The 115,343-nt window shown below is 48.2% G+C and carries 108 protein-coding genes and 4 pseudogenes (2 of these 112 only partly in view); 62 read left to right on the top strand and 50 right to left on the bottom strand.

Annotated features, from left to right (window positions below):
* Window positions 1-173 carry the start of a 16S rRNA (uracil(1498)-N(3))-methyltransferase gene (locus XMG59_RS03555; RefSeq protein WP_173498221.1) on the bottom strand. Its footprint begins 544 nt before the window's first position, so only the first 173 of its 717 coding nucleotides appear in the window; the start codon lies at window positions 171-173; the stop codon falls past the left edge of the window.
* 75 nt (window positions 174-248) lie between these two features.
* Here XMG59_RS03555 and XMG59_RS03550 point away from each other — a divergent pair, with 75 nt between their 5' ends.
* Window positions 249-1,583 carry an MATE family efflux transporter gene (locus XMG59_RS03550; RefSeq protein ID WP_254447045.1) on the top strand — a complete coding sequence of 445 codons (1,335 nt, stop codon included), beginning with the start codon at window positions 249-251 and terminating at the stop codon, window positions 1,581-1,583.
* A gap of 255 nt (window positions 1,584-1,838) precedes the next feature.
* Window positions 1,839-2,588 carry an acetoacetyl-CoA reductase gene (gene phbB, locus XMG59_RS03545; protein WP_173480427.1) on the top strand — a complete coding sequence of 250 codons (750 nt, stop codon included), beginning with the start codon at window positions 1,839-1,841 and terminating at the stop codon, window positions 2,586-2,588.
* Window positions 2,589-2,686: 98 nt separating this feature from the next.
* Here the strand turns inward: phbB and XMG59_RS03540 are convergent, their stop codons facing one another.
* Complete coding sequence (locus XMG59_RS03540; protein ID WP_173483879.1) at window positions 2,687-3,106, bottom strand: YchJ family protein; 420 nt, start codon at window positions 3,104-3,106, stop codon at window positions 2,687-2,689.
* An 81-nt stretch (window positions 3,107-3,187) separates the two neighbouring features.
* Here XMG59_RS03540 and sbcB point away from each other — a divergent pair, with 81 nt between their 5' ends.
* Window positions 3,188-4,633 carry an exodeoxyribonuclease I gene (gene sbcB / locus XMG59_RS03535; protein ID WP_173498220.1) on the top strand — a complete coding sequence of 482 codons (1,446 nt, stop codon included), beginning with the start codon at window positions 3,188-3,190 and terminating at the stop codon, window positions 4,631-4,633.
* Window positions 4,634-4,642: 9 nt separating this feature from the next.
* On the opposite strand, the gene XMG59_RS03530 is transcribed toward sbcB, so the two are convergent.
* Entirely contained in the window at window positions 4,643-7,387 is a 2,745-nt protein-coding gene (locus XMG59_RS03530; protein ID WP_173498219.1) for an insulinase family protein, read from the bottom strand.
* A gap of 141 nt (window positions 7,388-7,528) precedes the next feature.
* On the opposite strand from XMG59_RS03530, the gene XMG59_RS03525 reads away from it, so the two are divergent.
* The 8 genes from XMG59_RS03525 (at window position 7,529) to nadA (ending at window position 14,645) form a co-directional block, all read left to right on the top strand.
* Entirely contained in the window at window positions 7,529-7,912 is a 384-nt protein-coding gene (locus XMG59_RS03525; RefSeq protein WP_173480431.1) for a DUF6394 family protein, read from the top strand.
* Window positions 7,909-9,603, top strand: coding sequence for an NAD-binding protein (locus tag XMG59_RS03520; protein WP_173495201.1), 1,695 nt, complete (start codon window positions 7,909-7,911; stop codon window positions 9,601-9,603). The genes XMG59_RS03525 and XMG59_RS03520 overlap by 4 nt, the downstream gene beginning before the upstream one ends.
* On the top strand, window positions 9,600-10,514 hold the full coding sequence (locus XMG59_RS03515) for a DMT family transporter (RefSeq protein WP_217363677.1): 915 nt from the start codon (window positions 9,600-9,602) through the stop codon (window positions 10,512-10,514). Before XMG59_RS03520 ends, XMG59_RS03515 begins: the two co-directional genes overlap by 4 nt.
* 18 nt (window positions 10,515-10,532) lie before the next feature.
* Window positions 10,533-11,396, top strand: coding sequence for a Tim44 domain-containing protein (locus XMG59_RS03510; protein ID WP_173480433.1), 864 nt, complete (start codon window positions 10,533-10,535; stop codon window positions 11,394-11,396).
* Window positions 11,397-11,491: 95 nt separating this feature from the next.
* Entirely contained in the window at window positions 11,492-12,010 is a 519-nt protein-coding gene (gene pal / locus XMG59_RS03505; protein WP_173480434.1) for a peptidoglycan-associated lipoprotein Pal, read from the top strand.
* Entirely contained in the window at window positions 12,010-12,855 is an 846-nt protein-coding gene (ybgF, locus tag XMG59_RS03500; protein WP_173480435.1) for a tol-pal system protein YbgF, read from the top strand. Before pal ends, ybgF begins: the two co-directional genes overlap by 1 nt.
* Before the next feature lie 14 nt (window positions 12,856-12,869).
* Window positions 12,870-13,544 carry a 7-cyano-7-deazaguanine synthase QueC gene (gene queC / locus XMG59_RS03495; protein ID WP_217363676.1) on the top strand — a complete coding sequence of 225 codons (675 nt, stop codon included), beginning with the start codon at window positions 12,870-12,872 and terminating at the stop codon, window positions 13,542-13,544.
* Window positions 13,545-13,601: 57 nt separating this feature from the next.
* The gene (nadA, locus tag XMG59_RS03490) at window positions 13,602-14,645 is read left to right on the top strand and encodes a quinolinate synthase NadA (protein ID WP_173480437.1); all 1,044 of its coding nucleotides are present in this window, start codon (window positions 13,602-13,604) and stop codon (window positions 14,643-14,645) included.
* Between the two features lie 44 nt (window positions 14,646-14,689).
* Here nadA and XMG59_RS03485 read toward each other — a convergent pair whose 3' ends face one another.
* Window positions 14,690-16,111 carry a M48 family metalloprotease gene (locus XMG59_RS03485; RefSeq protein WP_173498218.1) on the bottom strand — a complete coding sequence of 474 codons (1,422 nt, stop codon included), beginning with the start codon at window positions 16,109-16,111 and terminating at the stop codon, window positions 14,690-14,692.
* A 63-nt stretch (window positions 16,112-16,174) separates the two neighbouring features.
* Between XMG59_RS03485 and XMG59_RS03480 the strand changes: the two genes are divergently transcribed.
* Both XMG59_RS03480 and XMG59_RS03475 read left to right on the top strand, forming a co-directional pair.
* Window positions 16,175-16,411 carry a sulfurtransferase TusA family protein gene (locus XMG59_RS03480; protein WP_173494712.1) on the top strand — a complete coding sequence of 79 codons (237 nt, stop codon included), beginning with the start codon at window positions 16,175-16,177 and terminating at the stop codon, window positions 16,409-16,411.
* A gap of 7 nt (window positions 16,412-16,418) precedes the next feature.
* Window positions 16,419-17,492, top strand: coding sequence for an AI-2E family transporter (locus tag XMG59_RS03475; RefSeq protein ID WP_173480440.1), 1,074 nt, complete (start codon window positions 16,419-16,421; stop codon window positions 17,490-17,492).
* Window positions 17,493-17,547: 55 nt separating this feature from the next.
* Here XMG59_RS03475 and bcp read toward each other — a convergent pair whose 3' ends face one another.
* Window positions 17,548-17,997 carry a thioredoxin-dependent thiol peroxidase gene (gene bcp, locus XMG59_RS03470; RefSeq protein WP_173498217.1) on the bottom strand — a complete coding sequence of 150 codons (450 nt, stop codon included), beginning with the start codon at window positions 17,995-17,997 and terminating at the stop codon, window positions 17,548-17,550.
* Between the two features lie 152 nt (window positions 17,998-18,149).
* Here bcp and dapA point away from each other — a divergent pair, with 152 nt between their 5' ends.
* Genes dapA through purC form a run of 3 tightly spaced genes read left to right on the top strand, consistent with a single transcriptional unit; the run spans window position 18,150 to window position 21,143 of the window.
* Entirely contained in the window at window positions 18,150-19,025 is an 876-nt protein-coding gene (gene dapA, locus XMG59_RS03465) for a 4-hydroxy-tetrahydrodipicolinate synthase (RefSeq protein ID WP_173498216.1), read from the top strand.
* 10 nt (window positions 19,026-19,035) lie between these two features.
* On the top strand, window positions 19,036-20,391 hold the full coding sequence (gene bamC, locus XMG59_RS03460; RefSeq protein ID WP_173494711.1) for an outer membrane protein assembly factor BamC: 1,356 nt from the start codon (window positions 19,036-19,038) through the stop codon (window positions 20,389-20,391).
* Between the two features lie 41 nt (window positions 20,392-20,432).
* Entirely contained in the window at window positions 20,433-21,143 is a 711-nt protein-coding gene (gene purC, locus XMG59_RS03455; RefSeq protein WP_173498215.1) for a phosphoribosylaminoimidazolesuccinocarboxamide synthase, read from the top strand.
* A gap of 52 nt (window positions 21,144-21,195) precedes the next feature.
* Here purC and XMG59_RS03450 read toward each other — a convergent pair whose 3' ends face one another.
* From XMG59_RS03450 to XMG59_RS03440, 3 genes are read right to left on the bottom strand one after another with little or no spacing between them, the layout of a single operon-like run.
* Window positions 21,196-21,798: an RluA family pseudouridine synthase gene (locus tag XMG59_RS03450; RefSeq protein WP_254446080.1), complete on the bottom strand. Its 603-nt coding sequence runs from the start codon at window positions 21,796-21,798 to the stop codon at window positions 21,196-21,198.
* Between the two features lie 26 nt (window positions 21,799-21,824).
* Window positions 21,825-23,174, bottom strand: a complete 1,350-nt coding sequence (gene rlmD, locus XMG59_RS03445; RefSeq protein WP_173498214.1) for a 23S rRNA (uracil(1939)-C(5))-methyltransferase RlmD — start codon at window positions 23,172-23,174, stop codon at window positions 21,825-21,827.
* Between the two features lie 38 nt (window positions 23,175-23,212).
* Entirely contained in the window at window positions 23,213-24,379 is a 1,167-nt protein-coding gene (locus tag XMG59_RS03440) for a cation:proton antiporter (RefSeq protein WP_173480447.1), read from the bottom strand.
* A gap of 137 nt (window positions 24,380-24,516) precedes the next feature.
* Here XMG59_RS03440 and nfuA point away from each other — a divergent pair, with 137 nt between their 5' ends.
* From nfuA to XMG59_RS03420, 4 genes are all read left to right on the top strand, one after another.
* The gene (gene nfuA, locus XMG59_RS03435) at window positions 24,517-25,113 is read left to right on the top strand and encodes a Fe-S biogenesis protein NfuA (protein ID WP_173480448.1); all 597 of its coding nucleotides are present in this window, start codon (window positions 24,517-24,519) and stop codon (window positions 25,111-25,113) included.
* 281 nt (window positions 25,114-25,394) lie between these two features.
* Window positions 25,395-27,815 carry an endopeptidase La gene (lon, locus tag XMG59_RS03430; RefSeq protein WP_173480449.1) on the top strand — a complete coding sequence of 807 codons (2,421 nt, stop codon included), beginning with the start codon at window positions 25,395-25,397 and terminating at the stop codon, window positions 27,813-27,815.
* A gap of 151 nt (window positions 27,816-27,966) precedes the next feature.
* Window positions 27,967-28,242: an HU family DNA-binding protein gene (locus XMG59_RS03425; RefSeq protein ID WP_173480450.1), complete on the top strand. Its 276-nt coding sequence runs from the start codon at window positions 27,967-27,969 to the stop codon at window positions 28,240-28,242.
* Window positions 28,243-28,635: 393 nt separating this feature from the next.
* Window positions 28,636-28,956 carry a hypothetical protein gene (locus XMG59_RS03420; protein WP_173498213.1) on the top strand — a complete coding sequence of 107 codons (321 nt, stop codon included), beginning with the start codon at window positions 28,636-28,638 and terminating at the stop codon, window positions 28,954-28,956.
* A gap of 1 nt (window position 28,957) precedes the next feature.
* On the opposite strand, the pseudogene XMG59_RS03415 reads toward XMG59_RS03420, so the two are convergent.
* Window positions 28,958-29,386: pseudogene (locus tag XMG59_RS03415) on the bottom strand (IS110 family transposase); the annotation flags it as partial.
* Window positions 29,387-29,945: 559 nt separating this feature from the next.
* Here XMG59_RS03415 and XMG59_RS03410 point away from each other — a divergent pair.
* From XMG59_RS03410 to XMG59_RS03365, 10 genes and pseudogenes are all read left to right on the top strand, one after another.
* The gene (locus XMG59_RS03410; RefSeq protein ID WP_173498212.1) at window positions 29,946-31,733 is read left to right on the top strand and encodes an acyl-CoA dehydrogenase C-terminal domain-containing protein; all 1,788 of its coding nucleotides are present in this window, start codon (window positions 29,946-29,948) and stop codon (window positions 31,731-31,733) included.
* A 120-nt stretch (window positions 31,734-31,853) separates the two neighbouring features.
* A complete protein-coding gene (locus XMG59_RS03405) occupies window positions 31,854-32,171 on the top strand; it encodes an SCP2 sterol-binding domain-containing protein (protein WP_173480453.1) in 318 nt (105 codons plus the stop codon).
* Between the two features lie 67 nt (window positions 32,172-32,238).
* Window positions 32,239-33,909, top strand: coding sequence for an AMP-binding protein (locus XMG59_RS03400; protein WP_173483353.1), 1,671 nt, complete (start codon window positions 32,239-32,241; stop codon window positions 33,907-33,909).
* A gap of 18 nt (window positions 33,910-33,927) precedes the next feature.
* Window positions 33,928-34,485, top strand: a complete 558-nt coding sequence (locus tag XMG59_RS03395) for a DUF2889 domain-containing protein (protein WP_173480455.1) — start codon at window positions 33,928-33,930, stop codon at window positions 34,483-34,485.
* Between the two features lie 20 nt (window positions 34,486-34,505).
* Window positions 34,506-35,231 (top strand): enoyl-CoA hydratase-related protein, encoded by a 726-nt coding sequence (locus XMG59_RS03390; protein ID WP_371743722.1) that lies wholly within the window; start codon window positions 34,506-34,508, stop codon window positions 35,229-35,231.
* Between the two features lie 406 nt (window positions 35,232-35,637).
* On the top strand, window positions 35,638-36,387 hold the full coding sequence (locus XMG59_RS03385) for an electron transfer flavoprotein subunit beta/FixA family protein (protein ID WP_173483352.1): 750 nt from the start codon (window positions 35,638-35,640) through the stop codon (window positions 36,385-36,387).
* A 12-nt stretch (window positions 36,388-36,399) separates the two neighbouring features.
* Entirely contained in the window at window positions 36,400-37,329 is a 930-nt protein-coding gene (locus XMG59_RS03380; protein WP_173498210.1) for an electron transfer flavoprotein subunit alpha/FixB family protein, read from the top strand.
* 69 nt (window positions 37,330-37,398) lie between these two features.
* Window positions 37,399-39,561: a fatty acid oxidation complex subunit alpha FadB gene (gene fadB, locus XMG59_RS03375; RefSeq protein WP_173488548.1), complete on the top strand. Its 2,163-nt coding sequence runs from the start codon at window positions 37,399-37,401 to the stop codon at window positions 39,559-39,561.
* Between the two features lie 13 nt (window positions 39,562-39,574).
* Entirely contained in the window at window positions 39,575-40,750 is a 1,176-nt protein-coding gene (gene fadA, locus XMG59_RS03370) for an acetyl-CoA C-acyltransferase FadA (protein WP_173488549.1), read from the top strand.
* A 249-nt stretch (window positions 40,751-40,999) separates the two neighbouring features.
* Window positions 41,000-42,101 (top strand): annotated as a pseudogene (locus XMG59_RS03365) (IS3 family transposase).
* A 131-nt stretch (window positions 42,102-42,232) separates the two neighbouring features.
* Here XMG59_RS03365 and XMG59_RS03360 read toward each other — a convergent pair.
* From XMG59_RS03360 to XMG59_RS03345, 4 genes are all read right to left on the bottom strand, one after another.
* Window positions 42,233-44,599 (bottom strand): RND family transporter, encoded by a 2,367-nt coding sequence (locus XMG59_RS03360; RefSeq protein WP_173488550.1) that lies wholly within the window; start codon window positions 44,597-44,599, stop codon window positions 42,233-42,235.
* Window positions 44,596-45,702, bottom strand: a complete 1,107-nt coding sequence (locus tag XMG59_RS03355) for a YCF48-related protein (protein ID WP_173488551.1) — start codon at window positions 45,700-45,702, stop codon at window positions 44,596-44,598. Before XMG59_RS03355 ends, XMG59_RS03360 begins: the two co-directional genes overlap by 4 nt.
* A gap of 249 nt (window positions 45,703-45,951) precedes the next feature.
* The gene (locus XMG59_RS03350) at window positions 45,952-47,976 is read right to left on the bottom strand and encodes an FAD-dependent oxidoreductase (protein WP_173498209.1); all 2,025 of its coding nucleotides are present in this window, start codon (window positions 47,974-47,976) and stop codon (window positions 45,952-45,954) included.
* Between the two features lie 27 nt (window positions 47,977-48,003).
* Window positions 48,004-48,852 (bottom strand): crotonase/enoyl-CoA hydratase family protein, encoded by an 849-nt coding sequence (locus XMG59_RS03345; protein ID WP_173498208.1) that lies wholly within the window; start codon window positions 48,850-48,852, stop codon window positions 48,004-48,006.
* A 98-nt stretch (window positions 48,853-48,950) separates the two neighbouring features.
* Here XMG59_RS03345 and XMG59_RS03340 point away from each other — a divergent pair, with 98 nt between their 5' ends.
* Both XMG59_RS03340 and XMG59_RS03335 read left to right on the top strand, forming a co-directional pair.
* Window positions 48,951-49,571: a TetR/AcrR family transcriptional regulator gene (locus XMG59_RS03340; protein ID WP_173498207.1), complete on the top strand. Its 621-nt coding sequence runs from the start codon at window positions 48,951-48,953 to the stop codon at window positions 49,569-49,571.
* Window positions 49,572-49,573: 2 nt separating this feature from the next.
* Entirely contained in the window at window positions 49,574-50,335 is a 762-nt protein-coding gene (locus tag XMG59_RS03335; RefSeq protein WP_173480466.1) for an alpha/beta fold hydrolase, read from the top strand.
* A 456-nt stretch (window positions 50,336-50,791) separates the two neighbouring features.
* On the opposite strand, the gene XMG59_RS03330 is transcribed toward XMG59_RS03335, so the two are convergent.
* Window positions 50,792-52,132, bottom strand: a complete 1,341-nt coding sequence (locus tag XMG59_RS03330; protein ID WP_173498206.1) for a DUF1329 domain-containing protein — start codon at window positions 52,130-52,132, stop codon at window positions 50,792-50,794.
* Window positions 52,133-52,161: 29 nt separating this feature from the next.
* A complete protein-coding gene (locus XMG59_RS03325; RefSeq protein WP_173498282.1) occupies window positions 52,162-54,204 on the bottom strand; it encodes a DUF1302 domain-containing protein in 2,043 nt (680 codons plus the stop codon).
* Between the two features lie 280 nt (window positions 54,205-54,484).
* Between XMG59_RS03325 and XMG59_RS03320 the strand changes: the two genes are divergently transcribed.
* The 3 genes from XMG59_RS03320 (at window position 54,485) to XMG59_RS03310 (ending at window position 59,210) form a co-directional block, all read left to right on the top strand.
* Window positions 54,485-55,543: an AraC family transcriptional regulator gene (locus tag XMG59_RS03320; RefSeq protein ID WP_173480469.1), complete on the top strand. Its 1,059-nt coding sequence runs from the start codon at window positions 54,485-54,487 to the stop codon at window positions 55,541-55,543.
* Window positions 55,544-55,745: 202 nt separating this feature from the next.
* Window positions 55,746-57,524, top strand: coding sequence for an acyl-CoA dehydrogenase (locus tag XMG59_RS03315; protein ID WP_173480470.1), 1,779 nt, complete (start codon window positions 55,746-55,748; stop codon window positions 57,522-57,524).
* A 27-nt stretch (window positions 57,525-57,551) separates the two neighbouring features.
* Window positions 57,552-59,210, top strand: a complete 1,659-nt coding sequence (locus XMG59_RS03310) for an electron transfer flavoprotein-ubiquinone oxidoreductase (protein WP_217361981.1) — start codon at window positions 57,552-57,554, stop codon at window positions 59,208-59,210.
* A 13-nt stretch (window positions 59,211-59,223) separates the two neighbouring features.
* On the opposite strand, the pseudogene XMG59_RS03305 reads toward XMG59_RS03310, so the two are convergent.
* Window positions 59,224-60,402, bottom strand: a pseudogene (locus XMG59_RS03305) (IS3 family transposase).
* 31 nt (window positions 60,403-60,433) lie between these two features.
* Here XMG59_RS03305 and folE2 point away from each other — a divergent pair.
* From folE2 to rlmB, 3 genes and pseudogenes are all read left to right on the top strand, one after another.
* Window positions 60,434-61,126, top strand: a pseudogene (folE2, locus tag XMG59_RS12065) (GTP cyclohydrolase FolE2).
* A 582-nt stretch (window positions 61,127-61,708) separates the two neighbouring features.
* A complete protein-coding gene (locus XMG59_RS03290; protein ID WP_173498205.1) occupies window positions 61,709-63,565 on the top strand; it encodes a SurA N-terminal domain-containing protein in 1,857 nt (618 codons plus the stop codon).
* An 85-nt stretch (window positions 63,566-63,650) separates the two neighbouring features.
* Window positions 63,651-64,388 carry a 23S rRNA (guanosine(2251)-2'-O)-methyltransferase RlmB gene (rlmB, locus tag XMG59_RS03285; protein WP_173483341.1) on the top strand — a complete coding sequence of 246 codons (738 nt, stop codon included), beginning with the start codon at window positions 63,651-63,653 and terminating at the stop codon, window positions 64,386-64,388.
* Here the strand turns inward: rlmB and XMG59_RS03280 are convergent.
* From XMG59_RS03280 to accB, 13 genes are all read right to left on the bottom strand, one after another.
* The gene (locus XMG59_RS03280; RefSeq protein WP_173498204.1) at window positions 64,380-65,528 is read right to left on the bottom strand and encodes an acetate/propionate family kinase; all 1,149 of its coding nucleotides are present in this window, start codon (window positions 65,526-65,528) and stop codon (window positions 64,380-64,382) included. The two genes, rlmB and XMG59_RS03280, sit on opposite strands and share 9 nt — an antisense overlap.
* A 2-nt stretch (window positions 65,529-65,530) precedes the next feature.
* On the bottom strand, window positions 65,531-66,469 hold the full coding sequence (locus XMG59_RS03275; RefSeq protein ID WP_173483339.1) for a bifunctional enoyl-CoA hydratase/phosphate acetyltransferase: 939 nt from the start codon (window positions 66,467-66,469) through the stop codon (window positions 65,531-65,533).
* A gap of 8 nt (window positions 66,470-66,477) precedes the next feature.
* Window positions 66,478-66,843 carry a histidine triad nucleotide-binding protein gene (locus tag XMG59_RS03270; RefSeq protein ID WP_173483338.1) on the bottom strand — a complete coding sequence of 122 codons (366 nt, stop codon included), beginning with the start codon at window positions 66,841-66,843 and terminating at the stop codon, window positions 66,478-66,480.
* Between the two features lie 13 nt (window positions 66,844-66,856).
* The gene (locus tag XMG59_RS03265) at window positions 66,857-67,471 is read right to left on the bottom strand and encodes a LysE family transporter (RefSeq protein ID WP_173498203.1); all 615 of its coding nucleotides are present in this window, start codon (window positions 67,469-67,471) and stop codon (window positions 66,857-66,859) included.
* 30 nt (window positions 67,472-67,501) lie between these two features.
* Window positions 67,502-68,545 carry a YeeE/YedE family protein gene (locus XMG59_RS03260; protein ID WP_173483336.1) on the bottom strand — a complete coding sequence of 348 codons (1,044 nt, stop codon included), beginning with the start codon at window positions 68,543-68,545 and terminating at the stop codon, window positions 67,502-67,504.
* Window positions 68,546-68,694: 149 nt separating this feature from the next.
* The gene (gene purD / locus XMG59_RS03255) at window positions 68,695-69,978 is read right to left on the bottom strand and encodes a phosphoribosylamine--glycine ligase (protein WP_173498202.1); all 1,284 of its coding nucleotides are present in this window, start codon (window positions 69,976-69,978) and stop codon (window positions 68,695-68,697) included.
* Window positions 69,979-69,999: 21 nt separating this feature from the next.
* Complete coding sequence (gene purH, locus XMG59_RS03250; RefSeq protein WP_173498201.1) at window positions 70,000-71,577, bottom strand: bifunctional phosphoribosylaminoimidazolecarboxamide formyltransferase/IMP cyclohydrolase; 1,578 nt, start codon at window positions 71,575-71,577, stop codon at window positions 70,000-70,002.
* Between the two features lie 23 nt (window positions 71,578-71,600).
* Window positions 71,601-71,870, bottom strand: coding sequence for a DNA-binding transcriptional regulator Fis (fis, locus tag XMG59_RS03245; RefSeq protein WP_173480755.1), 270 nt, complete (start codon window positions 71,868-71,870; stop codon window positions 71,601-71,603).
* A gap of 37 nt (window positions 71,871-71,907) precedes the next feature.
* A complete protein-coding gene (dusB, locus tag XMG59_RS03240; protein WP_173498200.1) occupies window positions 71,908-72,882 on the bottom strand; it encodes a tRNA dihydrouridine synthase DusB in 975 nt (324 codons plus the stop codon).
* Window positions 72,883-73,295: 413 nt separating this feature from the next.
* Window positions 73,296-74,030: a DUF3426 domain-containing protein gene (locus tag XMG59_RS03235; protein ID WP_173498199.1), complete on the bottom strand. Its 735-nt coding sequence runs from the start codon at window positions 74,028-74,030 to the stop codon at window positions 73,296-73,298.
* A 16-nt stretch (window positions 74,031-74,046) separates the two neighbouring features.
* Complete coding sequence (prmA, locus tag XMG59_RS03230) at window positions 74,047-74,937, bottom strand: 50S ribosomal protein L11 methyltransferase (RefSeq protein ID WP_173498198.1); 891 nt, start codon at window positions 74,935-74,937, stop codon at window positions 74,047-74,049.
* Between the two features lie 71 nt (window positions 74,938-75,008).
* On the bottom strand, window positions 75,009-76,352 hold the full coding sequence (gene accC, locus XMG59_RS03225) for an acetyl-CoA carboxylase biotin carboxylase subunit (protein ID WP_173480484.1): 1,344 nt from the start codon (window positions 76,350-76,352) through the stop codon (window positions 75,009-75,011).
* 28 nt (window positions 76,353-76,380) lie between these two features.
* Entirely contained in the window at window positions 76,381-76,836 is a 456-nt protein-coding gene (gene accB, locus XMG59_RS03220; RefSeq protein ID WP_173498197.1) for an acetyl-CoA carboxylase biotin carboxyl carrier protein, read from the bottom strand.
* Window positions 76,837-77,172: 336 nt separating this feature from the next.
* Between accB and XMG59_RS03215 the strand changes: the two genes are divergently transcribed.
* The gene (locus tag XMG59_RS03215; RefSeq protein ID WP_173498196.1) at window positions 77,173-78,216 is read left to right on the top strand and encodes a DUF2333 family protein; all 1,044 of its coding nucleotides are present in this window, start codon (window positions 77,173-77,175) and stop codon (window positions 78,214-78,216) included.
* A gap of 3 nt (window positions 78,217-78,219) precedes the next feature.
* On the top strand, window positions 78,220-78,987 hold the full coding sequence (locus XMG59_RS03210) for a ParA family protein (protein ID WP_173480487.1): 768 nt from the start codon (window positions 78,220-78,222) through the stop codon (window positions 78,985-78,987).
* Window positions 78,988-78,991: 4 nt separating this feature from the next.
* Here the strand turns inward: XMG59_RS03210 and XMG59_RS03205 are convergent, their stop codons facing one another.
* The 3 genes from XMG59_RS03205 to XMG59_RS03195 form a co-directional block, all read right to left on the bottom strand.
* Window positions 78,992-79,552 carry a hypoxanthine-guanine phosphoribosyltransferase gene (locus XMG59_RS03205; RefSeq protein WP_173498195.1) on the bottom strand — a complete coding sequence of 187 codons (561 nt, stop codon included), beginning with the start codon at window positions 79,550-79,552 and terminating at the stop codon, window positions 78,992-78,994.
* 102 nt (window positions 79,553-79,654) lie between these two features.
* A complete protein-coding gene (ppa, locus tag XMG59_RS03200; protein ID WP_173480489.1) occupies window positions 79,655-80,188 on the bottom strand; it encodes an inorganic diphosphatase in 534 nt (177 codons plus the stop codon).
* An 80-nt stretch (window positions 80,189-80,268) separates the two neighbouring features.
* Entirely contained in the window at window positions 80,269-81,249 is a 981-nt protein-coding gene (locus tag XMG59_RS03195; protein ID WP_173480490.1) for a class 1 fructose-bisphosphatase, read from the bottom strand.
* 129 nt (window positions 81,250-81,378) lie between these two features.
* Between XMG59_RS03195 and mpl the strand changes: the two genes are divergently transcribed.
* From mpl to XMG59_RS03170, 5 genes are read left to right on the top strand one after another with little or no spacing between them, the layout of a single operon-like run.
* On the top strand, window positions 81,379-82,746 hold the full coding sequence (gene mpl, locus XMG59_RS03190; protein ID WP_173480491.1) for a UDP-N-acetylmuramate:L-alanyl-gamma-D-glutamyl-meso-diaminopimelate ligase: 1,368 nt from the start codon (window positions 81,379-81,381) through the stop codon (window positions 82,744-82,746).
* An 8-nt stretch (window positions 82,747-82,754) separates the two neighbouring features.
* Window positions 82,755-83,375 carry a flavin prenyltransferase UbiX gene (locus XMG59_RS03185; RefSeq protein WP_173480492.1) on the top strand — a complete coding sequence of 207 codons (621 nt, stop codon included), beginning with the start codon at window positions 82,755-82,757 and terminating at the stop codon, window positions 83,373-83,375.
* A 10-nt stretch (window positions 83,376-83,385) separates the two neighbouring features.
* Entirely contained in the window at window positions 83,386-84,075 is a 690-nt protein-coding gene (tsaB, locus tag XMG59_RS03180; protein ID WP_173480493.1) for a tRNA (adenosine(37)-N6)-threonylcarbamoyltransferase complex dimerization subunit type 1 TsaB, read from the top strand.
* Window positions 84,072-84,884: an undecaprenyl-diphosphate phosphatase gene (locus XMG59_RS03175; RefSeq protein WP_173480494.1), complete on the top strand. Its 813-nt coding sequence runs from the start codon at window positions 84,072-84,074 to the stop codon at window positions 84,882-84,884. The genes tsaB and XMG59_RS03175 overlap by 4 nt, the downstream gene beginning before the upstream one ends.
* Entirely contained in the window at window positions 84,884-85,660 is a 777-nt protein-coding gene (locus XMG59_RS03170) for a class I SAM-dependent methyltransferase (protein WP_173480495.1), read from the top strand. Before XMG59_RS03175 ends, XMG59_RS03170 begins: the two co-directional genes overlap by 1 nt.
* Window positions 85,661-85,684: 24 nt before the next feature.
* Here XMG59_RS03170 and XMG59_RS03165 read toward each other — a convergent pair whose 3' ends face one another.
* Window positions 85,685-85,894, bottom strand: coding sequence for a SlyX family protein (locus XMG59_RS03165; RefSeq protein ID WP_173480496.1), 210 nt, complete (start codon window positions 85,892-85,894; stop codon window positions 85,685-85,687).
* Between the two features lie 176 nt (window positions 85,895-86,070).
* Here XMG59_RS03165 and XMG59_RS12220 point away from each other — a divergent pair, with 176 nt between their 5' ends.
* Both XMG59_RS12220 and XMG59_RS03155 read left to right on the top strand, forming a co-directional pair.
* Window positions 86,071-86,493, top strand: coding sequence for a cold-shock protein (locus XMG59_RS12220; RefSeq protein WP_371731415.1), 423 nt, complete (start codon window positions 86,071-86,073; stop codon window positions 86,491-86,493).
* A gap of 149 nt (window positions 86,494-86,642) precedes the next feature.
* Window positions 86,643-87,386, top strand: a complete 744-nt coding sequence (locus XMG59_RS03155; RefSeq protein WP_371743721.1) for a DUF3108 domain-containing protein — start codon at window positions 86,643-86,645, stop codon at window positions 87,384-87,386.
* On the opposite strand, the gene XMG59_RS03150 is transcribed toward XMG59_RS03155, so the two are convergent.
* The 5 genes from XMG59_RS03150 to gatC are packed head-to-tail and all read right to left on the bottom strand — an operon-like array spanning window position 87,355 to window position 92,137.
* Window positions 87,355-87,534: an oxidoreductase-like domain-containing protein gene (locus XMG59_RS03150; protein ID WP_173494693.1), complete on the bottom strand. Its 180-nt coding sequence runs from the start codon at window positions 87,532-87,534 to the stop codon at window positions 87,355-87,357. The genes XMG59_RS03155 and XMG59_RS03150 overlap by 32 nt on opposite strands.
* Window positions 87,534-88,904: an FAD-binding oxidoreductase gene (locus XMG59_RS03145; RefSeq protein WP_173480499.1), complete on the bottom strand. Its 1,371-nt coding sequence runs from the start codon at window positions 88,902-88,904 to the stop codon at window positions 87,534-87,536. Before XMG59_RS03145 ends, XMG59_RS03150 begins: the two co-directional genes overlap by 1 nt.
* 12 nt (window positions 88,905-88,916) lie before the next feature.
* The gene (gene gatB / locus XMG59_RS03140; protein ID WP_173480500.1) at window positions 88,917-90,368 is read right to left on the bottom strand and encodes an Asp-tRNA(Asn)/Glu-tRNA(Gln) amidotransferase subunit GatB; all 1,452 of its coding nucleotides are present in this window, start codon (window positions 90,366-90,368) and stop codon (window positions 88,917-88,919) included.
* 10 nt (window positions 90,369-90,378) lie between these two features.
* Window positions 90,379-91,830 (bottom strand): Asp-tRNA(Asn)/Glu-tRNA(Gln) amidotransferase subunit GatA, encoded by a 1,452-nt coding sequence (gene gatA / locus XMG59_RS03135; protein ID WP_173488562.1) that lies wholly within the window; start codon window positions 91,828-91,830, stop codon window positions 90,379-90,381.
* 19 nt (window positions 91,831-91,849) lie between these two features.
* The gene (gene gatC, locus XMG59_RS03130) at window positions 91,850-92,137 is read right to left on the bottom strand and encodes an Asp-tRNA(Asn)/Glu-tRNA(Gln) amidotransferase subunit GatC (RefSeq protein ID WP_173488563.1); all 288 of its coding nucleotides are present in this window, start codon (window positions 92,135-92,137) and stop codon (window positions 91,850-91,852) included.
* A gap of 195 nt (window positions 92,138-92,332) precedes the next feature.
* Between gatC and XMG59_RS03125 the strand changes: the two genes are divergently transcribed.
* The 6 genes from XMG59_RS03125 to XMG59_RS03100 are packed head-to-tail and all read left to right on the top strand — an operon-like array spanning window position 92,333 to window position 100,568.
* Window positions 92,333-93,370, top strand: a complete 1,038-nt coding sequence (locus XMG59_RS03125) for a rod shape-determining protein (RefSeq protein WP_173480503.1) — start codon at window positions 92,333-92,335, stop codon at window positions 93,368-93,370.
* Between the two features lie 34 nt (window positions 93,371-93,404).
* Window positions 93,405-94,241, top strand: a complete 837-nt coding sequence (gene mreC, locus XMG59_RS03120; protein ID WP_173498194.1) for a rod shape-determining protein MreC — start codon at window positions 93,405-93,407, stop codon at window positions 94,239-94,241.
* On the top strand, window positions 94,234-94,725 hold the full coding sequence (mreD, locus tag XMG59_RS03115) for a rod shape-determining protein MreD (RefSeq protein ID WP_173488565.1): 492 nt from the start codon (window positions 94,234-94,236) through the stop codon (window positions 94,723-94,725). Before mreC ends, mreD begins: the two co-directional genes overlap by 8 nt.
* Window positions 94,725-95,309 (top strand): nucleoside triphosphate pyrophosphatase, encoded by a 585-nt coding sequence (locus XMG59_RS03110; protein WP_173488566.1) that lies wholly within the window; start codon window positions 94,725-94,727, stop codon window positions 95,307-95,309. The genes mreD and XMG59_RS03110 overlap by 1 nt, the downstream gene beginning before the upstream one ends.
* Window positions 95,310-95,320: 11 nt before the next feature.
* The gene (rng, locus tag XMG59_RS03105) at window positions 95,321-96,799 is read left to right on the top strand and encodes a ribonuclease G (protein ID WP_173483910.1); all 1,479 of its coding nucleotides are present in this window, start codon (window positions 95,321-95,323) and stop codon (window positions 96,797-96,799) included.
* A gap of 49 nt (window positions 96,800-96,848) precedes the next feature.
* Window positions 96,849-100,568 (top strand): YhdP family protein, encoded by a 3,720-nt coding sequence (locus XMG59_RS03100; protein WP_173498193.1) that lies wholly within the window; start codon window positions 96,849-96,851, stop codon window positions 100,566-100,568.
* 9 nt (window positions 100,569-100,577) lie between these two features.
* Here the strand turns inward: XMG59_RS03100 and yjgA are convergent, their stop codons facing one another.
* The 12 genes from yjgA to XMG59_RS03040 are packed head-to-tail and all read right to left on the bottom strand — an operon-like array spanning window position 100,578 to window position 109,293.
* On the bottom strand, window positions 100,578-101,099 hold the full coding sequence (gene yjgA / locus XMG59_RS03095; protein WP_173498192.1) for a ribosome biogenesis factor YjgA: 522 nt from the start codon (window positions 101,097-101,099) through the stop codon (window positions 100,578-100,580).
* Between the two features lie 2 nt (window positions 101,100-101,101).
* The gene (gene mgtE, locus XMG59_RS03090; protein ID WP_173480510.1) at window positions 101,102-102,457 is read right to left on the bottom strand and encodes a magnesium transporter; all 1,356 of its coding nucleotides are present in this window, start codon (window positions 102,455-102,457) and stop codon (window positions 101,102-101,104) included.
* A gap of 29 nt (window positions 102,458-102,486) precedes the next feature.
* Window positions 102,487-102,756, bottom strand: a complete 270-nt coding sequence (locus tag XMG59_RS03085) for an HPr family phosphocarrier protein (protein WP_173483320.1) — start codon at window positions 102,754-102,756, stop codon at window positions 102,487-102,489.
* Window positions 102,757-102,764: 8 nt separating this feature from the next.
* Window positions 102,765-103,625, bottom strand: coding sequence for an RNase adapter RapZ (gene rapZ, locus XMG59_RS03080; RefSeq protein ID WP_173483915.1), 861 nt, complete (start codon window positions 103,623-103,625; stop codon window positions 102,765-102,767).
* A gap of 2 nt (window positions 103,626-103,627) precedes the next feature.
* Window positions 103,628-104,086 (bottom strand): PTS sugar transporter subunit IIA, encoded by a 459-nt coding sequence (locus XMG59_RS03075; RefSeq protein WP_173483916.1) that lies wholly within the window; start codon window positions 104,084-104,086, stop codon window positions 103,628-103,630.
* Between the two features lie 12 nt (window positions 104,087-104,098).
* Window positions 104,099-104,389 carry a ribosome hibernation-promoting factor, HPF/YfiA family gene (hpf, locus tag XMG59_RS03070; protein WP_173480514.1) on the bottom strand — a complete coding sequence of 97 codons (291 nt, stop codon included), beginning with the start codon at window positions 104,387-104,389 and terminating at the stop codon, window positions 104,099-104,101.
* A gap of 52 nt (window positions 104,390-104,441) precedes the next feature.
* Window positions 104,442-105,941 carry an RNA polymerase factor sigma-54 gene (locus XMG59_RS03065; protein WP_173498191.1) on the bottom strand — a complete coding sequence of 500 codons (1,500 nt, stop codon included), beginning with the start codon at window positions 105,939-105,941 and terminating at the stop codon, window positions 104,442-104,444.
* A gap of 30 nt (window positions 105,942-105,971) precedes the next feature.
* Complete coding sequence (gene lptB / locus XMG59_RS03060; RefSeq protein ID WP_173483918.1) at window positions 105,972-106,697, bottom strand: LPS export ABC transporter ATP-binding protein; 726 nt, start codon at window positions 106,695-106,697, stop codon at window positions 105,972-105,974.
* A 2-nt stretch (window positions 106,698-106,699) separates the two neighbouring features.
* Window positions 106,700-107,209: a lipopolysaccharide transport periplasmic protein LptA gene (lptA, locus tag XMG59_RS03055; protein ID WP_173483318.1), complete on the bottom strand. Its 510-nt coding sequence runs from the start codon at window positions 107,207-107,209 to the stop codon at window positions 106,700-106,702.
* Entirely contained in the window at window positions 107,184-107,774 is a 591-nt protein-coding gene (gene lptC, locus XMG59_RS03050) for an LPS export ABC transporter periplasmic protein LptC (RefSeq protein ID WP_173483919.1), read from the bottom strand. The genes lptA and lptC overlap by 26 nt, the downstream gene beginning before the upstream one ends.
* The gene (locus XMG59_RS03045; protein ID WP_173480519.1) at window positions 107,771-108,307 is read right to left on the bottom strand and encodes an HAD family hydrolase; all 537 of its coding nucleotides are present in this window, start codon (window positions 108,305-108,307) and stop codon (window positions 107,771-107,773) included. Before XMG59_RS03045 ends, lptC begins: the two co-directional genes overlap by 4 nt.
* On the bottom strand, window positions 108,307-109,293 hold the full coding sequence (locus tag XMG59_RS03040) for a KpsF/GutQ family sugar-phosphate isomerase (protein ID WP_173480520.1): 987 nt from the start codon (window positions 109,291-109,293) through the stop codon (window positions 108,307-108,309). Before XMG59_RS03040 ends, XMG59_RS03045 begins: the two co-directional genes overlap by 1 nt.
* A 181-nt stretch (window positions 109,294-109,474) precedes the next feature.
* On the opposite strand from XMG59_RS03040, the gene XMG59_RS03035 reads away from it, so the two are divergent.
* The 9 genes from XMG59_RS03035 to hisD all read left to right on the top strand — a co-directional run.
* Window positions 109,475-110,287 (top strand): ATP-binding cassette domain-containing protein, encoded by an 813-nt coding sequence (locus tag XMG59_RS03035; RefSeq protein WP_173480521.1) that lies wholly within the window; start codon window positions 109,475-109,477, stop codon window positions 110,285-110,287.
* Window positions 110,284-111,066 (top strand): lipid asymmetry maintenance ABC transporter permease subunit MlaE, encoded by a 783-nt coding sequence (mlaE, locus tag XMG59_RS03030; RefSeq protein ID WP_173480522.1) that lies wholly within the window; start codon window positions 110,284-110,286, stop codon window positions 111,064-111,066. Before XMG59_RS03035 ends, mlaE begins: the two co-directional genes overlap by 4 nt.
* Entirely contained in the window at window positions 111,066-111,524 is a 459-nt protein-coding gene (gene mlaD, locus XMG59_RS03025; RefSeq protein WP_173480523.1) for an outer membrane lipid asymmetry maintenance protein MlaD, read from the top strand. Before mlaE ends, mlaD begins: the two co-directional genes overlap by 1 nt.
* Window position 111,525: 1 nt before the next feature.
* Window positions 111,526-112,146: a phospholipid-binding protein MlaC gene (locus tag XMG59_RS03020; RefSeq protein ID WP_173480524.1), complete on the top strand. Its 621-nt coding sequence runs from the start codon at window positions 111,526-111,528 to the stop codon at window positions 112,144-112,146.
* Entirely contained in the window at window positions 112,146-112,391 is a 246-nt protein-coding gene (locus tag XMG59_RS03015; RefSeq protein WP_173480525.1) for a lipid asymmetry maintenance protein MlaB, read from the top strand. Before XMG59_RS03020 ends, XMG59_RS03015 begins: the two co-directional genes overlap by 1 nt.
* A 106-nt stretch (window positions 112,392-112,497) precedes the next feature.
* The gene (locus XMG59_RS03010; RefSeq protein WP_173480526.1) at window positions 112,498-112,737 is read left to right on the top strand and encodes a BolA family protein; all 240 of its coding nucleotides are present in this window, start codon (window positions 112,498-112,500) and stop codon (window positions 112,735-112,737) included.
* A gap of 21 nt (window positions 112,738-112,758) precedes the next feature.
* Complete coding sequence (gene murA, locus XMG59_RS03005) at window positions 112,759-114,021, top strand: UDP-N-acetylglucosamine 1-carboxyvinyltransferase (RefSeq protein ID WP_173498190.1); 1,263 nt, start codon at window positions 112,759-112,761, stop codon at window positions 114,019-114,021.
* Between the two features lie 14 nt (window positions 114,022-114,035).
* Window positions 114,036-114,680, top strand: a complete 645-nt coding sequence (gene hisG, locus XMG59_RS03000; RefSeq protein ID WP_173480528.1) for an ATP phosphoribosyltransferase — start codon at window positions 114,036-114,038, stop codon at window positions 114,678-114,680.
* A 1-nt stretch (window position 114,681) separates the two neighbouring features.
* A protein-coding gene (gene hisD / locus XMG59_RS02995) for a histidinol dehydrogenase (protein ID WP_173483923.1) crosses the window boundary here: on the top strand, window positions 114,682-115,343 show its 5' portion. Its footprint extends 649 nt past the window's final position; only the first 662 of its 1,311 coding nucleotides appear in the window; the start codon lies at window positions 114,682-114,684; its stop codon lies beyond the right edge, outside the window.

Here is a 115,343-nt window from a genome sequence, read left to right as displayed (position 1 = left end):
GAATCGATCTGATCCACTCTGGCTGAGCCAATCAGTCCATTCAGTTCGCCCGCTCTTAGGGTGTCGCCGACCTCTAGTTTTTGTACTTCAAGCATGTGGCGGTGACGACGGTCACTGATGCTCACCTCAGTTGAGGAGGTGAAATCCTCTTTTTCTAGAATCAGTAAATTCACATTAAGCCCTGACAAATTTTGTAATAGTGTACTGCAAAGCTGGGTGTGCGTGGGAACCTAGGTTATAGTGCCCGCATGTCTAAAGCTGCAGATCTGACTAATGACCCGATAAGACCGACACTGGTGCGCATGACCGTGCCTATGATGTTCGGCATGATCAGTCTGATGCTGTTTAACTTGGCAGACGCTTGGTTTGTCGGTCGCTTAGGCACTTGGCCGCTGGCGGCACTGTCCTTTACCTTTCCGATTAGCTTCTCGCTGACCAGTCTGGCCATCGGTCTTGGTGTGGGGACTTCTGCAACTCTAGCTCGCCTGATCGGTCGCGGTGAGAAACAGCGAGTGGCACGTTTAGCGACTGATAACCTACTGATGGCAGTTTTGATTACTGCTGTGGTGGGCTTTATCGGGCAGTTTCTTTTGATTCCTATCGTAGAGTTGATGGGGGCTGCTGAGTATCTGATCCCTTATATAGACGCTTACATGTCGGTCTGGTTCTTTGCAGCTATTTTTATGGTCCTGAACATGGTCTGTAATAGCACCTTCCGCTCGATGGGTGATACTCGCACCTCAGCCGCGCTGATGTTGGGCTCTTCAATTCTCAACTTTATCCTGGATCCCATCCTGATTTTTGGTTGGGCCGCTATTCCTGCGATGGGCATACAGGGTGCTGCCATTGCTAGCTTAATCGCTTGGGCGATCACCTCTGTGTTAGCGATTTGGGTGCTGTTCGTTCGTAAAAAGATGATCCTGCTAGGTGTGTTAGACCCAAGCGTGCTGTTTAAAAACTGGCGTGCAGTCTTAAAGATCAGTCTGCCCGCAGCTCTGTCAAATATGATGACACCCTTGGCTAACGGGATTCTGACAGCGATTGTTGCTCAGCACGGAGCAGCTGCGGTTGCAGCGTTTGGGGTAGGCAGTCGTATCGAATCTCTGGCCCTACTGGTCTGTTTGGCATTGTCGATGACATTGCCACCTTTCATAAGTCAGAACTTAGGTGCGAAACAGATCTCGCGTGTTAAGTCTGCCTACAGTGATGCGGTGTTCTTTGCACTGAGTTGGCAGCTGTTGATCTACTTGCTGTTAGCCTTGGGGGCAGGGCTTTTGGTGCCACTCTTTACCAACGACTCTGACGTTGGTCGCTGGTTGGTTCTCTGGATGTTGATTGTACCGCTGGGCTTTGGATTTCAGGCGACCACCTTCCTCAGCTCGTCCAGCTTTAATGCTCTGCATCTCCCCTATCATGCGATGCGTGTCAGCATCGTTCGACTCTTTCTCTTCTACATTCCACTTGGCTGGCTTGGTAGCACCCTGTTCGACCTTAAAGGGCTCTTCATCGGTCTGGTGGTTGCCAATGCTCTGACGGCTCTGTTCGCTTGGTTCTGGATGATCCGTACCCTCAATAGGGTCTAATTTGACGTCATTTAGCTGTCATCTCTCTAGTCTAAATTGATTCACTACTTTGGTTCATAGTCAGTCATTAAGACTTGTCAGGTTCTAAAAAGTAGAGTAATTACTTATCTAACGTAGGGTTTTTAAAGCCTCCACGGTCTATGTTTTTCTATTTCTCTCTTACAGGGAATGGATCGCAGAACGCAAAAAGAGAGGCCAATTCCCTGCATATCAATCGCCTCATTAAGAGTCGATCACAACACAAGGGTGAATAATATGAGTCAAAAAGTCGCACTCGTTACTGGTGGTACCGGTGGCTTGGGTGTCAGCATCTGTCGTAAGTTGGCTGATGCTGGTTTTAAAGTCGTTGCCGGCTACAACTCAGGTGGTAATCACGAGAAAGCCAAAGCTTGGCAAGAAGAGCAACGTAAGGATGGCTATGAGATCGAAGTCGCTTACGGTGATGTTACCAATGCTGAGTCTTGTGCTGAGTGTATTGCGACGGTTGAAAGGCTAACTGGTGGTTCAGTTGATGTCCTAGTCAACAATGCGGGTATTACTCGCGATGGTCAGTTCAAGAAGATGAGCTGGGAACAGTGGGACGAAGTACTTAGCGCCAACCTCGACAGTATGTTCCACATGACTCGCCTAGTGATTAACCCAATGCTTGAGAAGGGCTTTGGTCGCATCATCAATATCTCTTCTGTAAACGCTCAGAAGGGTCAGTTTGGTCAGGCAAACTACTCGGCAGCTAAAGCGGGTATCCACGGCTTTACTAAGGCGCTGGCGCAAGAGGTGGCTGCTAAAGGGATTACCGTCAATACGGTGTCACCAGGTTATATCCTAACCCCAATGGTGGCTAAGATTGATCAGGCAATTCAGGATAAGATTACTTCAACGATTCCGGTTAAACGTTTCGGTACACCGGATGAGATCGGTCGCACGGTAGCCTTTATTGCTGACGAAGAGTCGGGTTACATGACCGGTGCGGACTTCTCAGTGAACGGTGGTCTACACATGTTCTAATCCCTCTCTAATAGAGTTAGGGATTAATCGATGTCAGACGCAATTTTTTCAAAAGGCGTATTAAAAGGCCTAGTCAGTGCGTCTGACATCACTTTCCTTCAATTGACTTCAACGTCGCCATCCACATAGATCCATTTGTCAGCGTCACGGCGAAAATTGGATCGTTCGTGCAGTACCCCAGCTCTTCCATCGGCCGCTTTAAAGTGAGCATTGAACTCGACCTGTCCTTTTTGGTGCAGAGGTCCACCCTCATGCGTATCCAGTATCTCCAGTTTCACCCACTCGGTTGAGCGAAGCTCTTGTGCCAGCATGTTCGCTTCACCTGGTGAGCGTCGCTCTGGCGCTAAAGTATCGATCAGATAGTCCACAGCACCGACAGAGAAAGCGGTGTAGCGTGAGCGCATCAGCTTTTCAGCAGTGGGTGCGACTGCGATGCCGGCTAGATAGGGTTGGCAGCACTCTGAAAAGGGGGCGCCACTGCCGCAGGGGCAGTTTGATTCAGTAGGATTGTTTAGCATTTTTAGAACTCTCTTAGCCAGAATGGAAAGGGCCTGTTACTCTTAACGCTATTATCAGCAATTTTCATCAAGGATGCGAAGATGAGTGCGCAAAACGAGACGTTTTTTTGGCACGACTACGAGACCAGCGGAACCGATCCACAACGAGATCGTCCCATGCAGTTTGCTGGTATTCGGACCGATGCCGACCTCAATATCATTGAGGATCCTGTGATGATCTACGCTCGTCCTGCCGATGATATGTTGCCGCACCCGATGGCCTGTTTGATTACTGGGATTACGCCACAAATCGCCTTAGAGAAAGGGCTTAGTGAAGCCGAGTTCATCGCAAGGATTCATGCAGAACTTGCACGGCCGGGTACCTGCGGTGTCGGTTACAACTCAATCCGCTTTGATGATGAGGTGACGCGAAATACCCTCTATCGCAATTTCTACGATCCCTATGCGCGTGAGTGGCAAAATGGCTGCTCTCGTTGGGATATCATCGACATGTTACGTCTCACTCGCGCACTGCGTCCCGATGGAATCGTTTGGCCTACCTACGAAGATGGCACGCCGAGTTTGCGTCTGGAAGATCTGACCAAGGCTAACGGCATTGAGCATGGTAGTGCCCACGATGCGCTATCTGATGTCTATGCCACCATTGCGATGGCCAAGCTGGTTAAAGAGAGACAACCCAAGCTGTTTGATTATGTGATTCGTCATCGCTCCAAATTGGCGATTCAAAAACTGATCGATCCGCAAAGCATGAAGCCGGTGTTACACATCTCATCACGTTACCCGGTAGAGCAAGGCAATATGGCGGTTGTTGCCCCGATTGCGGTGCACCCAACCAACAAGAATGCCAGCATTGTTTGGGATCTACGACACAACCCAGCCCCGCTTTTTGAACTGACTGCCGAGCAGATTAAACAGAATCTCTATCTCCCGCGCGATCAGCGTGATGAGAATACCCCTAAATTAGCTCTGAAGTTACTGCATGCCAATCGTTGCCCGATTGTGGCACCGGCCAACATGCTGCGTGGTGATGAACCGGCAAAGTTTGCCATTGATGGCGATCAATGTCGGGCGCATTTGGCGCTATTGCGCAATGAACCTAATCTCCGAGAGAAACTGATGGCGGTTTACCAAGAGGATCGCGATGCGATTGCTGACCCTGATCTGCAGATCTACTCAGGTGGCTTCTTCTCCAATGATGACAAAAAATTGATCGATCGCGTGCGTGAGGCGGATGAAGAGAGCTTGTACGAATTACAGCTGCCGTTTCAGGATCCCCGTCTAGAGGAGATGTTACTGCGTTATAAAGCTCGAAATTTCCCAGAAACCCTAACCGATGAGGAACAGTTGAGTTGGGAGGAGTTTCGAGCGCAAAAGCTACTGAAAGGCACCGGTGGTTACCTCACCTTTGAAGCACTCTATGCAGAGCTGAATCGCATTGCTGAACTACCGGAGACTACGGCTGAGGAAAGGGCGATATTGGAAGATATCGCCCTCTATGCGGAGTCGATCTACCCCTTTGAACCTTAGAGAGTATGACTAAGATTGCTCAGGGTTAGCCTCTATCCAAAGTTTACGTTCAAGCAGCTGATCTGCGCGTTTGAGTATCTGCTCAGGCGTCAGATGGTCTAACGCGGTTAGAAGCTGCTCTCTGGTATCAAAGTTTAGGTTGTCACGATCAATCTCTCGCCAGAGTCTTTCAGTCTCATCCGCCAACCGCTTGGAGGGTGAGGCAATTCGCGAGCGCAGACTTGCTCGATACTGTTCGATGTTTTGCTCTAGCTCTGCTGCTAACCCTGCACGCCAACCCGATAAGAAATCACTATAAGCCTGTTTCAGCGCTTGCGAATCAGCCGTCGGAGATTGCACGGTCAAACCGACTCCGGGTGTTTCACCTATAGGTAGAAGGTTTGAAAAGACCACATAGCCCAGTTGCTGCTCTGTTCTCAGCTGAGTGTAAAACGGTGTCGACAGAAGCTCGTTGATCAGAGCGGTTTCCACGCGTGCTTGAGCCGTGTCACTGTCCGCCTGAAGGTAGAGCAGCAGTGCGGAGTCGGTATGAGCGACCGAGATCGATTTAGTTGTCTCTCCATCATCTAGGCTGTTCGCTTTGATCGGGTTCACATTAGCGGGTTTCATCGCAGACAGTGCTGAGTGAACGGTTGAGCTGATCAGCTCGGCTTGTTCACGACTGATATTACCGTGGATAAACAGTTTTAACTGACCTTCAGCAAGCAGTTTCTCTCTCTGCTTGGAAAGATCAGCCAGTGTCATCGAATCAATTACCGCCAGTTTCTCTTCACTGCTCCAGCTATTATCCAATAACTCTTGGTAGAGCAGGGCAAAGGTTCGGTTGTAGGGTTTCTCTTTAAGGCTGTTGGCAAGATCCTCTTTAAGGTTCTGCTTCAATCGAGCAAACAACGCCTCATCCTGCAAAGGCATACTCAGAGACCTGAGCAGTGTTTCTAACAGACGATCCAGACGCTGGTTGTAGCCACTCACTTTAATGGATAGGCCTCGCAGGTGAGGGTAGATCTCGGCGTTCAGTCCAGCCAGTGCGGCATCGTAGAGCGCTTCGTTGAGCTGTTCATTGATCATGTCGGTCAACAGTGAATTGGCGACGGATGCGGCTGCATCAGGCTGAGCATTATTCGACAGTATCGCCAGATTGATTGCTCCTCTGGGCTGCTTGTAGCTGACATCAACCTTGTGCAGCGCAGTGAGATTACCCTCTTTAAAAACAGTCTCAGGCAACTCTGCTTGCGTCTCTTCGAGAAGATCGAACTGATCAGCAATATAGGGATTCAAGGGTTTAATGCTGAGGGCCGGAATGAGTTTTGGACTCTTCCAGCGCTCTAGAAGGGCGGAGTCGATCGTTTTAATGCTGTAGTCGATCTCATATCGAGGTTCTTGCTGATCGGTCTCAACCTGCTGTGAATAGAGGCCTAGCACTAAGTTGTCCGGCGTCATGTACGAGAGGTAGTCATTAATCAACGCGGCATCAAACTGATCAAACGCGTAGGAGGCCCTGATCAATTCAGCCTCAGGGTAGTCCACCATCATCTTAGAAAGACGCATCACGTTGTGGATCGGTTCTGAACTCTGCTGGAATCGGAACTCATTCATCGCAAGAAGAGCTTGTTCATCAAAGAGTGACTGTTGAACACCGGCCTGTTTAATAAGCTCAATTTTGCTAAACACTGCCTCAATCACACGCTCTTTCTGCTCCAGACCTTTTAGGGTGAGATCGATATGGATATCAAAGGTCGATTGTTCGGGTTGATCGATGCCAATCCAAGCCCCGACGCTGTCGGCTAGACCTTCATCCTTAAGGTAAGAGAGGAGTGACCCTTTGCCCTCATAGCCGATTTGGTTTGCAATAAAGTAGAGCGGTTTTTTCTTCCAGTAACCTTCTCTGGGGGGAACAGGAAAAGTGAGCGTTAGTTGGCGGCTCTCTTTGAGGGTTTTGATGCGAATCTCACGACCTATCTCGTTCTCTGTGAACAGCGGCACCGCATCGCTGTAGGGCGTGGCGTTGCTGTTTTTAACCTTAGAGAAACGCTGAGTTACTAGCGTCTCTAGTTCGTCTAAAGAGAGCGGTGCGCTGACCACTAGTGTCATCAAATTGGCCGAGTAGTAACGGTTGTAAAAGTCGATCAAATCGGGGCGAATGGGGTTCTCTGGCGTGTTTTCCAGAGTATCGAGGTTGCCGACCGAAAACTGGGTCCAGTTGTGCTCTGGGTTCATCGCCTCTTTTTTAGCCACGTAGATGCGACGTCCATCATCCAGCCGTTTTGACTCGTACTCAGAGTGGACGGCATTTCGTTCACGATCCACGTAAGCCTCAGTGAAGAGTGGTGCTATGAAAAATTGAGCGAAACGATCGAGCGCTTCTGGGAACGCCTCTGCTCGGACATCAAAAAAGTAGTTCGTATCATCGTAGGCGGTGAAGGCGTTGTGGCTGCCGCCATTAGAGTTAATGAACGCTTGATAGGCGTCCGCCTCTGGGTATTTTTCGGTGCCTAAAAAGAGCATGTGCTCTAGGAAATGGGCCAGTCCTGCACGCTCCGGTGGGTTGGCGCTACTACCTACTTGTACATTCAAGGAGGCGGCTCCTTTGTCGCTCTGCATATCCGAGATCAGTAATGCTCGTAACTGATTGTCCAGTTCAAGAATTCGATACTCACGAGTGTCGTTGAGGCTTTTGATTACGTCGGCACCAACGATCGACGACAGTGATAAAAAAACGAGAAATAGAAGAGAAACGATCGATTTCTTGATCACGATGTGAAATACCCCCTAGATAAACAGTCACGATAAGTGTTAGCTTCAGTCATTAATATTAAGCCTAACTTAAACGTCGTTAAGATGTTGAACAGAAATACGTTTTAAGCTGACTAACTGGATTATTGGGAGCGCTTGTTGATGAACCGTGAAAAGGTTGTATTTGGATTCTTTATCATCTTAGCCCTGACGCTGAATGTCGGCTTTGTTCTTGGGGATATCGATAATCCTGCACATCATGAAGTGTTTGAGCTCTTTTTGGCCCTGGTAGTTAGTTTAATTTGTACGGTGTTGAAGTTTGGTGACCGCAGCCACCTTGGAGCACTGTTGCTGGCGACCAGTTTGGTTGCCGATTTGCAATTGATTGCAGCTGCGGTGGTCTGGGCGTATGCCGAGCAGATCTCGTCACTGGGAATGACGGATGGGACGATGGCGAGTATTGTGTCGCTTGCTGCTGGTGCACTGGTGGCGAATGTTGTGTCGGTGGTTCTGCTAGTGGTTGAGAGTGCGTCGATTCGTCGATGAATACACTGCTCTATATTCTACTTAGGCGGCTAAGACTGCCCCTGAGCGTTCTAATCGGCGTTTACGCCGTCTCTGTGCTTGGGTTTGTTTTAATACCTGGGCTTGATGATCAGGGTCAGCCTTGGCGTATGGATTTCTTCCACGCCTTCTACTTTGTCTCGTTTATGGGTTCCACCATCGGTTTTGGTGAGATTCCTTACCCATTCACCAGTGCTCAGCGGATGTGGACCCTGGTCTGCATCTACGCAACCGTCATTGCTTGGCTCTATGCCATCGGTGCCATGTTGAGTGTGCTGCAAGATCAAGGATTCTCGCGTCTGTTGCGCACTCGCCGTTTTGCTCATCAAGTTCGATCGATTCGAGAGCCCTTCTATCTAATTTGTGGCTTTGGCACAACGGGCCGAGATGTGGTGGCTGGACTGGAGCAACAGGGTATTAAATCGGTGGTCATCGATATCGATCAGAGCCGAATCGATGCGTTAGAGCTTGAACAGTATTCACTGCCGGTGGTGGGTCTGTGTGCTGATGCCTCACTGCCGGAAAATCTCGATCTGGCTGGATTGCAGAACCCAAGTTGTCTGGGTGTATTGGCCCTGACCAATGATGATAACGTTAATCTGTCGGTCTCGATTGCCAGCAAGCTGCTCTATCCGAAACGCATTGTGGTAAGTCGCAGCGAAAATGATACGACCACTGCCAATCTTTACTCCTTTGGCACCGATCTGGTAGTAGATCCCTTTAAACAGTTTGCCGAGTATCTTGGCCTAGCGGCCCACAGTCCGCAAAAGCATCTGATCGTTGATTGGCTGATTTACTCTGAGCACCGCTCAATCGCATCAACCTATAAGCATCAATCGGGTCGCTGGATTTTATGTGGCTATGGTCGCTTTGGTCGCGCGTTAGCCGGCTCCATGCGTGCTGAGGGGACAGAGATCACTTTAGTGGATCCTCATATGGATAGCTTCAGAGGTGATGAGCCCACATCGATTGTCGGTATAGGTACCGAGGCATCTACCCTGATTCAAGCGGGTGTTGAAGAAGCGGTGGGTATTATTGCTGGTACAGGTAATGATGCGGATAATCTGTCGATCATCATGACGGCTCGCGAATTAAATCCTAGGTTGCAGACGGTTGTTCGCCAAAACTTGGACTCTAATGAGTTAATTTTTGAACGGCTCAAAGCTGATTTTGTTATGAACCCCGGTCGCACCATTGCCAGTCGCATTCTGGCTCATCTGCGTACACCTTTGCTGGCTGAGTTTTTAGACCAATCGATGGCGCTTGATGAAGTGGATGCCAGAGAGCTCATTCAGCGCCTAAATCGCCTTGTAGGTGATGGCCAGGTTCGCATTCAGGCTTTTACACTGGGAGAAGAGACGCCTGCAGTAAAAGAGTGGATAGAATCTGGTCAGACATTGACGTTACGATCACTACTCAAATCCCCAGCAGATCGAGCAAAGGAGCTGAAATGTTTGGCTCTGCTGGTGAAGCGTGGTGATCAATTTATGATCGAGCCGGGTGAGCTGACTGAGCTGCAGTTGGGAGATCAGATCCTGTTTGCCGGAAGAGGAGCGGACCTGTCTCAACAGCGCTGGTTGTTTGAGAACTCTCGTACTCTCAATTACGCCGTAACAGGCGAAGAGCCTCATTACGGTTTATTAAGTTATTTTGCTAAAGGAAATGCACGTTGATCGCCTATCTCTTGTTGATCTTAACGCCACTGTTTTGGGCGGGTAATCATGTCGCGGCTAAAGGAGTGGCTGATATTGCCGATCCACTATTGATGGCATTTTTACGCTGGGGACTCGCCTTTTTGATCCTATTGCCTATCTGGCTGCCCAAAGCGATTCGGCAATGGCCAATTATAAAAGCGCATTTTCCACTGCTGTTTTGGTTATCACTCACCAGTGTGGGGTGTTTCAATACTTTCATCTATTTGGGGGTTGAGACGACCACCGCTACTAACACGACCTTGATGCATGCAATTATTCCCGTTCTAATTTTGCTCTTGAACCGACTCTTTTTCAAAGAGTCTGTGGGCGGGCTGCAGTGGTTAGGGATAGCGGCTTCACTAATGGGAGTTCTTGTACTGATTACCCAAGGTGAGTTACAGCGCATTGCCTCACTGCACCTTAACCCAGGGGATGTCTGGATATTGGCTGCGATTGTGACTTGGGCTCTCTATTCGATCACCTTAAAGTTCAAACCTAAAGAGCTAGAGCCGTTCACCTTTTTCGGGCTGTCGGTTTTGATTGGTTTGCTTGTGATCTTCCCATTCGCACTGTTTGAGCAGGGTGGCTTTGTCGTGCCGACTCTCGAGACGCCGGTCTGGGCGGTTGTGGTCTATATTGCTATCTTTCCCTCGATACTCTCTTACTCTTTCTGGAATCGTGGTGTGGCGCAGTTGGGAGCGTCGACCGCTGGGCTGTTTATCTATCTGATTCCGGTATTCGGTACCCTCTTGTCTATCTTGGTGTTGAATGAGACTATGCACAGCTTCCATTTAATCGGAATTGCCCTCATTGTGCTCGGCATCTGGTTGGCCGTCGTAAGACGAGTTATAGCAGGTATTCGACAAAACCGTACTAAAACCGTTAATTGATCTGAGGTTTATAAAATAATGAAACAACTCTTTACGCTCCTGTTTGCATTTTGTTTGGTGGCAGCTATTCCCCATCAAGCGGAGGCTAAACGTTTTGGTGGCGGTTTTAGCTTGGGCAAAAGCTACTCCATGCCTAAGAAGGCGGCTCCGGCTCCGACCAAACAGGTTGCCCCTTCTCAAACCGGATCAAAAACGGCACCGACCTCAACGGCAGGCGGTAAAGCGGGTATGGGTGGTTTAATGGGTGGACTATTGGCCGGCGGTATTCTGGGAGCTCTCTTTTTCGGTGGTGCCTTTGAGGGTATCCAGCTGATGGATATGCTGTTGATTGGTCTGGTCATCTTTATGCTGTTTAAACTGTTCGGGTCGCAAAGAAGGGCTGCTTATGCTGGCGCCTCTCAGGGAGGTTACGCCCCGAATGAAGTACCCATGGCTAGAAATGCTGAACAGGGATTGGGTGGTGCTTCAAACGCTTCAGGTATGAGCGCGACGTTCGCTAAGATTGATACGCCTGAGTGGTTTGATGAAGACGCTTTCCTGGCCGGCGCTAAGGATCACTTCAAAAATTTGCAGAGTGCATGGGATCGTCAAGATTGGCAGGAGATCTCTTCTTACACCTCACCAGAGCTATTGCAGTCGCTTAAAACCAATCGAATGGTGTTACCAGAAAACCAAGTAACTGAGGTTTTGTCAGTTGATGTTGAGTTGGCTAACTTCCAAACGCTGTTGGGTGAACACATTGTAAGCCTCTATTTTGAAGGTGAAATTCGTGAAAACGGTTCGGCCACCACTACACCGTTTGCAGAAGCATGGCACCTCAGTCGAGATGCGGATTTAGACTCTGGAAACTGGACTCTGGTCGGGATTGAGCAGGTTTCTTAAGTTTTTTTAGGTAGTCGCTTGAAATCCTTTAGCTCAGCCTATAGTTTAAGCACTATCCAATAGGACCAATAAAAATTTATTTTAGGAGATTGACGATGCGCGCAATCGCAATGACTCGAGTAGCAGCACTTGCAGCAGCCGTAGCGCTTGTTGCAGGTTGTAGTTCAACTAGCACAACAACGGATGGCGGTGCAGATGGTGCAGCTACCAATAATGCAGCAACCACTCAAGGCGCTGATGGCAGCAATGTGACTGCTGGCTCTTTTGCTGAAGTTGCTAAACTGCGCACCGTTTTCTACTTCGACTTCGATCAGGCTGTTGTTAAACAAGAAGGTTTCTCTGATCTTGAAGCGCATGCTAAGTATCTATCGAACAACCCAGGTGCAACTGTTCGTCTAGAAGGTCACGCTGATGAGCGTGGTACTCGTGAGTACAACATTGCACTGGGTGAACAGCGTGCTAACGCCGTTGCTCGTCTTCTGATGGTTAACGGTGCTGGTAGCAACCAGATCGAAACTATCTCTTACGGTGAAGAGAAGCCAGCTATGCTTGGCCACACTGAAGCTGAGTGGGCGCTAAACCGTCGTGTAGAACTGAGCTACACTAGCCGCTAATGAAATTGCGTCTACTGATTGCTCTACTGACTGCTGGCACTATTGCCAGCAGTTCTGTTTCTGCGGCACAACATTCCCAATCTGCCAACAGTGAACTGGTTCTTCTTTTGCAGCAGTTGCAGGCTGAGGTTCGTCAGTTGCGTGGTGAGATCGAGACACAGCAGTATCGTCTACAAAAGCTCGAAAAAGAGCAGTTGGATCGTTACCGTGATATGGATCGCCGCCTAAGCTCTTTAGTGCTTCAACAAGCTGACCCGCTTGCTGCGCCGGCTCCTGTTGTTGCTGACCAAGTTACGTCTAACCCTGTTGTTGCTGAGACAGCGTCTCCAAGTGTGGCTCTCGGTGAGAATCGGGCTGCTTCCGAAACAAATGCACCCGTATCAAGTAGCGCTGCTGCGACACAGCCAGTTGAGACGACCGTCGCTGGTTCTCCTGTTGAGGCGGAAGCACCTGTAGCCCCTGCTGAACCTACAGTCAGTGATCGAGTGGCTTACCAGCAGGCGTTTACACTGGTTCGTGAACGTAAGTTTGATGAGTCAGTTCAAGCCTTTGAACAGTTTATTCAGACCTATCCTAGCAGTGATAACCTAGCGAATGCCTACTACTGGATTGGCGAAGTGAAGCTTGCTCAGCAGCAACTAGATTCAGCTAAAGCCGCATTTGAAACGGTGGTTTCTCAGTTTGTTGGCCATCGCAAGCGCCCAGATGCACTTTATAAACTGGGTGTTGTGCAGGATCGTTTGGGTGATTCTGCAGCGCAACAGAGCAGTTTTAAACAGCTGCTTGATGAGTATCCTAAAAGCTCTGCTGCTGGCCTAGCTCGTAACTACAAGCCTCGCTCATAACTATGAATCAAAAGATGAAACGTGCGGTCGTCCTGCTATCAGGCGGCCTTGACTCTGCTACGGTATTGGCGATTGCTGCTGATCAAGGTTATGAGTGTTACGCGCTAAGCTTTGACTATGGGCAGCGCGCTTTGACTGAACTGAATGCGGCCAAGGCGGTTTGCGCCTCTGTTGGTGCAAAAGAGCATCGTGTCTTCTCGCTTGATCTTGCTCAGTTCGGTGGCTCTGCCCTGACCGATAGTTCGATTGAGGTGCCTGAGGGTGAAACCGAAGGTGTGCCTATCACCTATGTGCCAGCTCGTAATACGATTTTTCTCTCCATGGCGTTGGCCTGGGCGGAAGTATTGCATGCCGATGCGATCTTTATAGGTGTTAATGCCGTGGACTATTCGGGCTACCCTGATTGTCGTCCAGAGTTCATTAAAGCCTACGAAGAGATGGCAAATCTAGCGACTAGAAACGGCATCACGGGTGAGCCATTCAAAATTGAGACCCCTTTGATCGATCTTACCAAAGCAGAGATCATTCAAGCCGGTCATCGCTTGGGTCTGGACTACGCTTTGACTGTCTCCTGCTATCAGTCAGACGATGATGGCAGGGCTTGCGGTCGCTGTGACAGTTGCCGCTTGCGAGCGAAAGGCTTTGATGATGCGGGTGTTCCCGATCCGACACGTTATATCTCAGTTTAACTCTTAACTAATTGACTCGTTACGACGTCGCTTGAAACGTCACTTTTTGAGGTTGCTATGCAAACAAAAGCAGATCTTGATCAACGCATTATGGTGCAAGAGCATTTTGCTCAAGAGCATCTGCCCAGTGATCTCACGCCTGCTCAAGTCGCTGATCTTGAAGAGCAGATAGCGGTTGAGCTGAAAGAGCGCGATGCATGCCTGGTTGCTCACTATTACACGGATCCTCTGGTTCAAGCACTGGCCGAAAAGACCGGTGGTTGTGTCGCTGACTCGCTTGAGATGGCGCGCTTTGGTGCAAATCATTCTGCATCCACTTTAGTGGTTGCTGGCGTTAAGTTTATGGGTGAGACGTCTAAGATTCTTAGCCCGGATAAGCGCATCTTGATGCCTACTTTGGAAGCAACCTGTTCACTTGATATCGGTTGTCCTATCGAAGACTTTAGTGCGTTTTGTGATGCACATCCTGATCATGAAGTGGTTGTTTATGCCAATACCTCTGCCGAGGTGAAGGCCAGAGCGGACTGGGTGGTGACATCGAGTATCGCACTGCAAGTCGTTGAACATCTGGTTGATCAGGATAAAAAGATCATCTGGGGCCCTGATAAGCACCTGGGTAGTTACATCGAGAATCAAACGGGCGCAGAGATGCTGTTGTGGGATGGCTCTTGTATTGTCCATGAAGAGTTTAAAGCGAAAGGGTTGTTAGATCTTAAAGCGGTCTACCCAGACGCTGCGGTGCTTGTTCACCCAGAATCGCCCGCTTCTGTTGTCGAGCTTGCCGATGCAGTGGGCTCTACCAGTCAGTTAATCAAAGCGGCTCATGATCTACCAAACGATAGGTTCATTGTAGCAACCGATCGAGGCATCTTCTTTAAGATGCAGCAGGCTGCTCCAGGCAAAACCTTTATTGAAGCACCCACCGGAGGTTCTGGTGCAACCTGTCGAAGTTGCGCACACTGTCCCTGGATGGCAATGAACGGCCTTGAAAATATTTTGGATGGACTGCGTCATGGCCGTGAAGAGGTCTTTGTCGATCCAGAGCTTCGTCAACGTGCGCTTCGCCCACTTGAGAGAATGTTGAGCTTTCAAGCCCGCTAATCTCTAATTGAGTGAGTGACTCTCCCTGTTGCTCACATCAACCTTTATTTAAACAGTTCATCAAACCTCAGTTGGTCTGCTCGAATCTCTCTCTCCCTCTGTTCGAGCCAACCCAGTTGAACTCTATTGTTTCTAGCATCCCTGCGGGCAAACTCTACCTGTCTGAGCGCTAGATCAAACTCAGCTCGCTGAAAAAAGAACTCAATTCGGGTACGGTGAAGCTGCTCTATATCATTGATCAAGCCATATAGCTCGGCGAGATGGTAGAGAAACAGTGTATTGTTGGGGTGATCTCTAAGCAGTTTCCTGTAAAGGCTGATCGCTTGTAATACATTCCCCTGTTCTCTATAACTCTTGGCCAGTGTCGCTTGCACGGCAAAGTCATTAGGGTATAGATCCATCAGCTCTTCCATTAACGGCTCGGTTGGTTGCCCACTGAGAGAGAGTTCAGTTAAACGACTGAGTTGGACCCAAGGGTGTTGTTGCCAGCTTTTGGAGAGTGCCTCCCAGTGGTTTTGCGCTTCCTCGTTGTTATTCACAGAGAGCGCTTTTAAGTAGTGAGTAAAATGCTTGGCTGACTCATCTAATTCTGAGTTGTTGAATAACTGATTTTCAGCGCCATACTTAACGGCCGCTCTCGCTTTGGCAATCATAAAGTTTTGGTGGTCACGATGCTCTGTACTAGCGCTCGGTAAATTCATGGCACGGTTAGTGGAATCAGCGATTCGCGATTCAGTCACTGGATGGGTTCGTAAAAACTCGGGTACAGCGCTGCCCGAAAAACGATTGGCTTGCGCTAGCTGTGCAAACATCTGTGGCATAGCTTGAGGGTCATACCCTGCGGCAACCAGCGTGCGCATGCCTGCTTGGTCTGCATCAAGCTCATTTTGTCTACTGAAGCTAAGTCTTGCATTTTCTGAAGCTCCAATAGTGCCTTGAAGTGCGGCCGCTCCTGCGTTGGGGTTGATGCTAGAGAGTAAAATACTGCCGACGATGCCAGCTAATACTAGTGGTTGTCGCTTCTCGCTGGCCGCCTGTTGTTGTGCAAAGTGACGCTGACTTAAGTGGGCAAGCTCGTGAGCGATCACCGACATTAATTGATCTTCTGTCTCTGTTGCTAGCAGCAGACCCGCATTGATGCCAATGATGCCGCCCGGTGCGGCAAAGGCATTAACCTCCTGTTGGTCGATGACCAATAGATCTAACCGCTTATCTTGTAGCTCAGAAAAGGGAGATAGGTACCATAATCGATCCTTGAGATAGCTCTCGACAATCGGATCGTCTAGAAGTTGGGCTTGGGCTTTCATCATGCGCATCCAGGCCTGGCCAAGTGCTCGTTCTTGCTCAAGCTGATAGCTCGAGTTGGTGCTGCCTGCTAGGGAGGGCAGCTTCTCTGAGCCTTGCACGTTAAAGCAGATAAGGCTGGATAGTAGAATGATTAAAGGGGTTCGCATCAGAGGTAGCATAGCCTTTGTTCTGTATATCAGTTACATTGCGCCGATAGATTCGCTTTTTACACTGACTTTAGTATGACAGAGATTCACATTGATAAAAGAGTCGACGCGACCGGTTTAGCTTGTCCGCTGCCGTTATTGAAAGCCAAGCAGGCGCTGAACAGCCTTGAAGTAGGGCAGGTGCTTGAGGTGATTGCGACGGATGCGGGTTCTGTACGTGACTTTAAAGCTTATGCTGATCTGTCGAATCATGAGTTGATCTCTACGACAGAGAACAACCAAACCTATATTCACCTTCTTCGCAGAGGTTAATTGAGCGATGCAAAAGATTTTTAGTAAATGGGTACAACGTTACTTCTCAAATGAGGAGGCACTGTTGCTTTTTTTACTGCTGTTTGTCTCTGGTTTGGTGATTTGGCACTTAGGTGGTGCGCTGATTCCGGTCTTTGCAGGGCTCATTCTTGCTTTCATGATGCAGGGCGGTGTCAATCGATTGAAAAGCATTGGCTTGGGTCACAAAAGTGCCGTTGCAACGATGTTTATCGCCTTTACCGGTTTTGTTGTAGCAATGTTCCTGTTCATTCTCCCTGCTGTTTGGACGCAGTTGGTTAACCTGTTCAATGAGCTGCCCGGCATGGTGACCAAGCTGCAGCAGGTATTGATGCTGCTCCCTCAGAACTACCCTGAATTGGTCTCTGCTGAACAGATTCGCAACCTTATCGGCACCGCTGCCGCTGAGCTGAGTCAGTTAGGGCAGTGGCTACTTAGCTTCTCGTTAAGCTCTCTAACGGGTGTGTTAACCGCGCTGATCTACTTCGTTTTGGTGCCTATTCTGGTGCTCTTCTTCCTGTTGGACGGTGATCGTTTGATCGCTGGTTGGACTGCATTTCTGCCTAAGAAGCGGGAGATGATGGATCAGGTCTGGAACGAGATGGACTCTCAGTTGGCTAACTATATCCGCGGTAAGGCGATTGAAATTTTAATCGTTGGTGTCGCTACCTTTATCTCTTTTGCACTGCTGGGTATCAACTATGCTGCGCTACTTGGTTTGTTGGTTGGTCTGTCGGTGTTGATTCCTTATATCGGTGCTGCGGTGGTGACTGTCCCAGTGGCGCTGATTGCCTTCTTTCAATGGGGCTGGAGCGATCAGTTTCTCTACCTAATGCTTGCCTATACGATCATTCAGGCGATCGATGGTAACGTGATTGTACCCTTGCTCTTTTCCGAAGCTGTTAATTTGCACCCAGTCTCTATCATTGTGGCTGTACTGGTATTTGGAACGCTATGGGGGTTCTGGGGTGTTTTCTTTGCTATCCCACTGGCGACTCTGGTTAAGTCGATTGTCTCAGCCTGGCCTACAGCGGATGAACTGCCACCATCTGACGCAGGGTGATTTGGACAGCGATTGCTAAAAAGAAGGGGTGCTGAAGCACCCCTTGTTGTATCGATTAGTTGCCTAGTATTTGTGCGGTGTGCTCTTTGGTTTTGACTTTGGCAATCACATCAGAAACCTTGCCCTGCTCATCGATGATGAAGGTGGTTCTGACCGTGCCCATGTACTCTTTGCCGTAGTTCTTTTTCAGTTGCCAGGTTCCGTAGAGTTCATGAACGGCATTGTCGGTATCGGCAATAAGTGGAAATGGTAGGTCATATTTTTCGATGAAATTACGATGCTTGGCCTCTGAATCTGTGCTCACACCGATCACTTGATAGCCATTGTCCGCCAATCGCTCAATATTATCTCGCAGGTCGCAAGCTTGAGCGGTACAGCCAGGTGTGTTGTCACGAGGGTAGAAGTAGAGAACAACCTTTTTACCCTTGTACTGACTTAGCGTGATTGTCTCTCCATTCTGGTCCTTTGCTTCAAAGTCCGGAGCTGTTTGACCGACTTCAACCATCTTTATCTCCTAGTAATGCAATAAAAAGTGACTATGCCTCTACGAATGTTACCCGGAAATCGTTTAAAATGATTGGCTAAATAGTATTCTTGCTGATCATTAATGGATTGATCCTCGAAGATCAGCAACCGAGCCATAATAAGGTGAAATATATGATTCTTGGCAGCCTCGTTGCGCTGGTAACGCCGATGCACGATAACGGTGATATTGATTGGCAGGCTTTAGATCGCATTGTCGATATGCACATCGAACAGGGCACAGCCTCAATTGTTGCTGTGGGTACCTCTGGAGAGTCTGCGACACTGGATTATGATGAGCACCTGGAGGTGGTGGCTCGCGTTGTTGAACGTTGTAAAGGCAAAATGCCGGTCATTGCCGGTACAGGCGCTAACTCTACTCGTGAAGCGATTGAGATGACTCGCGGTGCCAAAGAGGCGGGTGCTGATGCCTGTCTTTTGGTGACCCCTTACTACAACAAACCGACTCAAGATGGTCTCTACCAACACTACAAAGCGGTTGCTGAAGCCGTTGATATCCCTCAGATTCTCTACAATGTTCCCGGTCGTACGGCCTGTGATATGTTGCCAGAGACAACGCTTCGTCTAGCTGAGGTGAAAAATATCGTCGGAATCAAAGAGGCGACCGGTGATATCGAGCGTGCTCAATACCTGATCGATAACGCACCGGCCGACTTCGCAATCTACTCAGGCGATGATGCCACCGCGATCGAGCTCATTCTTGCTGGTGGCCACGGGAATATCTCCGTAACGGCTAACGCGGCTCCCAAAGCGATGGCTGAACTGTGCCAGCTTGGCTTGGATAAAAAGTTCGACGAAGCACGAGCACTGCAGCAGAAGCTGATGCCCTTGCATAAAGATCTATTTGTCGAATCCAACCCTATTCCAGTGAAATGGGCCATGTATGAGATGGGTTTGATTGGTCAGGGGATTCGTCTGCCTTTAACGCCGCTATCCAAAGAGAATCGCCCAACCGTCGTTGCTGCGCTGAAACAGACAGGTTTGATTTAAGGTCCCTACTATGAACGCTCGCTTTTGGATGCTGTGTGGAACGTTGGTTGTATCGGGTTGTACGATGCAGGATGCAATCAAGTCGAACCCGATTTACGGCGAGAAGGGTGTTATCCGTGATCGCGGCCAAGAATACGCTCTTGCACAGCCGGGTAAACGTCTTGTCATCCCTGAGGGTATCAATGCCAAGAGCACGGAAGATCTACTTCAAGTTCCTGAGATTAATGAATCGGAAGTTGTATCAAACGAACTGGTTCCTGAAGCGCCGCGCCCAGAGTTCTTTTTTGCCGTTGATGGCAATGATCGTGCATCGATTCGACCACTTGAGGGTGAGCGTGTCATTCTAGTCGATGAACCGATTGACCAGGTCTGGGTTGAATTAAAGCCATTTTGGCAGGATGCCAATATCAACCTGGCCATTGCGGACCCGAAAACGGGCGTGATGGAGTCAGAGTGGATAGAGGTTGCAGGCGAGGATCTTAACTACTTTCAGCGTCTTTTGAATACCGTCAAGTTTAACTCTGAAGCGAATGAGCCCTCACTCAACAAACTGCGAGTGCGTTTGCGTCCTGACCCGGATAACACCGAGAGAACAGCCATCAGCATGGAGCATGCTCAAATTGCATTGAGTGCTGATAAGAGTGAGCTCGATTGGAGCAGTGATGCGACTGAGTTGGCGTACTCCAACGAGATTATGTTTGCCATGTTGAACTATTTGGGTAAGGGGGATGTAGCTTCTACCGCGCCTACGCTTTCTCGCTTCCAAGTTGGTTCTGGGCCTACTGCTCAGATGGGCAAGGATTCAAGAAATCAGCCACTTCTCAATATTAGGGCCTCTGCTGACGAAGCCTGGGTTATGGTAAATGATGCTCTTGATAGAGCGGGTGTGGATGTCGGGACCCGAGATAAAGAGTCTGGAGCAATTTATCTTACCTTTAAGAGTACATTAAAAGAGCAAGAGTACAGTGGCTTCTTAGATTGGCTGAAAAACCGAGAATCTGGGCCTATTACACTTGATCTAGTGAATCCTAACTCTGTTGAAGATCCTATTGATAAAGACGTTGTTTACTCAAGTGATCCAGATGCCATCGTCAAAGGGGCCAAGGCTACTCAAGAAGAGCTGCAGGCAATGGATGGTTTTAAAGTGTGGGTAGGTAAGCGCGTTGTATACGTTTTTGGTCAAGATAATCAGAAGCGAGTTAACTCTGAATCTGGTGATTTAGAGCTGTATAAGCGTTTTCAGGTTCGCTTTAATCGCGCCAGAACTGGGGTGATCCTCTCTGTTCATAATGACAAGGGTGAGCCAGTTAGCTCTGAAAGTGCTGAAGAATTTTTGTGGACAGTTAAGGATAACCTGTCTTTGTAAGTTTCAAACCATCAGCATCGATGGTTACCTTGGAGTTTTGAATGGAAAAGCGTGAAGAGCTATATGCCGGTAAAGCGAAATCGGTATTTACGACTGATAACCCAGATCTAATGATCATGGAGTTCAGAGACGATACCTCGGCGTTTGATGGTAAAAAGATGGAACAGCTTGATCGTAAAGGTATGGTCAATAATAAGTTCAACGCTTTTATTATGACGGCTCTTGCGAATGCGGGTATACCTACTCATTTTGTTGAACTGCAGTCTGATAACGAATCTGTGGTAAAACGACTCGACATGATGCCTGTTGAGTGTGTTGTTCGTAATATCTCAGCGGGTTCGCTTTGTCGCCGTATCGGCGTCGAAGAGGGGCTGGAGCTGAATCCGCCGACCTTTGAACTATTTCTTAAGAACGACGCGTTGGGTGACCCGATGGTCAATGAGTCTCTTGTTGAGACCTTTGGTTGGGCTGAGCCTGCTCATCTAGCCACAGCAAAAGAGCTGACCTTCAAAGTTAACGATGTGTTGAAGAAGATGTTTAATGATGCTGGTATGTTACTGGTGGATTACAAACTTGAGTTTGGCGTCTTCAATGGTGAAGTGTTATTAGGTGATGAGTTCTCTCCAGATGGCTGTCGTCTGTGGGATAAAGAGACCCGTGAAAAGATGGATAAAGACCGCTTCCGTCAGGGGCTGGGTGGTGTCATCGAAGCCTATGAAGAGGTGGGTCGCCGTCTTGGAATTACTTTTTAATTCCAATCAAAACGCATCAAGAAGCCGGCTTAATATGCCGGCTTTTTTGTCTTTAGAAGGGAGCGGGGGATGAAAAGCTCAGGCGTTCTCCAGAAATAGGGTGGTGAAGCTCAAGTAGGTCAGCGTGGAGCATCAGTCTATCTGAACAGGTCAACGCTTCCCCTTCAGCATATAGGTTGTCGCCTAATATTGGCTGACCCAGGTATTGGCAGTGGACTCTAAGCTGATGGGAACGCCCAGTAATCGGGTAGAGTGATAATCGAGTGGCTGTGTGCCCATTGATTAGCTCCAGGCCTCGGTTACGGTAGAAGGTGAGCGCATGCTTTCCCTGTTCGTGATCAATGATCTGAAGGGGACGGCGATCCCAGTCACAACGAAGGGGTTGTTCAACCCAGCCATCAGCTTGACTCATTTCGCCGCTGACTAGGGCGGCGTATCGTTTGAATGGAATACGATTTTGAAACTGTATGCTGAGCTCGCGATGAGTCATTTTTGAGCGAGCAAGCACCATCAGCCCTGACGTTGAACAGTCGAGACGATGCACGATCAACGCATCAGGCCACTGTTCAACGGCACGACTCCATAAGCAGTCTTGCTTATCCTCTCCTCGTCCGGGGACAGAGAGCATTTCAGCCGGTTTTTCTAAGATCAGCATATCCTGATCTTCATAGTGACACTGGATCATGGTGTCGGCTCAAACAGTGCAATTGATTCGACGTGATGAGTCTGCGGGAACATATCAGCGACTGTGAATCGCGTCATTGAAAAGCCAATATCAGACAGTGTTTTACTGTCGCGCACCAGCGACATTGGGTCACATGCGATGTAGAGGATGGCTCTTGCTCCAAGATTTTGCAGGTGAGGAATCAGGTCAGCCGCACCACTTCTTGGCGGATCAAGAAGAATAAGATCGTACGGGCTATTCAACCAAGCTGTCTCTGTATTGACGTTGCTAAGATCTGATTTGATGGATGTTAAGTTGTCGATCACATTGAGTGCTGCATTGGCTTGTGAGCGTTCGACCATAGCTGAAACGCCCTCAACTGCCACCACCTCTTTGGTCAGTTTTGCTAAAGGTAGGCTAAAGTTACCGAGCCCTGAGAAAAGATCGAGAAGACGATCCTCTTGCTTAGGCTTTAGCCACTCAATTGCGCACTCAATGAGAGCTTCGTTGACAGAAGCATTCACCTGTATAAAGTCATTGGTATCAAACTGATAACGGATATCACGCTGTCTATTGATGAACTCCGGCTCTTCAATGCTATTCAGAGTCAGGGTTTGATCATTAAAACTCACTCGTAAGTTGATGCCCTCATTGACGGCTAGTGAGGTTAGGGCACCCATAATCTCGTCTGATGGGCGCTTTTTAGCACGTATCTCAACCGCCAGTAAGTTGTCGCCATCGCTCAAAGAGAGATGCGTTAATGTCTTAAGTTTATCCAGTCCATCCAGGCGTTCGCGCAGTGCGCCTAAAAAACGGTTACACCGATCGGTCAGGACGGGACAGCTAGGTATATCAATAAGCTTATTAGATTCAGAACGTCTAAAACCGATGATTAAATCACCACTTTCACGTTGATTAATACCGACACGAGCGGAGCGGCGGTAGTTGAGTTTTTGTTCCGAGACGATAGGGGGCTCAGTGATCTGTGGCTCAAGATTGGATTGACGCTTAAGTGTGCTGAGTATCTGGTCACGCTTCAATTCTACTGCACGCTCAGGGTCTAAATGCTGAAGATCACAGCCACCGCACTCACCAGCATAATCACAGCTAGGTTGGATACGGGCATCTGAACCCGTTTGAATCTCATTAACAACCGCCTCATCAAAGCGCTTACCTGCTTTAGTCAAAGTAGCACTGACCGTTTCACCTGGTAGTGCTCCCTGGATAAACAGTGCCTTGCCGTCGACTCTTGCGACTCCCCGACCTTCCAAAGAGAGAGATTCAATCTGAATAATCTCTGGCAGGGAATGAGTGGCTTTTGCAGGGGCCTTTTTAGGGCCGCCATATCTAACGGTGCGTCTGCGCATGGGAACTTAATACTCTTAAATGTCGGCTTTTAGGCCAGTTAATCTTTTCTAAGCGAATCTTTAACCGCGATTGGTGAAGGGTAGTTAAAGATGACGATGTAGGTCGATAACAGAAAGCTTAAAATAGCGGTGGCCTGAATAACGTGGGATGCTTCAGTGCCAATTAAACCACCTGCAAAAGCGAGATAGGCAATCAGTAACGAAAACTCAGAGATTTGTCCCAAACGAAAGCCTATCTCCCAACCCGTCGATGGAGATTCGGAGATACGGCCTAAAAGAAGTCGGAAAACAACCGGTTTTAGCAGCAGAACGGCGATGGTTAAGATCAGCGCAGGTACTATGATTAATCCAATTAAATTTAAATTGAAGCTGGCGCCGACTGAGAAGAAAAATAGAATTAGGAAAAAATCGCGCAACGGTTTTAGATTGGTTGCGATGTATTGCGAAATTGGGCTGGTTGCCAGAGCAATGCCCGCGATAAAGGCACCCATTTCGGCCGAAAGGCCACCCAGTTTTGCCGCCTCAGCCATGCCAAGACACCAGCCAATCGCCACTAAGAAAATGTATTCATGAAAACGGTCAAACTTCATCAGTAAGGGCAAAATGACATAGCGAACGCCTGCCCATGCAAAAATACCCAATGCCGGTAGTGCGATGGCCGATTTGACGAAACTGCTCATCGGATCGCTGTCACCTCCCGAGTTGAGTATCAACAGGACAATAATGGCGATCACGTCCTGCAACAGTAGAAGACCGACGACCAGTTCTCCGGTGTGTTTGTGGTGTAGGACGGTCGTGGGTAGCAGCTTAATCCCTATGATCGTGCTGGAGAACATCACTGCAGCACCGATGATAACTGACTCAGCCTGACTGAATCCAAACAGGCTACCCACGCTAAAACCTAAGCCTAAGAACAGTGCCGAACTGGCAATCGCCACCAGTGTTGCCTTCTTGAGCATATGGATCAGATGGGCAGGCTGCATATCCAAACCCAGTAAGAACAGCAGAAAGATAATGCCGATATGAGCGATATCGCTGAGTAGATTAGTATCGGAGACCAGTTCAAGACCGTAAGGTCCGAGCAGTGCCCCAAGCACAATATAAGCAACAAGCAAGGGCTGGCGTGTAAACAGTGCTACAGATGCTAGCACCGCTGCGCCGGTAAAAATAAGAAAGAAAGATGTAAACAGACTGTGCTCTAGCATGAGTGCTCTCCGGTGGATGAGCAAATTGTAACAAGTGAGAGAGAAAATCGTTACGTTTAAATAATTGAGTGTTTTACTCGGAATTAATAACTCGCTATCCTATAGCGCATTATCGGTACGACTACTGGAGAGTTTTGATGTTAAATATTGAAGTGACAGAAGGTGCACAAGGTTACCTTGCCGAGCTTCTAGAGAAGCAGAACGTTGAAGGCATTGCGGTCCGTCTGTTTGTGACACAACCGGGCACAACCTATGCGGAAACTTGTCTAGCTTACTGCCGTCCTGATGAGGTCAATGATGAGGACGAGGTGATGCAGCTTGAACAGGTTCGCTTCTACATTGAGAAGAACAGCATTCCCTACCTTGATGAAGCGTTTATTGACTATGCTACTGATCGTATGGGCGGTCAGTTAACGATTAAAGCGCCGAATGCCAAAGTGCCTAAGGTGTCTGCCGACAGCCCAATCGAAGAGCAGATTAACTACATTCTCTACTCAGAGGTTAACCCTGGTTTAGCTTCACATGGTGGTGAAGTTAAGCTTGAAGAGGTCTCTGAAGAGGAGGCTGGACTTGTCGCTATCCTTCGTTTCGGTGGTGGTTGTCAGGGTTGTAGTGCCGTTGATATGACCCTAAAAGACGGTGTTGAGGCGACGCTAATTGAAAAAGTACCTGGTCTGGTCGGCGTTCGAGATGTCACAGACCATAGTCAGCGTGAACAGGCTTACTACAAATAAACTTGATCAGTTACAAGACACAGCGCCTCATTAGAGGCGTTTTTCAATTTGTAAGCCCCGTAGGGCGCGACGTGAAACATTCATCTACAGCGTTGGATCGCTTATTAAGGACGACGGCCATTAATTGCTCAATCCGCCTCGTATCTGAATGTTTCAGATCGCGCTGAGAAATTATGGACTTGTTCGTAGGCTCCCTTGCTTGCATTTTCGTAACGGATCCCCATAAATGACTTATAGTCAGTTTATAGATCGGTAAAAGATTCACTATAGAGGTATGCATCATGGAAAATAATCAGAGCAGTGTTCAAATTGAACTACCGGTTCTCCCGCTTCGAGACGTAGTTGTATACCCTCACATGGTCATCCCTCTGTTTGTTGGGCGCGAAAAGTCGATCCAAGCTTTGGAAGAGGCGATGCAGCGTGACAAACAGATTCTGTTAGTTGCACAACGCAGTGCCTCTGAAGATGAGCCTAAGATGGATCATCTTTTTCATACAGGCACGGTCGCGACCATACTGCAAATGCTTAAGCTTCCCGACGGCACTGTAAAAGTGTTAGTTGAAGGTGAGTATCGAGCTTCTATTAGTGACTTCTTTGAAGAGGCGGAGCACTATGCGGCTCACCTTCAAGTGCTTGAAGAGGAGGAGGTTGCCCAGTCTGAGGCTGAGCTCTACAAGCGTTCGACGCTGGAACAGTTCGAGAAGTACATCCAAGTTAACAAAAAGATCCCCAATGAGGTCATGACCTCGTTGAATAACATCGATGAGCCAAGTCGTTTGGCCGATACGATCGCGGCTCATATGTCGCTTAAGCTTGATCAAAAACAGTCCATTCTCGAAATGCTGGATGCGAAAGCTCGCTTAGAGCATTTGATGTCACTGATGGAGTCTGAAATTGATCTAGTCGAGGTTGAAAAGCGCATTCGCGGTCGTGTGAAGAAACAGATGGAGAAGAGTCAGCGCGAGTACTATCTGAATGAGCAGATGAAAGCGATTCAGAAGGAGCTGGGTGATCTGGATGAGAACGGCGGTGGAGAGCTCGACGAGCTAGAAAAACGCATTGATGAAGCGGGTATGCCGCAAGAAGCGTTGGATAAAACTAAAGCTGAGTTCAATAAGCTAAAAATGATGTCACCAATGAGCGCTGAGGCGACCGTTGTTCGTGGCTACATCGATTGGATGCTACAGATTCCTTGGAGCAAACGCTCTAAAGTTCGTCTGGATATGAAGCGTGCTTCAGCAGTATTGGATAAAGATCACTTTGGCTTGGATGAGGTCAAAGAGCGTATTCTTGAGTACCTAGCGGTACAGAAGCGTGTACGTCAGCTGCGTGGTCCAATTCTCTGTTTAGTCGGACCTCCTGGCGTCGGTAAAACCTCTTTAGGGCGTTCTATCGCCCGAGCGACCAATCGTGAATACATCCGTATGGCGCTGGGTGGTGTGCGAGATGAAGCCGAGATTCGTGGTCACCGTCGAACCTACATTGGCTCTATGCCAGGTAAGCTAGTTCAGAAGATGGCCAAAGTCGGTGTTAAAAACCCGCTATTCCTTCTTGATGAGATCGATAAGATGGGTATGGATCAGCGTGGCGACCCTGCATCTGCTCTACTAGAAGTGCTGGACCCTGAGCAGAACAGCACCTTCAATGATCACTACCTAGAGGTGGATTATGATCTCTCTGAAGTGTTGTTTGTCTGTACCTCTAACTCGATGAACATTCCGGGTCCATTGTTGGATCGTATGGAGATTATTCGCATCCCGGGTTACACAGAGGATGAAAAGCTGAACATCGCACGTCGCTATTTGATCCCTAAACAGATCAAACAGAATGGCCTTAAGGTGAAAGAGTTGGAGATTGATGATTCAGCGATCATCGATATGATTCGATACTACACCCGTGAAGCGGGTGTGCGTGGCCTTGAACGAGAAGTGGCTAAAGTCGCTCGTAAAGTCGTTAAAGAGATTGCGCTCGGTGAATCAACCGCTAAATCCGTTCTTGTGAACAGTGATAACCTTGAGCACTACCTTGGGGTTCAGAAGTTTAACTTTGGCCGTGCAGAAGATGAGCATCAGGTGGGTCAAGTAACAGGGTTGGCTTGGACGCAAGTCGGTGGTGATATTCTGACCATTGAGAGTGCAGTAGTTCCAGGTAAAGGCCGTCAGGTTTTGACAGGCTCATTAGGCGATGTCATGAAAGAGTCGATCCAAGCCGCTTTGACGGTCGTTCGGAATCGCGCTCAGTCTCTAGGCATCGCACCCAACTTCCATGAAAAACAGGATATTCATATCCACGTTCCTGAAGGCGCAACACCAAAAGATGGTCCCAGTGCCGGTATCGGTATGTGTACGACTCTTGTTTCAGCGTTGACAGGGATTCCTGTTCGCTCAGATGTGGCCATGACGGGTGAGATTACTCTACGAGGTCAGGTTCTTCCTATCGGTGGTCTCAAAGAGAAGCTACTTGCTGCGCACCGCGGTGGTATTAAAACAGTGCTGATTCCAGAAGAGAATCGCCGAGATCTGAAAGAGATTCCAGATAATATTAAGGCAGATTTAGAGATTAAGCCGGTTAAATGGATTGATCAGGTGTTGGAAGTTGCATTAGTAGAGCAGCCTGTTCCATTGGATGATGCCGAAATTGAAGAGCTAACCAATGAGACTAAAGGTAAAAAATTAACTACGGGGTCAAGAACGGCACACTAGACTTAAGTGTCAATTTTATGAAACTCGCTGAAAACACCGTATTTTCTGGGTTTTTAATGTTGACACTGGTTTTAAACAGTTGGTATAAAGTGTTTACGGTTATTTCATAACACAAAACAAACAAAACATACTCTCTATTAAGGGGCACAACGTGAACAAATCAGAACTTATCGATTCTATTGCTGCATCTGCAGATCTTCCAAAAGCAGCTGCTGGCCGCGCTCTAGACGCCGCTCTAGAAGCAATCACTGGCGCACTAGCTAAAGGCGACTCAGTTGCACTAGTTGGTTTTGGTACTTTCGGTGTTAAAGAGCGTGCTGCTCGTACGGGTCGTAACCCACAGACTGGTCAGCCAATCCAGATCTCTGCAGCAACTCTTCCATCTTTCAAGCCAGGTAAGGCTCTGAAAGATGCCGTGAATAAATAAGAAACTGTTTCAATAGCTGTTGATAGATTTCCAAAGGCTCCTGTTCATAGGAGCCTTTTTTGTTTCTTGCCTTTCTTGTTCTAAATTGAAGTGTTTCATTCTTCAATCGAAGTAAAAATATTCGTTCATAAACCGATCGTTTCAAATAATTTCTTAATTTTATACTAAGCTGTCTTAATCGAATGTGATGGTAGGCGGTCTTGTTGATCCGCTAGCGGCTTCTTATACTTTGCAGAGGTTCCAATCAGGAAAGCGGGTTAATACTGTTAGAACGGATCAGCGAGCGATTCAACACCTCTATCGCTTCTATGATGAGCGTTCATTGAATTTTAAAGAGGAACTTAGGAAGCTTAAGCCGTTAACGGCAGGAGAAATTGAAGAATATTCTTCATCATGCAGTGTAAATTCGGTTATGATACGGAAGATCCTCTTCATCGAAAACAGATTGAGGCAGAACGAGATAAAGCCGTAGTAGAGCTGGAACGGCTCTTCGAACGCCTCAATGATCCAAACATCCCTGTGGAAGCCGTTGAACAGCATATAGAACATCATATGTCGATATACCGCAATGCAACTTCAATACTAGAGCAGGCTGAAATCATATTGACAGAAGAACAGGCCAAAAAGATTAAAGAGATCATGCCTTTTCGTTTAGATGGGTCCAACCCTAAAGATTGTTTATTCCAGTGCGGCGGAAATAGTGAAGAGGAGTAGCCAATATGACGGTTATCTGATTTACCAATGCAACGCGTTCTTCAACGAGCAATTTGCGAGCGCGGTGCATCGTTAATACAGCCTGCTGCTCCTCGCTCTTAATCGGCACAAATCGCATATTGGGTCTGCTAGCCGCTTCACAGATCGCCTCAGCATCATTGCGATCGTTCTTATCACTTTTACGATACGGCGCTACAAACTGGGGTGCCATCATGCGAACTTCATGTCCGAGCTTCTGAAGCTCTCTGGCCCAGTAGTGTGCCCCTCCGCAACTTTCCATGCCCACAATACAGGGCTCCTGTTGAGCGAAAAACTCTAATACCTTGGCGCGCTTGATCGTTTTCCGTACAACAGGCTTTTCTTGGTGATCGACAGCAAAAACTTCAAAGACGTTTTTGGCCAAATCGAAACCGATACGTATACTTTTCATGGTGGACTCCTGCTATTCGATTGATTATCTCACCTTCAATGTGGCACAAGATGCCGGGATTGGGGGAGTCCATCCCATTTCCCTAAGCTAGTGGAGCTTTTTCATTTTGCTTCCAGCTTTGTTGGTGTGGTTTCTATGCTGTTATCGGTTGTTTTTGGTTCCCTGATCGAGCAGTTATATAACCAGACGCTTCTGCCGTTGGTTGTTTTTTTTTTGCTCTTATCGATTTGCTCCTATGCCGTCACTTGTTGGGCAGTTTGTCATAGGACTGGCGAATAGCTCCTCCCGGGTAAAAACATCTTCTGATTGAAATTGTCATTTTCTTTGGCTGTTTATGTAAGTAAACAGCCCCTCAATCCCTCGTAATTCTTGGCTTTAATGGTTTCTGAAATCTTTTGTCAGTAAAACTGGTGGGTTTTGTCATTGGCGGATCATGCCCTTTGAACCAAGCTTAATAAAACCAATAAAGCTTAGTTGGACCAGTAAAAAGGTTCAGCGGAACTATCAGTATTACCCTCTAAGAACTGGTAGTCATAACGAGAATGATGAGGATGATGTAATGCCAGAATATAAAGCGCCACTTCGTGACATGGATTTTGTGCTGAACGAAGTATTGAATGCAGAGCAGCACTATCAGAGCCTGCCTGGGTGCGAAGATGCGACTCCGGATATGGTGTCTGCGATCATGGAAGAGGGTGCTAAATTCGCGGAGCGTGTTCTTTCACCATTGAATCAGATTGGTGACCAGCAGGGCTGCCAGTGGAGTGATGGTGCAGTAACGACTCCAGAAGGATTTAAAGATGCCTATCAGCAGTTTGTTGAAGGTGGTTGGCCATCGCTGGCTCATGAAGAGGAGTGGGGTGGTCAGGGCTTGCCTGAATCCATCGGTATCATCATCAACGAAATGGTGGGTACAGCCAACTGGTCCTGGAGTATGTATCCGGGTCTGAGTCATGGTGCGATGAATACGCTGGATGCTCACGGCACCGATGAGCAGAAAGAAACTTATCTGACCAAACTGGTGTCTGGTGAGTGGACCGGCACGATGTGCCTGACTGAGCCTCACTGTGGTACCGATCTGGGTATGCTGCGAACTAAAGCAGAGCCTCAGGAAGATGGCAGCTACAAACTAAGCGGCACCAAAATCTTCATCTCGGCCGGTGATCACGATATGGCAGACAACATTGTGCATATCGTACTGGCACGTCTTCCGGATGCACCTGAAGGCACTAAAGGTATATCCCTGTTTATTGTGCCTAAACATCTTCCACAGTCTCTGGGTGAGAACAACGGTGTGTCCTGCGGTTCGCTTGAACACAAGATGGGCATTCACGGTAACGCAACCTGTGTCATGAACTTTGATGATGCAACAGGTTATCTGATTGGTCCGCCAAACAAAGGTCTGAACTGTATGTTCACCTTTATGAATACTGCACGTCTGGGTACCGCATTGCAGGGCCTGGCTCATGCCGAATGGGGTTTCCAGAACTCTCTGGTCTACGCAAAAGACCGTTTGCAGATGCGTTCATTGAATGGTCCTGCAAGCCCGGATAAACCTGCCGATCCAATCATTGTTCACCCTGAAGTGCGTAAGATGTTGCTGACCCAGAAAGCCTTTGCAGAGGGTGGTCGGGCATTAATCTATTACTGTGCACAGCTCGTAGACCAGGTGAAGCTGACAGAAGGTGAGGAAAAAGAGAAAGCAGATGCGCTGCTCGCATTCCTGACACCAATTGCCAAAGCCTTCCTGACTGAAGTGGGTTTCGAATCCGCTAACCACGGTTTGCAGGTCTTTGGTGGTCACGGCTTTATCTCCGAATGGGGTATGGAGCAAAACGTACGTGATAGCCGCATATCAATGTTGTATGAGGGCACCACACAGATTCAGGCGCTGGACCTGTTGGGTCGCAAAGTGCTGATGTCTCAGGGTGAGTCTCTGAAAGGCTTTACCAAAATCGTACACAAGTTCTGTCAGGCTGAATCTGATAACGCTGAACTGCAGGCGTTCATCAAACCTCTGGTTGAACTGAACAAAGAGTGGGGTGAACTCACTATGCAGATCGGTATGAAAGCAATGCAGAACCGAGATGAAGTGGGAGCTGCTTCGGTGGATTACCTTATGTACTCCGGCTATGTGGTACTGGGTTATTTCTGGGCTCGAATGGTAAAAGTGGCTCAGGAAAAACTGGCTGCAGGCGAGGGTGATCAGGCGTTCTACGAAGCCAAACTGGCAACCGCTAAATTCTACTTCGAACGCATCCTGCCGCGCACACGTTCTCTGGTGGTAACTATGCAGTCAGGCTCAGATAACCTGATGGCACTGGATCAAGAGAAGTTTGCGTTTTAGGGCGGCAGTATGAAAAGAGTTCTGAACAACCCAGTAGGCCGCACAATGTTGCGCGGCCTGCTCAAACTGAACGCCAAACGTTATCAACTTAAAAATAAAAACAGTTCCGGGAGTACACAAATGGCTGATATGAATTCAATCTTTACCGAAATGAAAAGTCGCTTTAATGCAGATGCTGCAGCGGGCACAGATGCAGTGTTCCAGTATGAAATCAGTGACGGTGGTGAATGGTTTGTAACTGTACAGGACGGCAGTTGCGAAGTGACAGAAGGTAGTAATGATGATGCGACCGTTACCCTGCGAATGGACACTGAAACACTTGAAGAGGTGATGTCAGGAGAAACTGACGGCATGCAGGCGTTTATGAGTGGCCGTATCCAGGCAGATGGCGATATTATGCTGGCAACTAAACTGGCTGCGATTTTCCCTGTAGCCTAAAATTTATTACAACAAATAAATTTGAACCTTCAGGTTCTCTATAAGAATAACTATTGAGGAGCCCACGATGGTGCAGCAGCTACCTGCGGCGGATACTATTCCGGCTGATATAAATTCATATGGCTTTCAGACCGTACCCGATGTCCTGCGGTACAGTGTCGAAAAATATGCAGCGCGCCCTGCATTCACCAGCTTTGGACGTACCATCGATTACCAGGAGCTGGATGAGTTATCGGATGCGTTTGCAGTCTATCTACAAAAAGAAACCAGTCTTCAGCCCGGTGACCGCGTCGCTATCCAGCTACCCAACCTGATTCAATACCCTATTGTGCTGTTTGGCATTCTCAAAGCGGGGCTGGTGGTTGTGAATACCAACCCGCTTTATACCTCCAATGAGATGGAACATCAGTTTTGTGATTCCGGTGCCAAGGCGCTGATCATTCACAAAAGCATGGCGCACAAAGCAGAAAAAATATTGCAGAACACCGCCATTGAACATCTGATCGTGACGCAGGTGGGAGACCTGCATGATTTCATTAAGCGTAATCTGCTTAATGCAGCCGTTAAATATCTCAAGAAAATGGAGCCGGATTACAACCTTCCTCAGGCCGTGCCACTGCGTAAGGCTTTAATGCAGTATGTGGGTGAATCACCCGAAGCAGTTGAGGTAAAAACGGCGGATGTTGCCGTGTTGCAGTACACCGGGGGTACAACTGGCGTGTCCAAGGGTGCGGTACTCACTCATGCAAACCTGATTTCCAATATGCTGCAAGCTGAAGAGCGATTGGTGATGCCGGGTGTGAACTGGGCTGAAACCGTTATTTCACCGCTGCCTCTTTATCATATCTATGCCTTTACGGTTGCCCAGGTGGTCTCCCTGTTGGGTGGTCACAGCGTACTTATTCCAAATCCGCGTGATATTCCGGGTTTTGTTAAGGAGATGGGCAAGTGGAATATGAGTACCTTTGTGGGCTTGAACACTTTGTTTGTTGCACTCTGCAATAACGAGGATTTTCCAAATCTGGATTTCAGCAGCCTTAAATTCACCGCATCCGGTGGCATGGCCCTGAATCCATCAACCGCAGCTTTGTGGAAAGAAAAAACCGGCTGCGAAATCATTGAAGGATACGGTCTGACCGAAACTTCTCCAGCCGTATGCTTCAACGATCCAAACCAGACTCATTTGGGCACTATTGGTAAACCAATGGTACATACCGATCTGCGTCTGATCGGCACAGATGGCGAGGATGTGCCAAATGGTGAAGCGGGTGAACTTTGCGTCAAAGGGCCGCAGGTAATGCGTGGTTACTGGCAACGTGAACGCGAAACCAGCTCCGCATTCACAGATGATGGTTACTTCATTACTGGTGATATCGCGACCCGGGATGATGAAGGCTATATCCGCATTGTGGATCGTGCCAAAGATATGATTCTGGTATCCGGCTTCAATGTTTATCCAAACGAAGTTGAAGATACTCTGACCCTGCACCCGGATATCGTTGAGTGTGCCGCCATTGGTGTACCTGATGATATCTCAGGAGAAGTAGTGAAAGTCTTTGTTGTATCCAGTAATCCATCTCTTACCGCAGAAGAAGTGCGCGGATGGTGTAAGGATAAGCTGACCCGCTACAAGGTCCCTAAACAGGTTAAGTTTGCACAGGAACTGCCCAAATCCAATGTAGGCAAAGTTCTGCGTCGAATGCTGAGAACACCTGAAACTAAATCCGATGCTGCCTGAATAGCGAGAACATTGCTTATGCCGCTCTCAAAACCCGTTCGTCGTAAAAAGCATCATAATCGTAATGTGATGTGTAATGGCTTCGAACGTGATGATCAGCTATGGGATATTGAAGCAAGAATGACCGATATCAAAGCCTATGATATCGATAACCTTGAGCGGGACGGTTATGTCTCTGCAGGTGAAAACTACCATGATATGAGCATCCGGGTAACTATGGATCGCCGGTTCTTAATTTATGAAGTGGAAGCCTGTATCGACAGCAGCCCCTTTCGCATGTGCCCCAGAATTGCGGATGCCTTTCGTAAGTTAGAAGGTACCCGTATTGGTCCTGGGTGGCTAAGGCAGGTAAAAGAGAAGTTGGGTGGCGTTTTAGGCTGTACCCATATGAATGAGCTGTTGCCAGTGGTAGCGACCACCGCCGTACAGACTCTATGGCCTGTGAGCAAAGAGGATGTTCTGGAAACCGGAGCTAAGCTCATGCTCAATAGTTGCCATACCTGGGGGCAGAGCAGTGAGATGGTAAAGACCTACGCGCCGCAATTTTACCAACCGGAAAGTGAAGTGAACGGATGACGGACCTGGTTCTATACACGGTGGACGATGGTGTCGCTGAGATTGCGCTGAATCGACCGGATAAAAAAAACGCGATTACCCTGAATATGTACGAACAGGCCGTATCCTATCTGGATCAGGCGGCTTCGGATGAAAATGTCAGAGTGGTACTGTTCCGCGGTGAGGGGCAAAGCTTCTGCGCCGGAAACGATATTCAGGATTTCGTTTCAGGTATGGGCTCCCGCGAAAATCTGAAAAGCGTGGTCAGTTTTCTGCATCAGATAGCCACCTATAAAAAACCTCTCATGGCGGCCGTACAGGGCAATGCGGTTGGCATTGGAACCACCATGATGATGCACTGTGATCTGGTGATCGCCTCTGAGGATCTTAAATGCCAGATGCCTTTTGTACATCTGGGTTTGGTTCCGGAAGCCGGGGCAACTTTGATCATCCCCTCGATGTTAGGCCAGAGGCAGGCCTTTGAACTCCTGATTGAAGGCCGCCCATTTGGTGCGCAAAAAGCACAACAGAGCGGTTTAGTAAATGCGATAGCCGAAGTTGAAACCTATCTCGACGTTGCCAGAGAAAGAGCGCAAGCGCTGGCTCGTTTACCCAAAGAGGCGATTCTGGAATCCAAGCGTCTGATGAAAAAGCAGTATCAGGAAAACCTGCTTGCTGTGATTGATGAAGAGCTTGAGGTATTTTACGAGAGACTGTTTTCGGACGAAGCGCGTCAGGCGTTTATGGCTTTTTTACAGAAATCATAAAGGGGCAACAGCCCCTTTTCTGTTCCCCTAACTTATTTATTTTTCAGTGAATATTTCCGTTTATAAGGCGCTTTATGTCGCTAAGGATAACGGCCGAAACCGCTACGCTATTGCCAGCTATAGCGATAAAGATAGCAACCAACAGCCCTCGTTTTTCTGACTTTTCATACTTTATCTGCCAGCAGCAGATGTTGCTGTGCAGACCTTTCTGCCTTTTTTGGTGTTTTTTGATTGTTTTTGTTTGTTTGTAAACGCCTCTGTAAGCCACTATTTACGAGGCTTTGTTGCTTAATGCCATTTTTTGTCAGTTATGTAGCTGCTTTTTGTCATTGTTGAATTTTGGTCCGCAACTAGTATTTAAACATGACTAAAAACAACATCCGGATAAGAAATAGAAGAGGCAGTTATGAAAGTACTGGTCGCTGTAAAGCGTGTCATAGATTACAACGTCAAAGTGCGCGTTAAAGCAGATAGCAGTGATGTTGATCTGGCCAATGTAAAAATGGCCCTGAACCCTTTCTGTGAAATCGCAGTGGAAGAAGCAGTACGTCTTAAAGAGGCGGGCACTGCGGATGAAGTTGTTGTGGTTTCTATTGGTAGCAAAAGCTGTGAAGAGCAGATTCGAACTGCACTGGCACTGGGTGCTGACCGCGGTATTCGTATCGAGACTGAAGATGCACCGGATTCACTTTCCGTTGCCAAGCTCTTGGAAAAAGTCGTTGAGAAAGAAGCACCAGGTCTGGTGATTCTGGGTAAACAGGCGATCGATTCAGACAATAACCAGACCGGTCAGATGCTGGCTGCGCTTCTGGATCGTCCACAAGGTACGTTCGCCTCTGAAGTTAACGTATCGGGTGACAGTGTTCAGGTAACCCGTGAAGTCGATGGCGGCCTGCAAACGGTTGAACTGGCTATGCCAGCCATTGTGACTACAGATCTGCGCCTTAACGAGCCTCGTTATGCAGCCCTGCCAAATATTATGAAAGCGAAACGTAAACCTCTGGAAGTATTGAGCCCGGATGATCTGGGTGTCAGTGTCGGCAGTAATCTCACTCTACTTCGCGTAGAGCCACCTGCAGAACGTCAGGCAGGTATTAAGGTCGGCTCGGTGGATGAGCTGGTAGAGAAACTGCGCAACGAAGCCAAAGTGATTTAAGGAGGTTGAGTGATGACTACGTTGGTAATAGCTGAACACGATAACAAAGAACTTAAACCGGTTACCTTAAACACACTGGCGGCTGCTCAGGCGATTGGTGGGGATGTTCACCTGCTGGTGGCGGGTAGCGGTTGCGGTAGTGTGGCTGAGGCTGCGGCGCAGATCCCAGCAGTAAGTAAAGTACTCACTGCGGATAGCCCGGCATATGAACATCAGCTGGCAGAAAATGTCAGCAAACTGGTTCTGAGCATTGCTGCGGATTACAGCCACATTCTCGCGTCTGCGACCACAACCGGTAAGAACTTCCTGCCACGGGTTGCTGCGCTGCTGGATGTAAACCAGATCTCAGACATCATCTCTGTAGAGGCGGATGATACGTTCAAACGTCCAATCTATGCAGGTAACGCAATTGCCACTGTGCAGTCGGCTGATGCTGTCAAAGTCATTACCGTGCGCGGTACCGCTTTTGATGCGATTGAAAACAGCGGCGGCTCAGCTGAAATCTCCACTGTAGGCGAATCCTGTGATGCGGGTATTTCCAGCTTTGTCGGTGAAGAACTGGCGGAAAGTGACCGTCCGGAACTGACTGCAGCATCCGTAGTGGTATCCGGTGGTCGCGGTATGGGCAACGGCGAGAACTTTGACCTGCTTTACAAAGTGGCAGACAAACTCGGCGCTGCGGTGGGTGCATCCCGAGCCGCAGTTGACGCAGGTTTTGTTCCTAACGATATGCAGGTAGGTCAGACCGGCAAGATGGTTGCGCCGGATCTGTACATCGCGGTGGGTATCTCCGGTGCCATTCAGCACCTGGCAGGTATGAAGGATTCCAAAATCATTGTTGCGATCAACAAAGATGAAGAAGCCCCAATCTTCCAGGTGGCAGATTATGGTCTGGTGGCAGACCTCTTTGAGGCAGTACCCGAGTTAGAGGGCAAGTTGTAAGCCCTTCATTAATATCAAAGAGCCTCGTTATACCGAGGCCAAAAATAAAAAATAGACGGAGCAACTTAGATGCTTTTCGAAGGAAAATCGATTCAGGTTCAGCCGGTCGAAAACGGAATCTACGAAGTGGTTTTTGACCGCAAAGATGATGCCGTTAACAAACTTGACCGTACCACCACTGCAGAACTGCATGAAGCCGTGGCTGTATTGCAGGCGATTGATGACCTGCAGGGCGTTATTTTTACCAGCGCCAAAGAGAGTTTTATTGTCGGTGCCGATATCACCGAGTTCATGGGCTTCTTCACACAGGAAGACGATGTACTGATTGCCGGTTTAATGGAGACCCACGGTCTGTTAAATCAGATCGAAGACCTAAAAGCCCCCACCGTTACAGCAATTAACGGACTTTGCCTCGGTGGTGGGTTTGAGGTCGCCCTGGCGACAGATTACAGAGTACTGGGTGATCAGGCCAAAGTGGGCCTGCCTGAAGTAAAACTGGGTATCTTCCCCGGTTGGGGCGGCACCATTCGTCTGCCTCGTCTGATCGGTGTTGATAACGCGAATGAGTGGATCTGCGCAGGTGTCGAAAAACGTGCCGATGCAGCGCTTAAAGATGGCGCGGTTGATGCGGTAGTGACCACAGCACAGGTACGTGAAGCCGCGCTGGATCTGTTGAAAGGCTGTATTTCCGGCAAGTTTGATTATCAGGCCCGTCGTGATGAGAAGAAGAGCCCGATCAAACTGAATCAGGTTGAGCAGATGATGGCGTTTGAATCCGCTAAAGGTGTCATCGGTGGTAAGGCGGGTCCTCACTATCCAGCACCTATGGCAGCTCTGAAAACGGTTCAGAAGCATGCCAACCTGCCACGTGAAAAAGCCAACGAAGTGGAAGCGAAAAATTTCGTCAAAGTGGCTAAAACAGATGTCTGCGCATCACTGGTGGGCCTGTTCCTTAAAGATCAGTATGTGAAAAAAGTCAGCAAAAGCTTTGAGAAACAAGCAGAACCTGTTGCCAAGGCTGCCGTACTGGGTGCCGGTATTATGGGCGGCGGTGTTGCGTATCAATCCGCGGTTAAAGGCACGCCAATCCTGATGAAGGATATTAACGAGGGTGCCCTGCAACTGGGTCTGGATGAAGCCACTAAACTGCTGAACAAACGTGTATCCCGCGGTCGTATGGATGCCATGAAAATGGCAGGCGTACTGAACAAGATCACCCCAACACTGAACTACGGTGATTTCGGTAACGTTGATCTGGTGGTTGAAGCGGTAGTTGAACATCCTAAGGTTAAAAAAGCGGTTCTCGCAGAAGTTGAAGAACAGCTACAGGAAGGCGCGATCCTGACCTCCAACACATCAACGATCTCGATTACAGAGCTGGCTACGGCTCTGAAAAAACCTGAAAACTTCTGCGGTATGCACTTCTTTAACCCCGTGCATCAGATGCCGCTGGTTGAGGTTATCCGCGGTGAGAAATCTTCGGAAGCAGCCGTTGCGCGTACCGTCGCTTATGCAAAAGCGATGGGTAAAACCCCAATTGTTGTGAATGACTGCCCAGGCTTCCTGGTTAACCGAATTCTGTTCCCGTATTTCGGTGGCTTTACGGCCCTGATGGAAGATGGCGCAGACTTCAGGCAGATCGACAAAGTGATGGAAGGGTACGGCTGGCCAATGGGCCCAGCGTATTTGCTCGACGTTGTTGGCATCGATACCGCACACCACGCCGATGCGGTGATGGCGGTAGGTTATCCAGATCGCATGAGCCATGAAGGCGAAAACGTGATCGACCGTATGTTCAAACTGGAGCGTTTCGGCCAGAAGAACAACAAAGGTTTCTACCAGTACGAGCTGGATCGTAAAGGTAAGCCTAAGAAGATCGTTGATGAAGAAGTGCCTGCACTGCTGGAAGGTATTGCTGCAGATACACGCGAATTCAGCGATGAAGAGATTATCGAACGCATGATGATTCCACTGTGTATCGAAACGGTTCGTTGTCTTGAAGATGGTATCGTTGCCAGCCCCGCTGAAGCCGATATGGGTCTGATCTACGGTATCGGCTTCCCTCCATTCCGTGGTGGTGCTCTGCACTATCTGGATCAGATCGGTCTGGATAACTTCGTTGCAATGGCTGCTAAATATGAATCTCTGGGTCCGCTGTACCAGCCAACAGAGAAAATGAAGCAGATGGCAGCTGCTGGCGAAAAATACTTTTCTGAAAGTGCACAGGATTAAGGGGTAAAGACAGATGAACTTGAAACCAAATGACGTAGTAATCGTTGACGGTGTTCGTACCCCAATGGGTAAATCGAAAAACGGTTCGTTCCGAAATGTTCGTGCCGAAGCACTGTCAGCCGCAGTAATGAAAGGTCTGCTGGATCGTAATCCAGCAGTTAAAGGCGGTGATATCGAAGATATCATGTGGGGTTGTGTAAACCAGACTAAAGAACAGGGCTTCAACATTGGCCGTAACGCTGCTGTTCTGGCAGGCATTCCTCACACGGTAGCAGCGCAGACCATCAACCGATTGTGTGGTTCTTCCATGGCAGCGTTGCATGCAGCAGCACAGGCGATCATGACTGGCAACGGTGATATCTTCATCGCTGGTGGTGTTGAACACATGGGCCATGTTTCCATCATGCACGGTGTGGATATCAATCCGGAAATGTCTAAGCAGGTAGCGAAAGCTGCAATGATGATGGGGGTAACTGCGGAAATGCTGGGCAAGATGAACGGCATCAGCCGTCAGATGCAGGATGAGTTTGGTGCTCGTTCTCACCGCCTGGCTCACGAAGCGCACCTAAAAGGTCTGTGGGATAGCGAGATCATCCCTGTAGAAGGTCATGATGAAAACGGTTTTAAATCTCTTCTGGAAGCAGATGAAGTCATCCGTCCTGAGACTACCGTTGAAACCCTGGGTGCTCTGAAGCCAGTGTTCGTACCTAAAGTAGGTACAGTAACTGCGGGTACGTCTTCTGCATTCTCTGATGGCGCATCGGCGCTGCTGGTGATGTCGGCGGCTAAAGCTGAAGAGTTGGGCCTGACACCACGTGCGCGCATTGTGAGTATGGCAGTTGCTGGTTGTGACCCATCCATTATGGGTTACGGCCCGGTACCGGCCACTCAGAAAGCACTGAAACGTGCGGGTCTCTCCATCGAAGATATCGACTATGTCGAGCTCAACGAAGCGTTTGCAGCACAAGGCCTCTCTGTCCTAAAAGGTCTGAAATTGCTCGATAAGATGGAAGACAAAGTAAACCTCAAAGGTGGTGCAATTGCACTGGGTCACCCTCTGGGCTGCTCCGGTTCCCGTATCACCAACACGCTGATGAACGTACTGGAACAGAACGATGGCACATTAGGTCTGGCGACCATGTGTATTGGTATGGGCCAGGGTATTTCCACCATCATAGAGCGTGTTTAACCCAGCCCTAACTCTTTCTTGCAACACTCGCTTTTCGCTATTTGCCCCGCATTTGCGGGGCTTTTCATTTAATATTGCCTAAAATCAGGCGATAGAATCAGAAAGCAATTTTAACCAACTCACACTCATGTAAGGATTACCCACAGTATCCAAGAGGAAGGCTAATGGCGCTCTACATTATCCCAGTTCATCGCCACTAGTTTGCTAGACACCTCTCAGCCATAGAAAATGGCTTTTAAAGAGGTGCTTATGAGCAACAAACGTTATCCCGAAGAGTTCAAAATCGAAGCGGTTAAACAGGTCACTGACCGAGGCTACAGCATTGCAGATGTGGCTAATCGGCTCGATGTTACAACCCACAGCCTTTATGCCTGGGTCAAGAAGTACGGCCCCGATTCAGCCGAGTATAAAGCGAAGTCAGATGAGCAGTTAGAGATACGCCGCCTCAAGAAAGAACTGAAGCGAGTCACTGAAGAGCGAGATATATTAAAAAAAGCGGTGTACTTCGCCAACCAGTCCGATTGAGGTAAACCTTTATCCGTGATCATCATAAGGATTGGCCCGTACGCCAGCTCTATTCATTACTGGATGTGCATCCTAGTGGGTATTACGCATGGCGTAAGCAGCCTTCTTCCAGGCGCTATGCAGCAGATCAACGGCTCACTGGATTGATCAAGCAGTACTGGCTGGAGTCAGGTGGTTTGTATGGCTATCGGAAGATCCATAGTGATCTGCGCGAGTATGGTGAAACCTGTGGCCCCAATAGAGTTTATCGGCTCATGCGGTTAGCTGGGTTGAAGGTTCATATTGTTACTCCGAACCGACTACAGCAGCAATTCAGTGTCGCTGCCCCTAATAAAGCTTGGGTAACAGATATCACCTATATCAAAACCCATGAGAGGTGGCTGTATTTGGGTGTTGTCGTTGACCTGCTCTCAAGAAGGGTGATTGGATGGTCAATGCAATCCTGTATCACAAAGCAACTGGTGCTAGATGCGTTGCTCATGGCTGTATGGCGACGTAATCCTCAGTCAGAGGTAGTCGTTCATTCTGGTCAGGGAAGTCAGTACACAAGCTATGATTGGCAATCCTTTTTAGAGATACATGGCCTAAAAGGCAGTATGAGCCGACGAGATAACTGCCACGACAATGCCGTTGCTGAGAGCTTTTTCCAACTACTGAATCAGAAAGAATCCGCGGCAAGGTTTATGCAACCAGAGAAGATCCACGCAGTGATATCTTTGAATACATAGAGCTGTTTTACAACAGCAAACGATGTCATGGTTTTAATGATCAGCTATCACCGAAAGAGTATGAAAACCGATATGAAAAACGGCTGCTGAGTGTCTAAAGAACTAGTGGCGATTCAAATTTATATAAAGGGGAGAGCAAAATCATTTGGAGTTTGGTTTTCTATCCAAACTCTATCGTGTTTGATTTTGCTCTTTTCACCAGCCTGCACACCTTTAAACTCTAAATATTCTAGGGCTCTACTTTGTTGCTCGTCTTACCGTAAGGATTAAGCAGGCAGGCAATCGCCGGTAACAGAATCAGCGCACCCAGCATGTTCCAAATAAACATAAAGGTCAGCAGGATACCCATATCCGCTTGGAATTTGATGGGTGATAGTACCCATAGGACCACACCAATACCTAACGTTAGGCCGGTGAAGGCAACTGATTTACCGGTGCTCTGCAGGGTTTCCAGATAAGCTGCAGCGAGGCTATGGCCTTGTTCCAGATAGGTTTTCATCTTCGAATAGATATAGATACCGTAGTCGACCCCAATACCTACACCCAGAGCAATTACAGGCAGGGTAGCGACTTTAACGCCAATACCCAGTTGGGCCATCAATGCCTGACAAAGAACGGATGTCAGTGCCAGCGGCGCGATGATGCAGATCACTGTGCTGATGGATCGGAAGGTCAGCAGGCAGAGAATACTGACGACGGAATATACCCAGATCAGCATTTCGTACTGGGCGTCTTCAATCACTTCATTAGTTGCGGCTTCGAAACCCGCTTTACCCGCGGCCATCAGGAACTCGATACCTTCAACCTGATGGTTGTTGGTAAAGTCTTCTACGGCAGCGGTGATGGTTTTCAGGGTCTCGGCTTTGTGATCATCCAGGAAAACGATGACTGGCAGTAGAGAGCAGCTACTGTTCATCAGACCTGCCGGAACGTAAGCCAGAGAGGCGTTGATTACGAACTGGTTGCGGCTGACAGAGCGCCATTTCAGGTTCCATTCGTTAAGGCCCGCAGTTACCCGCTCAGAGACATCAGTTAAGGATATGCTGGATTGCACCCCTTCAATGCCTTGCAGGTAGAACTGGAAGCGGTCAACCAGTGACAGGGTCTGGAAACTGCTGCACTGTTCCTCTTCAGTTGCGACCATCACCACAAAGACATCGCTGGAAGTGGAGTAGTTGTCGGTGATAAAGGCGTTATCCAGATTGTAACGGGAGTCCAGCCGTAGTTCTGGTGCGCCTTTATCCAGATCACCGATCTTCAGATCTTGACTGAAGTATAAACCGCCAACCAGCATAAACAGGGCAACGGTAATCGCCATGGTGGCACCTTTAGGTGTGGCGAATACAGAGAACATGCGCCAGTGAGAGTTCTCTTTTGCAATATTGCATTTTGCCCGGGCGATCGCATTTTTACCCACACCTACATAGCTCATCAGCAGTGGCAGTAGCATCAGATTGGTCAGTACGATTACTGCAACACCAACCGATGCTGCGACTGCCAGATCCTGAATCACCTGAATCTGAATCACCATCAGTGTAATAAACCCAATACCGTCTGAGATCAGGGCTGTGAGTCCGGGAATATAGATGGTTTTAAATGCATGGCGCGATGCCTGAATCTTATCGGCGCCATTGGTTGCGGATTCCAGAGTGATTGTATTTACAATCTGCACACCGTGGCTGACTGCAATGGCAAAGACCAGAAACGGCACAAGCATGGAGTAGGGGTCGATGCCATAGCCGAGCATTTTGAGCAGCCCCAGCTGCCAGATAACCGCAGCAAGGGAACAGATTAGTGGCACAATCGTACCCATAACACTGCCGGAGTAGAGATAGAGCAGGGCCAGGGTAATCAGAATAGCCACGGCAAAGAACAGAGCCACTTCAGTCGCACCATCAATCAGATCACCGACGATTTTGGCAAACCCGGTGATGTGAATATCGACGGCGTCTGAGCTGTATTTATCACGAATCAGCTCTTCAACCTGTTCCGAAAAGCTCTGGTAGTTAAGGCGTTCACCGGTATCCGGGTGCTTATCAAACAGCGGCACCTGAACCATCGCAGAGCGGAAATCGTTAGCAACCAGAATACCTACCTGACCGGAACGCAGAATGTTAGTCCGTACCTGTTCCAGACTTTGCTCGGAACCGTCGTATTTGGCGGGAATAACCGGGCCGCCGACAAAACCTTCTTCGGTAACCTCGGTCCAGCGGACGTTAGGGGTCCAGATAGATTTCAGGGCGGAGCGGTCGACACCGGGAATGAAAAACAGATCATCGGTAACGTTTTTCAACGTTTCCTGAAATTCTGCTGTGAAGATATCCCCATCTTTTGCAGCCACCACCACACGGATACTGTTGCCTAATCCGGCAAGGTCATCGCGGTAGTTGATATAGTTCTCAACATAGGGATGCGAGGATGGGATCATCTTGATAAAGCTGGCATCCGGGCGGATCTGGCTTGCTTGCCAGCCCAGAATCACAGTAGCAATCAGGAACAGGCCCAGTACCAGTTTGCGATGTGTATAGAGAAAGTATTCGGCCAGGCGTTCACTGGTCTGGATAGGCCACAAAAGCAGAGCGGATAGCTTGTTCATTGTGCAGCCTCCTTACCAATAAGCGATAGGTGCACAATGCCGGTTTCACCGGTAATCACCAGTGAATCAGCCACCTGTGTCAGGGACGTAAATGTTCGCAGCTGACGTTTACCCAGAGGCTCAAATCCAGTGCCTTTCTGGCGCAACAGCGTGCCGCCCTGACCGACCATAATAATCTGGTCATCCACCACAATGGCATCGTTGATGGTGGCTGCGACCGGCAGCTCAACACTTTGCCAGTTCTGGTTTTGATCATCAAAACGGAAAGTGTTCCCACGTAAACCCATGATGTACAAAGAATCCGATTCTGCTGCTGAGAAGAAGGAACCATCGTAAGGAGAATCAAGGTTGAGCCAACTTTCACCATTATCATCACTGGCGAGCAGAAGTCCGGCTTCACCGAGAATGAGCAGACGGCCTGATTTAAGCTGATAGATGCGGTTAAGGTGGAAACCTTCCGGGTTTGGTAGCTCATGCCCTATAAACTGCCAGCTTTGTCCCGCATCTCTGGTTTCGAGCATCGTACCGTAGGCACCGATCAGGAAACCGTGGCTGGAATTCAGAAACAGCATATCCAGCAGGGGTGAAGTTGGTCCTTCTTCCTGTGCGATGACAGCATCATCCAAGGCATATTCGGTATCTTCAATCTGTTCGGGTGTGAAGTCATCGGTTGTCATGGAACCGAGCAGATTTTCAAGAGCCGTGATTCGTAACTGGTTAATGTCGTTACCGCTAAGAACGGATTTCCAACTGGAGCCACTATCGGTGGTTTTAAGCACTAGACCATCGTGACCAATCGCCCAGCCAGTCTGAGTATCCGTGAATTTAATACTGGTCAGCAGTGCGCTGGCAGGTACTGATGCCTGATGCCACTTCTTGCCCTGATCATCCGAGTAAACGATGACGCCTTGCTCTCCGGCAGCAACCAGTCTTTTACCTGTATTAGCGACGGATAACAGCAGTGACTTTTCAGCACCTTCGCGGGTGAGGGCTGAAGTAGACAGACGGTCTGACGTCAGTTGTTCTGAGGCCGAAGATGGAGATAGAGGTGTAAATAGTGAGCAGAGTATCAGTAACGAACTGCCAGTAATTCTTTTGAGCATCTGATAACCAGTAATTATTTTTATATTTGGTGGCCCTTCCTGATGATTCTGAAAGGTTACCTGCATCATGCTTTATTAGGTATAGAATCGCCAATAACAAAAGTCACCAGTTTTTATGACATTATTTTTCAAACCCTGCTTAGGTGCTTGAATTACTGTGAAAATTGATAGGGAAAAAGGTGGCGTTTACGGTCATAAAAAAGGGCAGGGTTGTTCAAAACCGCTGCCCTTTATAGGTGGAGTGGGTGTTTAAATTGTTGCAGCCAACTGCGTGCCCTGATGAATCGCACGTTTGGCATCCAGCTCCGCCGCCACATCAGCACCGCCGATCAGATGGACCGGCACATCTTTAATCTGGTCAGCCAGATCACGTTTCGGCTCCTGACCAGCACAGATAATGACATTATCAACTTCCAGTAACTGCGGTTCGCCATCGACCAGCAGGTGTAAGCCCTGATCATCGATCTTCTGGTACTCACATTTGTTAAGCATTGTCACACCTTTCTTGGCAAGATCGGTACGGTGTATCCAGCCAGTGGTTTTACCCAGACCGCTGCCTACCTTGCTTTTCTTACGTTGCAGCAGGAATACCTCACGCGCAGCCGGTTCAAAGGCGGGTTTCATGTTCTCAACACCACCACGGGCGTTCATGCTCATGTCCACACCCCATTCCTGCATAAAGGCGGAGATGTTCTGGCTGGTGGATTCACCCTGATGGATTAACACTTCTGAGATATCAAAACCAATACCGCCTGCGCCGATGATCGCGACTTTCTGACCAACTTCAGCACCCTTCATAACATCCAGATAGCTGAGCACTTTCGGGTGGTTAACACCCTCAATATCCGGGGTTCGAGGGCTGATGCCTGTGGCAAGTACAACCTGATCGAATCTGCCTTCCTGAAGTGTTTCTGCAGTTACTTTAGTGTTTAGCTGAAGGTTTACTCCCGTGAGCTCAATTTGCTTGCCGAAATAACGCAGGGTTTCATAGAACTCTTCTTTACCCGGTATGCGCTTGGCAATATTGAACTGGCCACCGATCTCGGATGCTGCATCAAACAGAGTGACATTGTGGCCGCGTTGAGCGGCGGTGGTGGAAAATGCTAAACCGGCTGGTCCTGCACCGACTACAGCAATGTTCTTAATATCGGTGGCTGGGGTAATGACCAGTTCTGTTTCATGACAGGCACGGGGGTTAACCAGGCAGCTCGTCAGCTTGCCCACGAACACATGATCCAGACAAGCCTGATTGCAACCGATGCAGGTGTTGATCTCATCGGCTCTGTTTTCGGCCGCTTTTTTCACGAATTCCGGGTCTGCCAGAAAAGGACGGGCCATAGAGACCATATCCGCATCACCACGGGCCAGGACCTCTTCGGCTACATCGGGCATATTGATTCGGTTTGAGGTGATGACCGGAACATTAAGTGCCTTACGCACCTTGGCTGTCACCCAGGTGAACGCAGCGCGAGGAACCTTTGTGGCAATAGTAGGGATGCGGGCTTCATGCCAGCCGATGCCGGTATTGATGATGGTGGCACCGGCTTGTTCAATCGCCAGTCCAAGTTGAACGATCTCTTCGTAGCTGCTACCGCCTTCAACCAGATCCAGCATGGAAAGGCGGTAGATAATGATAAAGTCAGTACCGACGGCTTCACGCACCCTTCGAACGGTTTCCAGAGCAAAGCGGATACGCTGGTCATATTCACCCCCCCAGCCATCATCGCGCTGGTTGGTGCGTGCGGCAATAAACTGGTTAATCAGATAGCCCTCTGACCCCATGATTTCGACACCGTCATATCCTGCTTCTTTTGCAAGGGATGCACAGTTCACAAAATCTCTGATCTGTTGCTCAATATCGTCTTCCGAAAGCTCTTTGGGTGGGAATGGGTTGATCGGTGCCTGAATTGCAGATGGCGCAACCGGCTGAGGATTGTAGGCATAGCGACCCGTATGCAGTATCTGCATACAGATCTTGCCACCTTCCTGATGTACCCGATCCGTCACGATGCGGTGGTTTTTTACATCTTCTGGTGTGGACATCTGTGCAGCATGACCATGCACCGCACCTTCTTTGTTTGGGCCTATGCCACCGGTAACAATCAGTGCCACACCGCCACGAGCACGTTCTGCGTAAAACTCAGCCATACGTTCAAATCCATTAGGGGCTTCTTCAAGACCCAGATGCATAGAACCCATCAGGACACGGTTTTTCAGAGTGGTGAAACCCAGATCCAGGGGCTGTAAAAGATTAGGGTAGGCTGTTGTCGTCATTCTTAGTATCTCTTTATCGTTATTGTTTTAGTCGGCAGCTTGAAGTGGCTGGGTTATTTTGCGTAATGGTTCAAATACAGCGGCTTTTCCAGAAACCTTCGCGCTGAAGCTTTGCATCATGTCATTAGGTTGAAACATGCCGGACTGCCAGGTAGCCATGTAACTGAGGCTGTCATGCAGGCTGTGATCCCGAGCATAGTTGATCATCTGCTTGGTGCCAGTGATTGCCAGAGGGGAGTGGGCAGCAATCTGTTGGGCAATGCCCATTACTGCATCCAGCATCGATGCCTGATCCGGGAAGGTCTGATTTACCAGTCCGGATGTTTGAGCTTCCTGAGCATGCATTTTACGTGCGGTATACGCGAGTTCTCGGGCGAGCCCAGACGGTATAAGGCCTGGTAAACGTTGCAGGGTCCCCAGGTCTGCAGTCATGCCCAGCGCCGTCTCTTTTACGGTGAAATAGGCATCCTCAGTGCAGTAACGCATATCAGTGGCACACACCAGATCCAGAGCGCCGCCTATGCAGCCACCCTGAATCGCGGAGATAACCGGAAAGCGTGCGGTTTCCAACACCATAAAACATTCTTGCAGTTGCATAACCAGACGGCGCACAGATTCTGCTCTGCGACCGGCTTCACCATTGAACAGGTTTTGGTCCGGCTGAGAAAAAACCTCCAGATCCATTCCGGAACAGAAATGTTTTCCCTGAGAGCTGATGACCAGTACCCGGGTGTCTCCTTCAATATCCAGCGCTCTGATGGCTTCCGGAAACTCTATCCAGAAGTCCCTGTTCATGGAGTTGCAGGCTTCGGGGCGTTTAAATTCTAGCCGGGCAATGTGTTTCTCAACGTTGAGGTCAAAACAGCTATAGCTCATCTGAAAACAATCCTGTTTAGGTTTTTATTATTAAACTAGACAGTGTCAAGATAGTGATCTATTTTGACACTGTCAAGATTGGTTGATAGATTGCGCCCATGAACAGTAGAAAAAAACCATATCACCACGGTGATCTCAGGATTACCTTGTTGCAGGCAGCGACGGATTTGATTGCTGAAGGGGGCGTTGAAAGCCTCTCAATTCGCAAACTGGCGGACAAGGCAGGCGTGTCTCGTACGGCGCCTTATCATCACTTCAAAGACAAAAATGAACTGCTTTGCGCAATAGCAGAACAGGGCTTCCATCTTCAGGATCAATTGGTTGAAGCCTTGAACGAAAACGCAAAAGAGCTGAGTCCTGTTGAGCAGTTTGAGCGCTACGTGATTACCTACATCCGCTTTGCTGATGAGCAACGCGAAACTTATGATCTGATGTATGGCCGCGATATCTGGAAAACCGGCATCCCAACACAAACATTACAGGAAGTATCCCATAACAGTTTTCGTGTCCTACTGAACTGGATTAAAGAGTTACAAGCACAAGGTGTTTTTGAACCGTCTTTACCCGCATTGAGAATAACTCAGTCTGCATGGGCTTCTATTCATGGTTTGTGTCGGTTATTTAATGACGGTATTTATGTCAACCGTGAAGACCTTCAGGATATTGCCCGTACATCGGTGCAGTTATTGATTAAGCAGCATGCTCCGTCGGAGGTATAGCAGTGATTCAGTTCAGCCATGCTAACGGATTCCCCGGCAGTTGCTATGGCCACTTGTTCAGCTTATTACCTGAGCATGAAGTCAGCTGCGTTGAAAAGATGGGGCACGGGGATTACCCACTGAATGGCAGTCTGCGTAATTACGCGGAGGAACTGATTGCTGAGATCGAACAGCAGCATAATAAGCCCGTAATTGGGGTTGGTCATTCAGCCGGAGCTGTTGTCACCCTGATAGCCGCTGCGTTAAAACCTGAACTTTTTAGACAGGTTATCCTGCTCGATCCGGTGGTATTCAGTAAACGCAAACGTTATGCCTTGAAACTGTGTAAGGCCCTGGGCCTTATGGATCGGATTACTCCTGCCGGAAGAGCCGCTAAAAGGCGGGCTCAGTTTGCCAGTCGTGAAGAAGCGGAAGCTTATTTTGCAGGTAAAAGCCTGTTCAAAGATTTTCATCCTGCATGTTTTGCTGACTATATCAAACACGGTTTAACCGAAAACGAGCAGGGTGTTGAGCTGAGCATCTCAGCAGATATCGAAGCGGATGTTTTTCGCAATGTCTTACTGGATGTACCCCGGTGCCTTAAGCGTGTACGCGGTACTGTCATCTACGGTCGTAAGAGTCATTTGTTTAACCGTCATGATAAACGCTGGTGGCAACGCAACTTTCCTGAAATGAATCTGGTTGCTGTTGATGGCGGCCACCTTTTCCCTCTTGAATCCCCGGAAATCACAGCTGAACTTATTAATTCAGCGCTTTCAAAATAAGCCTGCCCTCGATTCTCCAGTCACCTGTTTATCAGTCATCAGCTATCAGCCATTTGGACTTTGGTAGAGAGTGGTTCTAATTAGGAAAAACTCCTAAAGAAATTTCTGACACAGCGTCTACTATTATTAGATCACGTCAGTAGGAGTGGGTTGATGAAAGCGAGTGTGGATATCCCGGTTGAATGTAACCAGTGTTTAGAGGAAGTCATGCAAGATGCGATGGCAAAAAAAGAACTCGACTGGGAACGTTATGGTCGTGAAATGCCTCAATGCAAGGAATGTATACAAGCCCTGAAAGAGGATATGGTAAAAACCACTGGAACAGGATTGAGTTTTAACCCAAGTGAGCAAAGAAGTCAGCAAAGACTGCTGTTACAGCTAATACACTTCAGAATTCAAATGGAAAGCCCTCCATATGAGAGGGCTTTTTGTTGTTACCTTGCTGGAGATAACTTGTTATTTTCCCAGTCGACGGATCGCCTGAGGGGTAAAGTCTTTATGCTTGAAGCGCTGGGTAAAGTCGAAACCATCACCCTCTTCATTTGTCAGACTGCCAACCAGATAACGGCCGGATTGAAGGTCGTACAAAGCTTCAGCCGTTAACCAAGGTACGTTGGCATCACGATACTGGAACTGATGCGCTTCACCTACACGCCACAGCTCGCCACGGCCATCGTAATGGTCCACTACGGCGATCTGCCAGCTGTCTTCATCGATATAGAAGGTGCGTTTTGCGTAGATGTGGCGTTCGCCTTCTTTCAATGTCGCCTCGACTTTCCAGACACGGTGTAATTCATAACGTGTGAGTTCTGGATTCAGGTGTCCTGGTTTGAGAATGTCTTCGTACTTAAGACCTCGGTCTGCAAGCTTGAAGCTGTTGTATGGGATATACAGCTCCTGTTTGCCAACCAGATTCCAGTTGTAACGGTCAGGTGCGCCGTTAAACAGGTCCAGATTGTCTGTCGTACGCTGACCATCGCTCGCTGTACCCGGAGCATCATAGGCGATCTGAGGAGCCCGACGCACTCTGCGCTGACCTGCATTGTAGGTCCATGCCTGTCGTGGTTGTGTAACCTGATTCATGGTTTCATGAACCAAGAGTACGTTACCGGTCAGACGGGCAGGGGCTTTTACCTGCTGTACAAAGTAGAACAGGATGTTCGCATCTTTTTCCGGGTTTGTGCCGCCTTTAAGGTGAGTTGGCCAGGACATCTTCTCGTTGATTTTCACCGGTGTGAAGCTGCCGTTAGCCTGCACCGGAACCTGCACAAAGGTCCGTTCCAAAGCGCCGCCACGATAGCGGGTCATATGGTTCCAGATCACTTCCAAACCATCGTTCGGGACAGGGAATGGAATGGCAGTGTTAAACCCCTGAAGGCCATTACCACCATCAGTGAGCTGTGCCGTTGTCGCATTGGCTTTGGCCGCGTCATACACTTCCTGAGGCATCGCCGCAGTTCGGTGAGTCGGGTACACCGGGATGCTGAAGGTAGGATACTTATTCAGCATCGCCAGCTGTCCAGGAGTCAGCTTGTCTTTGTATTGTTCTGCATTGGCAGCGGTAATCGTGAACAGTGGTTGTTCGTCTGCAAACGGATTGTTGTAGCGATCAGAGCTGCCAGCCAATCCACCGTTCCAGGCCGGAATCGTGCCTGCAGCATTACCTGCTTTTTCTGCACCTATAGGCGTGAGTGAAGCACCCAGCTCAGCCGCTTGTTCAGCTGTAGTAGCCGCTATGAGTGAGCCAGAACTTAGTAATAATGCAGTGCTCAGCAGTAATTTTTTAGTGTTATACATTGATGATCTCTCCATCTGTCTGCTGATAATTAAAATGAAACGCTTGCGCTCAGTGAAATGAAGTCACGATCTTCAATGGAATTAAAGTTGCCACCAAAGTAATCCGTGTAAGACAGTGAAACGCTGTATTTATTCAGGTAATCAGCAGTCAGGCTCAGGCCCAGAGTTTTTTCGCCTTCATTAAAGGCAGCGCCCGGCTGTGGACCATAACCTTTAATACCGTGCTTGAAGCTGATTTGTGGGGACAAATTCACTCCTGCGAAAACGTTTGGATAAGTCAGATGAGCACGGGCAACGTAACCAAAGGAATCCTGGGTCACGAAACCTTCAGTGTCTCCGGCAGCATAGCCGTAGGCACCATTACGGCCATACTTCAGAGCGTTAGCGTCTTCATCAAGCCCATGAACGTGCGTCCAGGCCAGTTCACCAATTAGGGCCAGGCGGCTGGCACCCAATACCTGGTCATAGAACTTAATAAAGGTTGTCTGAGCCTGAGTGATATCAAATTCGCCATATCCTTTTATAAATCCCCCTTGGCCCGCATTGGCTACTAATGCATCAGCGGCGGTATTGCCAGATGCTGGATCTGGATTTAAAGGATCTTGGCTGAGAAGAGGGGCATATTGACGCATGATTGCAGCTACAAGGAGAGGTCCATTTATTTGTACTGGAACTCCGCGCTTATGACTAATCTCACCGGACCATGCAACATCGCCAAGGTTAGTGTTAAAACTCATACCAATCATCTCAATATCTTCAGGATAGCTGGTGATATAGTTGGCATCGACTAGAGTTCCAATCCCTCCCAGCTGTCCTGCTCTTGCAATATCTTCTTCAGAGGCATCAACCGCTGCTTGGGCAGCAGCTTCGCCCGCAGGGTCGAAATCTGCTGGATTTGCTGGAAGGGGTTGACCTGTAACTTGAGTATAAACAGCAGAAAAAATTGCGTTTTTAGCTGCGGTTGCACCGTTTATTGCTCCAGTCACGAAGTCCCCAGCATTGCTGGAACTATTATAAGCGCTGGTGAGTGGGAGGCGGCTATGATATTTCGCAAAGTAAAAACCAAACTCGGTATTGTTAAGGTTTTCAGCGAAGTATTTTGCAGAGAAACCGAATTGACCATCATCATCGGCTTCTACTATACCGTCAATACTATTTCGTTTGATAACCGGTTCAAAACCTAAAGCACGAACAGAAAATGCAGGGTTAAAATATTGTTGATCATTCAGAGGTAGAGTTATGCGAATACCGTCACAGCCTTGTGCTGCAAAATCGCTATTTGAAAAATAGGTACCACAGCCATCAATAGCGGTCGGTTCCCACTCAAATTGGTAGAAGCCTTCAATACTGAGGTTATCTGTTACGCCTAGGGAAGCAAAGGCCATATTGACAGGTAGCAGGCCTTCTTTAACTTCAGCGCCTGGACGACGGAATGCGTTTACGTCAAATGGGTTGATCGAGTTCAGACCGCCTTGAATAAAGGTGCTCTCACCCCAGTTTATGACCTGACGACCAATGCGGAGGTCAAGTGGCTTTTCGCTTTCACCAATATCAAAGCCAGCGAAGACGTAGGCATCTAAGATCTCAAAACCAGAGAACTTGGAGAAGTCGTTAAAGTCTGAATCGTTCAGAGTTGTATCGGGCGTATATCCATTTGGTGAATGACCATGGGAGCGGTTGCCATCTTCCAGTTCTGCATCGTACCAGTATTTTGCGCGTCCAAAGAAACCTACATTATCTTTGCGTAGCTCCAGGTCGTGTACGCCTTTGACAATTTGAGTGAAAGTTTCACCCTTGGAGAAGTTCTGGTTGCCATCATCATAACTACCTGAACCACGGCTCTGGCCGCCATTAAAGGTCGAAATCAGTTTGGAAGAAGGATCATCCATACGCCAGCTTGAACCGACAGAGATTTGAGAGTCAAAACGTCCTTCAATTTCTCCCAGATTAAATTCAATCGCCTGAGCTTGGCTCATGAAAACTACACTGCCTACGAGGGTAGGCAGAAGACGGCGTGAGAATGCCGGGGATTGGTTTTTGCTGCGCCGCAAAATCCGGTTGTTTATTGCCATTTCGTTCACCTGACTTCTTATTTTTCTAAAAGGTTCTGACTATATATTTATAGATTTTAGTCAAAACATCCAAAAATACTGAATAAATATAGGGTTAAAGCTCTATATGCAGGTTTTTGGATGTTAGTAATCATTGTCGGTCTTAAAACAGTTCTCAATGACAATTGCCGCCAAGCTTAGTAACAGATTTGTTCTTTAGGGTTGAAAAAAATGACCTTAAGTGCCAAAAATAAAAATGGGAAGTGCGTTTCTGGTTAACAAAAAACAGGTTAGAGAAGCAATGGAACGTAAGATAACGGTTCCTGCTGGCTACGTGCGGCAGTTACTGAAACTGGTTGAAGAGCAGGGTTATAGTGTTGATGAACTGCTGAACTATGTTGGTATCGATTCAAGCATGATTGATACCCAAACAGAGTTTCCGGCGGATAAGTTTGGACTGTTGTATCAGCGAATCTATTACATTGCGCAGGATGAATATTTTGGCATGTTGAGTGGAGGAAAGGTGCCTAATGGTACCTTCCGGATGATGTGCCATTGCCTGATTCACTGTAAAACTCTTGAACACGCCATCTATCGTGCCAGTGATTTCCATGAAATTTGTCGTGGCACACAGGTCAAACCTTTTCTGGTGAGAAAAGGCCGATACGCCAAGGTTTCTTTCACCACTACTGATGCCTCTGGAATGGATCTGGAGGAACTGTTGAAGGATTCTACACCGGAAAAAATTCGGACCTCTTTGTCGATGTGGCATCACTTCTTATGTTGGTTGCTGGGCGCCCGACTGGACTTGAAAGCGGCCTATCTGTCATTTCCGGAACCTGAAGATATCTCCTTATACAAAACCGTTTTCCAGTCTGAAGTTAAATTCGATCAGCACGATAACGCAATTGTTTTCCCAGCAAGATTCCTCGATTACCCCATCGTCCAGACCCCGGATACGTTGCGAAGCTTTCTGAAAACGGCCCCTTATCAGTTGATTGTGATGGTAGATGACGATGCCAGTCTGAAGGCTCAGGTAGTTGCTCTGATTGGTAAGGATTTCAGCCAGGAGTTGCCGAGTGCAGAAGACATTGCCTACAGGCTGCACATGTCATTTTCCACCTTGAGACGGAGATTACTTGAGGAAGATACTTCCTATCAAAAAATTAAGGATGAATGCCGCAAAATGGCAGCTTTGAATTATATGAATTCACCGCAGCTTTCGATTAATGATGTGGCCGGCTTGATGGGCTTTGAGGAGCCATCGGCATTTTTCCGATCCTTCAAAAAATGGACCGGGATGACACCGGGTGAATATCGCCGCAGTGACACCTATTGCCAGCAATTAGAGCAAACATAAACCGCGCTGAGGCCTATAATTGCTGAGTTTTTATAGCGTATGAATTTTTTTGTCAGTAGATAAGGCTTGAATTGTTATTGTTTGGGGCGTGCTCTGAGAAGATCATGAATTAAGCATTTCCCAAATGTAAAAACGCTTTCGAAGAATAATAAAAGCAGGCCGGAATGTATTCAGGCTTGCGAGGAACGGAGCAACATGAGCGATGAGTGAGTATCGTTTTCCTTATCAGGATGCATTGTTTGTATTAAATGACTTGGTGGGTCTTGAACAGATTTGTCATCAGGCAGGGCTTGATGAATTCGCTGAAGGCCTTGGTGAAGCTGTGCTTGATGAAGCGGCTAAGCTGGGCGAAGAGCAACTGGCCCCACTTAACCGGGTAGGCGATCTGAAGGGTGCAACCCTTGCTGATGGTAATGTTCAGCAAACCGAGGGTTTTTCTGAGGCTTACCAGCAGTTTTGTGAGGGTGGCTGGCCATCTCTGGCGGGCAACCCGGAATTTGAAGGGCAGGGGTTGCCTTTATCACTGTCTGTTGCTGTGAATGAAATCTGGCAGTCTGCAAACCTTGGTTGGGCGCTTTGCCCGTTGCTGACTCAGGGGGCAATTGAAGCGATTGAAACCCATGGTAGCGAAGAGTTGCAGAATACCTACCTGCCTAAACTGATCAGCGGTGAGTGGACAGGTACCATGAACCTGACTGAACCCGATGCCGGCACCGATCTGGCCGCTCTGAAAACCAGAGCCGTCCCTGAAGGTGATCATTACCGTATCACCGGACAAAAAATCTTTATCACCTGGGGTGATCATCAGATGACAGACAATATCGCTCATCTGGTATTAGCCCGGTTACCGGATGCGCCAGCAGGCGTGAAGGGTATCTCTCTGTTTGTTGTGCCTAAGTTCATGCTGGATGCAGAGGGTAATATCACTGACCAAAGAAACGATGTGGCCCCTGTTGCTCTGGAGCATAAGCTGGGTATTCATGGCAGCCCGACCTGTGTCATGAGTTTTGGTGATAACGGCGGTGCAGTGGGTTATCTGGTGGGTGCTGAGAACAATGGTCTCGCATGCATGTTTACCATGATGAACGATGCTCGTCAGGCAGTAGGATTACAGGGGTTGGCAATATCTGAGCGCGCATACCAGCATGCGCTGGCGTATGCCAAAGACCGTATCCAGGGAACCCTTCGGGATGGTTCTCGCATCAGCATCATTAAACACCCGGATGTACGTCGTATGTTACTGCAGATGAAATCGGGTACTCAGGCAATGCGGGCCCTTGCATATGTGGCGCGAGCAGAAGCTGATCGCGCTAAAAATGCGCAGGATGAAGAGACAAAAGCGATTCACCATGCACGTACCGAACTCTACACCCCAATTGTAAAGGGTTGGATGACTGAGTTGTCTCAGGAGCTCACCTATCTGGCTGTGCAGGTTCATGGCGGTATGGGTTTTATTGAGGAAACCGGGGTTGCGCAGCATTACCGTGATGCACGTATCCTGACCATTTACGAAGGCACAACAGGCATTCAGGCTCTTGATCTGATTGGCCGTAAGACCCTCATAGATAAAGGTGCGGCGCTATCTGCATTGCTGGAAGAGATTAAAGCTGATCTGGATGGCATCAACTCCGAAGCCATGAGCGCTATTGTAAAAGCGGTAGATTCAGCTCTCGATGATGCTGATGTTGCGCGTAAGTGGGTACTTGATAAAGGAGCTAAAGACCCCGCTGCAGCAGGCGCTGCCAGCGTGAACTTCATGATGTTACTGGGTTACCTATGCGGTGGCTGGTTGATGGCGAAGTCCGCGGCTATTGCAGAAGGCAAGCTAGGGGCACCTGATGCAGATAAAGATTTCCTCGAGAGTAAAATCGTCTGTGCGCGTTTTTATGCTGAACAGTTATTACCAAGAACCGGCGCTCTTCTTAAGGCGATGCAGAGCGGTGGTGAAGCGGTAATGGCGCTTTCTGAAGATCAGTTTTAAGCAATAACAGCATAAGTGAGGTTTACGATGAGTGAGATAACGCGCGAATCCATGGAGTTTGATGTTGTTATTGTAGGTGCAGGCCCGGCGGGTTTATCCGCCGCCTGCCGACTGATGCAACAGGCAAACGAAGCAGAGCAGGAACTGACTGTCTGTGTAGTAGAAAAAGGGTCTGAAGTGGGCGCCCATATTCTCTCTGGCGCGGTGATTGAAAGCCGTGCTCTGGATGAGCTGTTCCCGGACTGGAAAGAGCTGGGCGCACCGCTCAATACTCTCGTCACAGAAGATCAGATTTTCCTACTGAAAAACGAAGAAAAGTCCGTTCAGGTACCGAATGCGTTTGTACCCAAAACCATGCATAACCATGGTAACTATATTGTCAGCCTGGGTAATGTTTGCCGCTGGTTGGCGGAGCAAGCGGAACAACTTGGCGTAGAAATCTTCCCGGGTTTTGCCGCTGCTGAAGTGCTGTACAACGATGATGGCAGTGTTAAAGGCATTGCCACCGGTGATATGGGCATCAGTGAATCCGGCGAGCAAAAAGACAGCTATATGCCGGGTATGGAACTGCATGCGAAATACACTATCTTCTCAGAAGGCTGTCGTGGTCATCTGGGTAAAGAGCTGATCGAGAAGTTTGAACTGGACTCAGAAGCGGATGCGCAGCATTACGGCATCGGTATTAAAGAACTTTGGGATATTAACCCGGAGAATCACAAGCCAGGTCTGGTTCTGCACGGTTCAGGTTGGCCTTTAAGCGATGGCGCCAGTGGCGGTTTCTTCCTCTATCACACCGAAGGTAATCAGGTGGTAGTGGGTCTGATCATTGATCTGAACTACAGCAACCCCTACCTGAGTCCATTTGATGAGTTCCAGCGCATGAAGCACCATCCAGTACTGAAACAGTACCTGGAAGGTGGAAAGCGCGTTTCTTATGGCGCTCGAGCAATCACCAAAGGTGGTTTCAATGCTCTGCCGAAGATGACCTTCCCGGGTGGTATTGTTGCTGGCTGTAATGCCGGTACGCTCAATTTCTCCAAGATTAAAGGCACGCATACGGCAATGAAATCCGGCATGCTGGCCGCAGAAACGATCTTTGAAGCTCTGATTGAGGGATGTGAAGGCGGTAAAGAACTTAACAGCTTCACCGATAAATTTGAAAGTTCATGGCTCTATGATGAGCTGTTCCGCTCCCGAAACTTTGGCCCTGCATTGCATAAGTTTGGTCCGATTATGGGTGGTGCCTTTAACTTTATCGATCAGAACCTGTTTAGCGGCAAGATCCCGGTCACCCTACACGATGATAAAGAAGACTATGCACAGATACGGCCGGCCAGTGAATGCACACCGATTGACTATCCAAAACCGGATGGTGAGTTGAGCTTTGATAAGCTGGGTTCAGTGTTCCTGTCGAATACTAACCATGAAGAAGATCAGCCTTGTCATTTGCAGCTTAAAGACAGCTCAGTGCCGTTGCAACAAAACCTGCCGAAGTTTGCAGAACCTGCTCAGCGTTATTGCCCTGCGGGGGTGTACGAAGTGGTTGAAGATGATGCCGGACAGCACTTCCAGATTAACGCCCAGAACTGCCTGCATTGCAAAACCTGCGATATCAAAGATCCGGCTCAGAATATACGCTGGGTAACGCCAGAGGGTATGGGCGGACCGAACTATCCGAACATGTGAGGATGTGTAGTGGTCAAGTAAAACTGGCCACCACTTTGTAGTCATTCCAGTATATTTCTTCTGCCAAATTCGGTGGCAACATCCCGTTATGCTGATGCGGCCTTTGCTGGCTGTAATATCCAACGATGTAGTCAGTAATTGAGTTCCTAGCCTCTGTTATTGAGGCGTAACCTATCTCTGGAACCCATTCGGCTTTCAAGCTGCTGAAGAAACGCTCCATTGGAGCATTATCCCAGCAGTTGCCGCGTCGACTCATGCTCTGTTTTATCTTGTGCCGCCACAGTAGCCTACGATACTTCACACTGGTGTACTGGCAGCCCTGATCGGAGTGGAACAGTAGGCCTTCAGGTCTACCCCTTAATTCAAAAGCCATCGTTAGGGCTTTACTTGTCAGGTCACTATCTGGATTAAGAGAAAAAGCCCAACCAACAGGTTTGCGAGCATATAAGTCCAGTACGACTGCCAGATAGGCCCAACGCCGCCCCGTCCAGATATAAGTAATATCGCCACACCATACCTGGTTTGGAGCCGCAGACTTAAATTGTCTTGCCAACAGATTGGGGGCAACGGGATGCTCTTGTGTTGCTTTCCTAATAACGGTGCTTGGGTTGCTGGCAACTAAACAGTTGTAACTCTGACATCAGTTTGCCCGCAACATAACGACTGAGCGGTGTGCCTGAGAGCGTCACCATAGCTGCTACACTTCGTGCACCTGCTGAACCCTCGCTAATGCTGAAGGCCTCTCTGACTTTCTCTTTCAAAAGGATGCGAGCAGGGTTTTCCCCTTTGGCATAATTCCGCCAGTATTTGTAACTGCTACGGTGTACGCCGAATAGATGGCATAGTCGTGTTGCAGAGTAGCTCCCTTGAAGTCGACGTATTACCGCAAACCTTTCAGCTCGTCGGACATCAAGAGAGCTGAAGCCTTTTTTAATATCTCTTTTTCCATCTCAAGCTGCTTTACCTGCTTCTCCAGCTCTCGAATACGACGTTGCTCTTCTGTCATCGGCGTGGCTTTGGGGGATTCTCCTTTACGCTCTGCTCGCAGCTGTCGAACCCACTTATCCATGGTGGATTTACCCACGCCCATTGCTTCAGCAGCCTCTCGTACCTTGTATCCTTGATCGACAACAAGTTGCGCTGATTCTAGACGAAATTCGGGGCTAAAGTTAGGTCGTTTTGGTTTTGTCATAGTGTCACCTGTGTAGTCAGGAGGCGATCATATCACCTCTAATCAGGTGGCCAAATTCACTATGCCACTACAGTCCGGCCATGTAGGATTAAGTGATAAAGCACTTTTAAAACTAGATTTTGAGTTGCCTATAAAGCGTAAAGCATTACTCAGTGATAACAGTGGCTGGAAAAGTTATGACATAAGCATTCAGGCAGAAGTAAGTAGTTCTAGTTTCACTTTTGATCTATCGGTAGGAGTTGATTATTCATCAACATGCCCCTGTTCTGCTTCATTGGCAAGACAGCTTTTGCAGGAAAAATTCTCTGCAGATTTTACTACCAGGGAAACAGTGTCAGTTTCTGAAGTTGAGGGATGGTAATTGAGTGCCAACGGTTCACATGCGACACCGCATAGCCAGAGAAGTAGGGCAACTGTAACCGTGAGACTGGGTAAAAGCTTCGAGCATTTCCCAATTTTTGAGCTGATAAATAAGGTAGAAAAAACCTTGAAAACTCCGGTACAAACTGCGGTTAAACGAGAGGATGAACAAGAGTTTGCGAAAAGGAATGGGCAAAACTTGATGTTCTGCGAGGACGCCGCGCGGAGAATTAAACGCGAGTTAAGTCTGGATCCAGTCTACACGGACTTCAAAATCAAAGTGGAACACTTTGAGAGCTTACATGCGCACGATGCTGTTGCCATGGTGGTAAAAGGGGTTCCTGGCGGTTTGAGCTATTCGTAGATCCTTGAGCATATGCTTTTTGTCGGCAATTTACGGCTGTTCTATCGGAAGTTAATTAACAGTGCATTTGCCAAACATTGTTTGTAGGTTCCAGCAGGTTATTATACGTAAACAGCCACCATGATTTGGACAGGAATTTCTTCTTTTGGACTCTAAGAAGACCTCCTCATAAGTCGGTTTAAAATCTTCATAAGTATGCTCATTTTGAAGCCTTTTGGCTTTTTGTTTTGTTTCAAAAAATTCTTTCTTGCTTATGGCATAAGAGATGTTATCATCCGTGCAATCGTTTCATTCTTGCCCAGACAATCGAGCTAATATGCGCTTGTAAGTAAGATTATATAGTAGTTTGAAACAATGGCTGTTTACTTTACTGAAGATATGCTCTCAAAGCATTTGTTTACGTGGCTGCTAAGCATTCACATGAAATGAAACATTTCTCTTTGAACTTATTAAAAGACGCTGTAAACAAGTAATATCGGTTATTCCAGGGGTGCGCTTTAGCGCGTAAGAGTTTCAGACTCTCCCCACTAAAAAAGCGCATACCTCAGGTTGCGCTTTTTTTAATTCATAGGACACTCAGTCATGTTGCAATCAATGCGTGATAATTCACAAGGGATTATTGCTAAAGTTCTGGTTGGTTTGATCATTGTCGTTTTCGCTCTGTGGGGCGTTGACTCACTGGTCGGCCTAGCTACAGCCGAACCACCTCCCGCTGAAGTCAATGGTAAAGCCATTACTAAGAATGAGCTCTATCGTGGTATCGATCTGCAACGTCGACAAGTTCTAACTCAAATGGGCGACAATGCTGATCCAGCCATGTTAGACGATGTTGTTCTACGCAAAGTGGTTTTGGACAATCTCATAGATCGCAACGTACAGATCAGTGCAGCAGAAGAGCTAGGGCTTTTTGTGTCTGATCAAATGCTGGACCAGATGATCGTTGCAACGCGGGAGTTTCAGGTTGACGGTCGATTCGATCGCAACCAGTTTGAATCCGCTCTACGAGGAGCTGGTTTTACTCCTTTGACGTACCGTGAGCTTCTTAAGAGTGAAGCGCTGATGAATCAGGTGCGCGGTGCTTACGAGCAGTCAGCTTTTTTAACCGCTTCGGAACTTGATCATCTTCTTGCTTTGAATACACAGACGCGTGATATCCGAGTGGCGCGTTTCTCTGTTGACGCTGATTCACAGACAGTGAATGATGCGGATGTGCAAGCTGCTTATGACAGTATGGGCGATCAGCTAATGACCCAAGAGCAGGTCGTTGTTGACTATGTTGTACTGGACCAAGCGGATTTAGTTGACCCAGACAGTGTGACCGAAGCCGAAATTAACTCTGCCTATGATCAGTTAAAAGCCGGTTTTGAAGGTGGTGAAGAGCGTTCTGCTAGTCACATACTCCTTGAGATAAGCGATGCCCAGCCTCTGGATGCAGCGCTGGCAAAGGCTGAAGAGATTCGTACGAAGTTGGCGGCCGGCGAAAGCTTCGCCTCACTAGCTGCTGAGTACTCACAAGATATTGGTTCAGCTAATTCAGGCGGTGATCTAGGTTACCTGACGCCAGGCCTTTTTGAAGGTCCCTTTGATGATGCTCTGTTCTCATTAAATGCCGGCGAGTACTCTGAACCTGTCGAGACCGAGTTTGGTGTGCACATCATCAAGTTAAACGATGTACGTGCTAAAGAGGTGCCAGCACTGAGCGAAGTGCGCGAGGATCTCATCTATGATGTTGCTGAAGCGAATGCAGAAGAGGTTTATGTCAGCGCACTAGAACGTTTAACGGATTTGGCCTTCTCTTCAGGCGACCTTGCCGTGCTTGCTGAGGAGCTGTCACTCGAGATACAAACCTCAGAGCCTTTGACTCGTAATGGTGGGACTGGCGATTTTTCTGACCAGAAACTGGTTCGTGCAGCCTTCTCTGATGTTGTGACCAAAGAGCGTCTAAACTCTGACCCTATTGAGGTGAGCAGTGGTCGTACCTTTGTTCTTAATATGAATGAATTACGACCCGCACGTCAGCTTGAACTTGCTGAAGTGCGTGATGATTTAGTCAGCAGGCTTAAGTCTTCCCAAGCGGCTAAACAGGCCTTTGAACAGGCTCAAAATGCTCTGACTGCTGCACAAGAGGGAAAAGTTGACCTGGAGTGGACTGCAGTGAAATCGATTGCACGCGGTGCAGCCGTTGATCTTGAACCTCAGATTGTAGAAGCAGCTTTTGCTATGGCACGTCCAGAGGGTAGTGCAGACTATAAGGTTGTCCAGCTCTCTGATGGTACAGCGGCATTGATCACTGTCGATGCTGTTGGAACCTCGCAAGAGCAGATTGCTGAAGAGCTTCAGACACAAATTTCAACCATGTTGGCTGCCGGTGAGGGTAGTCAGGCATTTAGAACGCAATTTGAAACACTAAAATCAAACGCTGAAATCGTCATTAATTAAGTCGACTTCAGTGAGATAGCCGCTCTTTAGCGGCTATTTTTTTCAGTTGCACGTCGGTGCGCCTTTAACGTTAAGGTAAAAGAGAATGAAATTGGATCAGGTATTTGGCATTCATGCTGTCACAACGCTGTTAAACCGTGACCCTGAGAGGGTAAAGCGCCTCTTTATTGTTCAGGGACGCGTTGATCCGAAAGTAGAGAAGATTCTAGCCCTAGCTGCCCAGGCCGGTGTTCATGTTGAGACTATCAGCAAACATCGTTTGGATGAGCGTGTCGATGGTGTTCATCAAGGGGTGTTGGCCGAAGCTAAACCTCTACCCATTCTGGGTGATAAAGAGTTGTTTAAGCTGATGGATGAGGTTGACCAAACACCTCTTTTGCTAGTGCTTGATGGTGTTACTGACCCTCACAACCTAGGTGCATGTCTGCGTACCGCTGATGCGGCCGGTGTCGCAGCTGTCATCGCCCCTCGTGATAAATCAGCGCCATTAAATGCGACAGTGATTAAAGTTGCCTGTGGCGCAGCGGATGCGGTGCCCTATTTTCAGGTAACCAATCTAGCGAGAACGCTTAATCAGCTTCAGGAGCGTGGAGTGTGGATCGTCGGAACGGCGGGTGAAGCGAAAGGTTCCATTTACCAAACAGATCTAACCGGTCCATTAGCGCTTGTGATGGGGGCTGAAGGCAAGGGGATGCGCCGCTTGACACGAGAGCAGTGTGATCTGTTGATTAAAATCCCAATGGCGGGGGAAGTCTCCAGTTTGAATGTTTCGGTAGCAACCGGTGTTACCCTGTTTGAGATCGTCAGACAGCGATCAAACTAACTGCGTCGCGTATTTGGCTAGCATCCACTCCTCATCCGTAGGGACGACCTGCACTCGGACTTTGGATGAATCAGTGGCAATCTCAATTTGGTTGCTCTGATTTAGCTTGTTATCGATCTCTAGGCCTAGCCAAGCCAGTTGAATGCACACCTTTTCTCGAATGAGTGGGGCATGTTGGCCAACGCCAGCAGTGAAAATCACTCGATCTAAACCACCTAATATCGCCGCTAACCGACCAATCTCCTGGGTAATGTGATAGCAGTAGTAATCGACGGTGAACTTCGCTTCCTCTAGATCTGATTCGAGCAGTGTTCGCATATCACTGCATAGACCTGAAAGACCTAGCCAGCCGCTCTGTTTGTAGAGAAGTGTTTCGAGCTGATTTGCATCCATCCCTTCACGCATCAAATGAATCATTACGCCTGGATCTAAGTTTCCGGTACGTGACCCCATGGGTAAGCCGTCGACTGCTGAGAAGCCCATGCTGGAGGCTTTCGACTTGCCGCCCATCATTGCGCAGGCTGAAGAGCCTGCACCCAAGTGCAGCACGATGGTTCTTTCATCCGGATACATGGCTAGCTGCTGTGACTCAGATATATAGGCATATGATAGACCATGAAAACCGTAGCGACGAACACCCATATCGCGAATCGATTTAGGTAGGGCATAGCTGGTTTCAAGCGCTGTTTGGCCTGCGTGAAACATCGTATCGAATGAGACAATATTGAGTGACTCGGGGTGAGCCTCAAGAACCTGTTCAATCAAACGAATATTGAATGGTTGATGCAGCGGAGCGAGGGAGTTGAAACTCTTTAATTGCTCAAGAATTGCATCATCAACCACTTCGGATTTAGAGAATATACCGCCACCATGCACTACGCGGTGTGAAACGACTAATGAGTCATCCTGCAGTTTAAATCGGTTAAAAAGTAGTTCTACAACCTGCGCATGAATCTTTGCGGAGTCTGTGAGATCAACCTTCGAAATATCGATGCTCTCTCCATCTACCTGAAGTGATAGATGTGGAGAGCCAACTCCCGTCAATGATGCACTGGCAAGTTTGCTTAACACGCCATCCTGCGAGTTATAGAGCGCAGCTTTCAAGCTGGATGAGCCTGCGTTGAGGGTGAGGATATTCATGATTAGATCTTACGGCGGTGATGCACCATGTATGATGCCAATGCACAGCTTGCTAAGCGAGCTACTACACCATCGGCACGGCTCGTTAGAATAATGGGAACACGAGCACCTACTGCAATTCCTGCAGACTTAGCACCAGCAAGATAGATGAGCTGTTTAGCGATCATGTTGCCGGCTTCAAGATCAGGTGCTACGAGAATATCTGCCTCCCCGGATACCGGAGAGTTGATATGTTTATCAATGGCCGCTTGGCGAGAAATGGCGTTGTCGAAAGCAAGCGGGCCATCGATAATTCCGCCGGTGATCTGTCCGCGATCTGCCATTTTACAAAGTGCAGCAGCATCCAGCGTGCTCTGCATGTTGGCTTTAACTTTCTCTACTGCAGCAAGCACGGCAACTTTAGGGTTCTCATTACCTAGAGCATGCGCAAAGTCGATTGCGTTTTGTACTATGTCTCGCTTCGTCATTAGATCGGGAGCGATATTAATTGCAGCGTCGGTGATGATCAGTGGCTTGTGATAGCTAGGGACATCAAAAACAAAAATGTGACTTAAACGGCGCTCTGTTCTAAGACCGCTGCGTTTATCGAGGACTGCTGAAAGTAGTTCAGAGCTCCCAAGAGAGCCTTTCATCAAACTATCGCCTTCACACTGCTGTATCAACTGACATGCGACTTCAGCCGCTTCATGACTGTGTTCTGTATCGATAAGGCGAAAAGCCTTGATATCAGCATTGAGCTCCTCAGCGGCAGCTTCAATTTTTGCTTTAGGGCCAACCAGCGTTGGCTCTATCAGACCTTGCTCTGCGGCCTCTAAAGCACCGCCGAGACCATTGCCATCAACCGGATGCACAACCACCGTTCTAATAGGCTTTGCGTGGCGCGCCTGTTCGATAAAGAACTCTAGCTGATTGTTTTGTGGCAGGTCTTTAATCACAGTCATTTTAGATCCTATAGTGGCGTCTTAAGAGTGTCAGTGTATGGTGGCCATCCCATCGCTTTACCACCTAGAAGGTGGAGGTGAATGTGGTACACCGTCTGACCACCATGATCGCGACAATTGATTACAGTTCGATAACCATCTGCAGAAAATCCTTCCTGACGTGCGATTTTTGCAGCCGCAATATTCAGATGGCCAAGAACTTCTGCGTCTTCATCGGTTGCATCATCGAGAGTCGAGATATGTTTGCGTGGAATAACTAGACCATGAAATGGGGCCTGTGGGTTGATATCCATAAACGCGATGACGTGTTCATCTTCGTAAACGCGCTTGGCTGGAATTTCACCAGCGACAATCTTACAAAACAGACAATCCATGCCTAACTCCTTATTAAAGTGTTGCAGTAGACAATACCAGACCGGCCAGTATCAGTGCACTCCCAGATGCCCGATTTAACCAGGCTCTACCTTTTGGATCTTGAACAAACCTGCGCAGACGGGCTGCGATACCCGAGTAACCAGTCATCACTATCCAATCAACTAATACTAGTGTCAGGCCAATAATCCAAAGCTGAGGTGCCTGGGGTTCTGCTGGATTCAGAAATTGTGGCACTAGTGCTAGTAGAAACACCATGCCCTTAGGGTTGGTGATATTAACTAAATAGGCGCGAATAAAGCGCTCTCGCTTCTTAAGAGGCTCAGCGTTATGAAGCTCGAGCTCAGCCTGCGAACGGATAATCTGAAAGCCCAGCCAGATAAGGTAGGCGGCGCCTATGTATTTAATGACTGTGAATAGAATAGGTGAGGTTGCAATGAGTGCCCCTAAGCCAAGTGATACCACCAGCATCTGGGTGCCATAGCCACAAATAAGGCCAAACACAGCTGGTGCTGCACCTCGTAAACCATTTGAGAGCCCAAAACTCACAGCGGTAGCAAAGCCTGCGCCAGGGGATAGCGAGATCATGATGGCTGCGCCTAACAGGGCAAGCCAGAGTTCAAAGGACATAGAATTTGCTCAGTAGTTAGAGCTGTTAATTTAGGCTGTCTCGCGACGGTAGTCGAGTACCCTGTCAGTGATGCCAGCACTTAGCCACATGAAGAAGAGTGCAACCCAAGCGGTGAGGGCCATTACTGCACCACCAGTAACACCAGCACCAACTGCACACCCGCCCGCAAGCATGCCGCCAAAGCCCATAAGACCGGCTCCAACCAAATAGCGTGAAAGGCCAGTCTCTTCGGTAAAGGTTTGAATTTTGAACTCTTTTGTTATCCAAGAAGCCAAGAATGAGCCCGCAAATACGCCGACAACAATGCCGATATCGAACGACAGAGGCACCTCTGGCTCGTTGATCAGTGCCATTAAAGTATCGGCTGATGGTCCAGTAAAACTGACGCTCTTCACCGCGATAATGTCAAAGGAGTTGCTGGCATGCCAAGAGGTTAGTGCCCAGCCCAGAGCAACACTTAATCCGACCATGACGGCACCAAACTGCCAGTAGATTCTGGGTGAGGTTCTTTTTGCCAAATAGAAAGCGGCGACAAATAGAATAATACCGAATCCTAATGCCCCAAATTCTGGGAGCCAAAGTGACAGATCACGTGATGATCCATCGATTAGCCACCAAGATGAGATCTCATTTCTAGCGGGAGATAGAATACCTCTTAGCGCAGCTTGAGAGACAACGGTGACCACCAGTCCTGCAATGAGTGCTCGTAGATTACCGGTCGCAGATAGAACTAGAAGGCGGCTCGCGCAGCCTCTAGCCATGACCATGCCAATACCAAACATGGATCCACCAATAATGGCTCCAGACATAGAGCCTGTCGTTACCAGCTGCCGAATGCTGCTTTTCTCGAGATTGCCGTTCAGCATCAATAACTGCGTCAAAATAAGCGCTGTCGAGAAGGTAAAGAGCCAAATGGCGAATTTAGGACCAGGCTTGTTGCGCCAGAACTCAATGCAGGCCGCGCGTAGACAGAACCGACTCTGCTGAGCAAAGACACCAAACACCAATCCGGTGATCAAACCTAAAAGAACGGCAACCTCTCCGCTGGAGTAGGCATCTAAAAACTCAGGCATAGTCGTCTCTTATAAAAGGGTAATATCATTATTTTGCCTTGATCAATACTGAAGTGCGAGTAGTTTGGTTGGATCTGTTGACGGACATCAATGCTGATTTTAGGCAATAAAAAAGACCCCGAAGGGTCTTTGATAGGTTAAGTAGAAAATCAACCGTTTTCGCGGGCGATCGCTCGGTAAGCGATGTCAGTGCGGAAATAGGCATCTTTCCAGCTCACTTGCTTTAAAAGTTCGTAAGCACGAGCCTGTGCGTCAGTTACTGTGTCGCCAAGTGCAGTGACACAAAGTACACGACCGCCAGCTGTCACCACATCATCACCATTTAGGGCTGTGCCAGCATGAAATATTTTGCTGTCAGCTGGAAGTGACTCAGGAAGTGAAATCACATCCCCTTTGTTGTAGTCACCAGGGTAGCCGCCTGCAGCCATAACCACACCAATGGATGGGCGTGGATCCCATTTAGCGGTTGTTTTGTCTAGCTCGCCACGAAGGGCTGCTTCGCAGAGTTCAACAATGCTCGACTGAAGACGCATCATGATCGGTTGCGTCTCTGGGTCACCAAAGCGGCAGTTGTACTCAATCACTTTAGGTGTGCCATCGGCAGCAATCATGAGGCCTGCATATAGGAAGCCAGTGTATCGGTTACCTTCTGCAGCCATACCGCGAACGGTTGGGTAGATCACTTCGTCCATGATGCGCTGGTCGATCTCTGGAGTGACCACTGGAGCAGGGGAGTAGGCACCCATGCCACCAGTGTTTAGACCTGTATCGCCATTGCCAACACGTTTGTGGTCTTGGCTAGTGGCCATTGGCAGAACGTTTTCGCCATCGACCATGACAATAAAAGATGCTTCCTCGCCATCTAGGAACTCTTCGATAACAACACGGCTACCGGCATCGCCAAAGGCATTTCCGGCAAGCATATCTTTGACAGCGTCTTCAGCCTCTTCATGTGTCATCGCAACGATAACACCTTTGCCAGCTGCCAAACCGTCGGCTTTAACAACGATTGGTGCGCCTTTCTCACGAAGGTATGCCAGTGCTGGCTCGATCTCTGTGAAGTTTTGGTACTCTGCCGTTGGGATTTGCTGGCGTGCTAGGAAGTCTTTAGTAAACGCTTTCGAGCCCTCAAGCTGTGCAGCGCCTGCTGATGGGCCGAAAATTGCTAGACCTTCTGACTGGAAGTAATCCACTACACCATCGACTAGCGGTGCTTCTGGACCTACGATGGTCAAAGCAACGCCGTTATCTTTAGCGAAGTTGGCAAGTGCAACTTTGTCCATGACATCGATCGCAACATTTTCAATACCAGCTTCTATCGCTGTACCTGCATTACCTGGAGCAACAAAGACAGTATTTACACGTGCATCTTTAGCAGCGCTCCAAGCTAGAGCGTGTTCACGGCCACCTGAGCCAATTACTAGAACATTCATATCAATCAATCCTTCTAACGCTTAGTGGCGGAAGTGGCGCATGCCTGTGAATACCATCGCCATGCCGTGCTCATCGGCTGCAGCGATCACTTCCTGATCGCGCATCGATCCACCTGGCTGGATAACCGCTTTGATACCCGCTTCTGCTGCAGAGTCAATGCCATCACGGAATGGGAAGAAAGCATCAGATGCCATCACCGAACCAGCAACTTGTAGGCCTTCATCCGCCGCTTTGATACCCGCAATTTTAGCTGAGTAGACACGACTCATCTGGCCTGCACCGATACCGATAGTCTGGCCATCACGAGCGTAGACAATGGCATTCGATTTAACGAATTTAGCCACTTCCCAGCAGAACAGTAGATCGCGGATCTCCTGTTCAGATGGTTGACGCTTAGTGACAATTTGAAGCTCAGATGCGTTCACCATGCCTAGATCACAATCTTGCACCAGTAGGCCACCGTTGACACGTTTGTAATCGAAAGCTGCACCAGGCTGTGCCGCAAATTCACCACACTCAAGTAGACGAACATTGGGTTTAGCGGCAACGATTTCGGATGCCTGAGCGCTCACTTTTGGAGCAATGATCACCTCGACAAATTGACGATCAACGATCGCTTTTGCTGTTTCTGCATCAAGTTCGCGGTTGAATGCGATGATGCCACCAAATGCTGAGGTAGGATCTGTCTGGAAAGCGCGGTTGTATGCTTCCAGAATGTTGCCGCCAATGGCGACACCACAAGGGTTAGCATGTTTAACGATGACACAGGCAGGCTCTTTGAAAGGCTTAACGCACTCAAGTGCCGCATCAGTATCGGCTACGTTGTTAAACGAGAGCTCTTTACCCTGAAGTTGACGAGCGGTTGAAACGCTGGCTTCAGTTGCGTTCTCTTCAACGTAGAAGGCTGCACGTTGGTGTGGGTTTTCACCGTAGCGCATATCCTGAACTTTAACGAACTGTGTGTTGAAGGTGCGTGGGAAGGTCTCTGGCTCTTCAACGCCAACACGAGCGCCAAGGTAGTTTGCGATCATGCCGTCGTATGCAGCAGTATGTTCAAACGCTTTAACAGCCAGGTCAAAACGGGTGTTGTAGTTAAGACCCTTATTGGTTTTCAGGTCAGCGATGATTGAATCGTAGTCAGAAGCGTTAACGACAATTGCGACATCTTTATGGTTTTTGGCAGCAGATCGAACCATGGTTGGGCCACCGATATCGATGTTTTCAATTGCCATCGGAAGATCACAATCTGGACGTGCGACGGTCTCTGCAAAGGGGTAGAGGTTGACAACCACCATGTCGATTGGGTTGATGCCATGCTCAGTCATTACCGCATCATCAGTACCGCGACGACCCAAGATTCCGCCGTGCACTTTAGGGTGAAGGGTTTTAACGCGGCCTGCCATCATCTCTGGAAAACCCGTGTAGTCTGAGACTTCAACGGCTGCGATGCCTTCATCACAAAGCAGTTTGTAAGTGCCGCCAGTTGATAGGATTTCAACGCCTTGAGCAGTCAGTTCACGGGCAAAATCTACGATGCCAGTTTTATCTGACACGCTGATCAGTGCGCGACGAATAGGAGTGTATGAGTCGTTAGACATGAGGCTTTCCATTTTTCAGAGATTTAAAGAAGATCGTACTGCTTCAACTTTTTGCGAAGCGTGCCGCGGTTCAGGCCAAGAAGCTCTGAAGCACGGGTTTGGTTATCTTTGGTGTAGCGCATGACAGCTTCAAACAGCGGTGCTTCTACTTCAGTCAACACCATTTGATAAACATCACTGGCGGGTTGTCCATCTAACGTCTTGAAGTAGGTCTCAAGTGAAGATTGAACACTCTCACGCAGTGTTGGTGTCTGGGTTTCTGTTGTTATTTCAGAGATATCGAGATGTTGCATTGTATCGTTACTACTCACTACTACGGTTACCTAAATATTAAGCAGCTTGGGCACGATCAAAGTATTGATCGAGGGCGTTAAGCTGCTCGTCAGCTGTTTCCAACTGATTAAATTCTTTTCTAAAGCCTGTCACATCGCTAACTGATTGCAGATACCAATTAAGGTGTTTTCGGGCGATACGAACGCCCATTAACTCTCCATAAAACTCGTGCAGAGCTTTCAGGTGGCGAGTAAAAATAGAGTGTATTTCTGAGAGAGTGGGTGGCGCTATTTTTTCACCATGACGCAGAAAATGATCAATCTCTCGCAAAATCCAAGGAGTGCCCTGAGCGGCGCGACCGATCATGACCGCATCAGCACCGGTGTAATCCAAAACAAAACGCGCTTTTTCTGGGGTGGTGATATCGCCATTAGCAATGACAGGGAGGCTGATGTTCTCTTTAACGGATTTAATGGTGTCATACTCAGCGTCACCAAGGTACTTATCTGACCGGGTCCTTCCATGAATGGTCAGCGCGGCTATACCAGCTTGTTCAGCCATTTTGGCGATGGTGAGTGCGTTGCGATTGTCTGGAGACCATCCAGTTCGAATTTTTAGGGTCACTGGTATATCGACTGCATTGACCACGGCTTCCAATATAGATTCGACCAGAGGTTCATCTTTCAGCAGTGCTGAGCCAGCTGCTTTATTACAGACTTTTTTAGCCGGGCAGCCCATATTGATGTCGATTATTTGTGCGCCACGCTCTGCATTTAACTGAGCAGCTAATGCCATCATCTCCGGATCGCCACCCGCAATCTGTACGGAGCGAGGCTCAGCTTCGCCTTGATGGTTTAGGCGAAATGATGACTTGCGTGTGTGCCACAGATTTGGATCTGACGTCACCATCTCTGACACAACAAGGCCTGCACCCAGTTCGCGACAGAGTTGTCGAAACGGGCGATCTGTCACACCAGCCATTGGGGCTAGAGCAACTTGAGTGTCAAGGCTGTATGGACCAATCTGTAACATCAAAAACCTGCCACAACGAGGGGACATCTCCAATGTATTGGGATGGCCGTCGTTGGTTATGAAGGGCGCATATAATACTCTTCACGGACCGAGGGTCCAAGACGTTTTTGAATAAAAAATGATCAATTTTGGGGTTGACAGGCTAACTAGGGAACCTGCGAACAAGTCCATAATTTCTCAGCGTGATCTGAAACATTCAGATACAAGGCGGATTGTGCAACTAATGGCCATCGCCTTTAGTCAGCGATCCAACGCTGTAGATGGATGTTTCAGGTCGCGCCCTACGGGGCTTACAGTCAAATCCATCCTCTGCGTTCTGTTTTCTCGACTTAGCCCGCTAGGCCTTCAAAAACACGCCTGGATGACAAATTTGACTGTAAGCCTGAGATGTCATGGACTTATTCGTAGGTTCCCTAGCGTTGGTTGAAACGGGCTTCAGAAAGGTTCGCTTCAAAAGAGGCGATCGCTTCATCCGGTTTGGTTATGGTCAGTTGAATTTGAATGGGGAGTTTTGGGCTTAAGCGCTCAGCGTTGATGCCAAGTTCTAAATACTCATTTGGATCAAATGTGCGGCGGCTGATCAATTTGCCTTGTAGATCTTTCAGAGAGAGTTCAACCGCCGGATAGGGTTGGTAGAGTGTGGATTGGTTGTTGATTCTCAGTGTCACTTCAAGTGCATTCGAGTAACGAGGATGCTCCCTCACTAGGGTCTGTTCAATCGTCAGTAGAGCCAGCCCCTCTTTAGCGCTTAAATCACAATTTATCTGACTGCACGCAATAATATAGAAGGGTCGTAAGCTGGGGTGTGCATTTAGCCTAGCTCGCTCAAACCAGAGATACTGTAAGGCGCCGAGTACTGTGCATAAAAGAAGAATTAGAATCATTGATGCCGTTTTGAAAGGCGACTCGGGTTGAGAATTAAATCGCTCAAGTACGATTGGCTCAGCATCTAGCTGAGCGAATTGTGCTCCGGTGGATGTCTGTTGAGGCTGTTCAGTTGCTGTAGCGGGTGTTCGATCAGCACGCCCATTTTCGGCATCAAAAATAGAGAGGCAGTTGCCGCAGCGAACGCGACCATTAGCCAGGCGCAGTTGACCATCAGTCACTCTGAACTTGGCTTGGCACTCTGGACACTCTGTTACAAACATCTATCCCTTCTCAACCTTATCGTTTGCGACCCGTTAAACGAACCCACTCATCTTTGGTTGATGGGGGTTCCATATCAAACCACTCGGAGTAGGTGCCAATCAATTCATCCGCTTGTTCTATCAGAAGCCCCGATAGAATTAACTGACCACCTGATTTAACCAATTCGGCCAGGGTGGGAGCAAGCTCTTTCAGTGGTCCGGCGAGTATGTTGGCAATGACTAAATCGACCGGTTCTGATTCAAAGCTCTCTGGGAAGAATACCGGTAAACGTTCTTTATCTAGACCGTTTCTGACAAGATTGTCTTGAGTGGCGGTTAACGCTTGCGGATCAATATCGACGCCTGACACTGCGCTTGCACCCAAAAGAATGGCGGCAATGCCCAAAATACCACTACCGCAGCCATAATCGATAACCGATCTGTTCTGTAGTGGCTCACTGGCGAGCCACTCTAGACAGAGTGCAGTGGTTGGGTGGGTACCTGTGCCAAAGGCTAGTCCAGGATCGAGCATCAGATTGACTGCATTCGCATCAGGTACTTCAATCCAGCTTGGGCAGACCCAAAAATGGCTACCGAACTGCATCGGGTGATAGTGAGTCATCCACTCTCGTTCCCAATCTTTGTCCTCAAGAATTTCTGCCTTGAACTGTATTGTATCGCCACCCTTAACGGAGAGTTTTTGCTCGTTTAGAAAGGTAAGTGTCGACTCTAAATCATGCTCTGCTGCAAACAGACCGGTTATTACGGTTGTGCCCCAGAGCGGAGTAGTCCCTAATTCAGGTTCGAAAATAGGTTGATCTTTTGCGTCCTCAAAGGTCACGGCAGCACAGCCCGCTTCAAGAAGTAGATCTTCGTAAAACTCTGCAATATCAGGATTTGTAACAACTTTTATCTGTAGCCAAGGCATTCTTTTGAGCTCGTAATTTAAAGACAACAAAGCCCGCAACAGTGCGGGCTTTGATTAGGACGTAAGTTAACTTACAGGCCTAATTTCTTTTCTAAGTAGTGAATGTTAACACCACCCACTTCGAAATGGGTATCACGCATGATTTCGTGGTGAAGTGGAATGTTGGTACGAATACCATCAATGACCATCTCATCCAGAGCATTGCGCATGCGCTGCATTGCCACTTCGCGATCTTCACCATAAGTGATCAACTTAGCGATCAATGAGTCGTAGTGAGGTGGTACTGTGTAGCCCGCATAGAGGTGCGAATCAACACGGATGCCGTTGCCGCCTGGCGCATGGAAACCATTAACTTTACCCGGTGATGGCATAAAGGTTTTTGGATCCTCTGCGTTGATACGGCATTCGAAAGAGTGGCCACGTAACACGACATCTTCCTGTTTGATCGATAGTTTTTCACCAGAAGCGATACGCAGCTGCTCTTTTACAATGTCGACACCGGTAACCATCTCTGTCACAGGGTGTTCAACCTGAACACGAGTGTTCATTTCGATGAAGTAGAAACCACCATCTTCGTACAGAAATTCAAAGGTGCCTGCACCGCGATAGCCGATCTCAATACAAGCATCGACACATGACTGCAGTACTTTTGCGCGTGATTCAGGGTCTAGGTGAGGTGCTGGTGCCTCCTCAACTACCTTCTGATGGCGGCGCTGTAATGAACAGTCGCGATCGTAAAGGTGAATCGCATTCCCTTGCCCGTCGGCTAATACTTGGATCTCTACGTGGCGTGGGTTCTCAAGGAACTTCTCCATGTAGACGGTATCATCACCAAAGGCCGCCTTTGCTTCAGACTTGGTCACTTGCACGGCGTTGACTAGGTGAGCTTCAGTATGAACAACACGCATACCACGACCACCACCACCGGCAGCGGCTTTGATGATCACAGGGTAGCCAATACGTTTTGCAATTTTATAAAGCGTATCGTTGTCGTTCTCTGGCAGTGGTCCGTCTGAACCAGGTACGGTTGGAACACCCGCTTTCTTCATCGCTTCAATGGCTGACACCTTGTCACCCATTAATCGTATGGTTTCAGCTTTAGGGCCGATGAATGTAAAACCTGACTGCTCTACCTGCTCAGCAAAGCCTGCGTTTTCAGCGAGGAAGCCATAGCCAGGGTGGATAGCCACTGAATCAGTGACTTCTGCCGCTGCAATTAGGGAAGGGATGTTTAGGTAACTTTGAGCAGATTGAGCTGGGCCGATACAGACCGCTTCATCAGCAAGACGGACGTGCATCAAATCACGATCAGCCTGTGAATGAACAGCGACGGTTTTAATGCCTAACTCTTTACAAGCTCGCATGATACGTAGCGCAATTTCGCCACGGTTTGCGATCAGAACTTTATCCAACATGATGGAGTATTCCTCTGTTGATTAGAGTTTAGGCAATGACAACGAGTGGTTGATCAAATTCAACCGGCTGACCATCTTCAACAAGGATGGCTTCAATCACGCCGCTCTTGTCTGCTTCGATCTGGTTCATCATCTTCATCGCTTCAACGATACAGATGACATCACCCGCTTTAACCGTTTTGCCCACTTCGATGAATGCTGGAGCACTAGGCGCTGGTGAGCGGTAGAAAGTACCTACCATTGGTGAGTTAACGGTATGGCCCGCTGGCGATGCAGGTGCGGCTTCTGCTGCAGCAGGTGCCGCTACTGGAGCTGCAGCGGGTGCTGCTGCGGCAACGACAGGTGCAGGTGCTGCTACTGGAGCTGCAACGATAGATCCACCACGGCTAATGCGAACAGACTCTTCGCCCTCTTTGATCTCGATTTCATTGATGTTTGACTCTTCGAGAAGTTCGATCAGTTTTTTAACTTTACGAATATCCATGATGTGCTCCTGTAGCGCAGTTTAGTGATAAATTGTTGGGATATGGCTGTTAATTGCATCGAATAGGCAGATATCTATTAACAGAACCCTGTAAGGTTAAGTTTGCATGAGACTAAAGGGGGTTGTCCAGCTGAAAGTTGCGAAAATGGTGTGAATTTCGGCAAATTTAACGCTATCTACACGTTAATTGTCTATTATTTGTGCAAAATAGCTTTTGATATTAAAACGAGGTTGTTTTAAGGAACTTATCGATGGATTGACCCAAGGGGCTGTACAGGTCATAGTGCAGTGCAGCATTTGTATTTTTGTGATGCATATTTACGCAAAAGGTAGTGTATGAAAGGTCTATTTAGAACACTGTTGGATCTCCTAGATCGTCTTCGGGAAAGGTTCGGAGTAAAGCGCTTTTATCTGTTACTGGCGCCTCTGGCAGCCTACTCACTGGTGGTGGTTGTATTGGGCTTTCTCTGGAGCTGGACTCCAGCTCAATTTGATGTGAAGCAGTTGGCTGAAGCTGGCGCTGCCGAGCGAAATGAGACGGTGGTGGTCGGCAGTTACACAACCGCTACACTGATCGAACTGACAGAGTCGCTTCTTAACAAGCCAGGTGGCTACCTCTCCAATGATCGTTTTCCGCCGGGTGTTCTTATGGATAACCTGCCTAATTGGGAATTTGGTGTACTTGTGCAGATTCGTGACCTGAGTCGAGCAATGCGCAAAACCTTCAGTCGTTCTCAGTCGCAGTCGACTGAACAGAAGGATCTAGCCTCTGCGGAACCCAAATTACACTTTGATAATAACTCTTGGTTGATACCGTCAAGTGAGAGTGAGTATCGAGATGCGTTGGTTTCATTAAGAGCCTATCAAAGTAAACTCTCGAGTCAGGATGAATCGCAGGCGCAGTTCTATGCTCGTGCCGACAACCTTCAAGATTGGTTGGGCGACGTATCAACTCGTTTAGGTAGTATTTCACAGCGCTTAAGTGCTAGCGTTGGGCAGCGCCGTATTAATACCGATCTCGCCGGCAGCCAGGGGGGCGCCCAAGCAACGGCCCAGCCCTCAGAGTTAGAGATACAAACACCTTGGAGTGAGATTGATGACGTCTTCTATGAAGCGCGTGGAACGGCCTGGGCTCTTATTCATATTTTACGTGCTATCGAGTTGGATTTTGCACAGAGTCTTGAGAAGAAGAGTGCGGTCACCTCGTTGAAGCAGATTGTTCGTGAACTAGAGGCCACACAGGGCACCATCTGGAGTCCCATTATTCTTAACGGCACTGAATTTGGATTGTTAGCCAACCACTCTTTGGTGATGGCTTCATACATTTCCCGTGCTAATGCAGCCATTATTGATTTGAGAGATCTTCTCTCCCAGGGGTAATTTATGCGTCGAGTTATATTTAACCAGAAAGGTGGCGTTGGTAAGTCGAGTATCGCGGTCAATTTGGCGGCTATCAGTGCAGCTCGCGGACTTAAAACGCTAGTGATCGATTTGGATCCGCAATGTAACTCAACACACTACCTGTTGGGTGATGACTCCGATGCGCCAGAGCTCGATGTACAGAGTTTCTTTGAATCGGTATTGAGCTTTCAGCTGAACAAAGTGGCCGAACAAGATTACTGTTTTGCGACCCCATTCGATCATCTCGATATTATTCCCTGTAACCCGAATTTAGGTGATTTGCAGTCGAAGTTAGAGTCTAAGCATAAGATCTATAAGCTTAGAGATCTGTGTGACGCTCTGGATGATCATTACGATGCGATCTACATCGATACGCCGCCAGCGTTTAACTTCTTTTCGCTCTCCGCACTTTGTGCCGCTGAGCGTTGTTTGATCCCCTTTGATTGTGATGAGTTTGCACGCCAAGCTCTTTACAGCCTACTGCATAACATCAACGAAACGCGTGAAGATCATAATGAGCAGTTGGTGTTGGAAGGGATTGTGGTGAATCAGTTTCAGCCACGAGCGTCGCTGCCTAGGCAGATCATTGAATCGCTCGTGGAGCAAGATCTGCCGGTGCTAAACGCCAAGCTACCTGCGTCAGTGAAAATGAAAGAGAGTCATATGCTGGCTAAACCACTGGTTCACATGGCAGCCAAACATAAATTGACTGAGGCATTTAACCTACTGTTTGATGAGATCAATCAGTAGGTTACTAAAGACCTTTGACTGCAAAGATACCGGGTGCGTTGCGCCAGTAGCCTTTGTAATCAAGTCCAAAGCCAAAAATGTAGCGATCCGGTATGGTTAGACCGATGAAGTCTGCTTTCATCCCAGGCACGGCTTTGCGATCGTGTATTTTGTCGATCAGTACGACCGATGCCACGCTTTTAGCTCCACCCTCTTTGAGGTGATTCATCACTTCGTGAAGTGTGTGTCCCTCATCTAGGATGTCGTCGACCACTAACACATCGCGTCCCTGATAATCGATCATCGGTGGAACCTTCCACTCTAGTTCGTGGCCAGAGGTCGTGTTGCGGTAGCGAGTCGCATGTAGGTAGCCCGCTTCGAGAGGGAACTCTAAGCGAGTCAGTAGCTGACCGCAGATAACAAGACCGCCGTTCATTATCGTGAAGATGACAGGATCGCGATCAGCATATTCGCCGGTGATCTCATCAGCAATCTTGTCGATCGCTTGGTTGACTTCAGAGTTTGAAAAGAGCAAGTCTGATTCAATGTAAACTTGCTTGATTTCGTTAATATCGGGGCGGCTCATGTTAGCTCCAGAGCGGTTAAACTTGACTGAATCGACAAGTTTAACCTGTTACATACAAAAAAGCCCGACCCGCAGAGCGGATCGGGCTTTTTAATTATCTAATTACTTAGCTGCTTCGTAAGCTTCAGCTGATTTGATGATCGCGTCGCGAGCTGCAGCAGCGTCAGACCAACCTTCAACTTTAACCCACTTGCCTTTTTCAAGCTTCTTGTAGTTCTCGAAGAAGTGAGAGATTTGATCTTTCAAAAGTGGCGACAGGTCATCAACGTCATGGATGTCGTTGTAAGCCTGGCTTAGTTTCTCGTGAGGAACAGCAACCAGTTTCGCATCTTCACCCGCTTCGTCGGTCATGTTTAGAATGCCGACTGGACGACAGCGAATAACAGAACCTGTCATGACTGGATGTGGAGTCAGTACAAGTACATCTAGAGGGTCACCATCGTCAGCTAGTGTGTTGTTTACGTAGCCGTAGTTCGCTGGGTAGAACATTGGCGCAGCCATGAAGCGGTCAACAAAGATAGAGTCAGAGTCTTTATCGATCTCGTATTTTACAGGCGAGCTCTCAGCTGGGATCTCGATGATAACGTAGATGTCGTTTGGCAGGTCTTTACCCGCTGGTACTTTTTCAAAGCTCATGTTGTTTCCCTATGAACGTTTCATTAATTTCTGCGGCGCATTATAGGCACCTTGGTAATATAACTAAATGCTACTAAGCGCTATTTTTCACTTTTCTTACGGTGGTAGGCTTTCAACATCTCTACCTCCTGTTTTGAACCTAGCGCGACGGATACACGTTGGTGAATGTGCTCTGGGCTAAGATCCATAATCTCTTCGTAACAGGTCGAAGCGACGCCACCAGCCTGCTCGATAAGGAAACTCATTGGGTTGCCTTCGTACATCAGGCGTAATTTGCCCGGTTTGCCCGGATCGCGTGAGTCCCATGGGTAGGTGAAGATGCCCCCACGGGTCAGTAGGCGATGCACTTCGGCCACCATAGAGGCCACCCAGCGCATGTTGTAGTTCTTCTCGCGAGGACCCTCTTCGCCAAGCAGTAGATCGTCGATGTACTCTTGCATCTGAGGTTCCCAGTGACGCTTATTCGACATGTTGATCGAAAATTCGCTGGTCTCTTCAGGAATTTTGACCGACTCCTCTGTCAGGATAAAGTCACCGGTATGAGCCAGCGTGAACATGTTAACGCCGCTACCAGTGGTTAGGGCTAATACTGCAGAAGGCCCATAAAGCACGTATCCTGCCGCCACTTGCTTACGTCCTGGCTGGAGGAACTCATTGGTGTCCTGTTTCGCCCAAGGTTTTGGGGCTTCGATGATTGAGAAGATCGTGCCAACCGAGACGTTGATGTCGATGTTTGATGAGCCATCCAGCGGGTCAAAAGTCACAAGGTAGCGACCATCACGAGATCCCCAAACTGGCTCCTCTTCCTCTTCTGAGGCAACGCCACGAACAAGTCGATTATCCAGAAGGACTTTTTTAATGATGTCGTTAGAAACGATATCGAGTTTCTTTTGGGTCTCGCCCTGTACGTTAGTCAGAGTGCTGGTGCCCAAAACGCCGGCCAGAGCGCCTTCGCGAAGCTGCAATGCAACCTCTTTACAGGCGATCATTAAGACTTCGATCACCTCTACAAGGTCTGCATCGGTTTTGTTGTGCTTTAGGAAGGAGCTCAGTAACTGCATTAGAGAATCTCTTAGTCGTGTGAAATATGATGAAAATTATAGGCAAGTTGGTACGCTATTGCATGTGCGAAATGGGTTTTTCGGTTAATTAAAGCCCATCTTTATAATTTTTTGTGGGATACCACCGGTTTGCATCTTCATTTTCTTGGTATTTGTGGCACCTTTATGGGCTCTTTAGCGATTTTGGCCAAAGAGCTAGGTTATCGTGTCAGCGGTTCGGATCAGAACGTCTATCCGCCAATGAGTACGCAACTTGAAACCTTAGGCATTGAGATTATTCAAGGCTACGATCCCACTCAATTGGACTCCAATCCCGATCTAGTGATAGTCGGTAACGCGATGTCGCGCGGCAATCCTTGTGTTGAGGCGGTGCTTGAGAGAGGGATTCACCACACATCGGGACCACAGTGGTTACATGATCACTTGCTCAAGGATCGTTGGGTATTGGCTGTTTCAGGTACTCACGGTAAAACCACCACAGCGACCATGTTGGCATGGATTCTGGAGTACGCTGGGTTGAAGCCTGGTTTTTTGATTGGTGGCGTTCCGCTCGATTTTGACTGCTCAGCTCGTTTGGGAGAGACCGACTTTTTTGTTATCGAGGCAGATGAGTACGATACCGCTTTTTTTGATAAGCGATCTAAATTTGTCCACTACAACCCAAGAACACTGGTGATTAATAACTTAGAGTTTGATCATGCAGATATCTTTGATGATCTTGCAGCGATTCAGAGGCAGTTTCATCACCTCATGCGTTTGGTGCCTGCTACTGGGCGAGTGATCTACCCCTCGGATATTCCGGCAGTCGAGCAGGTGATAGAGCAGGGGTGTTGGAGTGAGTTAGAGTCAACTTCAATGAATCCTGGTCACTCTGGTGCTGCAATCGGTGAGCAAGAGTCTGGTGGTCAGCGTTTTCAAATTTGCGTCAAAGAGACGGCCCCTGTCTGGGTTGATTGGGAATTGACCGGTGAGCACAATCAACGCAATGCACTGCATGCTCTGTTGGCAGCAAGACACGTTGGCATTACCCCCGAAGTGAGTGCGGAGGCATTAAGCCAATTCAAAAGCGTGAAGCGCCGCATGGAGCTGTTAGGTCAGTTCTCAGGGGTCTCTCTGTATGATGATTTTGCTCACCATCCGACGGCTATTGCGACGACCTTGCAAGGTATGAGAGCGAAAGTGCACGATGAGAAGTTGATTGCCATCATCGAGCCAAGGTCTAATACCATGAAACAAGGCGTATTTAAGAGCCAGTTAGCTGAATCCGCCGCGCAAGCTGATACTGTTTTTTGGTATCAACCGGATTCTCAGGGGTGGTCTTTAGAGAATCAGATTGCTGGCTTTGACGGGCAGGCTGTATTTAATAGCATTGATCTTCTGCTTGAGTCTCTCGAATCAGAGCTACAACACAACAGTCATATCGTAGTGATGTCGAACGGTGGATTCGAAGGCATTCACGAGCGAATTAAACAACTCCTTATTTCGACGACACATTGAGGTGAACCGTGGCAGATTTTGACTCAAGAGTAACCCTAGCCATTACCGGAGCTTCGGGGGTTCAGTACGCACTGCGTTTGATGCACTGCTTGGTTCAGCAGAACGTTCAACTCTTTGTGATGGTCTCCAAAGCGGCTCAAGTTGTTGTCGCGGCTGAAACAGAGCACAGCTTGCCAGGGACTCCTGATGCTCAGCAGCAGTTTTTTACTGATTTCACGGGTGCTAAAGCGGAGCAGATTAAAGTCTTTGGTAAAGAACAGTGGTTTGCTCCTGTCGCTTCAGGCTCAGGCGCTCCCAGTCAGATGGTGGTCTGTCCCTGTTCAACAGGAACACTGTCAGCCATTGCGACTGGGGCCAGTAATAATCTGATTGAGCGTGCTGCGGATGTTGCCCTAAAAGAGCGTCGATCACTTATTTTGGTGCCGCGAGAGGCTCCCTATTCTGAGATACATCTTGAGAATATGTTGAAGTTGACCCGCATGGGAGCGGTCATACTGCCGGCGTCACCAGGTTTCTATCATAAACCCACCACGGTCGAAGATATGATCGATTTTGTGGTCGCAAGGGTGTTGAGTCAGCTCGGTTATGATCAATCGATCATGCCATCCTGGGGCTCAGATTTAATTTAAGAGTAATATTATGACGAAGGTTCTAGCACTAGATACTTCAACTGATGCCTGTTCAGTCGCCTTACTAAACGGCGAACAGCGCATTTGTCGGTTTGAAGTGGTACCCAGAGGGCATACCCAACTGCTGTTGCCGATGGTTGAAAGTGTTCTTGAAGAGGCCAAGCTATCGGTAAAAGAGCTTGATGCGATCGCTTTTGGGCGCGGGCCAGGGTCATTTGCCGGCATTCGTATAGCAACAGGAGCAACACAGGGGCTAGCCGTCGCCTTTGATACTCCTGTGATCCCCCTATCGACCCTTGAGACCTTGGCTTATCAGGCGCTTGCATTATGCCCAGAGGCTGGCTTTATTCTATCGACTTTGGATGCCCGAATGGATGAGGTCTATTGGGCAGTCTATAAGGTGGAAAATGGCACAATCTTTGCTTTGACTGAGGAGCAGGTGACGGCACCCTCAGCCGTTGTTCTGCCTGAAAAGGTTTCTCAATGCGTAGCAATTGGCCCAGGCCTTAACTACTTGGATCAGTTGAATTCATTAGTTCAAAACGGTTTGGGTAGGGTGTTGTCTGATCAGTACCCTCAGGCTGAGAGTATGCTCAATATGGCAGTGTCAGCTCTAGAAAGGGGTGATCAAGTGCCGCCTGAAGAGGCTTTACCCGTTTATGTTCGAGAGGGCACTTGGAAAAAAAGGAGTGAGCAGTGACGCTCAGTGATTGGATACATACTCTGATATTGGCCCTGATACAGGGGTTAACTGAATTCCTACCGATCTCAAGTTCTGCACATTTGATTCTACCCTCCCAGCTGTTTGGTTGGAGTGATCAGGGATTAGCATTTGATGTTGGTGTTCATGTTGGCACGCTGACGGCTGTCATCATCTATTTTCGGCGCGAAGTGGTGTCGATTGTGGCAGCGTCAACATTAACTCTGGCTGGTAGAACCTCGGATGATGGGAAACTTGGTTGGTTTGTAGCATTTGCGACGATCCCAGCTGTCATAGCAGGCCTGCTGTTGGGCGACTGGATTGATACCTATGGTCGATCCATTTTGGTTATTGCTGGCACCACCATTCTATTTGGCCTTGCACTCGGTTGGGCAGACGCTACCAATAAGGCGACGCGTATTATGAAAGAGCTCGGCTTTAAGGATGCTATTGTGATTGGTGTAGCTCAGGCCATCGCTCTCATTCCTGGAACCTCTCGATCGGGTATCACCATTACAGCAGCGCTTATGTTGGGATTTGATCGTCAAAGTGCCGCCCGTTTCTCATTCTTGCTCTCAATCCCAGTTATTCTGGGGGCAGGGTTATTGAAGGGTAAAGAGCTTATCGATATCGGCGCAGACGCGCATTGGCAGATGATTGGTGTTGGTGCACTCGTAGCGGCCCTCAGCGCTTGGGCGTGTATTCATCTGTTTCTGAAGCTGCTTGATCAAATCGGCATGCGTCCTTTTGTAATCTATCGTTTGATTCTAGGTGTTACTTTGATCGCAGTTTGGGCTTTGACTCGCTGATGATTGGTCTTTCCGTTGAGTCTCATGAACTGCTTCCGGAAGCCGAAAAGCTTAGCAATGGCTTAAATCTTCCCTTGGTAAAAAGTGGTCAATCAGGTTCTGAGTTCGACTATCTACTTCAGGTGGGATTTGATGGTCTGTCGCTGGTCCAGCTTGGCCCTAAAGCGCCCGGTCCTATTCGAGTAGACTTTGAATCGGGTGCGGTGGCTCATCGTCGTCGTTTTGGTGGCGGTAAAGGGCAACAGATTGCTAAGGCTTGTGGCGTATCCTCTGCATTTACCCCTTACATAGCCGATCTGACCGCTGGGCTGGGTCGTGATAGTTTTGTGCTGGCGACCTTAGGTTGTCGTGTGGATATGGTGGAGCGGGTGCCAGTAGTTCATGCGTTGTTGAGAGATGGGTTGCACAGAGCTCAGTTCTCATCCGATCCAGAGTTGCAGGAGATTCTGGCCAGACTCTCATTAAGTCACCTCCAAGCGGTTGAGTTCCTTCAAACGACCTCTAATCAGTACGACGTGATCTATCTCGATCCGATGTTCCCTCACACGGATAAGTCGGCTCAGGTGAAAAAAGAGATGCTAGCCTTTCGCTCGCTTGTGGGTGCCGATCAGGACAGTGCAGAGTTGCTAGACGCCGCTTTGCAACATGACCCAGCAAGGGTTGTTGTGAAGCGACCAAGAAAGGCGCCTATTATTGAAGGACCGAAGCCTAGCTATGCATTAGAGGGTAAGTCTGGGCGTTTTGATATCTATGCGAGACGCAAGTTAGGCAGTTAGTTTGTTAACCGCTAAATGAGTCGATTAATAGTGTGGTGGTGGCACATCCGCCGCTGGTGAAAAGCCACTATTATCAGCGTTCTTAACACGGTCGTTCAGAATCATAATCATGCGTCGCAGTTCATCCAGCTCTTTCGCTTGGCGAATGGTGATTTCACTCAGTTGATCGATCGCTTCCTCTTGAAACGCTATTCGACTCTCCAGATCATCTAAACGACTGTTCGATTCACTCATAATTTCGTGTTCTTCTTACTCTTTGGGTTAATTTATCCGCCGTAAACCCCTAAGTTGTTGAAAAAATATAACTAATACGTTATATCTCACTTTCTGTGCGGGTTTTTTAATGTCGTACAGAGTAATTTGTTTGTTCCAAAAAATACAAAGAAATATTTCCAATGGGTGGTTAATCAGTGATTAAAAATATCATTATCAGCGTAATTGCAGCCTGTGTTATCGCAGCTGCTGGTCACTTCTTTAAAGCGGAATCGCACTACTTACCAGTGCTTGCCGTTTCGTTTGTGGCTGTTTTCATCAGTACTCTTGTGGCTAGCTCTGGCTCCGCATCAGCATCTCAATCTTCACGTCGTGTAAACGGTGCGGATGAAGAGGATGACATCGATGATGGTCGTGAAGTCGGTACTGTTAAGTGGTTCAATGTTTCTAAAGGTTTCGGTTTTATTACTCGTGCCAATGGAGATGATGTTTTCGTTCATTTCCGTAACATTCGTGGCCGTGGACACCGTTCATTAAACGAAGGCCAACGTGTTCGTTTTAATGTGCACGACAGCGATAAAGGTCTTCAGGCTGAGGATGTCTCAATCATCCGTGAGTAATGAATAAGATGTCTCACACAAGGGTAGCTCAAGCTACCCTTTTTTATGTCCAGGACGGACGGTATACAGCGATTCCATGGATGGAAATGAGCTGTGAATGTCCAGGACGGACGGTATGCAGCGATTCCACGGATGGAAAGGAGCTGTGAATGCCCAGAATGGTATGCGTATTCATTTTCTACTCAGTTAAGTGGGTTAGAATAAATTTTATGAAAATCTATCCTCTACTTTTTTTGTTCCTCAGCTCTTTGGCGTCGGCAGACACTCAATGTATGCAGAATTATTTTGCATCCAGAGTCGGCGAGACTCTTGAGTATCGTGTTGAAATTGATGGTATTCGGGCGAAAGGGGCTCGAGCGATCTCTCAATCAGATTCAGGTCAGTTCACATTGCTTCAGTCTGTCTCTGTTCTACTGGCTTCGCTAGAGGAGGAGAGCCATTTTATTGTTGATGAGCAAGGCATCGTTCCGATTAATTACCTCTTTGAACAGCAAGGGCTTGGGGCGCGTAAAACGACCATTCAGTTCAATGGCGCAACGGCTGAAGTGAATAGAAAAGGTAAGACGTCTCAGTTGGAGCTTCCGCAGGGTTTTCAGGATCCTTTGACCTTCATCCTTCAGCTTCAAGCAGCGACTAGTTGCGGTGAATCTATTGAAACGCTGAAGATACCTCTTGTGAAGTCGAAAGGGGTTTCGGAGGTTGTTTTTGTTCAAGGTGAGAGCTCTGTCGTTAAGAGCGGTGAGAAGGATTTGGTTCTGGAAACTTGGCAAAGGGTCGATGGTGATAAAATTGAAAAGGTCGGCTTAATTCCTGAATTAAATAACCTTCTGTACTCATTTGAGCAACGAGAAGGAGAGAAGATCAATCGCCTTCAGTTGATTGATCTTCCTTAGTCTCTGCTGATTTTTGTGCTGCCTGCTGCTTTTGCCATGCGGCTCTATCTGCATAGTAGACATCCCAAACACAGGGTTCACAACCACTTTCGCAGCAGTCGTAATCCCCTGGTGGAATCGGTTCCTGAAGAGAGTCTATCGAGCTCATCAGCCAATAATCTTCCCAGGGTTTAGAATCCCTTTAGGATCCAGAGCGGCTTTAATACTGCGCATGACGGCGAGTTCAGCTTCACTTCGGCTTAGCTGGATATAGGGCTTTTTACTCAGTCCAATGCCGTGTTCTGCCGAAACAGAGCCTTTGTATTTCTCTAGGATCTTATAGACTACCGTGTCGATCGCTTTTTTATCGCTGACCGGACCTACACAGAAGTGAATGTTGCCATCGCCAAGGTGCCCAAAGGTCAGGCAGGTCGATTCAGGGAACTGTTCTGACAGTGCCTCTTTGACTTCGTTTGTGTAGGCTTCCATATGACGCAACGGTAGGCTGATATCGTAAGGAATCAGAGGACTGAAGGCTTGAACCATCGCCTCAATGTCATCTCGAACTGCCCAGAGTGCCGCTGACTGCTGCTGACTTTCGGCAATCACAGCATCGACAATGACCTCTTGTTCTAGAAGTTCGCCAAGCACCTCAATGAACTGCTCTTTTCCGCGAGTGTCATCGACACACTCTGACTCTACTAGGATGTAGTAGGGTAGGGAGTCATCAATAAACTTTTGATGATTACCGGTTTCGTTAACCATAAAGCTATAGAAACTGTTCCACATCGCTTCAAATGCCGAGAGCTTACCTTCGAGTTTCTGTTTCAGCGTGTTAAGCAGTAAGAGTGCGTTATCAAAACTCTCGACGCCGACCAGTGCGGTTTGACGTGCTGGCGCTGAAGGCCAAAGTCTCAAAACGGCGCGTGTGATAATACCTAGAGTTCCTTCTGAGCCGACAAACAGCTGTTTTAGGTCGTATCCGGTATTATCTTTCAGTGTCTCTTTAAGATTGGTTAGGACGGTGCCATCGGCTAGCACCACCTCTAGACCGAGAACTTGATCACGTGCCATACCGTAGCGAATAACCTTATTGCCACCGGCGTTGGCTGCAAGCATTCCTGCAACCTGTGCTGAACCCCGAGCACCCCAATCTACTGCAAAAAGGAGGTCGTGCTCGGCTGCTGCATTTTGAAGATCCTCAACAACCACACCGGCTTGAACGAGCACAGTGGCACCTTGGGTATCTAACTGCTCAATGGAACGCATGCGCTCAAGGCTTAGAACAAAATCCCCTTCAGTCGCTTTGGTCGCGTCCGCTAAGCCGGTCATGCCGGCTTGTGGAATGATGGTCTGATTTGCCTCGTGACACAGGGCGAGCACTTTTGAGACCTCTTCCGTCGACGCGGGTCGAATCACCGCTTTCGCCGGACAGCTGCCTTTACTCCAACTCTCATTAGGTCGTTGAGCAACACGCTCGTCGGTGATGAGACCTTTATCACCTACAATGGCGTGGATTGCATTCAGTAGTTCAGACATAGTGTTTACCTGTTAGTCGCAAAGAGCATCCAGTTTAGATTTAAGTATGCCGGTGACCGCACCTGGGTTGGCTTTGCCGCCGGATGCTTTCATGACCTGGCCCATAAAGAAACCAAGCATTTTGCCCCGTTTCTCTGGTTCAGCAGCTTTATACTGTTCAACCTGTGCTGTTGCATTGGCAATGACCTCGTCGATCATGGTCTCTATTGCACCGGTGTCGGTGACTTGCTTCAACCCTTTGGCTTCAATCACTTCGTCAGCTGTACCGCCTTCGTTCCATTGGATTTCAAAGACTTTCTTAGCAATGTTGCCAGAGATGGTGTTGTCCTTGATGCGAACTAGAAGACCGCCTAACTGCTCTGCGCTAACGGGGCTGTTATCAATGCTCAGATCGGCTGCGTTTAAGTTTTTGGCCAACTCTCCCATCACCCAGTTGGCAGCCAGTTTGGCATCACCACAACACTCAACCACTGACTCAAAGTAGTCCGCTTGGTTGCGATAAGCTGACAGAACACCAGCGTCGTATTCAGATAGAGCCAGTTCACTGATGAAACGCTCTTTTCGTGCGTCCGGCAGTTCTGGAAGCGTTAGACGAATGGCTTCTACATAGGCATCATCGACCACGACAGGAAGTAGATCTGGGCAAGGGAAGTAACGGTAGTCGTTAGCATCCTCTTTCGAGCGCATGCTTCGAGTCTCGTTTTTGTCTGGATCGTAAAGACGAGTCTCTTGTACTACTGTGCCGCCATCTTCTATTAGGTCGATTTGACGCTCTACCTCGGTGTCGATTGCACGCTCAATGAAGCGGAACGAGTTGATGTTCTTCAGCTCGGTGCGAGTACCTAGGGTGTCACTGCCTTTAGGGCGAATGGAGACGTTACAGTCACAACGCATTGAGCCCTCGGCCATGTTACCGTCACAGATGCCCAGAGTAGTTACTATCGCATGAATCTTGCGAGCGTAAGCAGCGGCCTCTTTAGAGGTGCGCATATCGGGTTCAGAGACAATTTCGACTAGAGGTGTACCGGCTCGGTTAAGGTCGATACCGGATTGGCCGTGAAAATCTTCGTGTAAGGATTTTCCGGCATCTTCCTCTAGGTGAGCGTGATGAATACGAACACGACGTTCGCCATCTTCCGTTTCAATATCGACGTAACCTTCGCCAACAATAGGTGCTTCTAGTTGGGTTGTCTGGTAACCCTTGGGAAGATCTGGATAGAAGTAATTTTTGCGCTCAAAAACGGCACGTTTACCGATTTCGGCATTAATCGCTAAGCCAAACATGATGGCCATTTTCTGTGCGCCATCGTTGAATACCGGCAGTGTGCCCGGCAATGCCAGATCAACGGCGCACGCTTGTGTATTGGGTTCGGCACCGAAGGCAGTGCTAGCACCTGAAAATATTTTCGTATTGGTCGCGAGCTGAACGTGGATCTCTAGACCGATAACTGTTTCCCATTCCATATCGATCTCCTTATGCCGTAACCGGTGACAGGGTGTGCCACTCTGTATTTTGTTGGTATTGGTGAGCTACGTTCAATAGGCGAGCTTCGTCAAAGTAGTTCCCTATCAACTGAAGGCCAACAGGCAAGCCGTTTACCTGTCCACAAGGTACGGACATACCGGGAAGACCAGCCAGGTTTAACGACAGTGTGAAGATGTCCTCCATGTACATTGCGACAGGGTCATTCACTTTTTCACCAATGGTAAACGCAGGGCTTGGTGTTGTCGGCCCAACAATGACATCGACCTCTTCAAAGATGCGCATGAAATCTTGTTGGATTAAACGGCGAATCTGTTGAGCTTTGTTGTAGTAGGCGTCGTAGTAGCCGGCACAGAGTGCGTAGGTTCCAACCATGATGCGGCGTTTAACTTCAGAGCCAAAGCCTTCGCCACGAGTCCGTTTATAGAGGTCTTCCAAATCTTGTGGGTTCTCGCAACGGTAGCCATAACGTACGCCATCAAAACGTGACAAGTTTGACGATGCCTCCGCCGGAGCAATGATGTAGTAAGCCGGAATCGACATGCGTGTATTCGGAAGGCTAACCTCTTTGATTGTGGCGCCCAGCGATTCAAGCTGTTTGATCGCTGTCTCAATCTGAGCCGCCATTGCACTGTCTAAATCGGCACTCATAAACTCTTTCGGAACTCCGATTTTTAGGCCTTGAAGCGAGTTGTTGAGCGACGCAGTGTAATCCTCAGTCGGTTGTGCCGATGAGGTTGAGTCCATTGAGTCCTGTCCCGCCATGACGTTCAGCATAAGAGCACAATCCTCAGCACTGCGAGCCATTGGACCGCCCTGATCAAGCGAAGAGGCGTAGGCAACCATGCCGTAACGAGAGACGCGTCCATAAGTTGGCTTGATGCCGGTAATGCCACAGAACGCTGCCGGTTGGCGAATCGAACCACCTGTATCTGAACCTGTTGCTGCAGGTGTTAGTCGTGCTGCGATTGCAGCAGCAGAACCACCTGAAGAGCCTCCTGGTACACGGCTTGTATCCCAAGGGTTTTTACAAGCACCATAGAAAGAGCTCTCGTTGGTTGATCCCATCGCAAACTCATCCATGTTGGTTTTACCCAGCATTACAGCGCCTGCTGATTTGAACTTGGCAACTACGGTAGCGTCATAGGGTGACTCAAAGTTGTCCAACATTTTGGAGCCACAACTGGTTTTGACACCCTCTGTACAAAACAGATCTTTGTGTGCGATCGGAAGTCCTGTGAAAGGGCCTGCAGTACCCGCTGCAAGACTCTCATCAGCTGCTTTTGCTTGCTGCAGAGCCAGTTCAGGGGTGGTGGTGATGAACGAGTTGTACTCGCTGTCACAACGGTTGATGCGATCGATAAACGCTTGGGTAAGCTCAACACTGCTCACAGTGCCATTGCGAAGGTCTTGAGCCAGTTCGCTCAGTGTTTTTTCAAACATATCTCTAATCCGAATCCTGTTACTCAATGACTTTAGGGACAAGGAAAAGCCCCTCTTCAACAGCTGGTGCAACCGCTTGAAGTTTATCTCGTTGATTCAACTCGGTAACTTCGTCAGCACGCAAGCGTTGGACTGCATCCAGTGGGTGTGCCAGTGGTTCCACACCGTCTGTATCAATCTGCTGCATCTCATCAATAAGATTTAAAATGCTGCTTAGGTTTTCGGTGTAGGCCGGAATATCCTGCTCGTTCAGCTCTAAACGGGCAAGATGGGCAATACGTTCAACATCGGAGCGATCGATGGACATGCTTAACCTTCTTTCTTTAAATGGTGTGATTGAAACTATTTTGCGGCTGTAAGAAGTGGAAAATAGTTTCGTAAAAACATTGTGATGGCGCGTAATCTATCACATTTGCGCCTTGCCCAAAATCCCCGTCGTTGCTAACATTCTTTGATTAATGAATTGGCTTCTAAAGTCATCGCTTATAAGGTTTTAAATCCAATGTTTAAAAAGATTCGTGGTCTCTTTTCTAGCGACCTTTCCATCGACCTGGGAACTGCCAATACGCTGATCTATCTTCGAGATAGTGAGATCGTGCTAGATGAGCCATCTGTAGTGGCTATCCGCCAGCAAGGCAACCAGAAGACCGTAGCGGCTGTCGGTACCGATGCAAAAAGAATGTTGGGTAGAACGCCAGGCAATATTACCGCTATTCGTCCATTGAAAGATGGTGTTATTGCTGATTTCCACGTGACTGAAAAGATGCTTCAGTACTTCATCAGTAAAGTTCACAACAACAGTTTTCTTCGTCCATCGCCTCGTGTTCTGATTTGTGTGCCTTGTAAGTCAACTCAGGTTGAGCGTCGAGCAATCAAAGAGTCTGCAGTAGGTGCAGGTGCTCGAGAGGTCTACCTGATCGAAGAGCCAATGGCGGCTGCGATCGGTGCTGGTCTCCCAGTTGATGAAGCAACCGGTTCGATGGTGGTCGATATCGGTGGCGGTACCACTGAGATTGCGGTGATCTCGTTGAGCGGTATCGTCTACTCTGAATCTGTTCGTGTCGGCGGTGACCGATTTGACGAGGCGATTGTTACTTACGTTCGTCGTAATTATGGAAGCTTGATCGGTGAAGCGACAGCCGAGCGAATCAAACAAGAGATAGGTACAGCCTACCCAGCACCTGAAGTGCTAGAGATTGATGTTCGTGGTCGTAACCTGGCAGAGGGTATTCCTCGCATGTTCACGCTTAACTCGAATGAGATTCTTGAAGCCCTTCAAGAGCCTCTTCAGTCGATTGTTCAAGCCGTTAAAGGTGCACTAGAACAGTGTCCACCTGAATTGGCAGCGGACGTTGCTGAGCACGGTATTGTTTTGACAGGCGGTGGTGCACTGCTAAGAAATCTTGATCGCCTTCTGACGGAAGAGACCGGCCTTCCTGTGATTGTGGCAGAAGATCCATTGACCTGTGTGGCCCGTGGTGGCGGTAAAGCACTTGAGATACTGGATAAACAGGGTTTTGAGTTACTGTCACGTGACTGATCTTTAATAACGGCAACGCGAAGGGTTTAAAGTCATGATCTTTAAAAGTGGTCCGTCGCGTTTGCTGTTTACTCTTCTCATAATCGTAGCGCTCTCTATCGTAGCGCTCGATCTTACCTCCAACAAATTTCGTGAAGGCAAAGCCTATCTAAACCTTGTTGCTACCCCCTTGCAGTGGTTGGTGGATTTGCCAGTCAAAATGGCAGATGGCGTTTCAGATGTGGTGGTCAGTCGTGCCACACTGATTGCAGAGAATGATGAGTTGCGAACAGAAGCCATTCTGCTAGAACAAAAAGTGCTACAAAACGCGACTCTTGCCAGTGAAAATCGCCGTTTAAGAACTTTGCTGAATGCTCGCCAGAAAGTGGAGGAAGAGGTTCAGATGGCTGAGTTGATCGGCGTTAGCTCTGACCCTTTTCAGCATGAAATATTGATTAACCGCGGTGAACAGGATGGAGTTGTTATTGGGCAACCTGCACTGGACTCCGGCGGTATCATGGGTCTTGTCGTTGATCTTGCGCCCGTCACCAGTCGAGTCATGTTGGTGACTGACTCTAGATCCTCTGTGCCTGTTCAACTGTTACGTACGGGTTTCCGTACCCTTGCGCTCGGTAGTGGATCCACTACTGAGCTCAAACTGGACCACATCCCCAATACTGAAGATATTCGTATTGGTGACCTGTTGGTTACCTCAGGGTTGGGCGGCGTCTTTCCAATGGGTTACCCTGTCGCTGAGATAACCGAATTTAGACAGGAGCCTGGTCGTTCCTTTGCAGTGGTTAGAGCAAAGCCAACGGCAACGCTTGATAAGAGCCGCTATCTGCTTTTGGTTCAGCAGGTGAATGGGTTAGAGAGGTTGGAGAGTGAGTGATCAAGCCTCTGGCGGTGGTTTTTTTGTCACTCTAGCTACTTTTCTGCTAGCAATAACGCTGAGTCAATTTCCTTTGGATAGCTCTTTGCAGTGGTTCCGGCCAGACTTCGTTCTGTTGGTTCTTTTCTTTTGGCTTATTTGGGCCCCCAATCGTGTTGGCTTAGTCTATGCGTTTTTTATTGGGCTATTACTGGACTTAATGCGAGGCTCAGTGCTTGGTTTAGGTGCTCTATCTCTGACTCTGATTGCCTTCATTACACAGTTACTGCACAGTCGGTTAAGAGTGTTTCCAATGCTTCAGCAGTCCTTTGTGTTGCTGCTGTTGGTGGGGCTTAATCAATTGATCTACTATTGGATGCAAGGTCTGGTGGGAAATTCTGCTGATACACTGCTGTTTCTTGTGCCGGCTTTGACCAGTGCGCTTCTCTGGCCATTCGTGTTTATGTCTTTGCGTCGCTTGGCACGATCCTTGGATTTGAACTAATGAACGTGGTTTTGGCCTCTCAGTCACCTAGGCGACTAGAGTTATTAAAACAGATAGGGATCTCTCCAGAAGTTCATCCGGCTCATATCGATGAGACACCACTTAGCGAGGAAACACCTGAGGATTATGTAAACCGCCTGGCACGCAATAAAGCCAAAGCAGTTGCAAAACACTACCCAGGGGCTCTGGTAATAGGTTCCGATACCAGTGTAGTGATCGATAATCAGATATTAGGGAAGCCTGAAAGTCCTGACCACTTCTTTACTATGTTTAAACGCCTGTCGGGTAATCAACATCAGGTTATGACGGCGGTCGCTATTACTGATGGTCAACAGACTCGCAGCGAAGTGGTGATTACTCAGGTTAGCTTCTATCCTGTCAATGAGAGAGATATGGAGCGCTATTGGTTCAGCGGAGAACCTCAGGATAAAGCGGGTGGATATGGCATTCAGGGCATGGGTGCACTGTTTGTCAAAGAGATTAAGGGAAGTTACAGCGCAGTCGTGGGTTTGCCGATCGCTGAAACTGGAAAGATTTTAGAAAAATTTGGATTCTCAGCGTGGACCCAAGGGTCTGTTGAGTAAGGAGTAAGGTTTTGGGTGAAGAGATACTAATTAACTTCACACCGATGGAGACTCGAGTCGCAGTCATTGAAAATGGCATGCCGCAAGAGATCTATGTTGAGCGTGCAAAGCGTCGCGGGATTTTAGGTAATATCTATTTAGGGCGAGTGGTTCGAGTGCTTCCGGGCATGCAGGCTGCATTTGTCGATGTGGGGCTTGAGCGAGCTGCTTTTATACACGTTGATGAAGTGGTTGATCAGTCTCTGACACCGGATGAACGTGCTGCTCTTTCCATTGCTCAGGTGTTGCGTGAAGGCGAATCACTGCTAGTACAAGTGACTAAAGATCCTATTGGCAGTAAAGGAGCCCGCCTGACGACCCATATATCTCTTCCATCACGCTATCTGGTCTTAATGCCAGATGCCTCTCATATTGGGGTCTCTCAACGAATTGAAGATGAAGAAGAACGAGATCGCTTGAAGCAGATTCTCAGATCTGAGTTGATCAATTCTGACGATGAGACAGCTGAGCCTGAGTATGGCTACATTCTGCGCACCGTCGCTGAGGGTGTGACAGAGTTGGAATTAAAAGCCGATATCAGTTTCTTGCATCGCTTGTGGGAGAGTATTCAGAACCGAGTTAAGGGGGCGAAAGCGCCGGCAACCGTCTATGAGGACCTGCCGCTCAATATGCGAGCACTCAGAGACATGACTCATTCTGAAATTGAACGTATCAGAATTGACTCTAAAGAGACCTTTCAGCGTGCACAAAGCTTCGCTCGCACACTAGTTCCTGAAATTGAATCGAAGCTGGAATACTACCCAGGTGAACGTCCTATTTTTGACCTCTTTAACGTTGAAGAGGAGATGGAGAAGGCTCTGGGTCGCAAGGTTGAGCTTAAGTCGGGTGGCTACCTGATCTTTGACCAAACCGAAGCGATGACCACGATTGATATCAATACCGGCGCTTTTGTCGGTCATCGCAATTTGGAAGAGACGATATTTAAAACCAATTTGGAGGCTGCGACGGCGATTGGTCGACAACTGAGGCTTCGTAATTTGGGTGGCATTATTATTATCGATTTTATCGATATGGAAGACCCAGAACACCAGCGTCAAGTTTTGCGAACTCTTCAGCGACAGCTAGATAAAGACCACGCTAAATGCAAAGTGACTGGCGTATCCGAATTGGGGCTGGTTGAAATGACGCGTAAACGTACTCGTGAGAGTTTAGAGCAGGTTCTGTGTGAAACCTGTGAGACCTGTTCAGGTAGAGGCATGATTCGCACGCCTGAGACGGTGTGCTATCAAATCTTTCGAGAGATCTTGCGTCAACATAGGGCCTACGATACCGACTCCTATTTGGTCATTGCGGCTAAAGCCGTGGTTGATTACTTGCTGGATGATGCATCAGACCATGTCGCTGAACTGGAGTCGTTTATTGGGAAAACGATTCGCTTCCAGAGCGACACTCACTACAACCCAGAACACTTTGATGTGGTTCTGAGGTAGCGGGGAATTCATGGTTCGGCATACGCTTTGGGTCAGTTGGTGGGTTTTGATGGTAGCAGCACTGTTAGCCATCTTGCTAACGGCTGTGCGCTTAGCCTTCCCTTTGCTGGGCGATTACCGAACCGATATTGCGGCTCAGCTTAGTCAATATCTTGGCGTTGAAGTCTCGATAGGTGAGCTTGAGACTGGCTGGCGCGGCCCCTATCCAACTTTTGAGTTTAAAGAGATCCATTCGGATATCGACTACCTCAAACCAAAGCAGATCGAGTTTCACCTCCAAAACATCTCGTTTGAATTGGATCCATGGCGTTCATTGATTGATGCTGCACCTATTTTTCAACGGGTCACGGCAAAGGGGTTGAACGTAAAATGGCGTCAGTCTGAAGGGCGGTGGTTAGCTGACTCGAATCAATCAAAGACGGATAATCGCGCAATCGATACGTTGATTGCTATTCTATTTGAACAGCCTTCCATCGAATTTTCTGAATCACAACTTCATCTGATTCCAGAATCAGGTCGCTCTCGTTTCATCAATCTGGACAATATGTCTCTTGAAAGCAGTGAAACAGAGCATCAATTGAGCGGTAGTTTTTGGATGCCAGTGTTGGGTCAAGATAGTCGCATGCGTTTTGCGATTCAGCACCAAGGTCAATCCACAAACGGTCAGCTACTATTACCTTTCTATGTTGAACTCGATAACATTGGCTCAGAGTTGGCCGATCTTGCAGGGGTCGAACAGCGCTTCTCTATTAGTGCGAATGCGCGGCTATGGGGGCAGTTGCGTGGCGCCAGTCTTGATTATCTTGTCGGTAATTTATCAGCCAATAGCTTGCAACTTGTACTGCCCGATGAGCTTGGTGAGCTGGCACTAGAGCAGCTTTCAACAAATTTCTCTGTTCAGTCGGTTGATCGTGATTATCAGCTGCAACTTCAAGACTTTTCAACCCTCTATCAAGGCAGTGAATTCTCACTGCCACCGACTGCGATCGATTTAAGTACTGGCGTCAATGGTTGGATGGCTAATCGAATTCAACTGGCTGAGCTTAATCTATCAGACCTGTCGGCTCTTGCGCTTAACCAGCCTTTGGGTGATCAAAGCAGAGAGGTGATTAAATCGCTCTCTCCCGGTGGTTTAGTCAAAGGGTTAACCGTTGATCTTAGCCAGGGATTTGAAAACCTCTCTGTGGTCGGTGAGTTGTCAGATGTGTCGGTCAAATCCTGGAAAGGTTCACCTGCTGCATCACAGTTGAATGGTTCGTTTTATGTTTCAAGTGACCGCGGCTGGGTAGATATTGACAGTCAGCAGCTTGTCATGGAATTCCCAACGGTCTACGACTGGGCATTGCCGTTTAATTTTGCGCAAGGACGTGTTAACTGGCAGCTCCACAGTGATTATGTGGCCGTTGGATCTGATCTATTAGAGCTGGGGTTGAATAACATCCGAACACGAGGCCAGTTCTCGATTGATCTACCCTATGATAAAGAGCAACAAGCGCTACTTAATCTATCGATGGGGCTTAAGGGTGCAATAGCCCGAGAGGCTCTACTGCTAACTCCGCCTAAGGTTGTCGGTGAAGGGTTTTATAGCTGGTTAAACAGAGCGCTGATTCAAGGTGATGTCAAAGAGGCCGGTTTAGTTCTGGTGACTCCGACTAGGCTTGTGGCTGATAGACCTAAGCCATTGAGCGAGCTCTACGTAGCGGTAGAGAATACAACACTAGATTATCAATCACCCTGGCCCGTGTTGAACCGGGCCGAAGCCATCATTCATGCTCGAGATGGGGCAGCTCGTGTTCAGTTAGAGCAGGGCAGTGCTGCAGGTACTGAGATCGGTTTTGCAGATCTTTGGATGGAGAGTGGGTCGGGTGAACTCGAGACCTTGTTAGCGATTGAGGGTTCAGCTTTTGATTTGAACAGCCTATTTCACAGTGAGGCGTTGGCCAACAGCGTTGGCAATAAGCTAGGGGATTGGCAGCTATCGGGTAGTCATAAATCTTTAGTGGATCTATACGTTCCTCTCAAAGGAGGGGCCCCTAAACTGCAGATTCAATCCGAGCTGAATCGTGGTGTCTTTATATCTGAAACCCAACGGGTTGCCGTAACGGATATAGATGGCACAGTTAATTTTAATTTGGCAAGTGGACTGTCGGCTGAGGGTTTGAAAGCAAGCTTCTTAGGTCGAACATTTGATGTTGATATCTCAAATGACTCAACCGCAACTGATATTCAGATTGCTGGTCGAATCGATTCTCATAGGTTAATGCAATGGGCCGGTATCCCACTGTCAGGTGTCATCTCGGGTGAAATTCCACTCAACTCGACATTAAAACTCTGTTCTAAACAGTGTCAATCGACTCTAAAAGTGGAGTCTCAATTAACCGGTACCCGAGTAGATGCTCCAGACTATTTAGCACATCAATCTTCCGATATTAGCCGCTTGAGCCTACTGATGACCCTGCACTCATCACCAACAATACAGCTTAATTATGCGGATCGTTTAAAGGCTCACCTAAATTTAGATTCACCCTTAACCGGTAATATTCGTCTAGGCGGAAATCAGGCGAGCTATAAAATATCTGATCGCCTTCACATTGATGGATCCCTTCCTTCAATTGAAGTTGAGGAGCTACTTGGGTTTATTGATGCTCTATCAGAGCCTAAAAATGGAACTAAAGAAAGGCTTTCCGTTACAACAGCCATCGAGATCGGACAGCTGAATGTTGGAGCTCTTAAATTTGAGTCAATCCTTGCTGAGGCGAGCAATCCTAACGATCGGTGGTCTATTGCACTGGATGGCCGTGATATTCAGGGTGTTATAGATTACAAGCTTGCTGATTCCAGCTTGAACTTAAATCTTCGCCACCTTCACCTGCGCACACCAGAGAGCGATCCATCGATATTAGAACCAGAAGTTCCATTGCCTGATCCGACACCCATCGAGGTGATTAGCAAAATACCTTCAACCAACCTTCTGATTGAAAATCTTGTGTGGAATGATGATCATTGGGGTCGTTGGACAACCCATCTACTTCCATCCGGCAATAGCCTCTTGATCGATCAATTGGAGGCCGATGTCGCAGGTATCAGCATAACCGGACAGGGTATCTGGTCAGTCGGTCAGGGTGAACAGAGTCGCATTGCTCTTAGCGCAAAAGGCAGCAACCTTGCTGACTATCTTGAATCAATGGGTGACCCAAGAGCGATAGAGACCAAAAGTCTCTCCGCTGAGTTTGCACTGAGCTGGCCTGGAGCGCCTTGGTCATTCAGTCGTTATCGCCTAGGAGGTGATCTGCAATTTGACCTTCGAGACGGGCAGATTACTGAAGCAAAAGGTAACTCAGCGCTTCTTCGATTGTTTGGAATACTCGATTTTAACAATCTATTTAAACGTCTGCGCCTCGATTTTAGTGACCTTTATAAATCCGGTATCACCTTTGATAAGTTGGTTGGTAAGTACCATTTAGAGGATGGGGTTGCTAAGACTCAAGAGCCACTCATTATGAGAGGCGCTTCGGCCGATTTGACTGCAGAAGGCTCTTTAAATCTTATCAATAGAACGGTGGATAAACGGGTTGATGTGATTTTGCCACTGACAGGCAATACACCCTTGGCAGCGGTTCTACTTGGGGCCCCTCAGGTGGCAGGAGCCCTGTTTCTTATCGATAAGTTGATTGGGGATAAGATCAACGAAGCGACTAAACTTAGCTATTCAATGACAGGCCCATGGAGAGAACCTGTGCTTGAAATCATTAATAAGAGAGATCGTTAAATGTTACTCTCAAGACTCGTCATCTAAGTCACGAAGGTACTGAAATACCTTTCTGAAATTGGCCGGTGGCTTGTTCTCTTTGCGCTCTTTTTGAGCATTTCGAATCAAAGCTCGTAGATGCTGCATATCGCAGTTTTCAAACTTCTCCATCACCTCAGAGAGCGCTGACTTGTCTCCGGCTATCAATCGTTCACGCAACTGCTCAAGTGCATGAAATTTCTGGTTATGAGCAGCGCTAGCTGAGTCGAATTGGTCAATGGCGACACGAATGGCATCGGCATCCTCTGTGCGCATCAATTTGCCGATGTACTGAAGTTGACGTTTTTTCGCACCATTTGAGGTGATTCTTGTCATCTCTGCACAGGCCTCTGCGAGGCGTTCAGACATGGGGACTTTCGCTTGTTGATCAAGTCGTAACTCAGTGATGCGACCACCCAGTTTTTGAAGCTCTTCAGCTTCCCGTTTAACTTGGCTGCGGCTGACGAGTTCGATCTCTTGATCACTCTCTTTTGAAAAATCTTTACTGCTCATAATTAACCGTAGAAAAAGGTAGCTAGTCCAAGGAAGGCAAAAAAGCCTACCACGTCTGTAATGGTGGTGAGTAGAACACCCCCAGCTAGTGCTGGGTCGATTCCCGCCTGCTTAAGGGTCAGTGGCAAAAGGCTGCCTGCCATCGCGCCCGCGACGAGATTGATCACGATGGCCATTGCGATCACTATACCGATCGTCATGTCTTGGAACCAGAGGACAGCAATGGCGGCCACTACAACAGCCCAGAGTGACCCGTTGATGATGCTAACGATTAACTCGCGGTTAAACAGCCAGCCAATATTGTGTCTTTCAATGTGTCCAAGTGCTTGGCCGCGAATGACAAGAGTGAGGGTTTGACTGCCGGCGATGCCACCCATTGAGGCGACGATTGGCATCAGTACTGCCAAGGCTACAACCTGATCGATGGTGGCTTCAAACAGGCCAATGACGGCCGAGGCCAAAAAAGCGGTAATCAGGTTAATTCCTAGCCAGACTGCACGACGGCGACTGGTTTTTAGTACCGGAGCAAAGGTGTCTTCATCCTCGTCCAGACCGGCCATGCTCATCAGTGAGTGATCGGCGTCTTCTCGAATGACGTCGACTACGTCATCGATGGTGATACGACCTAGAAGCTGTCGATCCTCATTGATAACAGGGGCCGAGATCAAGTCGCGCTGTTCGAAGATGCGAGCTACCTCTCGTTCAGGAAGATCGGCAGGGATTGCATGGTCATTCTCGGTCTTCATGATTTCACGAACCAGCATCTGTGGGTCTGAAATAAGAAGTCGAGTAATAGGAAGTACACCGATTAGTGCGTTGCGTTTGCGACTCACTACGAAAATACTGTCGGTACTGTCAGGAATCTCACTGTGTCGACGTAGATAACGAAGCGCCGTCTCAACCGTAATATCAGGTCGAATGGTTACCGTATCGGTATTCATCAGACCGCCGGCCGTATCATCAGGATAGGAGAGTACCGCTTCAACACGTTGGCGATTCTGCAAATCCATGTTTTGCAGCATCTCTTGCATGACCGTGTCAGGAAGTTGCTGAAGAATATCGGCTAAGTCATCGACATCGAGTGACTCTGTCATCGCCAAAATTTCTGCCGCGTCTAAATCGCTGACAATTTCAGCCTGAATATCTTCACCGAGGTGTTGTAGAACCTCACCCTCTATCTCTGGGTTGAGCAGGTTCCATACAATGCGACGTTCGCGAGGAGGGGTTTTCTCTAGAAGGTGAGCAACTTCCACAGGCCGCATGCCCTTGTTGAGCATGTAGCGAATCTGTTTGAGATTATCTGATTGAAGGGCTTCGCTTAACGTATCTAGAGCGATCGGTGCTTCGTCCGTACTCATGCAGCCCTCCTTTACGAGTAGGTTAGTCTCTACTCATCTTCGTCAAAACGGTTATTTATGATCTCAATCACGGCATCCATCGCGGCGGATTCATCAGCGCCATCCGTTTGTATGATTAGATCTGTTCCTTGGGATGCAGCCAACATCATAATGGCCATAATGCTTTTAGCATCGACTGTTTTGCCATCTTTTGTGATTTTGATGTCACAACCAAACTTACCTGTTACGCCAATAAGTTTAGCCGCTGCACGCGCGTGTAGTCCCAATTTGTTGATTATAGTAACGTTTTTTTCAATCATTGCGAAACTTATTCTGATAATTCTCGATGGCGTACTTGGATGTTATCCATTCTGTCAGCAAAGCGAGATGCAAGGCTCTCCGCAATGTATACAGAGCGATGTTGGCCGCCCGTGCAACCAATGCCAACAGTAACATAGCTTCGATTATTTGTTTTGAAATGGGGAATCCACTTCACAATGAACTGCTCTATGTCATTAATCATTTCATTCACTTCATCGGAAGCGTTGAGAAATTTTTTAACCGGTTCATCTTTCCCAGAGAGAGGGCGCAACTCTACAAACCAGTAGGGGTTAGGAAGCACCCTGACGTCAAAGCTGAAATCAACATCTAATGGAACGCCGTGCTTGAAGCCAAAGGATTCAAACTGCAAAGAGAGCGCTTGCTCTTTACGCTGTGCTACCCTCAATTTAATGGTGTCACGCAGTTCATAGAGTGAAAGCCGAGTGGTATCAACTCTCATGTCTGCAGAACTTGCAATGGGCTCAAGCAGATCTCGTTCTAAGGCTATTGCCTCTTCCAGTCCAATATCTTGGTTGCTCAGCGGGTGTTTTCTTCGAGTGGCGCTGTATCGTTTCAATAGGGTCGCTTCTGATGCGTCAAGATAAGTGATCTCGATGCCTATGTCTTCTCTAGCCCTCAAGGATTCCATGATCTCTGGGAAGGCTTTTAGGTCTGTATGCTGGTTGCGGGCATCAATGCTCACAGCAATCAGGGGTGCGTTATTCTGGTCGTTAAGCATCTGCTCGACCAACGCTGGCAATAGCGTCGCCGGTAGGTTGTCTATGCAGTAGAACCCAACATCTTCAAGTGCTTGCAAGGCGGTACTCTTCCCTGAACCACTGCGACCCGAGATAACAACGACTCTCATGATTAGACCTTTGATAGCTCAGTTGCTTTATTGAGTAGGGCCTCAGAATTCGTGCAGTCTCTAAGTGAATTAAGGGCTTCGGGCTTGCTGAACAGCTCGGCTAAACCAGCCAGTGTCTTAAGGTGCTCATCATTTCCATCATCGGGCACGATCAGTGCGCAGACAAGATCGACCGGCGCTGAATCGATTGAATCAAAATCGACACCGCCATCGAGTGTGATTAAGCAGGCGGATGCTGTTGAACAGCCCGGAATTCGACAGTGGGGTATACCCACGCCAGAGCCAATTCCTGTACTGCCTAATCGTTCACGATTAAGAAGGCCTGTAAAAATTTCATCTTCTGTTACGCCATCAACTGAAGAGGCCAGCTTTTCGCTGGCCACTTGAAGAAGGCGTTTTTTACTGGCGACTGACTCCCGGCAGGCGGTTGTTTCAGTCGTCAGTAGGTCACCTAGTTGCATGTTGTCGTTCGTTTATTTGTGAGATTTCATTTTTTCTTTATGCTTGATGATTTGGCGATCAAGCTTATCCACTAAGCCATCAATCGCTGCATACATGTCATCATGCTCATCAGAAGCTACCACTTGGCCACCGGCTAAGTGAACATCAGCCTCGGCTTTTTTACCCTGCTTTTCGACACTGAGAGTAACTTGTACATTCTGAATGTTGTCGAAGTGACGTTCTAGCTTATCGAACTTGTTACGTACGTATTCACTTAGAGCTTCAGTCAGGTCCACGTGATGACCAGTAATATTTATCTGCATATGACTTCTCCTCGTCTTAGGCGGAGTGAAAAAATGAGGCCGCCCACCTCAATTAAACCAAACGCTTTCTCTCATTTGAAGGTGGAATGTTGAGAACTTCGCGATATTTAGCAATGGTTCGTCTTGCAACATTCACCCCCTCTTCATCTAGTAGTGTAGCAAGCTTACTGTCACTTAGTGGCTTGCGAGGGTCTTCTTCTGAAATTAATTTTTTAATGATTGCTCGAATCGCAGTTGATGATGCACCACTGCCGTCACTGGTAGCCACCTGACTCGAAAAGAAATATTTCAATTCAAAGACACCGCGCGGGGTGTGCATGTATTTTCGAGTTGTAACACGGGAGATGGTGGATTCATGTAGATCAACGGCTTCAGCAATGTCGTGAAGAATAAGAGGCTTCATCGCCTGTTCACCCTGTTCAAGAAAACCGATCTGTCTGGAAACGATCTCCGTTGAGACCTTTAAGAGGGTCTCGTTGCGGCTTTGTAAACTCTTTATGAACCAGCGTGCATCCTGGAGATGGTCTTTTAAAAATTGGTTCTCCGCGGAGTTGTCTGCACGTTTAATCATGCCTGAGTAGACATCATTGATACGTAACTCAGGAACTACGTCGTTATTTAAAGTGAGTGTCCACTCCCCAGCGCGTTTACGCACGATCACGTCCGGTACGATGTAATCAGTATCACCCAGATCTAAAGAGTCTCCTGGTGTTGGGTTAAGTGATTGAATCAACCTAACCACCTCTGACAGTTGCTCCTCTTTGAGCCTCATACGGCGCATCAAAGATTTAAAATCTCGACTGCCCAACAGGTTTAAATAGTCGGTCGCTAGGCGCAGTGACTCTGCGCGCCAAGGTGTCTCTATGGGTAGCTGTCTTAACTGGATTTTCAAACACTCTGCAAGATCACGGGCACCGACACCGGGTGGGTCAAACTGTTGAATGCGGTGAAGTACTGTCTCCACCTCATCCATTTCCACTTCAAAAAAGAGTTCAGGTAGTTCCTCTTGGCAGTTAAGAAGAATGTCCTGCAGATCGGTGATCAGATAGCCACGATCATCGATAGAGTCGATAATCATCTCAGCAATGTATCGATCAACATCGCTGAAATTAACCAGATTCAGTTGCCAGTTAAGGTGGTCTTGGATGGGTTCAACCGCAGTGTCATTATCACCTGGCATCCAATCATCATCACGATTGGAATTTGAAGAGCTTTGGTAAGTATCGTCCCATTGACTGTCGGTTGAAAGCTGTTCAGGTATGTCATCAGTAGACCAGCTATCTTCCGGCTGAGACGATTCGAACGTCTCTTCGATCTCTGAATTAGATTGGGTCTCATCTAAGGTTGATGACTCTTTTTGCTCAATGCTTTGAGAGTTCTCTTCACTCTGATCTTCTTCATCGGCTACCTCCAGTAGTGGGTTACTATCGAGTGCCTCTTGAATCTCTGTCTGTAGCTCTAAGGAGGAGAGTTGCAGCAATTTGATCGCTTGCTGCAATTGTGGGGTCATGGACAGGTTCTGTCCGACTTTGAGCTGTAAAGAGTGCTTCATTAAAATGATAATTACTTAAAAGTGTGAGAGTTACAAGCGAAAATCATTGCCCAGATAAGCCTCTTTAACGGCTTGATTCATCATGATCTGCTCAGGCTCACCCTCTGCAAGAATGTTACCCTCACTAACGATGTAAGCCCGTTCGCAAATGTCGAGAGTCTCTCTGACATTGTGATCTGTTATCAGGACGCCAATACCTCGATCTTTAAGGTGTCTGATGGTCTGTTTGATGTCGCTGACAGAGATGGGGTCTACACCAGCAAAAGGCTCGTCCAGTAGGATGAAGTCAGGATCGTTTGCTAGGGCTCTTGCAATCTCAACTCGGCGTCTTTCACCTCCGGATAGGACCATCCCTTTGGACTCTTTGATGTGAGTGATATGAAACTCTTCAAGCAGTGACTGAGCTTTCTGGTGCTGTTGATCTTTGGTGAGATCTTTTCTCTGCTCCAGTATGGCCATCAGATTGTCGTAGACACTCAGCTTTCTGAATACAGAGGCCTCTTGCGGAAGATAGCCTAAGCCGCGTTTTGCGCGCTCATGAATAGGCATTCTAGTGACGTCGTCGCCATTGAGGCGAATGTTGCCTCGATCCGCTCTGACCAGACCTACAATCATATAGAAGCAGGTTGTCTTACCCGCTCCGTTGGGCCCAAGCAATCCTATAATCTCACCGGGCTCAACAGTGACGGACACATCTTGAATAACAGAGCGTCCTTTGTAGCTTTTGGCTAGGTGGAGGGCTTCGAGTGAACTCATGGTTAGTTATCTTTTTTAGGCTGAAGAACCATTTTGACACGCTGGCTTCCGCTCTCACTGCTAAAGGCTTTTACTTTAGAGTTCGCCATGTCGTAATTAATTTTAGCCCCAGTGAACTCGTCACCACCCTGAGTCACTCTAGCGTTCCCCGTAATTAACAGCAGTTGAGAGCTTACTGTGTAATCCAGAGTTGAGCCGGTTGCATAGGTAATCTCTTGGTCCAGTTGAGGGCGTTGTTCGAAGTAGGCTGGAGCACCTTTTGAGATGATCTGATTGATGGTGTCATCATTACCACGTAACAGATCGACGGTTTCACCTTTAAGCACCATTGATCCCTGGGTGATGATGACGTTGCCTGTGTATCGAGTGACTCCTTTGGCCTCATCAATATTAGCTGAGTCTGCCTCAACGTAGATAGGCTCGTCTCTATCGGTTGGCAGCGCTAAAGCTGATCCACTAAGAACAACTGTAAAGGCTAGAAATAGGTTACTGGTCAGTGCTCGAAGCGACATAGGCCCCCCTCACGGTTGAATGAAGATCTAAGGTTTTTAATTCCGTATTCAGTGTCATGCCAACCCCTTTGGTTGAACCCTGGTTGTTCAGAAATTCGACGGCTACATCACTGGTCGCCAGATTCTGTTCTGGAAAGTAGCTCAACTGCTCTGTGAAGAGTGCAGTGTCTTTCTCAGAATCTGGATTATGGTGAAGCTCTACACTGCCTTCAAGGTCTAGTTGACTGTTATCGTCCGCAAAATAGCCTAGACCAGCATTGATGGTGTGTTCAGTCGTGCCATCTTGGCGATAGCCTACGGAGAAAGGTGTTGTTAACTTCATCTGTTCTGAGTTAACTAAATGCTCTGCTCGCGGGGTGTGGGTGACAGAGCTTAGATTGCCCGCTTCAGACCAACGAGTGAGAGTGGCGTCAGTTACAAAAAAATCAATTCTGTTTGGGTTCTCTTTAAGGAGTACGCCCTCTTCAATATCGCCTTGATTCAATAACAGTGTGAAGATCAAAAAAAGAGCAATCAACGTCGACGCAATGGCTAATCGAATTTTCGCTCTGAGATTAGTGATCACTTAAATCGCTCCAACGCGTTGTCTAGCGTACCTTGGCAAGCCATGATCAATTCACACAGCTCACGTGCAGCTCCGCGACCGCCTGATTGAGTCGTAATATGATCAGCGTTCTCTTTTACGAGCCAGTGACCGTTCGGAACGGTGACCCCAAAGCGTGCGGCTATAATGGCAGATAGGTCAGGTAAGTCATCGCCGATATAGGCCGTGTTTGAAGCGTTAAAACCGGTGTTTTTCCAAAGCTCTTGAAGCGCGGTCAATTTATCTTCTCGGCCTTGCTGTATGTAATTGATGCCTAGTGACTCAGCGCGTTGGATGACTTGATTAGATTGTCTACCGGTAATGATGGCGGTTTTTACGCCGGATTCCGTTAACAGCTTAATGCCAAGGCCGTCCAGTATATTGAAGCTCTTAATCTCACTGCCATCGGCTAGGAAGCTAAGATTGCCCTCGGTCAGTATGCCATCAACATCCATCACCAGTAGTTGAATGGGTTTGATTAGTGCTATCTGTTCTTCTGTTGGATTGGGACGCATTAGATGACCCCTGCTTTTAACATATCATGCATGTTCAATGCCCCAGCAACTCTCCCTGTCTCATCTAAAGCAATGAGTGCATTAATTTTTTTATCTTGCATGATCTGTAAAGCTTCGGCGGCTAACATCTCAGGCGTCACCGTTGTGAAACTCTTTGTCATGACAGAGTCGATTGAGGCTTGATTCAGATTAACGCCTTGGTCAATGGCACGGCGGAGGTCCCCGTCGGTAAAAATGCCAAGAGGTTGGAGTTCTTCATCCACAACGGTTGTCATTCCCAGGCGTTTTTGGGTGATCTCCAAAAGCGCTTCTTGAATGGGAGTGCCTGGTGCAACTGAGGGAACTTCGTCTCCAGAGTGCATTAAATCACTCACTTTCAACAGCAGTCGACGACCCAGCGCACCGCCGGGGTGTGAAAAGGCAAAATCTTCTGCACTAAATCCTCTCGCCTCTAAAAGAGCCGTTGCGATCGCATCGCCAAGCACCAGTTGTGCGGTTGTACTGGAGGTGGGGGCAAGATTAAGTGGGCAAGCTTCGCGTTCGATAGGGGTCACAAGGCTGATATCAGCACTGGTTGCCAACGCTGAATGGGGTTTAGAGGTGATTGAAATGAGCGTAATCCCTTTGCGTTTAAGCAGAGGTAAAATAGTAACGACTTCGTTGGATTCACCTGAGTTGGATAGGGCAATGACAACATCTTCTTTCGTGAACATGCCCAGATCGCCATGACTCGCCTCGCCTGGGTGCACAAAAAACGCGGGTGTTCCGGTGCTTGCTAGAGTTGCTGCTATTTTGGTGCCAATGTGCCCTGATTTGCCCATGCCAGTCACGATGACACGCCCTTTGCAGTTCAAAAGAGAGTGACAAGCTTGGTTGAACGCCTCTCCAAGAGAGTCATTTAGGGCTTGTATAGCCTCTTGCTCAATCGAGATGGTCTGTTTGCCTGCGCTCACGTAATCGAATCGAGTGGTATTGGAGTCGGACAAGGGTCGAGATCCTTAAGTTCGCGTTAATACTGTTTAATTTACAGTATATTACTGTTTTTATAAGTGACTGTCCGGTAAAGAGTCTCGATATTTTTCTCTTAATCTAAAGGTCTGCTTGATAAGCTATGTTTTTAGACTAGAGTTCTACCAATATTTTCTATTTATTCATCGATAGGCACTGATGGCTCAATTAAATGATACACATATCGAAGTGAGTAATCTCAGCTTTTGGCGTGGTGAACGAAAGATCTTTGATGATCTATCGTTAACCATTCCTCGCGGCAAGATCACAGCGATCATGGGGCCCTCAGGAACGGGAAAAACGACCCTTCTTAAATTGATTGGGGGACAGCTTACGCCTGATCAGGGCTCGATTAGAGTCGACGGTGACAATGTTCACTCTCTTTCACGTCGCCGTCTCTTCGAGTTACGGGCAAAAATGGGGATGCTGTTTCAAAGCGGTGCTCTATTTACGGATATGTCAGTAGCTGAAAATGTCGCCTTTCCTTTAAGAGTTCACACAGATTTACCCGAAAGCGTTGTTCGAGATCTGGTTTTGATGAAGTTGAATGCTGTCGGCTTGCGAGGTGCCAGTGAACTTAAGCCAGCTGAGTTATCAGGGGGTATGGCAAGGCGGGCTGCATTAGCTAGGGCAATAGCCCTTGATCCGGATTTCTTGATGTATGACGAGCCCTTTGCAGGACAGGATCCTATTGCCATGGGCGTTCTGATTAATTTGATTTCTCGTTTGAACAGGGCGCTTGGTCATACATCAGTCATAGTCTCGCACGATATCCAAGAGACCTTGAGCATTGCAGACTACGTCTATCTTATCTCTGATGGGAAGGTGCTGGCTCAAGGTGCACCTGATCAACTCAATGGTTCTGAAGATCCGCGCGTTGAACAGTTCATGAAAGGTCGACCTGATGGCCCCGTTCCTTTCCACTTTCCAGCTCCCTCTTTCAAAGATCAGTTGTTTGGTGGCTCACAATGATTCAGTTTCTGCAACAATTGGGCGCTAAAACTCTTAATCGCGTGGCTGCAGTGGGTCGTGCAGGGCAGTTATTGAGTCAATCTCTAATTGCCAAGCCAGCACCTGTGATGATGTTGCCGCTGTTGGTTCGCCAGCTCTATTTCATTGGTGTGCTATCGCTGGTCATTATCATCGTATCGGGTCTGTTTATCGGAATGGTACTCGGTTTGCAGGGCTACACTATTCTGGTGGATTACGGTTCAGAACAGGCTGTTGGTCAGATGGTGGCGCTGTCGCTGGTTCGTGAGTTGGCCCCTGTGGTTACTGCACTGCTATTTGCTGGACGAGCGGGTTCCGCGGTCACTGCTGAAATTGGTTTGATGAAGGCGACCGAGCAGTTAGCCAGTTATGAGATGATTGGTGTCGATCCCATGCGACGCATTATTGCTCCGCGTCTCTGGGCAGGTTTTATCAGTATGCCTTTACTGTCGATGATTTTTGCGATCGTAGGTATCTGGGGTGGATCTTTAGTCGCTGTTGACTGGCTAGGTATTTTTTCTGGAAGTTTCTGGGCCAATATGCAGGCTTCAGTCAGCTTCTCTGAAGATGTTTTAAATGGTGTAATCAAATCTTTGGTATTTGGTTTTGTAGTGATCTGGATAGCTGTTTTTCAGGGTAATGATTGTGTGCCAACGTCAGAAGGCATCTCGCAGGCGACCACTCGCACAGTTGTCTACTCTTCGCTGGCTATACTAGGGTTGGACTTTCTTCTAACCGCAATGATGTTTGGAGATTTTTAATGCGTTTTCGTGCCCTCGAAATCAGTGTTGGCGCACTTATCCTCGCCGGTATTTTGGCTCTTGTCGCTCTGGCAATAAATGTCAGCGGTTTAAACCTCTCTCAGAAGGGGACAGGCTACACCGTCTATGCTCGCTTTGACAACATTGGGGGTCTAACTGAGCGTGCAAAAGTCTCCATGAGCGGTGTTCAAATTGGTCAGGTTTCAGCTATTCGCATTGATCCTAAGCGCCTGATGGCCGAAGTGGAGATGCAGATCTTTGATGATGTTGACTACCTTAGCATTGATAGCTCAGCGCAAATTCTAACGGCAGGTCTTTTAGGGGAGAAGTACATCGGTATTACCCCTGGGTTTGAAGATGATCTTTTGGAAAATGGTATGACGATTGAAGATACGCAGTCAGCATTAGTGCTTGAAGAGATTGTAGGTAAGTTCCTGTTTAATAAGGTGAGTGAGTAACATGTTAGGTCGTTTTATTTTTCTGGCTACTCTCTTGATGGGGACGTTATCTCCTGCGCAGGCTAATTGGGACTCTGCCAGTCAGATCATGGAGACAGCGACTGCGGATATGCTCGCCTTGGTTAATGATGAGCGCCTTCGACAGCCAGAGAATGTTGATGAGTTGATGGGGGAGATCGATAAGCTGGTCGGTGAGTCGGTTGATTTTGAGTACATTGCGAAATCGATCATGGGTAAATATTACCGCCGCGCTAGTGACAAAGAGGTCGCTGATTTTGCGGTCGTTGTGAAAAGCACTCTGCTTAGAACTTATGCCAAAGCAGTCGTTGGGTTCAACTTTAAAGAGTTTGAAATCATCCCTCCAGTTGAGCAAAGCCCAGATCCCGACAAACAGATTGTCAACGTGAATGTCTCTGCGGAAGATGGAACGGTTTATTCTCTTCTTTACTACATGGTTTACAAAGATGACCGTTGGTTATTGGTCAATGTGGTTGTCGATGGTATTAATCTGAGAATTACCTTCCGTAACCAATTTGCTGGCTTGATGGAGCAGCATGGAAAAATTGCTAAAGTGATCGAGCAGTGGTCTGAAGCGATGTCTGATAAAGTGTCAGGTGCCTAATGGATCCGGTGTTTAAGATTCAAGGTGAGTTGACTCGTAACACCTACAACCAAGTTGTTGAACAGGTTTGCTCGGCTATTGCTGCAGGAGCAAGTGCGATCGATCTATCTAATGTAACGAAAGTCGATAGTTGTGCGGTCGCCTTGTGGGTAGAGATCAAACGAAATAACGCCAATATTGAGTGGGCCAATCTTCCAACTCAGATGGAGACCATTGCGGACCTAGTGGGCGTTGATATTCAATAATCTGTAGTGTTCGTTTTGAATGCATTTATAGGGCCTTGATAGATGATATCAGGGCCCTTTTTCGTTATTATACGCGGCTAAATTTAAGGATTATCTGGAGATTACTATGCACGCCGATGAAGTGAAGCAACTGGTTGAGAGTCAGCTTGAGGGTTGTACGGTCCATACGGCGGGCGAAGGCTGTGATTTTCAGGTAACGGTTGTTGGTGAAATGTTCTCCGGAATGAGTCCGGTTAAGAAGCAGCAAGCGGTATACGCTTGTTTGACTGATCAAATTGCATCAGGTGCTATCCATGCTGTTTCCATTAAAACGTTTACTCCAGATCAGTGGGAGTCACAGCAGTAATTAATCTGCTTAGGTAATCAGATGGATAAATTAATCATTGAAGGTGGCGCTCGTTTAGACGGCGAAGTGTGGATCTCTGGTGCAAAGAACTCAGCGCTGCCGATTCTTGCTGCAACCCTAGTCGCTAGTGAGCCGGTCACTATATGCAATCTGCCGCACTTGCATGACATCACCACCATGCTTGAACTGCTGCGTCGTATGGGCGTTGAACTTACTGTGGGCGATAAGATGAGTGTGGAGCTTGATCCCACTACGATCACCGAATTCACAGCGCCTTATGAGCTGGTGAAAACCATGCGCGCTTCAATTCTCGTGCTTGGACCTCTATTAGCGCGACATGGACGTGCGCAGGTTTCATTGCCTGGTGGTTGTGCTATTGGTAGTCGTCCGGTCGATCTTCACCTGCGTGGCTTGGAAGCGATGGGGGCTCAGATTGAAGTCATGGATGGCTACATTGATGCTCGTGTTGATGGCCGCTTAAAAGGGGCTACGGTCTTTTTTGATACTGTGACGGTAACCGGTACCGAAAACATCTTATCAGCTGCAGTTTTGGCCGAAGGTGAAACGATCATTGAAAACGCGGCACGTGAACCCGAAGTGGTCGATCTAGCCAACTGCCTTATCGCTATGGGCGCTAAAATTTCGGGCGCTGGCACAGATACGATCCATGTACAGGGCGTAGAGACATTGAAAGGGTGCACTCACTCGGTTATGCCGGATCGAATTGAAACAGGAACTTTTCTAGTTGCTGGCGCAATCACTTCAGGTCGAGTGCGTACCCGTAATACTCGCGGTGATATTCTTGAAGCTGTTTTGAAAAAGCTTGAAGAGGCTGGTGCCAAAATCACACAAGGTGATGACTGGATCGAGTTGGATATGGAGGGCCGTCGCCCTAAAGCGGTGAGCATTACAACCGCTCCATACCCAGCGTTTCCGACCGATATGCAAGCTCAGTTTGCAGCACTTAATAGTATTGCTGAAGGCGTGGGGCGCATTAAAGAGACTGTCTTTGAGAACCGCTTTATGCACATTCAAGAGATGATTCGTTTGGGTATGAAAGTCGTTGTTGATGGCAACACTGCAACCATTGAAGGTGTAGAAAAACTTAAAGCGGCACCGGTTATGGCGACAGATCTACGAGCATCAGCAAGTCTTGTACTCACAGGTTTGGTTGCAGAGGGCGAGACTCCAGTGGAGCGTATCTACCATATCGACCGTGGTTATGAGTGTATCGAAGAGAAGATGCAGTCCTTAGGCGCTAAAATTCGCCGTGTACCCGCTTAATAATTGGATTAGTGATGAAAGAGCAATTAACCATAGCACTGTCTAAAGGGCGAATTCTTGAAGAGACCCTACCGCTTTTTGCTGCAGCGGGCATAGAGCCGACTGAAGATATTTTTAAAAGCCGAAAGCTCATCTTTGATACTAATCACGAGAATATTAAGCTAGTAGTGATTCGTGCGACCGATGTTCCAACCTACGTTGAGTACGGTGGTGCTGACATGGGTGTTGCCGGGAAAGATGTTTTAATGGAGCACGGCGGGGCCGGACTCTACGAACCCTTAGATTTAGAGATCTCTACCTGCCAACTTCGCGTAGCAGGAATGAAAGATGCTGAAGCAGTTGAAGGTCGCATGCGTGTCGCTACCAAGTTCGTCAACGTGACTCGTGAATATTTTGCTCGTCAAGGACGTCAGGTCGACATTATTAAGTTATACGGCGCGATGGAGTTGGCTCCTATCATGGGTTTGGCCGATCGCATTGTAGACATCGTCGATACCGGTAACACATTACGTGCCAATGGCTTAGAAGCGATGGATCACATTGCTGATATCAGCTCTCGTCTCGTAGTAGGACAGCCCTCTATGAAGATGAAGTACGATCTGATTCAACCAATTCTTGATCAACTAACACAAGCGGTTATTGATAAACGTGGAAAGTAATATGACTTCTCAAGTTAAACGTCTTAAAAGTTCACAAGCCGATTTCGATCAGCAACTTGATGCGATGTTGGCTTGGGAGAGTGTCTCAGATAAAGCCGTCAATGAGCGAGTTGATGACATTATTGCGCAGGTTCGAGCTAGGGGTGATGAGGCGGTTGTTGAGTTAACCAATCGTTTTGATCGCACGACTGTATCTGAGATCTCTCAGTTAGAGATGTCAAAAGCTCGTTTGCAGCAGGCACTTGAGGCTATTTCTCCAGAACAGCGTAATGCACTTGAAGTGGCTGCTGATCGTGTGCGTTCATACCACGAACGACAGCTCTCTCACTCTTGGCAGTACGAAGAGGCTGACGGTACATTGTTAGGCCAGAAAGTAACCCCTATGGATCGCGTAGGTATCTACGTTCCTGGTGGTAAGGCGGCATACCCCTCTTCAGTTTTGATGAACGCAATGCCTGCGAAAGTAGCCGGTGTTGAAGAGATTGTCATGGTTGTGCCGACGCCGGATGGTGTTATCAATGAGATGGTTTTAGCCGCCGCAGCGATTGCGGGCGTCGATCGTGTCTTTACAATCGGTGGCGCACAAGCCGTTGCTGCTCTCGCTTATGGAACACAGACAGTGCCTCGAGTCGATAAAATCGTCGGTCCAGGTAACATCTATGT

Origin of the sequence: Marinobacterium sp. xm-g-59, from assembly GCF_013283315.1 — a bacterium.
Classification (GTDB): Bacteria; Pseudomonadota; Gammaproteobacteria; order Pseudomonadales; family Balneatricaceae; genus Marinobacterium_E.
Note: the sequence above shows the minus strand (reverse complement) of the source record. Positions and strands in the feature narration are given on the sequence as shown.

Coding starts and splice junctions, on each gene's coding strand:
- XMG59_RS03550 (WP_254447045.1), top strand. CDS start 249: ATGTCTAAAGCTGCAGATCTGACTAATGACCCGATAAGACCGACACTG.
- phbB (WP_173480427.1), top strand. CDS start 1,839: ATGAGTCAAAAAGTCGCACTCGTTACTGGTGGTACCGGTGGCTTGGGT.
- XMG59_RS03540 (WP_173483879.1), bottom strand. CDS start 3,106: ATGCTAAACAATCCTACTGAATCAAACTGCCCCTGCGGCAGTGGCGCC.
- sbcB (WP_173498220.1), top strand. CDS start 3,188: ATGAGTGCGCAAAACGAGACGTTTTTTTGGCACGACTACGAGACCAGC.
- XMG59_RS03525 (WP_173480431.1), top strand. CDS start 7,529: ATGAACCGTGAAAAGGTTGTATTTGGATTCTTTATCATCTTAGCCCTG.
- XMG59_RS03520 (WP_173495201.1), top strand. CDS start 7,909: ATGAATACACTGCTCTATATTCTACTTAGGCGGCTAAGACTGCCCCTG.
- XMG59_RS03510 (WP_173480433.1), top strand. CDS start 10,533: ATGAAACAACTCTTTACGCTCCTGTTTGCATTTTGTTTGGTGGCAGCT.
- pal (WP_173480434.1), top strand. CDS start 11,492: ATGCGCGCAATCGCAATGACTCGAGTAGCAGCACTTGCAGCAGCCGTA.
- ybgF (WP_173480435.1), top strand. CDS start 12,010: ATGAAATTGCGTCTACTGATTGCTCTACTGACTGCTGGCACTATTGCC.
- queC (WP_217363676.1), top strand. CDS start 12,870: ATGAAACGTGCGGTCGTCCTGCTATCAGGCGGCCTTGACTCTGCTACG.
- nadA (WP_173480437.1), top strand. CDS start 13,602: ATGCAAACAAAAGCAGATCTTGATCAACGCATTATGGTGCAAGAGCAT.
- XMG59_RS03485 (WP_173498218.1), bottom strand. CDS start 16,111: ATGCTACCTCTGATGCGAACCCCTTTAATCATTCTACTATCCAGCCTT.
- XMG59_RS03480 (WP_173494712.1), top strand. CDS start 16,175: ATGACAGAGATTCACATTGATAAAAGAGTCGACGCGACCGGTTTAGCT.
- XMG59_RS03475 (WP_173480440.1), top strand. CDS start 16,419: ATGCAAAAGATTTTTAGTAAATGGGTACAACGTTACTTCTCAAATGAG.
- bcp (WP_173498217.1), bottom strand. CDS start 17,997: ATGGTTGAAGTCGGTCAAACAGCTCCGGACTTTGAAGCAAAGGACCAG.
- dapA (WP_173498216.1), top strand. CDS start 18,150: ATGATTCTTGGCAGCCTCGTTGCGCTGGTAACGCCGATGCACGATAAC.
- bamC (WP_173494711.1), top strand. CDS start 19,036: ATGAACGCTCGCTTTTGGATGCTGTGTGGAACGTTGGTTGTATCGGGT.
- purC (WP_173498215.1), top strand. CDS start 20,433: ATGGAAAAGCGTGAAGAGCTATATGCCGGTAAAGCGAAATCGGTATTT.
- XMG59_RS03450 (WP_254446080.1), bottom strand. CDS start 21,798: ATGCTGATCTTAGAAAAACCGGCTGAAATGCTCTCTGTCCCCGGACGA.
- rlmD (WP_173498214.1), bottom strand. CDS start 23,174: ATGCGCAGACGCACCGTTAGATATGGCGGCCCTAAAAAGGCCCCTGCA.
- XMG59_RS03440 (WP_173480447.1), bottom strand. CDS start 24,379: ATGCTAGAGCACAGTCTGTTTACATCTTTCTTTCTTATTTTTACCGGC.
- nfuA (WP_173480448.1), top strand. CDS start 24,517: ATGTTAAATATTGAAGTGACAGAAGGTGCACAAGGTTACCTTGCCGAG.
- lon (WP_173480449.1), top strand. CDS start 25,395: ATGGAAAATAATCAGAGCAGTGTTCAAATTGAACTACCGGTTCTCCCG.
- XMG59_RS03420 (WP_173498213.1), top strand. CDS start 28,636: ATGCAGTGTAAATTCGGTTATGATACGGAAGATCCTCTTCATCGAAAA.
- XMG59_RS03410 (WP_173498212.1), top strand. CDS start 29,946: ATGCCAGAATATAAAGCGCCACTTCGTGACATGGATTTTGTGCTGAAC.
- XMG59_RS03405 (WP_173480453.1), top strand. CDS start 31,854: ATGGCTGATATGAATTCAATCTTTACCGAAATGAAAAGTCGCTTTAAT.
- XMG59_RS03400 (WP_173483353.1), top strand. CDS start 32,239: ATGGTGCAGCAGCTACCTGCGGCGGATACTATTCCGGCTGATATAAAT.
- XMG59_RS03395 (WP_173480455.1), top strand. CDS start 33,928: ATGCCGCTCTCAAAACCCGTTCGTCGTAAAAAGCATCATAATCGTAAT.
- XMG59_RS03385 (WP_173483352.1), top strand. CDS start 35,638: ATGAAAGTACTGGTCGCTGTAAAGCGTGTCATAGATTACAACGTCAAA.
- XMG59_RS03380 (WP_173498210.1), top strand. CDS start 36,400: ATGACTACGTTGGTAATAGCTGAACACGATAACAAAGAACTTAAACCG.
- fadB (WP_173488548.1), top strand. CDS start 37,399: ATGCTTTTCGAAGGAAAATCGATTCAGGTTCAGCCGGTCGAAAACGGA.
- fadA (WP_173488549.1), top strand. CDS start 39,575: ATGAACTTGAAACCAAATGACGTAGTAATCGTTGACGGTGTTCGTACC.
- XMG59_RS03360 (WP_173488550.1), bottom strand. CDS start 44,599: ATGAACAAGCTATCCGCTCTGCTTTTGTGGCCTATCCAGACCAGTGAA.
- XMG59_RS03355 (WP_173488551.1), bottom strand. CDS start 45,702: ATGCTCAAAAGAATTACTGGCAGTTCGTTACTGATACTCTGCTCACTA.
- XMG59_RS03350 (WP_173498209.1), bottom strand. CDS start 47,976: ATGACGACAACAGCCTACCCTAATCTTTTACAGCCCCTGGATCTGGGT.
- XMG59_RS03345 (WP_173498208.1), bottom strand. CDS start 48,852: ATGAGCTATAGCTGTTTTGACCTCAACGTTGAGAAACACATTGCCCGG.
- XMG59_RS03340 (WP_173498207.1), top strand. CDS start 48,951: ATGAACAGTAGAAAAAAACCATATCACCACGGTGATCTCAGGATTACC.
- XMG59_RS03330 (WP_173498206.1), bottom strand. CDS start 52,132: ATGTATAACACTAAAAAATTACTGCTGAGCACTGCATTATTACTAAGT.
- XMG59_RS03325 (WP_173498282.1), bottom strand. CDS start 54,204: ATGGCAATAAACAACCGGATTTTGCGGCGCAGCAAAAACCAATCCCCG.
- XMG59_RS03320 (WP_173480469.1), top strand. CDS start 54,485: ATGGAACGTAAGATAACGGTTCCTGCTGGCTACGTGCGGCAGTTACTG.
- XMG59_RS03315 (WP_173480470.1), top strand. CDS start 55,746: ATGAGTGAGTATCGTTTTCCTTATCAGGATGCATTGTTTGTATTAAAT.
- XMG59_RS03310 (WP_217361981.1), top strand. CDS start 57,552: ATGAGTGAGATAACGCGCGAATCCATGGAGTTTGATGTTGTTATTGTA.
- XMG59_RS03290 (WP_173498205.1), top strand. CDS start 61,709: ATGTTGCAATCAATGCGTGATAATTCACAAGGGATTATTGCTAAAGTT.
- rlmB (WP_173483341.1), top strand. CDS start 63,651: ATGAAATTGGATCAGGTATTTGGCATTCATGCTGTCACAACGCTGTTA.
- XMG59_RS03280 (WP_173498204.1), bottom strand. CDS start 65,528: ATGAATATCCTCACCCTCAACGCAGGCTCATCCAGCTTGAAAGCTGCG.
- XMG59_RS03275 (WP_173483339.1), bottom strand. CDS start 66,469: ATGACTGTGATTAAAGACCTGCCACAAAACAATCAGCTAGAGTTCTTT.
- XMG59_RS03270 (WP_173483338.1), bottom strand. CDS start 66,843: ATGGATTGTCTGTTTTGTAAGATTGTCGCTGGTGAAATTCCAGCCAAG.
- XMG59_RS03265 (WP_173498203.1), bottom strand. CDS start 67,471: ATGTCCTTTGAACTCTGGCTTGCCCTGTTAGGCGCAGCCATCATGATC.
- XMG59_RS03260 (WP_173483336.1), bottom strand. CDS start 68,545: ATGCCTGAGTTTTTAGATGCCTACTCCAGCGGAGAGGTTGCCGTTCTT.
- purD (WP_173498202.1), bottom strand. CDS start 69,978: ATGAATGTTCTAGTAATTGGCTCAGGTGGCCGTGAACACGCTCTAGCT.
- purH (WP_173498201.1), bottom strand. CDS start 71,577: ATGTCTAACGACTCATACACTCCTATTCGTCGCGCACTGATCAGCGTG.
- fis (WP_173480755.1), bottom strand. CDS start 71,870: ATGCAACATCTCGATATCTCTGAAATAACAACAGAAACCCAGACACCA.
- dusB (WP_173498200.1), bottom strand. CDS start 72,882: ATGTTACAGATTGGTCCATACAGCCTTGACACTCAAGTTGCTCTAGCC.
- XMG59_RS03235 (WP_173498199.1), bottom strand. CDS start 74,030: ATGTTTGTAACAGAGTGTCCAGAGTGCCAAGCCAAGTTCAGAGTGACT.
- prmA (WP_173498198.1), bottom strand. CDS start 74,937: ATGCCTTGGCTACAGATAAAAGTTGTTACAAATCCTGATATTGCAGAG.
- accC (WP_173480484.1), bottom strand. CDS start 76,352: ATGTTGGATAAAGTTCTGATCGCAAACCGTGGCGAAATTGCGCTACGT.
- accB (WP_173498197.1), bottom strand. CDS start 76,836: ATGGATATTCGTAAAGTTAAAAAACTGATCGAACTTCTCGAAGAGTCA.
- XMG59_RS03215 (WP_173498196.1), top strand. CDS start 77,173: ATGAAAGGTCTATTTAGAACACTGTTGGATCTCCTAGATCGTCTTCGG.
- XMG59_RS03210 (WP_173480487.1), top strand. CDS start 78,220: ATGCGTCGAGTTATATTTAACCAGAAAGGTGGCGTTGGTAAGTCGAGT.
- XMG59_RS03205 (WP_173498195.1), bottom strand. CDS start 79,552: ATGAGCCGCCCCGATATTAACGAAATCAAGCAAGTTTACATTGAATCA.
- ppa (WP_173480489.1), bottom strand. CDS start 80,188: ATGAGCTTTGAAAAAGTACCAGCGGGTAAAGACCTGCCAAACGACATC.
- XMG59_RS03195 (WP_173480490.1), bottom strand. CDS start 81,249: ATGCAGTTACTGAGCTCCTTCCTAAAGCACAACAAAACCGATGCAGAC.
- tsaB (WP_173480493.1), top strand. CDS start 83,386: ATGACGAAGGTTCTAGCACTAGATACTTCAACTGATGCCTGTTCAGTC.
- XMG59_RS03170 (WP_173480495.1), top strand. CDS start 84,884: ATGATTGGTCTTTCCGTTGAGTCTCATGAACTGCTTCCGGAAGCCGAA.
- XMG59_RS03165 (WP_173480496.1), bottom strand. CDS start 85,894: ATGAGTGAATCGAACAGTCGTTTAGATGATCTGGAGAGTCGAATAGCG.
- XMG59_RS03155 (WP_371743721.1), top strand. CDS start 86,643: ATGCCCAGAATGGTATGCGTATTCATTTTCTACTCAGTTAAGTGGGTT.
- XMG59_RS03150 (WP_173494693.1), bottom strand. CDS start 87,534: ATGAGCTCGATAGACTCTCTTCAGGAACCGATTCCACCAGGGGATTAC.
- XMG59_RS03145 (WP_173480499.1), bottom strand. CDS start 88,904: ATGTCTGAACTACTGAATGCAATCCACGCCATTGTAGGTGATAAAGGT.
- gatB (WP_173480500.1), bottom strand. CDS start 90,368: ATGGAATGGGAAACAGTTATCGGTCTAGAGATCCACGTTCAGCTCGCG.
- gatA (WP_173488562.1), bottom strand. CDS start 91,830: ATGTTTGAAAAAACACTGAGCGAACTGGCTCAAGACCTTCGCAATGGC.
- gatC (WP_173488563.1), bottom strand. CDS start 92,137: ATGTCCATCGATCGCTCCGATGTTGAACGTATTGCCCATCTTGCCCGT.
- XMG59_RS03125 (WP_173480503.1), top strand. CDS start 92,333: ATGTTTAAAAAGATTCGTGGTCTCTTTTCTAGCGACCTTTCCATCGAC.
- mreC (WP_173498194.1), top strand. CDS start 93,405: ATGATCTTTAAAAGTGGTCCGTCGCGTTTGCTGTTTACTCTTCTCATA.
- XMG59_RS03110 (WP_173488566.1), top strand. CDS start 94,725: ATGAACGTGGTTTTGGCCTCTCAGTCACCTAGGCGACTAGAGTTATTA.
- XMG59_RS03100 (WP_173498193.1), top strand. CDS start 96,849: ATGGTAGCAGCACTGTTAGCCATCTTGCTAACGGCTGTGCGCTTAGCC.
- yjgA (WP_173498192.1), bottom strand. CDS start 101,099: ATGAGCAGTAAAGATTTTTCAAAAGAGAGTGATCAAGAGATCGAACTC.
- mgtE (WP_173480510.1), bottom strand. CDS start 102,457: ATGAGTACGGACGAAGCACCGATCGCTCTAGATACGTTAAGCGAAGCC.
- XMG59_RS03085 (WP_173483320.1), bottom strand. CDS start 102,756: ATGATTGAAAAAAACGTTACTATAATCAACAAATTGGGACTACACGCG.
- rapZ (WP_173483915.1), bottom strand. CDS start 103,625: ATGAGAGTCGTTGTTATCTCGGGTCGCAGTGGTTCAGGGAAGAGTACC.
- XMG59_RS03075 (WP_173483916.1), bottom strand. CDS start 104,086: ATGCAACTAGGTGACCTACTGACGACTGAAACAACCGCCTGCCGGGAG.
- hpf (WP_173480514.1), bottom strand. CDS start 104,389: ATGCAGATAAATATTACTGGTCATCACGTGGACCTGACTGAAGCTCTA.
- XMG59_RS03065 (WP_173498191.1), bottom strand. CDS start 105,941: ATGAAGCACTCTTTACAGCTCAAAGTCGGACAGAACCTGTCCATGACC.
- lptB (WP_173483918.1), bottom strand. CDS start 106,697: ATGAGTTCACTCGAAGCCCTCCACCTAGCCAAAAGCTACAAAGGACGC.
- lptA (WP_173483318.1), bottom strand. CDS start 107,209: ATGTCGCTTCGAGCACTGACCAGTAACCTATTTCTAGCCTTTACAGTT.
- XMG59_RS03045 (WP_173480519.1), bottom strand. CDS start 108,307: ATGCGTCCCAATCCAACAGAAGAACAGATAGCACTAATCAAACCCATT.
- XMG59_RS03035 (WP_173480521.1), top strand. CDS start 109,475: ATGGCTCAATTAAATGATACACATATCGAAGTGAGTAATCTCAGCTTT.
- mlaE (WP_173480522.1), top strand. CDS start 110,284: ATGATTCAGTTTCTGCAACAATTGGGCGCTAAAACTCTTAATCGCGTG.
- mlaD (WP_173480523.1), top strand. CDS start 111,066: ATGCGTTTTCGTGCCCTCGAAATCAGTGTTGGCGCACTTATCCTCGCC.
- XMG59_RS03020 (WP_173480524.1), top strand. CDS start 111,526: ATGTTAGGTCGTTTTATTTTTCTGGCTACTCTCTTGATGGGGACGTTA.
- XMG59_RS03015 (WP_173480525.1), top strand. CDS start 112,146: ATGGATCCGGTGTTTAAGATTCAAGGTGAGTTGACTCGTAACACCTAC.
- XMG59_RS03010 (WP_173480526.1), top strand. CDS start 112,498: ATGCACGCCGATGAAGTGAAGCAACTGGTTGAGAGTCAGCTTGAGGGT.
- murA (WP_173498190.1), top strand. CDS start 112,759: ATGGATAAATTAATCATTGAAGGTGGCGCTCGTTTAGACGGCGAAGTG.
- hisG (WP_173480528.1), top strand. CDS start 114,036: ATGAAAGAGCAATTAACCATAGCACTGTCTAAAGGGCGAATTCTTGAA.